The organism is Pseudomonas sp. JR33AA, assembly GCF_021378985.1.
GTDB classification, from domain to species: domain Bacteria; phylum Pseudomonadota; class Gammaproteobacteria; order Pseudomonadales; family Pseudomonadaceae; genus Aquipseudomonas; species Aquipseudomonas alloputida.
The window spans coordinates 56,774-169,635 of the sequence record NZ_JAJSAW010000007.1 but is presented as its reverse complement, the minus strand read 5'-3'; the positions used below and the strand labels follow the sequence as shown (position 1 = coordinate 169,635).

The 112,862-nt window shown below is 62.5% G+C and carries 104 protein-coding genes and 1 pseudogene (2 of these 105 running past the window's edge); 62 read left to right on the top strand and 43 right to left on the bottom strand.

Annotated elements, in window-relative coordinates; all coding sequences use genetic code 11:
- Positions 1-778: the 5' portion of a LysR family transcriptional regulator gene (locus LVS58_RS13880; RefSeq protein WP_233691573.1), read on the bottom strand. It extends 134 nt beyond the left edge of the window; 778 of the gene's 912 nt are visible here — the first part of the coding sequence; its start codon is at positions 776-778; the stop codon falls past the left edge of the window.
- A gap of 130 nt (positions 779-908) precedes the next feature.
- Here LVS58_RS13880 and LVS58_RS13875 point away from each other — a divergent pair, with 130 nt between their 5' ends.
- From LVS58_RS13875 to LVS58_RS13860, 4 genes are read left to right on the top strand one after another with little or no spacing between them, the layout of a single operon-like run.
- Complete coding sequence (locus LVS58_RS13875) at positions 909-2,195, top strand: MFS transporter (RefSeq protein ID WP_233691572.1); 1,287 nt, start codon at positions 909-911, stop codon at positions 2,193-2,195.
- A 9-nt stretch (positions 2,196-2,204) separates the two neighbouring features.
- The gene (locus tag LVS58_RS13870; RefSeq protein ID WP_233691571.1) at positions 2,205-2,981 is read left to right on the top strand and encodes a 5-oxoprolinase subunit PxpA; all 777 of its coding nucleotides are present in this window, start codon (positions 2,205-2,207) and stop codon (positions 2,979-2,981) included.
- On the top strand, positions 2,981-3,667 hold the full coding sequence (gene pxpB, locus LVS58_RS13865) for a 5-oxoprolinase subunit PxpB (protein ID WP_233691570.1): 687 nt from the start codon (positions 2,981-2,983) through the stop codon (positions 3,665-3,667). Before LVS58_RS13870 ends, pxpB begins: the two co-directional genes overlap by 1 nt.
- Positions 3,664-4,581, top strand: a complete 918-nt coding sequence (locus LVS58_RS13860; protein WP_233691569.1) for a biotin-dependent carboxyltransferase family protein — start codon at positions 3,664-3,666, stop codon at positions 4,579-4,581. The genes pxpB and LVS58_RS13860 overlap by 4 nt, the downstream gene beginning before the upstream one ends.
- 66 nt (positions 4,582-4,647) lie before the next feature.
- On the opposite strand, the gene LVS58_RS13855 is transcribed toward LVS58_RS13860, so the two are convergent.
- The 3 genes from LVS58_RS13855 to LVS58_RS13845 form a co-directional block, all read right to left on the bottom strand.
- Positions 4,648-5,826: a vWA domain-containing protein gene (locus LVS58_RS13855; RefSeq protein ID WP_233691568.1), complete on the bottom strand. Its 1,179-nt coding sequence runs from the start codon at positions 5,824-5,826 to the stop codon at positions 4,648-4,650.
- 13 nt (positions 5,827-5,839) lie between these two features.
- Entirely contained in the window at positions 5,840-6,685 is an 846-nt protein-coding gene (locus LVS58_RS13850; RefSeq protein ID WP_013973748.1) for an AAA family ATPase, read from the bottom strand.
- A 199-nt stretch (positions 6,686-6,884) separates the two neighbouring features.
- The gene (locus tag LVS58_RS13845; protein WP_233691567.1) at positions 6,885-7,958 is read right to left on the bottom strand and encodes a DUF748 domain-containing protein; all 1,074 of its coding nucleotides are present in this window, start codon (positions 7,956-7,958) and stop codon (positions 6,885-6,887) included.
- Between the two features lie 132 nt (positions 7,959-8,090).
- On the opposite strand from LVS58_RS13845, the gene cysK reads away from it, so the two are divergent.
- The 4 genes from cysK (at position 8,091) to LVS58_RS13825 (ending at position 11,489) form a co-directional block, all read left to right on the top strand.
- Positions 8,091-9,065: a cysteine synthase A gene (gene cysK, locus LVS58_RS13840; RefSeq protein ID WP_233691566.1), complete on the top strand. Its 975-nt coding sequence runs from the start codon at positions 8,091-8,093 to the stop codon at positions 9,063-9,065.
- A 172-nt stretch (positions 9,066-9,237) separates the two neighbouring features.
- The gene (locus tag LVS58_RS13835; protein ID WP_003254653.1) at positions 9,238-10,173 is read left to right on the top strand and encodes an aspartyl/asparaginyl beta-hydroxylase domain-containing protein; all 936 of its coding nucleotides are present in this window, start codon (positions 9,238-9,240) and stop codon (positions 10,171-10,173) included.
- Positions 10,174-10,329: 156 nt separating this feature from the next.
- On the top strand, positions 10,330-10,491 hold the full coding sequence (locus LVS58_RS13830) for a hypothetical protein (protein ID WP_233691565.1): 162 nt from the start codon (positions 10,330-10,332) through the stop codon (positions 10,489-10,491).
- A gap of 116 nt (positions 10,492-10,607) precedes the next feature.
- A complete protein-coding gene (locus LVS58_RS13825; protein WP_233691564.1) occupies positions 10,608-11,489 on the top strand; it encodes a DMT family transporter in 882 nt (293 codons plus the stop codon).
- Positions 11,490-11,492: 3 nt separating this feature from the next.
- Here the strand turns inward: LVS58_RS13825 and LVS58_RS13820 are convergent, their stop codons facing one another.
- Together LVS58_RS13820 and LVS58_RS13815 are read right to left on the bottom strand one after the other, a co-directional pair.
- Positions 11,493-11,951, bottom strand: coding sequence for a DUF4265 domain-containing protein (locus tag LVS58_RS13820; protein ID WP_004576044.1), 459 nt, complete (start codon positions 11,949-11,951; stop codon positions 11,493-11,495).
- Between the two features lie 13 nt (positions 11,952-11,964).
- The gene (locus LVS58_RS13815; RefSeq protein ID WP_233691563.1) at positions 11,965-12,840 is read right to left on the bottom strand and encodes a DMT family transporter; all 876 of its coding nucleotides are present in this window, start codon (positions 12,838-12,840) and stop codon (positions 11,965-11,967) included.
- 207 nt (positions 12,841-13,047) lie between these two features.
- Between LVS58_RS13815 and aceK the strand changes: the two genes are divergently transcribed.
- On the top strand, positions 13,048-14,763 hold the full coding sequence (gene aceK, locus LVS58_RS13810; RefSeq protein ID WP_003254647.1) for a bifunctional isocitrate dehydrogenase kinase/phosphatase: 1,716 nt from the start codon (positions 13,048-13,050) through the stop codon (positions 14,761-14,763).
- Between the two features lie 19 nt (positions 14,764-14,782).
- Here the strand turns inward: aceK and LVS58_RS13805 are convergent, their stop codons facing one another.
- Complete coding sequence (locus tag LVS58_RS13805) at positions 14,783-15,643, bottom strand: DUF6279 family lipoprotein (RefSeq protein ID WP_233691562.1); 861 nt, start codon at positions 15,641-15,643, stop codon at positions 14,783-14,785.
- Between the two features lie 130 nt (positions 15,644-15,773).
- Here LVS58_RS13805 and LVS58_RS13800 point away from each other — a divergent pair, with 130 nt between their 5' ends.
- Positions 15,774-16,610 carry a CvfB family protein gene (locus tag LVS58_RS13800; protein ID WP_010955234.1) on the top strand — a complete coding sequence of 279 codons (837 nt, stop codon included), beginning with the start codon at positions 15,774-15,776 and terminating at the stop codon, positions 16,608-16,610.
- A 5-nt stretch (positions 16,611-16,615) separates the two neighbouring features.
- Here LVS58_RS13800 and LVS58_RS13795 read toward each other — a convergent pair whose 3' ends face one another.
- Entirely contained in the window at positions 16,616-16,996 is a 381-nt protein-coding gene (locus LVS58_RS13795; RefSeq protein ID WP_233691561.1) for a hypothetical protein, read from the bottom strand.
- A 235-nt stretch (positions 16,997-17,231) separates the two neighbouring features.
- Between LVS58_RS13795 and LVS58_RS13790 the strand changes: the two genes are divergently transcribed.
- From LVS58_RS13790 to def, 3 genes are all read left to right on the top strand, one after another.
- A complete protein-coding gene (locus LVS58_RS13790; RefSeq protein WP_233691560.1) occupies positions 17,232-17,411 on the top strand; it encodes a CsbD family protein in 180 nt (59 codons plus the stop codon).
- A 193-nt stretch (positions 17,412-17,604) separates the two neighbouring features.
- A complete protein-coding gene (locus tag LVS58_RS13785; RefSeq protein WP_233691559.1) occupies positions 17,605-18,561 on the top strand; it encodes a YihY/virulence factor BrkB family protein in 957 nt (318 codons plus the stop codon).
- Positions 18,561-19,097: a peptide deformylase gene (gene def / locus LVS58_RS13780; RefSeq protein ID WP_233691558.1), complete on the top strand. Its 537-nt coding sequence runs from the start codon at positions 18,561-18,563 to the stop codon at positions 19,095-19,097. The genes LVS58_RS13785 and def overlap by 1 nt, the downstream gene beginning before the upstream one ends.
- On the opposite strand, the gene LVS58_RS13775 is transcribed toward def, so the two are convergent.
- Positions 19,052-19,456, bottom strand: a complete 405-nt coding sequence (locus LVS58_RS13775; protein WP_267954463.1) for a GNAT family N-acetyltransferase — start codon at positions 19,454-19,456, stop codon at positions 19,052-19,054. The two genes, def and LVS58_RS13775, sit on opposite strands and share 46 nt — an antisense overlap.
- Positions 19,457-19,774: 318 nt before the next feature.
- On the opposite strand from LVS58_RS13775, the gene LVS58_RS13770 reads away from it, so the two are divergent.
- From LVS58_RS13770 to LVS58_RS13750, 5 genes are all read left to right on the top strand, one after another.
- Positions 19,775-20,032: a DUF2790 domain-containing protein gene (locus tag LVS58_RS13770; protein ID WP_003254632.1), complete on the top strand. Its 258-nt coding sequence runs from the start codon at positions 19,775-19,777 to the stop codon at positions 20,030-20,032.
- A gap of 190 nt (positions 20,033-20,222) precedes the next feature.
- Entirely contained in the window at positions 20,223-20,648 is a 426-nt protein-coding gene (locus LVS58_RS13765) for a YybH family protein (RefSeq protein ID WP_233691557.1), read from the top strand.
- Between the two features lie 44 nt (positions 20,649-20,692).
- Entirely contained in the window at positions 20,693-21,037 is a 345-nt protein-coding gene (locus tag LVS58_RS13760) for a YciI family protein (RefSeq protein ID WP_233691556.1), read from the top strand.
- A gap of 21 nt (positions 21,038-21,058) precedes the next feature.
- Positions 21,059-21,544, top strand: coding sequence for an SRPBCC family protein (locus LVS58_RS13755; RefSeq protein WP_233691555.1), 486 nt, complete (start codon positions 21,059-21,061; stop codon positions 21,542-21,544).
- Positions 21,544-22,782: an RNA polymerase sigma factor gene (locus LVS58_RS13750; RefSeq protein WP_233691554.1), complete on the top strand. Its 1,239-nt coding sequence runs from the start codon at positions 21,544-21,546 to the stop codon at positions 22,780-22,782. Before LVS58_RS13755 ends, LVS58_RS13750 begins: the two co-directional genes overlap by 1 nt.
- A gap of 119 nt (positions 22,783-22,901) precedes the next feature.
- Here the strand turns inward: LVS58_RS13750 and LVS58_RS13745 are convergent, their stop codons facing one another.
- Positions 22,902-23,372: a MaoC family dehydratase gene (locus LVS58_RS13745; protein ID WP_003254624.1), complete on the bottom strand. Its 471-nt coding sequence runs from the start codon at positions 23,370-23,372 to the stop codon at positions 22,902-22,904.
- 34 nt (positions 23,373-23,406) lie between these two features.
- Positions 23,407-24,351: an alpha/beta hydrolase gene (locus LVS58_RS13740; protein ID WP_233691553.1), complete on the bottom strand. Its 945-nt coding sequence runs from the start codon at positions 24,349-24,351 to the stop codon at positions 23,407-23,409.
- Positions 24,352-24,569: 218 nt separating this feature from the next.
- Here LVS58_RS13740 and fadD2 point away from each other — a divergent pair, with 218 nt between their 5' ends.
- Together fadD2 and fadD1 are read left to right on the top strand one after the other, a co-directional pair.
- A complete protein-coding gene (gene fadD2, locus LVS58_RS13735; protein ID WP_233691552.1) occupies positions 24,570-26,258 on the top strand; it encodes a long-chain-fatty-acid--CoA ligase FadD2 in 1,689 nt (562 codons plus the stop codon).
- Between the two features lie 325 nt (positions 26,259-26,583).
- Positions 26,584-28,281 (top strand): long-chain-fatty-acid--CoA ligase FadD1, encoded by a 1,698-nt coding sequence (gene fadD1, locus LVS58_RS13730; protein ID WP_003254620.1) that lies wholly within the window; start codon positions 26,584-26,586, stop codon positions 28,279-28,281.
- 224 nt (positions 28,282-28,505) lie between these two features.
- Here the strand turns inward: fadD1 and LVS58_RS13725 are convergent, their stop codons facing one another.
- The gene (locus tag LVS58_RS13725) at positions 28,506-29,813 is read right to left on the bottom strand and encodes an NAD(P)/FAD-dependent oxidoreductase (RefSeq protein ID WP_233691551.1); all 1,308 of its coding nucleotides are present in this window, start codon (positions 29,811-29,813) and stop codon (positions 28,506-28,508) included.
- A gap of 24 nt (positions 29,814-29,837) precedes the next feature.
- Entirely contained in the window at positions 29,838-31,202 is a 1,365-nt protein-coding gene (locus LVS58_RS13720; RefSeq protein ID WP_233691667.1) for a glutamine synthetase family protein, read from the bottom strand.
- 447 nt (positions 31,203-31,649) lie between these two features.
- Between LVS58_RS13720 and hrpA the strand changes: the two genes are divergently transcribed.
- Together hrpA and LVS58_RS13710 are read left to right on the top strand one after the other, a co-directional pair.
- Complete coding sequence (gene hrpA, locus LVS58_RS13715; RefSeq protein ID WP_233691550.1) at positions 31,650-35,555, top strand: ATP-dependent RNA helicase HrpA; 3,906 nt, start codon at positions 31,650-31,652, stop codon at positions 35,553-35,555.
- 174 nt (positions 35,556-35,729) lie between these two features.
- On the top strand, positions 35,730-36,851 hold the full coding sequence (locus LVS58_RS13710; protein WP_233691549.1) for a beta-ketoacyl-ACP synthase III: 1,122 nt from the start codon (positions 35,730-35,732) through the stop codon (positions 36,849-36,851).
- A gap of 248 nt (positions 36,852-37,099) precedes the next feature.
- On the opposite strand, the gene LVS58_RS13705 is transcribed toward LVS58_RS13710, so the two are convergent.
- Entirely contained in the window at positions 37,100-38,344 is a 1,245-nt protein-coding gene (locus LVS58_RS13705) for a putative porin (protein WP_233691548.1), read from the bottom strand.
- A gap of 262 nt (positions 38,345-38,606) precedes the next feature.
- Between LVS58_RS13705 and LVS58_RS13700 the strand changes: the two genes are divergently transcribed.
- A complete protein-coding gene (locus LVS58_RS13700) occupies positions 38,607-39,734 on the top strand; it encodes a GNAT family N-acetyltransferase (RefSeq protein WP_233691547.1) in 1,128 nt (375 codons plus the stop codon).
- A 105-nt stretch (positions 39,735-39,839) separates the two neighbouring features.
- Here the strand turns inward: LVS58_RS13700 and LVS58_RS13695 are convergent, their stop codons facing one another.
- The 4 genes from LVS58_RS13695 to LVS58_RS13680 all read right to left on the bottom strand — a co-directional run bounded on the left by LVS58_RS13695 (position 39,840) and on the right by LVS58_RS13680 (position 44,034).
- Positions 39,840-41,672, bottom strand: coding sequence for an ABC transporter ATP-binding protein (locus LVS58_RS13695; protein WP_233691546.1), 1,833 nt, complete (start codon positions 41,670-41,672; stop codon positions 39,840-39,842).
- A gap of 61 nt (positions 41,673-41,733) precedes the next feature.
- The gene (locus LVS58_RS13690; RefSeq protein WP_233691545.1) at positions 41,734-42,291 is read right to left on the bottom strand and encodes a peptidylprolyl isomerase; all 558 of its coding nucleotides are present in this window, start codon (positions 42,289-42,291) and stop codon (positions 41,734-41,736) included.
- Complete coding sequence (locus LVS58_RS13685; protein ID WP_233691544.1) at positions 42,285-43,097, bottom strand: alpha/beta fold hydrolase; 813 nt, start codon at positions 43,095-43,097, stop codon at positions 42,285-42,287. Before LVS58_RS13685 ends, LVS58_RS13690 begins: the two co-directional genes overlap by 7 nt.
- Positions 43,098-43,110: 13 nt before the next feature.
- Positions 43,111-44,034 carry a LysR family transcriptional regulator gene (locus LVS58_RS13680; protein WP_003254610.1) on the bottom strand — a complete coding sequence of 308 codons (924 nt, stop codon included), beginning with the start codon at positions 44,032-44,034 and terminating at the stop codon, positions 43,111-43,113.
- 48 nt (positions 44,035-44,082) lie between these two features.
- Here LVS58_RS13680 and LVS58_RS13675 point away from each other — a divergent pair, with 48 nt between their 5' ends.
- The 3 genes from LVS58_RS13675 (at position 44,083) to LVS58_RS13665 (ending at position 46,233) form a co-directional block, all read left to right on the top strand.
- Positions 44,083-44,397, top strand: a complete 315-nt coding sequence (locus tag LVS58_RS13675) for a 3-phosphoglycerate kinase (RefSeq protein WP_233691543.1) — start codon at positions 44,083-44,085, stop codon at positions 44,395-44,397.
- A 109-nt stretch (positions 44,398-44,506) separates the two neighbouring features.
- Complete coding sequence (locus tag LVS58_RS13670; RefSeq protein WP_233691542.1) at positions 44,507-45,106, top strand: FMN-dependent NADH-azoreductase; 600 nt, start codon at positions 44,507-44,509, stop codon at positions 45,104-45,106.
- A 251-nt stretch (positions 45,107-45,357) separates the two neighbouring features.
- Positions 45,358-46,233 carry a carboxylate/amino acid/amine transporter gene (locus LVS58_RS13665; protein ID WP_233691541.1) on the top strand — a complete coding sequence of 292 codons (876 nt, stop codon included), beginning with the start codon at positions 45,358-45,360 and terminating at the stop codon, positions 46,231-46,233.
- A gap of 42 nt (positions 46,234-46,275) precedes the next feature.
- Here the strand turns inward: LVS58_RS13665 and LVS58_RS13660 are convergent, their stop codons facing one another.
- Positions 46,276-47,577 (bottom strand): mechanosensitive ion channel family protein, encoded by a 1,302-nt coding sequence (locus LVS58_RS13660; RefSeq protein ID WP_233691540.1) that lies wholly within the window; start codon positions 47,575-47,577, stop codon positions 46,276-46,278.
- 103 nt (positions 47,578-47,680) lie between these two features.
- On the opposite strand from LVS58_RS13660, the gene LVS58_RS13655 reads away from it, so the two are divergent.
- Positions 47,681-49,042, top strand: a complete 1,362-nt coding sequence (locus LVS58_RS13655; protein WP_233691539.1) for a DEAD/DEAH box helicase — start codon at positions 47,681-47,683, stop codon at positions 49,040-49,042.
- A 63-nt stretch (positions 49,043-49,105) separates the two neighbouring features.
- Here the strand turns inward: LVS58_RS13655 and LVS58_RS13650 are convergent, their stop codons facing one another.
- The gene (locus LVS58_RS13650) at positions 49,106-49,378 is read right to left on the bottom strand and encodes a hypothetical protein (RefSeq protein WP_233691666.1); all 273 of its coding nucleotides are present in this window, start codon (positions 49,376-49,378) and stop codon (positions 49,106-49,108) included.
- 215 nt (positions 49,379-49,593) lie between these two features.
- On the opposite strand from LVS58_RS13650, the gene LVS58_RS13645 reads away from it, so the two are divergent.
- The 4 genes from LVS58_RS13645 to LVS58_RS13630 all read left to right on the top strand — a co-directional run bounded on the left by LVS58_RS13645 (position 49,594) and on the right by LVS58_RS13630 (position 51,608).
- Positions 49,594-49,872, top strand: a complete 279-nt coding sequence (locus LVS58_RS13645; RefSeq protein WP_233691538.1) for a BrnT family toxin — start codon at positions 49,594-49,596, stop codon at positions 49,870-49,872.
- Positions 49,850-50,104 (top strand): BrnA antitoxin family protein, encoded by a 255-nt coding sequence (locus LVS58_RS13640; RefSeq protein WP_233691537.1) that lies wholly within the window; start codon positions 49,850-49,852, stop codon positions 50,102-50,104. The genes LVS58_RS13645 and LVS58_RS13640 overlap by 23 nt, the downstream gene beginning before the upstream one ends.
- 76 nt (positions 50,105-50,180) lie before the next feature.
- On the top strand, positions 50,181-50,576 hold the full coding sequence (locus tag LVS58_RS13635; protein WP_003254595.1) for a hypothetical protein: 396 nt from the start codon (positions 50,181-50,183) through the stop codon (positions 50,574-50,576).
- Between the two features lie 105 nt (positions 50,577-50,681).
- Positions 50,682-51,608, top strand: a complete 927-nt coding sequence (locus LVS58_RS13630; protein WP_076402677.1) for a DMT family transporter — start codon at positions 50,682-50,684, stop codon at positions 51,606-51,608.
- 47 nt (positions 51,609-51,655) lie between these two features.
- Here LVS58_RS13630 and LVS58_RS13625 read toward each other — a convergent pair whose 3' ends face one another.
- Entirely contained in the window at positions 51,656-52,828 is a 1,173-nt protein-coding gene (locus tag LVS58_RS13625) for an MFS transporter (RefSeq protein ID WP_233691536.1), read from the bottom strand.
- Positions 52,829-52,934: 106 nt separating this feature from the next.
- Between LVS58_RS13625 and ptrR the strand changes: the two genes are divergently transcribed.
- Entirely contained in the window at positions 52,935-53,828 is an 894-nt protein-coding gene (gene ptrR, locus LVS58_RS13620; RefSeq protein WP_233691535.1) for a putrescine utilization regulator PtrR, read from the top strand.
- A gap of 124 nt (positions 53,829-53,952) precedes the next feature.
- Positions 53,953-54,081 carry a PA1414 family protein gene (locus LVS58_RS25070; RefSeq protein WP_009683677.1) on the top strand — a complete coding sequence of 43 codons (129 nt, stop codon included), beginning with the start codon at positions 53,953-53,955 and terminating at the stop codon, positions 54,079-54,081.
- 127 nt (positions 54,082-54,208) lie between these two features.
- Here LVS58_RS25070 and LVS58_RS13615 read toward each other — a convergent pair whose 3' ends face one another.
- Positions 54,209-55,588, bottom strand: a complete 1,380-nt coding sequence (locus LVS58_RS13615) for a sodium:solute symporter (RefSeq protein WP_233691534.1) — start codon at positions 55,586-55,588, stop codon at positions 54,209-54,211.
- Positions 55,589-55,720: 132 nt separating this feature from the next.
- The gene (gene speB, locus LVS58_RS13610) at positions 55,721-56,671 is read right to left on the bottom strand and encodes an agmatinase (RefSeq protein ID WP_233691533.1); all 951 of its coding nucleotides are present in this window, start codon (positions 56,669-56,671) and stop codon (positions 55,721-55,723) included.
- Between the two features lie 223 nt (positions 56,672-56,894).
- Here speB and LVS58_RS13605 point away from each other — a divergent pair, with 223 nt between their 5' ends.
- The 4 genes and pseudogenes from LVS58_RS13605 (at position 56,895) to LVS58_RS13595 (ending at position 60,156) form a co-directional block, all read left to right on the top strand.
- Positions 56,895-57,788, top strand: coding sequence for a LysR family transcriptional regulator (locus LVS58_RS13605; protein WP_012273604.1), 894 nt, complete (start codon positions 56,895-56,897; stop codon positions 57,786-57,788).
- Positions 57,789-57,887: 99 nt separating this feature from the next.
- Positions 57,888-58,235 (top strand): annotated as a pseudogene (locus LVS58_RS25295) (PAS domain-containing protein); the annotation flags it as partial.
- A gap of 228 nt (positions 58,236-58,463) precedes the next feature.
- Entirely contained in the window at positions 58,464-59,492 is a 1,029-nt protein-coding gene (locus LVS58_RS13600) for a methyl-accepting chemotaxis protein (protein WP_442796462.1), read from the top strand.
- A gap of 64 nt (positions 59,493-59,556) precedes the next feature.
- Entirely contained in the window at positions 59,557-60,156 is a 600-nt protein-coding gene (locus LVS58_RS13595; protein WP_233691531.1) for a tRNA-uridine aminocarboxypropyltransferase, read from the top strand.
- A gap of 62 nt (positions 60,157-60,218) precedes the next feature.
- Here the strand turns inward: LVS58_RS13595 and LVS58_RS13590 are convergent, their stop codons facing one another.
- The 3 genes from LVS58_RS13590 to LVS58_RS13580 all read right to left on the bottom strand — a co-directional run bounded on the left by LVS58_RS13590 (position 60,219) and on the right by LVS58_RS13580 (position 62,849).
- Positions 60,219-61,577: a TolC family outer membrane protein gene (locus tag LVS58_RS13590; protein ID WP_233691530.1), complete on the bottom strand. Its 1,359-nt coding sequence runs from the start codon at positions 61,575-61,577 to the stop codon at positions 60,219-60,221.
- Positions 61,578-61,888: 311 nt separating this feature from the next.
- Positions 61,889-62,254, bottom strand: coding sequence for a YbaN family protein (locus LVS58_RS13585; protein ID WP_233691529.1), 366 nt, complete (start codon positions 62,252-62,254; stop codon positions 61,889-61,891).
- Positions 62,255-62,261: 7 nt separating this feature from the next.
- Entirely contained in the window at positions 62,262-62,849 is a 588-nt protein-coding gene (locus LVS58_RS13580; protein WP_010955200.1) for a YecA/YgfB family protein, read from the bottom strand.
- A 243-nt stretch (positions 62,850-63,092) separates the two neighbouring features.
- On the opposite strand from LVS58_RS13580, the gene recQ reads away from it, so the two are divergent.
- The gene (gene recQ, locus LVS58_RS13575; RefSeq protein ID WP_233691528.1) at positions 63,093-65,240 is read left to right on the top strand and encodes a DNA helicase RecQ; all 2,148 of its coding nucleotides are present in this window, start codon (positions 63,093-63,095) and stop codon (positions 65,238-65,240) included.
- A gap of 150 nt (positions 65,241-65,390) precedes the next feature.
- Positions 65,391-65,828 (top strand): MarR family transcriptional regulator, encoded by a 438-nt coding sequence (locus LVS58_RS13570; protein WP_010955198.1) that lies wholly within the window; start codon positions 65,391-65,393, stop codon positions 65,826-65,828.
- Between the two features lie 32 nt (positions 65,829-65,860).
- Here LVS58_RS13570 and LVS58_RS13565 read toward each other — a convergent pair whose 3' ends face one another.
- Entirely contained in the window at positions 65,861-68,047 is a 2,187-nt protein-coding gene (locus LVS58_RS13565) for a patatin-like phospholipase family protein (RefSeq protein ID WP_233691527.1), read from the bottom strand.
- Positions 68,048-68,114: 67 nt separating this feature from the next.
- Here LVS58_RS13565 and LVS58_RS13560 point away from each other — a divergent pair, with 67 nt between their 5' ends.
- Positions 68,115-68,396 carry a SelT/SelW/SelH family protein gene (locus LVS58_RS13560; RefSeq protein ID WP_003254571.1) on the top strand — a complete coding sequence of 94 codons (282 nt, stop codon included), beginning with the start codon at positions 68,115-68,117 and terminating at the stop codon, positions 68,394-68,396.
- Here the strand turns inward: LVS58_RS13560 and LVS58_RS13555 are convergent, their stop codons facing one another.
- Both LVS58_RS13555 and LVS58_RS13550 read right to left on the bottom strand, forming a co-directional pair.
- On the bottom strand, positions 68,397-69,287 hold the full coding sequence (locus LVS58_RS13555; protein ID WP_233691526.1) for a DMT family transporter: 891 nt from the start codon (positions 69,285-69,287) through the stop codon (positions 68,397-68,399).
- Positions 69,288-69,507: 220 nt separating this feature from the next.
- A complete protein-coding gene (locus LVS58_RS13550; RefSeq protein ID WP_233691525.1) occupies positions 69,508-70,275 on the bottom strand; it encodes a helix-turn-helix transcriptional regulator in 768 nt (255 codons plus the stop codon).
- A gap of 128 nt (positions 70,276-70,403) precedes the next feature.
- Here LVS58_RS13550 and LVS58_RS13545 point away from each other — a divergent pair, with 128 nt between their 5' ends.
- The gene (locus tag LVS58_RS13545; protein WP_233691524.1) at positions 70,404-71,186 is read left to right on the top strand and encodes a UDP-2,3-diacylglucosamine diphosphatase; all 783 of its coding nucleotides are present in this window, start codon (positions 70,404-70,406) and stop codon (positions 71,184-71,186) included.
- A gap of 39 nt (positions 71,187-71,225) precedes the next feature.
- Here the strand turns inward: LVS58_RS13545 and LVS58_RS13540 are convergent, their stop codons facing one another.
- A complete protein-coding gene (locus tag LVS58_RS13540; RefSeq protein WP_014590083.1) occupies positions 71,226-71,537 on the bottom strand; it encodes a DUF962 domain-containing protein in 312 nt (103 codons plus the stop codon).
- A 153-nt stretch (positions 71,538-71,690) separates the two neighbouring features.
- Between LVS58_RS13540 and LVS58_RS13535 the strand changes: the two genes are divergently transcribed.
- On the top strand, positions 71,691-72,752 hold the full coding sequence (locus tag LVS58_RS13535) for an AraC family transcriptional regulator (protein ID WP_104961021.1): 1,062 nt from the start codon (positions 71,691-71,693) through the stop codon (positions 72,750-72,752).
- On the opposite strand, the gene LVS58_RS13530 is transcribed toward LVS58_RS13535, so the two are convergent.
- A complete protein-coding gene (locus LVS58_RS13530) occupies positions 72,709-74,163 on the bottom strand; it encodes a TrkH family potassium uptake protein (protein WP_233691523.1) in 1,455 nt (484 codons plus the stop codon). The two genes, LVS58_RS13535 and LVS58_RS13530, sit on opposite strands and share 44 nt — an antisense overlap.
- Before the next feature lie 102 nt (positions 74,164-74,265).
- Here LVS58_RS13530 and LVS58_RS13525 point away from each other — a divergent pair, with 102 nt between their 5' ends.
- Positions 74,266-74,823 carry an NAD(P)H nitroreductase gene (locus LVS58_RS13525; protein ID WP_233691522.1) on the top strand — a complete coding sequence of 186 codons (558 nt, stop codon included), beginning with the start codon at positions 74,266-74,268 and terminating at the stop codon, positions 74,821-74,823.
- A 130-nt stretch (positions 74,824-74,953) separates the two neighbouring features.
- Here the strand turns inward: LVS58_RS13525 and LVS58_RS13520 are convergent, their stop codons facing one another.
- The 5 genes from LVS58_RS13520 to LVS58_RS13500 form a co-directional block, all read right to left on the bottom strand.
- Positions 74,954-76,294, bottom strand: coding sequence for a sensor histidine kinase (locus LVS58_RS13520; protein WP_233691521.1), 1,341 nt, complete (start codon positions 76,292-76,294; stop codon positions 74,954-74,956).
- A gap of 58 nt (positions 76,295-76,352) precedes the next feature.
- Positions 76,353-76,769, bottom strand: a complete 417-nt coding sequence (locus LVS58_RS13515; RefSeq protein WP_233691520.1) for a Spy/CpxP family protein refolding chaperone — start codon at positions 76,767-76,769, stop codon at positions 76,353-76,355.
- Between the two features lie 160 nt (positions 76,770-76,929).
- Positions 76,930-77,607, bottom strand: coding sequence for a response regulator transcription factor (locus LVS58_RS13510; RefSeq protein WP_233691519.1), 678 nt, complete (start codon positions 77,605-77,607; stop codon positions 76,930-76,932).
- Positions 77,608-77,891: 284 nt separating this feature from the next.
- Positions 77,892-78,191: a YciI family protein gene (locus tag LVS58_RS13505; protein ID WP_015271283.1), complete on the bottom strand. Its 300-nt coding sequence runs from the start codon at positions 78,189-78,191 to the stop codon at positions 77,892-77,894.
- Position 78,192: 1 nt separating this feature from the next.
- Entirely contained in the window at positions 78,193-78,786 is a 594-nt protein-coding gene (locus LVS58_RS13500) for a septation protein A (RefSeq protein ID WP_233691518.1), read from the bottom strand.
- Positions 78,787-78,853: 67 nt separating this feature from the next.
- Here LVS58_RS13500 and LVS58_RS13495 point away from each other — a divergent pair, with 67 nt between their 5' ends.
- The 6 genes from LVS58_RS13495 (at position 78,854) to LVS58_RS13470 (ending at position 85,281) form a co-directional block, all read left to right on the top strand.
- Entirely contained in the window at positions 78,854-79,714 is an 861-nt protein-coding gene (locus LVS58_RS13495) for a PHP domain-containing protein (protein ID WP_233691517.1), read from the top strand.
- Between the two features lie 13 nt (positions 79,715-79,727).
- Complete coding sequence (locus LVS58_RS13490; RefSeq protein WP_233691516.1) at positions 79,728-80,357, top strand: L-threonylcarbamoyladenylate synthase; 630 nt, start codon at positions 79,728-79,730, stop codon at positions 80,355-80,357.
- Positions 80,358-80,482: 125 nt separating this feature from the next.
- Positions 80,483-81,208 (top strand): segregation and condensation protein A, encoded by a 726-nt coding sequence (locus tag LVS58_RS13485; protein ID WP_233691665.1) that lies wholly within the window; start codon positions 80,483-80,485, stop codon positions 81,206-81,208.
- The gene (scpB, locus tag LVS58_RS13480) at positions 81,195-81,965 is read left to right on the top strand and encodes an SMC-Scp complex subunit ScpB (RefSeq protein ID WP_233691515.1); all 771 of its coding nucleotides are present in this window, start codon (positions 81,195-81,197) and stop codon (positions 81,963-81,965) included. Before LVS58_RS13485 ends, scpB begins: the two co-directional genes overlap by 14 nt.
- A gap of 188 nt (positions 81,966-82,153) precedes the next feature.
- On the top strand, positions 82,154-83,221 hold the full coding sequence (gene rluB, locus LVS58_RS13475; protein WP_233691514.1) for a 23S rRNA pseudouridine(2605) synthase RluB: 1,068 nt from the start codon (positions 82,154-82,156) through the stop codon (positions 83,219-83,221).
- A 641-nt stretch (positions 83,222-83,862) separates the two neighbouring features.
- Positions 83,863-85,281, top strand: a complete 1,419-nt coding sequence (locus LVS58_RS13470) for an amino acid permease (protein WP_233691513.1) — start codon at positions 83,863-83,865, stop codon at positions 85,279-85,281.
- A 278-nt stretch (positions 85,282-85,559) separates the two neighbouring features.
- Here the strand turns inward: LVS58_RS13470 and LVS58_RS13465 are convergent, their stop codons facing one another.
- Positions 85,560-86,444, bottom strand: a complete 885-nt coding sequence (locus LVS58_RS13465) for a LysR substrate-binding domain-containing protein (protein ID WP_233691512.1) — start codon at positions 86,442-86,444, stop codon at positions 85,560-85,562.
- Positions 86,445-86,596: 152 nt separating this feature from the next.
- Between LVS58_RS13465 and ydiJ the strand changes: the two genes are divergently transcribed.
- Positions 86,597-89,617, top strand: coding sequence for a D-2-hydroxyglutarate dehydrogenase YdiJ (ydiJ, locus tag LVS58_RS13460; protein WP_233691511.1), 3,021 nt, complete (start codon positions 86,597-86,599; stop codon positions 89,615-89,617).
- Between the two features lie 63 nt (positions 89,618-89,680).
- On the opposite strand, the gene LVS58_RS13455 is transcribed toward ydiJ, so the two are convergent.
- The 5 genes from LVS58_RS13455 to phhA all read right to left on the bottom strand — a co-directional run bounded on the left by LVS58_RS13455 (position 89,681) and on the right by phhA (position 96,803).
- Positions 89,681-90,865, bottom strand: coding sequence for an MFS transporter (locus tag LVS58_RS13455; protein ID WP_233691510.1), 1,185 nt, complete (start codon positions 90,863-90,865; stop codon positions 89,681-89,683).
- Between the two features lie 78 nt (positions 90,866-90,943).
- Entirely contained in the window at positions 90,944-95,143 is a 4,200-nt protein-coding gene (locus tag LVS58_RS13450; RefSeq protein WP_233691509.1) for a deaminase domain-containing protein, read from the bottom strand.
- A 157-nt stretch (positions 95,144-95,300) separates the two neighbouring features.
- Positions 95,301-95,429: a hypothetical protein gene (locus LVS58_RS25065; protein ID WP_267954456.1), complete on the bottom strand. Its 129-nt coding sequence runs from the start codon at positions 95,427-95,429 to the stop codon at positions 95,301-95,303.
- 189 nt (positions 95,430-95,618) lie between these two features.
- Entirely contained in the window at positions 95,619-95,975 is a 357-nt protein-coding gene (locus LVS58_RS13445) for a 4a-hydroxytetrahydrobiopterin dehydratase (protein WP_003254532.1), read from the bottom strand.
- Between the two features lie 39 nt (positions 95,976-96,014).
- On the bottom strand, positions 96,015-96,803 hold the full coding sequence (phhA, locus tag LVS58_RS13440; RefSeq protein ID WP_233691508.1) for a phenylalanine 4-monooxygenase: 789 nt from the start codon (positions 96,801-96,803) through the stop codon (positions 96,015-96,017).
- 257 nt (positions 96,804-97,060) lie between these two features.
- Here phhA and LVS58_RS13435 point away from each other — a divergent pair, with 257 nt between their 5' ends.
- Positions 97,061-98,620 (top strand): sigma-54-dependent transcriptional regulator, encoded by a 1,560-nt coding sequence (locus LVS58_RS13435; protein WP_233691507.1) that lies wholly within the window; start codon positions 97,061-97,063, stop codon positions 98,618-98,620.
- Between the two features lie 132 nt (positions 98,621-98,752).
- Here LVS58_RS13435 and LVS58_RS13430 read toward each other — a convergent pair whose 3' ends face one another.
- Entirely contained in the window at positions 98,753-99,007 is a 255-nt protein-coding gene (locus LVS58_RS13430; RefSeq protein WP_014590098.1) for a DUF2790 domain-containing protein, read from the bottom strand.
- Positions 99,008-99,406: 399 nt separating this feature from the next.
- On the opposite strand from LVS58_RS13430, the gene acs reads away from it, so the two are divergent.
- The 11 genes from acs to astB form a co-directional block, all read left to right on the top strand.
- Complete coding sequence (acs, locus tag LVS58_RS13425) at positions 99,407-101,368, top strand: acetate--CoA ligase (RefSeq protein WP_233691506.1); 1,962 nt, start codon at positions 99,407-99,409, stop codon at positions 101,366-101,368.
- A gap of 530 nt (positions 101,369-101,898) precedes the next feature.
- Positions 101,899-102,684, top strand: a complete 786-nt coding sequence (locus tag LVS58_RS13420) for an ABC transporter substrate-binding protein (protein WP_233691505.1) — start codon at positions 101,899-101,901, stop codon at positions 102,682-102,684.
- 88 nt (positions 102,685-102,772) lie between these two features.
- On the top strand, positions 102,773-103,462 hold the full coding sequence (locus LVS58_RS13415) for an ABC transporter permease (RefSeq protein ID WP_233691504.1): 690 nt from the start codon (positions 102,773-102,775) through the stop codon (positions 103,460-103,462).
- Positions 103,459-104,157, top strand: a complete 699-nt coding sequence (locus LVS58_RS13410) for an ABC transporter permease (RefSeq protein WP_233691503.1) — start codon at positions 103,459-103,461, stop codon at positions 104,155-104,157. Before LVS58_RS13415 ends, LVS58_RS13410 begins: the two co-directional genes overlap by 4 nt.
- A gap of 22 nt (positions 104,158-104,179) precedes the next feature.
- Entirely contained in the window at positions 104,180-104,944 is a 765-nt protein-coding gene (locus tag LVS58_RS13405; protein ID WP_233691502.1) for an ABC transporter ATP-binding protein, read from the top strand.
- 98 nt (positions 104,945-105,042) lie between these two features.
- The gene (gene argR / locus LVS58_RS13400; RefSeq protein WP_233691501.1) at positions 105,043-106,023 is read left to right on the top strand and encodes a transcriptional regulator ArgR; all 981 of its coding nucleotides are present in this window, start codon (positions 105,043-105,045) and stop codon (positions 106,021-106,023) included.
- A 540-nt stretch (positions 106,024-106,563) separates the two neighbouring features.
- The gene (locus LVS58_RS13395) at positions 106,564-107,784 is read left to right on the top strand and encodes an aspartate aminotransferase family protein (RefSeq protein WP_233691500.1); all 1,221 of its coding nucleotides are present in this window, start codon (positions 106,564-106,566) and stop codon (positions 107,782-107,784) included.
- Between the two features lie 141 nt (positions 107,785-107,925).
- Complete coding sequence (gene aruF / locus LVS58_RS13390) at positions 107,926-108,945, top strand: arginine/ornithine succinyltransferase subunit alpha (RefSeq protein ID WP_233691499.1); 1,020 nt, start codon at positions 107,926-107,928, stop codon at positions 108,943-108,945.
- A 78-nt stretch (positions 108,946-109,023) separates the two neighbouring features.
- A complete protein-coding gene (astA, locus tag LVS58_RS13385) occupies positions 109,024-110,052 on the top strand; it encodes an arginine N-succinyltransferase (protein WP_233691498.1) in 1,029 nt (342 codons plus the stop codon).
- Positions 110,053-111,516 carry a succinylglutamate-semialdehyde dehydrogenase gene (gene astD / locus LVS58_RS13380; RefSeq protein ID WP_233691497.1) on the top strand — a complete coding sequence of 488 codons (1,464 nt, stop codon included), beginning with the start codon at positions 110,053-110,055 and terminating at the stop codon, positions 111,514-111,516.
- Positions 111,517-111,539: 23 nt separating this feature from the next.
- A protein-coding gene (astB, locus tag LVS58_RS13375) for an N-succinylarginine dihydrolase (protein WP_233691496.1) crosses the window boundary here: on the top strand, positions 111,540-112,862 show its 5' portion. It continues 27 nt past the right edge of the window; only the first 1,323 of its 1,350 coding nucleotides appear in the window; the start codon lies at positions 111,540-111,542; its stop codon lies beyond the right edge, outside the window.

Sequence of the window (112,862 nt, the reverse complement as noted above, 5' to 3'; positions counted from 1 at the left end):
GCTGCAACCCTTCCAGCAGCACCAGCTCGCCCCGGCCCAACTCGGCGTCCACCAGCGCCGGCGGTAGCGCGCCAATGCCAAAGCCGTCGCGCAGTAGCCGGGTAATCGCCGCCACCGAGTTCACGCAATTCAATCGCGGCGCCTCTGCCCCCGCAGCCTGCAGCAAGCTCAGCACCTCCTGGTGCGGCCGTGAATTCTTCGAGAAGGTGATAATGCGCTCGCGCCCAAGTTCGGCCAGCGACGCATAGTCCCGGTGCTGGTGGGCGCCTGCGGCCACCACCCAGCCCATTGGGTAGCGCGCCAGGTCGAGGCTGCGGATCGATTGCTCGCGCAGCAAGTCGGTCTGCACTATCACGTCAAGAAAGCCCTTCTGCAGCTGCTCGCGCAAGTTCAGCGCGGTGTCGGCCACCAGTTCGATTTCCACCTGCGGGTAGCGCTCGGTCAGCTCCGCCACCAGCGCGCTCATCCAGGTGTGGATCACAGTGTCCATTACCCCGATGCGAATGCGCCCGACCTTGGCCCGGTCGCTGTCCAGCGACTGCTTCATGGCCTTGGCGGTTTCCAGCATGCGTTCGGCGTATTCCAGCACCTTGCCGCCCTCGGGGGTCAGGCTGACCCCGCGAGAGTCGCGCAGCAGCAGCTTCACGCCCAGGTCAGCCTCCAGTGCGGCAATACGGCTGGACACCGAAGCCTGGGTGGTGAACAGCTTTTCTGCCGTCAGGCGGAAGCTCTTGAGCCGGGCGACCCAGACGAAGGTTTCGAGGAAGCGAAGGTTCATGATCAGTTTTTCTTGTTCCAGACCGGCGGTTTTTTTCGTTGGACGCAGGCGAGGCGGCCTCTGAACAATGGCGCCCAGGCCGCGACGCTTCATGTCGCCCATAAAACAATACCAACAAGCCGAGGCATCCATGAACCCCACCGGCGTGCAACAGCAGGTCAGTTCCCTTCGTTCGTCCGGGCCTTTCGCCTGGTACCGCGACATCGACAAACAGCAACGACGTACCTTCTGGAGCTGCAAGATTGGCTATGGCCTGGACGGCATGGACACACAGATGCTCAGTTTCGTCATTCCTACGCTGATCATGCTGTGGGGTATCACCACCACCGAAGCCGGGTTGATCCATACCAGCACGCTGATCGCCTCGGCTGTCGGAGGCTGGTTGGCCGGTATCCTCTCCGACCGCATCGGCCGGGTGCGTACCCTGCAACTGACGGTGTTGTGGTTCGCCTTCTTCACCTTTCTGTGCGGCTTCGCTCAGAACTACGAGCAACTGTTGATTGCCCGAACCCTGATGGGCTTTGGCTTCGGTGGCGAGTGGACCGCCGGCGCGGTGTTGATCGGCGAGGTGATCCGTGCCCAGGACCGCGGCAAGGCGGTGGGCATGGTGCAGTCCGGTTGGGCAATTGGCTGGGGCCTTACGGCCATCCTCTATGCGCTACTGTTCTCTTGGCTGCCGGCAGAGCAGGCCTGGCGCGCGTTGTTCCTGCTGGGGCTGGTGCCGGCACTCTTCGTCATCTTCGTTCGCCGCCTGGTCAAGGACCCTGAGGTATATCGCAAGGCCAAGGCGGTGGAAAACGCCGAGACACCTTCGCGCTTCTACGAAATCTTCGCGCCGGGCATGCTCTGGACCACCGTGCGGGCATCCCTGCTGACCACCGGCGCGCTCGGCGGTTACTACGCCATCACCTCGTGGCTGCCAACCTTCCTGAAGAACGAACGCGGCCTGAGTGTGCTGGGCACGGGTGGTTATCTGGCCATGGTGATCGTCGGCTCGTACGTGGGCTATGTGGTCAGTGCTTATCTGTCCGACCTGCTGGGGCGCAAGAAGAACTTCATCCTGTTCGCCGTGGGCTCTTTCGTCATTGTGCTGTTGTACACGCAGATGTCGGTCAGCGATGGCGTGATGCTGTGGCTGGGCCTCCCGCTGGGCTTTTTCGCCTCGGGTATCTTCAGCGGCATGGGGGCGTTTCTGACCGAACTGTTCCCCACGCGCATTCGGGGCTCGGGGCAGGGCTTCTGTTACAACATTGGCAAGGTCATTGCCGCGCTGTTCCCGTTAATGATCGGCATGCTCGGCCAGAACGTTCCGTTGGGCCTGGGTATCGGCGTATTTTCGGCTGTGTCCTACGGCATTGTGATCGTGGCGGCCTTGAGCTTGCCGGAAACCCGCGGCAAACAGCTGCAAGCGCGGTAAGGTAGGCATATGCACAACAACAACGGAGGCCGCGTGGTGGAACGCCTGCTACTCAATTGCGACATGGGCGAGAGTTTCGGCAGCTGGCGCATGGGCCTGGACGCCGAGGTCATGCCTTACATCGATTGCGCCAACATCGCCTGCGGCTACCATGCCGGCGACCCCGGTATCATGCGTCGCACGGTGACGTTGGCGTTGGAGCACGGGGTGACAATCGGCGCTCATCCGGCCTACCCGGACCTGGTCGGCTTTGGCCGCCGTTCCATGGCCTGCAGCCCGGAAGAAATCCGTGACCTGCTGCATTACCAGATCGGTGCGCTGGAGGGCATCTGCAAAGTGCTGGGTGGTCGTGTGGCCTATGTGAAGCCCCATGGCGCACTGTACAACGACATGATGGCCGACCCGCTCAAGCTGCGTACCGTACTGGAGGCCGTAGCGGCCTATGACGGCAACCTGCCGTTGATGCTGATGGCCACCGCCGACAACCGTGCCGCCCAGGCACTGGGCGATGAAATCGGCGTGCCGCTGTGGTTCGAGGCGTTCGCAGACCGCGCATACACCGCCAGCGGCCATCTGCGGTCGCGGCGCCTGCCGGGCGCGGTGCATCACGACCCGGCACGGGTGGTGGAGCAGGCGGTGCGTCTGGCCCGAGGCGAAACGCTGTTGGCTGACGATGGCAGTGCCTTGCAGCTTGCCGCTCGCACCCTCTGCGTGCATGGCGACAACGACAGTTCGGTGGCGGCGGTGCGGCAGATCCGCCAGGCCCTCGATGGGCTGGAGGCGTGATGAAGCCGCGAATCGAAGTGGTCGCCATCGACAGCCTGATGGTCCGCCTGTTCGACCGTATCGATGAGGCCAACATGCCATGGATGCTTGCCGCCAGTCGGTGCTTGAGCGCGGCGTTCGGTGAGCATTTGCTGGACCTGGTGCCGTCCTATACCACGCTGATGGTGCAGTCTGCCCTGCCGCCAGGGGAGGCCAGGGCGCGAATCGCTCAGGCGCTGGACGGCTTGCAGCCTGACACAGGCAGTGGCGGCCGCCGCCACGAGATCCCGGTGTGGTACGACGCCAGTGTCGGCCCCGAGCTGCCTGTGCTGGCGGCCCGCAGCGGCTTGAGTGAAACTGAGATTGTGCGCTTGCACGGCGAACGTGATTACCCGGTGTTTGCCCTGGGCTTCGCACCCGGTTTCGGCTTCATGGGCCTGGTCGACGAGCGCTTGGCCAGCCCTCGTCTGAGTACCCCGCGCAAGCGCGTGGCGGCGGGCAGCGTGGGTATTGCCGAACGCCAGACGGCGGCCTACCCGGCAGTATCGCCGGGTGGCTGGAACCTGATCGGGCGCACCCCAGTGCGCTTGTTCGACCGTGAGCGTGAGGGTTACAGCCTCTTGCAACCCGGTGACCGGGTGCGCTTCGTGCCGGTTTCGCGCAGCGAATTCCTGGCCATGGGTGGTGATGTGGAGGCGCAGGGATGAAGCAGTTGATGATCGAGGCCAGTACGCCGTTGTGCCAGTTACAGGATGCCGGGCGTTTTGGCGTGCGCCACCTTGGCGTGACCCAGGGCGGGGCGCTGGATTGGGTGGCGATGCACTGGGCCAACTGGCTGCTGGGCAACCCGTTGGGGGCGCCGGTGGTCGAGGTGGCACTGGGTGGTTTTTGCGTGGTGGCCGAACAGGATTGCGTGCTGGCCCTGGCCGGTGCCGACCTGGATGCGTGTGTCGATGATCAGCCCCTGGCGCCTTGGCGCAGCTTTGTCCTGGCCAAGGGGCAGCGCTTGACCCTGAAGCAGCCCAAAGTGGGTGTGCGGGCGTATCTGGCGGCACCGGGTGGGTTCCTGGGCGAGGAGGTGCTGGGCAGTTGTGCCACCGTGGTACGTGAAGCACTGGGTGGCATCGACGGCCAGGGTGCTGCGCTGGCTAAACACCAGGCATTGGCTTTTACCGGTAGCAATTCCCCCCTGCGCGAAGTGCCGCAAGCGTTGCGCCCGCAGTTTGCAGAAAGGCCGCTGCTCGACCTGGTGATGGGCGCGCAGATCGGCGACTTCAGCGGTACCAGCCTGTTCGAAGCATTCAACCGGGGGTGGACACTGGATAGCCGGGCTGACCGCATGGGCATCCGGTTGTTGGGCCCGCAGCTGGTGTACCAAGGGGCGCCGATGATCTCCGAAGGGATTCCGCTGGGGGCGGTACAGGTGCCGCCGGACGGGCAGCCGATCGTGCTGCTCAATGACCGGCAGACCATTGGTGGGTACCCGAGGCTGGGCGCGCTGACGCCGCTGGCGCTGGCGCAACTGGCGCAGTGCATGCCGGGGGCGGTGGTGCGGTTCAGGGCGGTGGTGCAGGATGAGGCCTGGCGCCAGCAGCAGGATTACCTGAACCGCTGGCGGTAGACCGGGCGGCCTCTTCGCGGGTGAACCCGCTCCTACACACGTGCTGTGCATGCCTTGGCGGCAATGTTACTTGGACAGGTAGCGCATCCCGTCCTCCAACCCTTGCAGGGTCAGCGGATACATCTTGTCCTCGATCAGGTCGCGCACCAGATGGGTCGACGCGGTGTAGTCCCAGGCCTGCTTGGGGTACGGGTTGATCCAGATGATCTTCTTGAATTTTTCCATGAAGCGCTGGATCCACACATACCCGGCCTCTTCGTTCCAGTGCTCCACGCTGCCACCCGGCTGTGTGATCTCGTAGGGCGCCATGGCCGCGTCACCGACGAACACCACCTTGTAGTCATCGCCATACTTGTGCAGCAGGTCGAAGGTGGAAAAACGCTCGGACGTGCGGCGCAGGTTGTTCTTCCACACCGACTCATAAACGCAATTGTGGAAGTAGTAATACTCCAGGTGCTTGAACTCGGTCTTGCAGGCCGAGAACAGCTCTTCGCAGACTTTGACGTGGGCATCCATCGAACCGCCAATGTCGAAGAGCAACAGCAGCTTCACGGTGTTGCGCCGTTCGGGGCGCATCTGGATGTTCAGCAACCCGGCATCACGCGCGGTATGGTCGATGGTGCCGTCGATGTCCAGCTCTTCGGCGGCGCCTTCGCGGGCGAACTTGCGCAGCCGGCGCAGGGCCAGCTTGATGTTGCGGGTGCCCAGCTCGACCTGGTCGTCGAGGTTCTTGTACTCGCGTTGGTCCCAGACTTTTACCGCCTTGCCCTGACGCTTGCCGGCGTCACCAACGCGGATGCCCTCGGGGTTGAAACCACCCGAGCCGAACGGGCTGGTGCCGCCGGTACCAATCCACTTGTTGCCGCCAGCGTGGCGTTCCTTTTGCTCTTCGAGGCGCTGCTTGAATGCCTCGATAAGCTTGTCCAGGCCGCCCAGCGACTGGATCTGTGCGCGTTCTTCATCGCTCAGCGAGCGCTCGAACTCCTTGCGCAGCCAGTCTTCGGGGATCAGCGCCTCGATGTGCCGGTCGAGGTTTTCCAGGCCCTTGAAGTAGGCTGCGAAGGCTCGGTCGAACTTGTCGAAGTGGCGCTCGTCCTTTACCAGAATGGCGCGGGCGAGGTAGTAGAACGCGTCCATGTCGGCGAACACCACGTGCTTTTGCAAGGCCTGGTGCAGGTCGAGCAGTTCACGCACCGAAACCGGCACCTTGGCCGCACGCATCTCATTGAACAGATTGAGCAGCATGGCCCTGCTCCTGTCAGCGGTTGCCGCGCCGGCTCATGAAGGCCAGGCGCTCGAGCAGTTGTACATCCTGCTCGTTTTTTACCAGCGCACCGGCCAGCGGCGGGATGGCCTTGGTCGGGTCGCGTTCGCGCAGCACCGCTTCACCGATGTTGTCGGCCATCAGCAGCTTGAGCCAGTCGACCAGCTCGGAGGTGGACGGCTTTTTCTTCAGCCCCGGCACCTTGCGCACGTCGAAGAACACATCCAGCGCCTCGCTGACCAGCGACTGGCTGATGTTCGGGTAGTGCACATCGACGATCTGCTGCAGGGTAGTGCGGTCGGGGAAGGCGATGTAGTGGAAGAAGCAGCGGCGCAGGAAGGCGTCCGGCAGCTCTTTTTCGTTGTTCGAGGTAATGATGATGATCGGACGCTGCCTGGCCTTGATGGTTTCGTCGATTTCGTAGACGTAGAACTCCATCTTGTCGAGCTCTTGCAGCAGGTCGTTGGGGAACTCGATATCGGCCTTGTCGATTTCGTCGATCAGCAGAATGACCCGCTCTTCGGCCTCGAAGGCCTCCCACAGCTTGCCCTTTTTCAGGTAGTTGCGCACATCGTGCACCTTGTCCACTCCCAGCTGCGAATCGCGCAGGCGGCTGACCGCGTCATACTCGTACAGCCCCTGGTGGGCCTTGGTGGTGGACTTGATGTGCCAGGTGATCAGGCGCGCACCGAACGAGGCCGCCAACTGCTCGGCGAGCATGGTCTTGCCGGTGCCCGGTTCGCCCTTGACCAACAGCGGGCGTTCGAGGGTAATGGCCGCGTTTACCGCCAGTTTCAGGTCGTCTGTGGCGACGTAGTCGCGGGTGCCTTCGAACTTCATGGGGGTTGTCCTCTATTCAGGGCTTGGCGGGCCTCTTCGCGGGTAAACCCGCTCCTACGGGGTTGCAGGAGCGGGTTTACCCGCGAAGAGGCCCGAACAGGCAGCACATAATCTTGATTTGTTTCCGACTATAACGCGGGGCCAGGCGGCTGCAAACGCAGACCGGGTATTCAGTCCCTGAATGCCCCGTCACGCTGTCTCAGTCAGACTTCGGCGCTGGTTGCTCATAGCGCGCATTGAATGCCTGGACAAACCCGTTGCGCAGGATCTGCAAGAACGCCTCGAAGGCGCTGACATCCTGTTTGCGCACACTGCCGCTGAGTTCCACCCGGGTCGCGAACTGGTTTTTCGGCTGGTTCTTCAGCACCGTCTCGGTCGCACCCACCAAGGCCTCCCACACCGAGCGGAAGAAGCCCTTGTCCTTCTCCTCGACATCCTGCTGCCAGTCGAACACATCGACATCGCGCAGCAGCGGCTTTATATAGCCGCTCAGCCGGCCGTTTTCTGCCTGGGCTTCGATGACCACGTCACCGTGCCCGGCATTGAAGTCGAATTTGCCGTAAGCGCTGGCAAAGTCATTCAGTTTGCGCAGCTCGATGCCGGTGGCGCGAAGCCTGAATTCGAAGTCGTCGAAATCGCTGAACGGGTCGAAGGTGGCACGGCTTTCAATCTTTGCATCTCCCGCTATGAGCGCCGTACCTTCGAAACTTGCATCGCGACGGCCTTTCTGGTCGCGCACGTTGGTCAGGTTGCGGATGCTGGCGTTCAACCGGGTGGCCTTGAGGTCGACCGGTGGCTTGGAGTTGAAGTTGCGGAACGTCAGCACGCCATTGTCGATACGCACTTCGTTGAGGGTGATGGGCAGCAGTTTTTCCAGCTGCTGGCGCCAGTCAGTCCCTTGGCCGGTCTGCGATGCCTGTTTGCTACCACCGTCGACAAAGTTCAGCTCGGGGCGCACGAAGGTCACCTCCGCCACCACGGCCTTGTCGTACCACAACGAATGCCAGCTCACCGACAGGTCGATCAGGGGGGCGTCGAGAAACGGTACGGGCACCTTGCCGGTGGTCTTGACGATTTTCAGCCCATTTATCTGATAGGCACCGCGCCACCAGGCCAGGTCCACATCGGCTACCTGGCCGCGGTAGTCACCCATGTCGGCCAGCTTGTCGTTGAGGTAGTCGCGCACCAGATAGGGCAGGGCCAGGTGCAGCGCCACCAGCAGCATGATCAGGCTGGCCAGGCCGACCAGCGGCCAGCGATAGCGTGCTTTCATGAGGCTGTCTCCAAGGCGGGATGTGCGGTTGACCGCAACGTGCCGGGCTGAGTTCGAACAGGCTTTACGGGCCACCGCCGCAGGCTTACCCTTGAGGCATTTCCCTGCTTTTTCATGCCAAGGACCCCTGCCATGAGCCGTATCTTTGCAGACAACGCCCACTCCATCGGTAACACGCCGCTGGTGCAGATCAACCGCATTGCCCCGCGCGGCGTTACCATCCTGGCCAAGATCGAAGGGCGCAACCCCGGGTACTCGGTCAAATGCCGCATTGGCGCGAACATGGTCTGGGACGCCGAGAGCAGCGGCAAGCTCAAACCGGGCATGACCATCGTCGAGCCCACCTCGGGCAACACCGGTATCGGCCTGGCCTTCGTCGCCGCCGCCCGCGGCTACAAGCTGATGCTGACCATGCCCGCCTCGATGAGCCTGGAGCGCCGCAAGGTGCTGAAGGCACTGGGCGCCGAGCTGGTATTGACCGATCCGGCCAAGGGCATGAAGGGCGCGATCGAGAAGGCCAACGAAATCGTCGCCTCCGACCCGCAGCAGTACTTCCTGCCGGGCCAGTTCGAAAACCCGGCCAACCCGGCCATTCACGAGAAAACCACCGGCCCAGAGATCTGGAACGACACGGACGGCGCCATCGACGTGCTGGTGGCGGGCGTGGGCACTGGCGGCACCATCACCGGCGTGTCGCGTTACATCAAGCATACCCAGGGCAAGGCCATCCTGTCGGTGGCAGTGGAGCCTGTGGCATCGCCACTGATCAGCCAGACCCTGGCCGGCGAGGAACTCAAGCCCAGCCCGCACAAAATCCAGGGCATCGGCGCCGGCTTCGTGCCGAAAAACCTCGACCTGTCGATCATCGACCAAGTGGTGACGGTGACCGATGACGAGTCCAAGGCCATGGCGATTCGCCTGATGCAGGAAGAGGGCATCCTTTGTGGTATTTCCTGCGGTGCGGCAATGGCGGCAGCGGTGCGCCTGGCCGAAAAACCGGAAATGCAGGGTAAGACCATCGTCGTAATCCTGCCCGATTCTGGCGAGCGCTATTTGTCGAGCATGCTGTTCAGCGACATGTTCAGCGAGCAGGAAACCCAGCAGTAATCGGCCTTGCCGCTGATCCGGCGCAACGATCGGCGGCCTGGTTTATTGCAAAATCTTCATGAATGCGATCCCGCCCGGGTTGTTTTTACCGCGGCGGGATCGGTTTATGATGGCAGGATGATTTCCGAAGAGCAGGCAGCGTAGTGCTGGCTCTTCCTCAAGGAGTGAACGCATGACCTTTTCCTTTGCAGCCAAGGCGGGTGTCTTGCTGGTGTTTTTCGGCAGCGTGCTGTTCGTGCACCTGCGTGGCAAGGCCCGGCTGCCGGTGTTGCGCCAGTTCGTCAACCATTCGGCGCTGTTTGCCCCCTATAACGCCTTGATGTACCTGTTTTCCGGCGTGCCGTCCAAGCCCTACCTGGATCGCCAGCGCTTCCCGGAGCTGGACGTGTTGAAGGACAACTGGCAGGAAATTCGCGAAGAGGCCATGCGCCTGTTCGACGAAGGCTATATCCGTGCCGCCGAGAAAGATAACGACGCCGGCTTCGGTTCGTTCTTCAAGAAGGGCTGGAAGCGCTTTTACCTGAAGTGGTACGACAAACCGCTGCCTTCGGCGCAAACCCTGTGCCCGCGCACTGTCGAGCTGGTCAGCAGCATCCCCAATGTCAAGGGCGCAATGTTTGCCCTGCTGCCCGGCGGCAGCCACCTGAACCCGCACCGCGACCCGTTCGCAGGTTCGCTGCGTTATCACCTGGGGCTGTCCACGCCGAACTCCGATGCATGCCGCATCTACGTGGACGGTGAGCAGTACGCCTGGCGTGATGGTGAAGACGTGATGTTCGACGAAACCTACGTGCACTGGGTCAAGAACGAAACCGATGTCACCCGCGTGATCCTGTTCTGTGACATCGAGCGCCCGCTGAGTAGCCCGCTGATGACGCGCATCAATCGTAAGGTCAGTGCCTTCCTCGGCCGCGCTACCGCGCCGCAGAACACCGACGACGAGCGCGTCGGCGGGATCAACCAGGCGTACGCCTGGAGCAAGCGCTTCAGCAACAGGATCAGCAGCCATGTGAAGCAGTTCAAGCGCGCCAACCCCAAGGCTTACCGCGTGCTCCGGCCGGTACTGGCGGTGGTGGTGGCGTATCTGTTGTATCGCTGGTTGTTCTGATTTTTTCTGGCCTGACCGGCCGTTTTGCGGGGCACGCCCGCTGCCACAGGTGCGCCTCATCCTTCAGGGACGAGGGGGCGCTTGTGACCGCGGGGTTGTGCCGCGACGCATCACTCGCTATATTCCAGAACATTCACTTCCTCAAAGACCAAGTTCATGCCAGCCATCCCTTTCACCACACGCTTTGCCATCGCGCCAGTCGCGGGCATGGTCGTGCGTGGTAGCCAGCAGCCGGTCATGATCTGTCACTCCCCACCACCTGTCAGTGGCGTCGTAGGCGGCGTAGCTCCGCCTCATTGCGTGGTCGTGCTGGGCTGATCGGCTTCGTGCCGTACCCCTTCACACGCGCAACCTACTGAACTCGTTCGGCCACTGCTCACGTCGAAGCGCACGCCGACCGTTTGGCTTATCTGCCTACTATCAGGTGGCAATTCATGTCTGTCTTTACCAAAGCGTCTGTGGCCTCTGCGGCCACTACCTGCCTGTTCGTCCTGCTGTGGAGCAGCGGGGCGATCGTCTCCAAGCTCGGCCTGGCGCATGCCAGCCCGTTCGCCTTTCTGCTGTTGCGCTCGGCGCTGGCCCTGGCCGGGCTGTTGCTGATCGGGCCGTTGCTAGGGCTGCGCTGGCCGCGCACTCGCAGGAGCATTCTGCGCGCCCTGGGTACCGGGTGCGTGCTGCTCGGTGCCTATCAGATCTTCTATCTGCTGGCGCTTGATACCCATGTCACCCCTGGCGTGATGGCCACGGTGATGGGGGTACAACCGATCCTCACCGTGGTGCTGATGGAACGCCAGCGTTCCTGGAGCCGTTTGTTCGGCCTGGGTTTGGGGTTGGGCGGCTTGATCATGGTGGTCTACCAGGGCATCAACCTGGGCGGGGTATCGCTGGCGGGCATGCTGTTCGCCCTGCTGGCGCTGGTCAGCATGACCTTTGGCTCGATCCTGCAGAAACGCATTACCGACAACCCCATGGGCACACTGCCGCTGCAGTACCTGGCCGGCTTTGCCATGTGCGCGCTGTTTGCACCTTTGCAACCGCTTCATGTCGAGTGGACCGGCAGTTTCGTCGGTGCGTTGCTGTGGATGGGCCTGGTGGTTTCGCTGCTGGCAACCTTGCTGTTGTACCGGCTGATTGCCAAGGGCAACCTGGTCAATGTCACCAGCCTGTTCTACCTGGTGCCGGCAGTGACTGCGGTGATGGACTTGCTGATTTTCGGTAACCGCCTGGCGCCGCTTAGCCTGTTGGGCATGGGGCTGATCGTGGTAGGGCTGCTGTTCGTGTTTCGCAAGCCTGCCGCGCGGCTGGCCGAGGCGTAGGCCCTAGCGGAATTCTTCGGGGATGGCGTGGCGCAACACGCCTTCCTCGAAGTCCAGCAGGCCGGCTTCGCGCTGGGTGAGCAGGTAGTAGAGCAGGGTGTCGAGTGAGCGTTGTGGCGGGACCTCGACCGCCAACATCTTCACTGCTTGCTCGGTTTCACAGGCGCAGCCGAAATCCAGCAAGGCTGCGCGCACCTGGTCGAGGGTTTCCGGTGGTTTGACGACTACCCGGAACACCGAGCTGCCGCTGCTGTGGCGCAGTGCGGCGAACCAGGTTTCGCCAGCTTCCTCGCGGGTGTCGATCACGTCGCCCGGGGCGATGCCATAGACATGGAAGGGGATGTTGTCGATGGCATAGCCGCCTTCCACGGCCTTGGCCCACAGGCCCTCGACCGAGGCTGGTGGGTAGCCGTTCTCGTCCTGTTCCAGGCGGAACAGGACCTTTTTGTACGCGCTGTTCATGCAGTACTCCGCTTCAGCCGCGCGCCGGGCGCAGCACCAGCCACAACGCCAGGCCAATCAGCAGGCCGCCGTATAGATGGGCCATCGACAACGGCTCGTTCAGCAGCCATGCCCCCCACAATACGCCGAATACCGGGATCAGGAACGTGACGGTGCTGGCTTTTACCGGACCGATTTCTTCGAGCAGGCGGAAGTACAGGATGTAGGCAAAGGCGGTGCACAGCAAACCCAGCCCCAGCAACGACAACCACACCTCCCAGCCCCCCCAGCTGGCTGGCGGTTGGGTGAGTGCGCTCCAGCCAAACAGCGGGCTCAGCATCAGCGTGGCGCCGAGCATGCTGCCCAGTGCGGAAAGACGGCTGTCCAGGCCGCTGATCCAGCGGCGGGCGAGGAACCCGGCAAAGCCGTAGCAGGTGGTGGCCGCCAGGCAGGCGAGGGCGCCTTGCAGCAGGGCCATGTCCAGTGCCACCGGGCCGGCGCCGCTGAGGATGCCGACGCCGAACAGGCCAAGGAAGATGCCGCAGAGTTTGGCCAGGGTCATTGGCTCGCGGAAGAACAGTACGCCGACCAGCACGCCCATCAGCGGGGTGGTGGCGTTGAAGATCGCCGAATAGCCGGCCGGCAGCACTTGGGCCGCCACCGAGTAGAAGGTGGCGGGGATGCCGGAGTTGATCATGCCCAGCACCAGGCACGCGCCGAGCTTGCCCTGGAAGTCCCAGCGCACGCGGGCGGCGGCCAGTAGCACGATCAGGCCCAGGCAGGCGATGGACACCCGGAAGAACGCGGTCGGCACCGTGCCCAGTTCGGGGGCGATGATGCGCATGAACAGGAAACTCGCTCCCCAGACGGCGGCAAGGGTTAGCAGGCGGGCTAGGGCGATGGGGCTCACAACGGTCTCCGAGGGCAAGGCAGGGGCGCGAGTGTACGCCAGGGGGCGGGGGGATTCTTGTGCTTTCTTGCTGTGTAATTTCTCTCGGGCTGCAGGGCTGTGGACAAGGCTTCTCCAACTACGCCAGCTCGGGCCTTCAATGGCCGTAACCCATCAACCCAAGGGCGGCTAAGCTCTGTACTCAATTCCTGCTCCGAGGCCCCACGCATGTCCCAGCCCTGGCCCGCTGTCGAAATCGCCCGGATGATCCTCGCCGGCTTCGACGACTACCGCGATCATTTCCAGCGCATCACCCTTGGTGCTCGCCAGCGCTTCGAGCAGGCGCGCTGGCAGGATATCCAGCAGGCCGCCGCCGCCCGCATCAATCTTTACGAAGAGAAAGTCGCTGAAGTCAACGGTTGGCTGCGCCAGGCCTTTGCCGCCGAGGTGCTGCTGGACGTGGAACAGTGGCCGCTGGTGAAAAACGCCTATATCCACCTGATCGACCCGCGGCTGGACGACGAGCTGGCAGAGACCTGGTACAACTCGCTGTTTTGCAGCCTGTTCAGCCATGACCTGATCAGCGACGGCTGCATGTTCATCCACACCACCCGGCCTTCCATGCGCGGCCGCGAGCGCGCCGCGCAAACCCGTACCTATCGGCTGGACGGCAGTCTCAGGAACCTGCTGCGCGCGGTGTTCGCCGATTACCCGTTCGACATGCCCTATGGCGACCTGGAAGGCGACCTGGCGCGGCTGGAAGAACAACTGCGCGAATGCCTGCCCGACTGGGTGTGCAAGGACCCGGCGCTGGCCGTGGAGCTGTTTGTACCCGTGCTGTACCGCAACAAGGGGGCCTACCTGGTCGGCCGCCTGTACAACAGCGATGAGCAGTGGCCGTTGGTGATTCCCTTGTTGCACCGCGAGGGCCACGGTATCGAGGCCGATGCACTGATTACCGACGAGGCCGAGGTGTCGATCATCTTTTCGTTCACCCGCTCTTACTTCATGGCCGATGTACCGGTGCCAGCCGAGTTCGTCAATTTCCTCAAGCGCATTCTTCCGGGCAAGCACATTGCCGAGCTATACACCTCGATCGGGTTCTACAAGCAGGGCAAGTCGGAGTTCTACCGCGCGCTGATCAACCATCTGGCCAGCAGTGATGACCGTTTTGTCATGGCGCCAGGGGTACGGGGCATGGTCATGAGCGTATTCACCTTGCCCGGCTTCAATACGGTGTTCAAGATCATCAAGGACCGCTTTTCGCCATCGAAAACCGTGGACCGCGCCACGGTGATCGACAAGTACCGGCTGGTGAAGAGCGTCGACCGGGTGGGACGTATGGCTGACACCCAGGAGTTTGCCGATTTTCGCTTTCCCCGCAGCAAATTCGAGCCGGATTGCCTGGCCGAGTTGCTGGAGGTGGCACCGTCGACGGTGGCGCTGGAGGGCGACACGGTGCTGATCCGCCATTGTTGGACCGAGCGGCGCATGACGCCGTTGAACCTGTACCTGGAGCATGCCACCGAGGGCCAGGTGCTGGAGGCACTGGAAGACTACGGCCTGGCCATCAAGCAGTTGGCGGCGGCGAACATCTTCCCCGGCGACATGTTGCTGAAGAACTTTGGTGTGACCCGCCATGGCCGGGTAGTGTTCTATGACTATGACGAGATCAGCTTCCTGACCGAGGTGAATTTCCGCCACATTCCGCCACCGCGTTACCCGGAGGACGAAATGTCGGGCGAGCCGTGGTACTCGATCGGGCCGCATGATGTGTTCCCCGAAGAGTTTCCGCCGTTTCTGTTTGCCGATATGGGCCAGCGGCGGTTGTTCAGCCGCTTGCATGGGGAACTGTATGACGCGGATTACTGGAAGGGGCTGCAGGCGGCGATACGTGAGGGGAAAGTGATCGATGTGTTTCCGTATCGGCGCAAGGCCCGATGAATCAGGTCGAACAGGCCTGTCACGCCTTCAAACACGTCATCTCACTCAAATGGGTACGCACCTTGCTCAGCCGTTCCTGCAGGAACCGCCGCTGTTGCGGGGTGCTTTGCCGCACCAGGTCCACCAGCAAACTGCGCGCCTGCTGCTCGGTATTCTGATACGCCGCCCGGTACTCGGGTGTCCACAAGCTCTCCTTGCGCTGTAACAAGGTCGCCAGGCGTGGCTCGAAGCTGGAGTCGTTGCGGTGGTTCATCGCCAACAGCAATTGCTGCTGCCAGTGGGCACGGTTGGCGATCCATGCACGGTTCTGGTCACCCAGCGCTTGAGACCAGGCCTGGATGCGTTGCTTCTGTACCGTAGTCAACTCGCCAAACCATGGCGTCAGGCGTTTTTCCATGCGTTCGCTACGGCGGGCAATCTGCTTGGGCAATGGCGTATCCACATACTGCTTCTGCCGTTCACTGATGTCATCGCGGAAGGCTTCACGCATTTGCGCTACCTGGTTGTCGCTCATGCCGCGCAGCAGTTCTGTGGCCGAAGGGGTGATTGCCTCGGCCACCCGACCAATTGCCTCACGGACCTCGTGGGTGCTTTGCTGCAGGGCCTGGTCGGTGACCCGGTCGTCGGCGACCATGTCACGTAGCCGGTCGAGCCAGTCGAGGTAGCCGGGCAGTTGAGTCTTGCAGTGCCAGGCCAGGTGCTCGCGCAACCGGTCGTCCAGCAGCGCACGCTGCTCGCGGTTCATGTCCAGGTAGTCGCTCAGCGACCACGGTACCAGGCGGTCGAGGTTGCGATAGGCCAGATCGATGCGGCTGCAGGCGGCCAAGGCCAGGGCGAAGCCGATGGCGATAAGCAGAGCTTTGGGCAGGCGTAGCGGCATGTGCTGTTCCTTCCTCAGGCTGGCAAGAAGGTAGATGCAAGTGCGGGCTGGCGGTTCCACTGCATGAGTGGTCGGGCCATATCGTGGCTTCAGGTGTAGAATAGCCGCCTTGTCTTGAGGATCATCGGAAATGGCTCTGCTTGGGCGCTACAACAGTTTGCAAATCGTGAAACACGTGGACTTCGGTCTGTACCTGGACGGCGGCGCCGATGGCGAAATCCTGCTGCCCGGGCGCTACATCCCGAAAAACGCCGAGACCGAGGTCGATGACTGGTTGAACGTGTTCATCTACCTGGACAGCGAAGACCAGCTGATCGCCACCACCGAGAAGCCCAAGGTGCAGGTTGGCGAGTTCGCCAGCCTGAAGGTCAAGGACATCAACGGTGCCGGTATCTTCCTGGACTGGGGCCTGTCCAAGGACTTGCTGATGCCGTACTCGGAAGAGGCACGGCCGCTGAAGATCGGCGATTACTGCGTGGTGCACGTGTACCTCGACAAGCGCACCCGCCGAATCACTGCCACATCGCGCCTGGACCGCTACCTCGATGTCACCCCGGCCGACTACAAGGTTGGCCAGCCGGTCGAGCTGCTGGTGGCCGGCGAGACGCCGATGGGCTTCAAGGCCATCATCAACAACCGCCACTGGGGCCTGATCCACAAGAACGAGGTGTTCAAGTTCCTGCGCTCGGGCATGCACGAGAAGGGCTTCATCAAGGAAGTGCGCCAGGACGGCAAGATTTCACTGAGCCTGCAGCCGGTAGGCGCCGCCCTGGCGGACACCCTTCAAGAGCAGATCATGGCGCGCCTGGAAGCCGAAGGCGGGGTGTTGGGGGTGTGCGACAAGAGTGACCCTGCGTTGATCAGCAAGCTGTTCAACGTCAGCAAGGGCAACTTCAAGAAGGCCATTGGCGGGTTGTTCAAGCAGGGCCTGATCGTCATCCATGACGATCGCATCGAGAAAGCCTGACGGCCTTACACCTGGACGAAGTTGCGGAAGTCCAGCTGCTCGCCACCCGGACGGGTGTCGCGCAGCAGCGAGTCACGGTCGGCACTGAGGGCCAGGCTGATGGTGGAGCGGCGCTTGCCAGGCTTGCGCACTTCCATTTGCTCCAGGTGAGCCTTGAGGAAGTTGGTGGGCACCTTCAGGTGCTGCAGTTCATCGGTTTCTGGCGTGTGCAGCAGCAGGTTGACCCAGTCGGCCTGGCCCTTGCCCAGCAGTGCCACTGGCACTTCGAACCACCACAGGTTGCGTTTGTTGTCCAGGATGGCGAACAGGGTATTGCTGCTGGTCAGCACCGGCCGGGCCAGTGCTTCGTTGCGCCGGGCGATGGCGGCGGGTTTGTCGAGTTTCATGCAGGTTCCTGCGAGTTGACGCTATGAAGGCCTGCATTGTGAGGGGTGGCACGGGGCGGGGCAAGGTTTGTCATTTGCGGAGCCTGCGCGGGCCTCTTTGCGGGCTTGAGCGGCAGTCGGCTGCAGTTTTACCGTTCGGCTTCTGGCCGGAAAATCCGTTGAAACTCCTGGTCAAGGCAGTGGGTCCACCTACTGTCGACACGGTTCACGTGTCTCCATTTGCAGGAGTTTTGCCATGAGTGGTACCAAAGACAAAGCCAAAGGCGTGGCCAACGAAGCGATCGGCAACGTAAAGCAGGGTGTTGGCAAGGTGACCGACAACGACAAGCTGCGGGCTGAAGGCAAGGCGCAGGAGCTCAAAGGCGAGGCGCAACAGGTCAAGGGCGATGTGAAGGATGCGGTGAAGAAGCCTTGACTTGAGCCAAACTGTGCCGAGCCCTTCGCGGGTAAACCCGCGCCTACAGAGCATTGGGTAAAAGCGGGTTTACCGGCGATTCAGGGCGGCACTGTCGTAAGCAAATTCTTCAATCGCGGCCGGGAGCAGCACAGCTCGGGCACGGTCTATTAGACTTGCCTGTTGTAACGATCAAGCGGCGAAAGGAGACGCTATGATTTTCCCCGACCTGCGCGGCTTGCCCCTGCACCGCGTGCTGGTTCGCACCGTCAAGGAATTCCTCGACGACGAGATGTCCACCTATGCCTCAGCGCTGGCCTACCAGGCGCTGTTCTCGCTGTTTCCCTTCCTGCTGTTCCTGATTGCCCTGATCGGTTTCCTGCATTTGCCGGACTTTTTTTCCTGGCTGCGTCTGCAATCGGAACTGGTGTTGCCACCTCAGGCGCTGGAGCAGGTGAACCCGGTGATCGACCAGTTGCAACAGTCCAAGGGTGGGCTGCTGTCGGTGGGTATCGTGATCGCCCTGTGGACCGCCTCTGCCGGCGTGCGCCTGATGATGAGCGCCATGAACGCCGCTTACGATGTGCCCGAAGGGCGCCCGGTGTGGAAGCGTATCCCGCTTTCCATTTTCTACACCGTTGGCCTGGCGGGCATGTTGCTGGCGGCCGCAGCGCTGATGGTGCTGGGCCCGCAGGTGATGGAGTGGATAGCCGCCCAGATCGGCATGCAGGAGTTCATCGTCACACTGTGGACCATCCTGCGCTGGCCGGTGATCATCATTCTGTTGATGGTGGCAGTGGCCCTGATCTATTACGTGATGCCTGATGTGAAACAGCAGTTTCGCTTCATCACCCCGGGTTCGGTGCTGGCGGTTGTGGTGTGGATCCTGGCCTCACTGGGCTTTGCCTACTACGTGAAGACCTTTGCCGACTACAACGCCATGTACGGCAGCATTGGTGCAATCATCGTGCTGTTGCTGTATTTCTATATTTCGGCTGCCGTGCTGCTGCTCGGCGCCGAAATGAATGCAGTGATCGAGCACATGTCAGCCGAAGGCAAGAACCCGGGCGAGAAAGACTTCGACGGGGAAAAGCCCAAGGAAACCTTGACTGTACTGGGTCACGAGCACCCGAACCCGAGCAAGCCTCATAGCGTCGAGCCGAACCCCTGATGATCCGTGACATTCTCAAGATGGGCGACGAACGCCTGCTGCGCATCGCTGCGCCAGTGCCCGAGAATATGCTTGGCAGTGCCGAACTGCAGCAACTGATCGACGACATGTTCGAAACCATGCGTCACGTAGGCGGTGTAGGCCTGGCCGCCCCGCAGATCGGCATCGACCTGCAGTTGGTGATCTTCGGTTTCGAACGCAGCGAGCGATACCCCAATGCCGAGGCGGTGCCGCAGACCATTCTGCTGAACCCGGTCATCACCCCAACCTCGAGCGAGGTCGAGGACGGCTGGGAAGGTTGTCTGTCGGTGCCTGGCCTGCGCGGCGTGGTGCCGCGTTTCAAGCATATCGGCTACCAGGGCATCGACCCCCAGGGCAACCCGATCAACCGCTTTGCCGATGGCTTCCATGCGCGGGTGGTGCAGCATGAGTGCGACCACCTGATCGGCCGGCTATACCCCTCGCGCATTCAGGACTTTGCCAGGTTCGGCTACACCGAGGTGCTGTTCCCTGGGCTTGAGGTCAGCGACGACTGACCTCGTTGCAGGGCAACCAGGCGTTTGTTGCGCTGATAGCGAAGCAGGCGGCTGGCCAGGGCTTCTGGCAGCGGTTGGGCCAGGTCGAAGCCCAGGCGCTGGTAGAAGGGCGTCAGGTCGGGATGACAGAACAGCCAGACGGGCCCCTCAACCTGCGCCAGCGCGGCCTCGACCAAGCGCGCAGCCACCCCTTGGTTGCGCCGCTGCGGGGCGACGAACAGGCCCGTCAGCCAGAATCCCTCACCCACCGCACTCAGGCTTAGCCCGGCGATGATGCCAGGGGCCCGTGCTACCCACAGTTGGGCGTCGCTTGCTGCGCGCATGCGTGAGCTGTGCTGGCGGTAGAAGTGGTCCAGCAAACGGCGTTCTGTGTCCGAAAGCGTCGAACAGGACAATTGTTCAGAAATGGTGAGTCCTACCCTGAAACGTGGCCAGAGGCTCTGGCCTGATGATTTGCGGCCACTTTGTCGCAGATTGTTGCAAAACCGGCAAGGGTGAATATCCGAGTTCGGGGTTCAACTATTGCTGGCCGGGAGTAGAATTTTGTTCATCCCCCCTGGCAGTACGAAGCGGGATCGGTACTTCGTGCCATCTACACCCTAGATGACAACTTCTCCGCGCCGGATACGGCAATAGAAGTCAATCGATCAGCTTGAACGCTCAAAAGGCAAAACCACATGAAACCATTACTGATTCTTGCATTGGTCGGTATGTCCTCGTTCGCCCTCGCCGATGAGGCCAAACCCGTCTCCAGCGAGCCTGTGGCTCAGCAGTACGACTACTCGATGAACCTGGACATCAAGCGGGTGATCAACCTGTCGACCATCCCCAATGTCTGCGAAGTGGTACCTGCGACCATGACCTATGAAGACCACCAGGGCCAGGTGCACACCATCCAGTACCGGGCCATGGGTGAAGGTTGCCAGCAGGGTTGACTGGCTGTGCCCGCTACAGGCGCTGAAAGCGCTGTGGCGGGCACTTGCCTGCCTTGATGCGATCTACCAGGTGCACCGCCAATACAGAATAATTTCTCCGCCTGTCGAATCCTCCGCTTCCCGTTCGACCATAGCTGAAGGCACGCGTCACACCGTGCCCCACCCCTATGATCTGTCGGAGGAACCCCCGATGAGCACCGCCGCCGAATCCGAAATCCGCCAATTGATCGAGCGCTGGATGCAAGCCGTGCGCGATCGCGACATCCCCAACATCATCGCCCCCTATGCCGACGATATCGTCGCCTTCGATGCCATCCAGGCCCTGCAATTCAAAGGCAAGTCCGCCTACACGGCGCACTGGGAAATGTGCATGGGCATGTGCACCGGCCCCATGGTCTTCGAACTTGCCCAGCTCACCGTGCACGCCGCTGGCGATCTGGCCCTGGCCCATTGGCTGAACCGCTGCGGCCCGGGCGACGACGAAAGCCAGTGCGGCTTCATGCGCGCCACGGTGGGCTATCGTCGTCAAGGCGGCCAGTGGCAGGTAATCCACGAACACTGGTCGGCGCCTTTCGACATGGAAACGCAAAAAGCCCTGTTCGATCTCAAGCCCTGAGTCGTTATCGCCAAACGCACTTTGCCAATACCCTGGAGGCGAGCATGAAATACCTGTGCCTGGTCTATTGTGACGAGGGGCTGTTGCACAGCCTGCCCGACAGCCCGGCAGACGCTGAATGCATGGCCTACGCCGAAGCCATTCACGGTTCCGGGCGAATGCTGGCGGCCGAGGCGCTGAAGTCGGTGCAGACGGCCACCACGGTGCGCATGCGTAACGGGCACATGAGCCTGACCGACGGCCCGTTCGCCGAAACCAAGGAGCAGCTGGCCGGTTTTTACCTGGTGGAGGCCCGCGACCTCAACGAAGCGCTGAATATCGCCAAGGGCATCCCTGCCGCGCGGGTCGGCAGTGTCGAGGTGCGACCGGTGCGCGAGCTGCAACCCTGACAGCCAAGGAGAACAATCAGCATGAGCCTTGCCCCCATTGCCCAAGCGCAACACGAGTTGGCCATCAGCCGCCTGATCGACGCACCACCGGCCAAGGTGTTTCGCGCCTGGACCGAACCCCAGTGGCTGATGCAGTGGTGGGGCCCGCACGGCATGACCACCCCGGAGTGTGAGATGCAGTTGTGGGCCGGTGGCCTGTTTCGCACATTGATGCGGGCGCCGGATGGCAGCGAGTACCCCAACCAGGGCGTGTTTCTGGAAATTGCCGCGCCACGCCGGCTGGTGTTCACCGATGCCTTCGGCCCCGGTTGGGTGCCGTCGGACAAGGCCTTCATGACCGCCGTGATCAGCTTTGACGAGGAGCAGGGCAAAACCCGCTACACCGCCCGTGCCTGGCACTGGAATGCCGCCGACTGCCGGGCTCATGAAGAAATGGGCTTCCACCAAGGCTGGGGAGAAAGCCTGGACCGCCTGGTGGAGGTGGTGACCCAGCGGATGCCTGACTGATGACAGCACGGGCACAGGTGCGCGCCGAAGTCGAGGCCGTGTACCGGCGGGAATCGCGGCGCATCCTGGCCACACTGATCCGTTTGCTGGGTGATTTCGACCTAGCCGAGGAGGCCATGCATGACGCCTTTTTCATTGCTGTCGAACGCTGGCAACGCGACGGTATCCCCGCCAACCCGCGAGCGTGGCTGGTCTCTGTGGGGCGCTTCAAGGGCATCGACGCGCTGCGCCGGCGCGTCCGCGTCGACCGCTCCCAGGCTGACTTGAGCATGCTGCTGGATGACCAGGCACAGGACCCCAGTGAAGAAGCGTTGCTGGCGGATGACCGCCTGCGACTGATCTTCACGTGTTGCCACCCGGCACTGTCGTCTGACGCTCAAGTGCCATTGACGCTTCGCGAAGTCTGTGACCTGACCACCGAGCAGATCGCTCGCGCCTTTCTGCAAAGCCCCGCAACCATCGCCCAGCGGATCGTACGTGCCAAGGCCAAGATCCGTGACGCGGGCATACCGTACCAGGTACCAGAGCTCAATGAGCTGCCCGAGCGTCTGGAAAGCGTGTTGCGGGTGATCTACCTGGTGTTCAACGAGGGCTATTCGGCGTCATCGGGCGAGACACTGCTGCAGCAGGCACTGAGCGATGAAGCCATTCGTCTGGCGCGGTTGCTGGTGCAGTTGCTGCCTGACCCGGAGGCGGTTGGCCTGCTGGCGTTGATGTTGCTGCAGGCGTCCCGGCAACGCGCGCGCATCGATGGCCAGGGCGAGTTGGTGGTTCTGGAGCAGCAGGACCGTAGCCTGTGGGACCGGCCGTTCATTGCCGAAGGCTGTGCTCTGGTGCGCCAGGCCCTGCAAAGCCGTGCGTTTGGTGCCTATACCGTCCAGGCGGCGATTGCTGCCGTGCATGCCGAAGCGGCGACGGCTGAAGAGACGGACTGGGGAGAGATCGTCGGGCTGTATGACGTGTTGCAGCGGTATTGGCCATCAGCGGTGGTAGAGCTGAACCGGGCGGTGGCGCTGGCGAAGCGTGATGGGCCGGAGGTTGGCTTGCGGCAAGTCGAAGGGATTCTTGCGCGGGGGGAATTGCTGGACTATCACCTGGCACACGCGGCGCGCGCCGAGTTGCATTGCCAGCTGGGGCAGGTGGAAGCGGCGCGTGCGGCCTGGCAGAAGGCGTTGGCCCTGACCCAGCAGGCGCCTGAGCGGCGGCATATCGAGCGGCGTTTGCAGGCTATGGAATGATATGGGTGGTGCCGGGCTCTTCGCGGGCAAGCCCGCTCCTACAGGATGCCCGCTAAATCAACGAGTTAGCGGGTTGTACGGGAGAGCAGCCTTGAAGAAGGTGCTGGCTGCATCCCCCTTCAGCTGGCCACAAAATTCGGCGGCGACACCAGCTCGACGGTCTGCTGCTTGCGCGGCGCCAGGATCTCGGCTTCACCCGCGACCACCAGTTCGTCGTTCTGGTTGTACACATTGGTAGCAATGCGCACCTTGAACTTGGGCAGCTTCTCAAGGATTTCCAGGCGCACGGTCAGGGTGTCGCCAATTTTCACCGGCTTCTGGAAGCTCATCTGCTGGCCCAGGTAGATGGTGCCAGGGCCAGGCAGGGTGCAGGCCACTGCAGCACTGATCAGCGCGCCGCTGAACATGCCATGGGCAATCCGTTCGCGGAACATGCTCTTGGCGGCGAACTCGGCATCCAGGTGAACCGGGTTGTGGTCACCGGACATCGCAGCGAACAGCTGGATGTCGCGTTCTTCAACGGACTTCTTGTACTCGGCCTTCTGGCCGACTTCGAGGGCTTCGTAAGGCGTGTTGGTGACCTGGGACATCGATGCTTCCTTAAGCGTTGGGCGAGGGCGGCTATCATTCACTGCGCGCAGGGCGGCCAAGGGCCAGCGCTTGTTCCAGCCAGCAGAGAATATCGGCGATGACCTCGCCACGGTTGATTTCGTTGAGTACTTCATGCCGCGCCTCCGGATAGACGCGCAGCTGTACATGTCGGTTGCCGGTCGCGCGCAGGGCGTCGGCCAGATGGGTGAGACGCTTGCCGGCACTGACCGGATCACATTCACCGCCGATCACCAGCAACGGCAGGTTGGGATCGATTTGCGCGAGGTTACCCCGCTGACTGATCTGCGCCAAGCCTTGCAGCAGGTCGAGCCACAATTGGTTGGTGCAGCGAAAGCCGCACAACGGGTCGTTCACGTACTGGTCGACCTCGCCCGGGTCGCGGCTGAGCCAGTCGAAAGCGGTGCGGTTGGGCTTGAAGGCGCTGTTGAACGAACCGAAGGACAACCATTCGATCAGTGCACTCTTGCCCAGTGGCCCCTGGCGCCAGGACTCCAGCCGGGCAATCAGCCGTGCACAGCGGTACAGCAGGGCCGGTTGGTAGTTGGAGCCGCTGAGGATAGCCCCGTGCAGGCTGCCACTGTGATGCAGCAGGTAGGCCTGGGCAATGTAGCTGCCCATGCTGTGGCCAAACAGGAACAGCGGTGTGCACGGGTACTGCTGGCCGATATGCTGGGCCACACATCCCAGGTCGTTGACCACGGCATTCCAGCCATGATGGCGGGCGAAAAGGCCGAGGCTGCCCAGTTCGGCAGTGCGCCCGTGGCCACGCTGATCGGCAGCGAACAGCGCAAAGCCGGCCTCGCTCAGGGCCTGGCCCAGGCGCTGATAGCGCCCGGCATGTTCGGCCATGCCATGGGCCAGCAGCACCACGGCCTTCACCGGTGTGGCCGGCAGCCATTGGTGTACGTACAGGCTGCAGTGCTCACTGGCGGGCAGCCAGAAGGCGTCGTGGGGCATGGCGGGTCCTTGTGCGCGCGGCTACCCGAACAGTGTATGCACAACCGGCCGGATTGCAGGAGGGGCACAAATAAGATTCACAATGTTAATGGCGGCACTTGGCGTATATGCCACCTTGGGTTTACCTGCTAACGTCGAATCAACGCCTTTTCGCCGACAGGCGGTCAGGTAAAGGACTAAAGGACGCAGTGCAGGTCCAGGCAGAGGAACAATAATAAATGCAAGCCGACTTCTGGAATGACAAGCGCCCGGCAGGCGTGCCTTCCACCATCGACATCAATGCCTACGCCTCGGTCGTCGAGGTGTTCGAGCGCTCCTGCAAGCGCTTTGCCGACCGCCCGGCGTTCAGCAACCTGGGCGTGACCCTCAGCTACGCGGAACTGGAGCGCCATTCGGCAGCCTTCGCTGCCTGGCTGCAGCAGCACACCGACCTCAAACCGGGTGACCGCATCGCCGTGCAGATGCCCAATGTGCTGCAGTACCCCATCGCCGTATTCGGTGCCATGCGCGCCGGGCTGATCGTGGTCAATACCAACCCGCTGTACACCGAGCGCGAGATGCGCCACCAGTTCAAGGACAGTGGCGCGCGTGCGCTGGTGTACCTGAACATGTTCGGCAAGCGCGTGCAGGAGGTGCTGCCCGATACCGGTATCGAGTACCTGATCGAGGCAAAGATGGGCGACCTGCTGCCGGCCGCCAAGGGCTGGCTGATCAACACCGTGGTCGACAAGTTGAAGAAGATGGTGCCGGCCTACCGGTTGCCCCAGGCGGTGCCGTTCAAGCAGGTGCTGCGCGAGGGCCGCGGGCTGTCGCCCAAGCCGGTGTCGCTGAACCTCGATGACATCGCCGTACTGCAGTACACCGGCGGCACCACGGGCCTGGCCAAGGGCGCCATGCTCACCCATGGCAACCTGGTGGCCAACATGCTGCAGGTGCTGGCCTGCTTCTCGCAGCACGGCCCCGATGGGCAGAAGCTGATAAAGGACGGCCAGGAGGTGATGATTGCGCCGCTGCCGCTGTACCACATCTATGCCTTTACCGCGAATTGCATGTGCATGATGGTCACCGGCAACCATAACGTGCTGATTACCAACCCGCGGGATATTCCCGGCTTCATCAAGGAGCTGGGCAAGTGGCGTTTCTCTGCCTTGCTGGGCCTCAATACCCTGTTTGTCGCACTGATGGACCACCCGGGCTTCCGTCAACTGGACTTCTCGGCGCTGAAGGTCACCAACTCTGGTGGCACAGCGCTGGTCAAGGCCACCGCCGAGCGCTGGGAAGACCTTACCGGGTGCCGCATCGTTGAAGGCTATGGCCTGACAGAAACCTCGCCGGTGGCCAGCACCAACCCCTACGGTGAGCTGGCGCGTCTGGGGACGGTGGGCATCCCCGTGGCGGGTACTGCGTTCAAGGTCATCGATGATGATGGCAACGAACTGCCGCTGGGTGAGCGGGGCGAGCTTTGTATCAAAGGCCCGCAGGTCATGAAGGGTTATTGGCAGCAGCCCGAGGCAACGGCCCAGGCCCTGGATGCAGAAGGCTGGTTCAAGACCGGTGATATCGCGGTGATCGACCCGGACGGCTTCACCCGCATCGTCGACCGCAAGAAGGACATGATCATCGTCTCGGGCTTCAACGTGTACCCCAACGAAATCGAGGATGTTGTGATGGGGCACCCCAAGGTCGCCAACTGTGCGGCTATCGGCGTGCCGGACGAGCGTTCCGGCGAGGCGGTCAAGCTGTTCGTGGTGCCGCGTGAAGGGGGGCTGAGCGTTGAGGAGCTGAAGGCCTACTGCAAGGCGAACTTCACCGGCTACAAAGTACCCAAGCACATCGTGCTGCGCGAATCGTTGCCGATGACGCCGGTGGGCAAGATATTGCGGCGGGAGTTGCGCGATATAGCGTGATACCGGGATGGCGTCTTCGCGGGCAAACCCGCTCCACAATGTAGGGAGCGGGTTTACCCGCGAATGCCTTTAAACCGCTCTAAAAGGCTGTATACAGCCTTATCTGCGACATTTTGGATAATTACTCTAAAAATGACCTGTATTGTTCATTGAGTCATTTTTGTGACCGTAAGGCCTGTTTTGGCCTCTAGGCGACCCCAGGCAAAGCTGTTACTCTCGGCCCGCTTCCAGGTGATCCGGTTTGCAACGAACCGTCATCTCATATCAATAATAAGCGCATCGACGCGTGAATCGAACTTCGCTGTTGCTGAAGGAGTGGGCTTCCATGATCGAAAATTTTTGGAAGGATAAGTACCCAGCCGGGATTACGGCGGAAATCAATCCTGACGAATTCCCCAATATCCAGGCGGTACTCAAGCAATCCTGCCAACGCTTTGCCGACAAACCGGCCTTTAGCAACCTGGGCAAGACTATCACTTATGGCGAGTTGTATGCGTTGTCGGGGGCGTTTGCCGCCTGGCTGCAACAGCATACCGACCTCAAGCCGGGTGATCGCATTGCCGTGCAACTGCCCAATGTCCTGCAATACCCGGTCGCGGTCTTCGGTGCCATGCGCGCCGGGCTGATCGTGGTCAACACCAACCCGCTGTACACCGCGCGGGAGATGGAACACCAGTTCAACGACTCCGGTGCAAAGGCCCTGGTGTGCCTGGCCAACATGGCCCACCTGGCCGAAAAAGTGGTGCCCAAAACCCAGGTCAGGCACGTCATCGTCACTGAAGTGGCCGACCTGCTGCCGCCACTCAAGCGCCTGCTGATCAACAGCGTGATCAAGTACGTGAAGAAGATGGTGCCGGCCTACAACCTGCCGCAGGCGGTGCGTTTCAATGACGCCCTGGCGCTGGGCAAGGGCCAGCCAGTGACCGAGGCCAACCCGCAGGCCAATGACGTGGCGGTGCTGCAATACACCGGCGGTACTACCGGCGTGGCCAAAGGCGCCATGCTGACCCACCGCAACCTGGTGGCCAACATGCTGCAGTGCCGGGCGCTGATGGGCGCCAACCTGCACGAAGGCTGCGAAATCCTAATCACCCCGCTGCCGCTTTACCACATCTATGCGTTTACCTTCCATTGCATGGCGATGATGCTGATCGGCAACCACAACGTGCTGATCAGCAACCCGCGAGACCTACCGGCAATGGTCAAGGAACTGGGCAAGTGGAAGTTCAGCGGCTTTGTGGGCCTCAACACCCTGTTCGTCGCCCTGTGCAATAACGAGGCGTTCCGAGCCCTGGATTTCTCGGCGCTGAAAATCACCCTGTCGGGCGGCATGGCCTTGCAGCTAAGCGTGGCCGAGCGCTGGAAGGCCGTTACCGGTTGCGCTATCTGCGAAGGCTACGGCATGACCGAAACCAGCCCAGTGGCGGCGGTGAACCCGTCGGAAGCGAACCAGGTGGGCACCATCGGTATTCCGGTGCCGTCGACCCTGTGCAAGGTCATCGACGACGCCGGCAATGAGTTGCCGCTTGGCGAAGTGGGCGAGCTGTGTGTCAAGGGGCCGCAGGTGATGAAGGGCTACTGGCAGCGTGAAGACGCCACGGCCGAAATTCTCGACAGCGAAGGCTGGCTGAAGACCGGCGACATCGCCGTGATCCAGGCGGACGGCTACATGCGCATCGTCGACCGCAAGAAGGACATGATCCTGGTCTCGGGCTTCAACGTGTACCCCAACGAGCTGGAAGACGTGTTGGCGGCCTTGCCGGGCGTGCTGCAGTGCGCAGCCATTGGTGTGCCGGACGAGAAGTCGGGTGAAGTGATCAAGGTATTTATCGTGGTCAAGCCGGGCATGACCGTGACCAAGGAGCAGGTGATGGAGCACATGCGCGCCAACGTTACCGGTTACAAGGTACCGCGCCACATCGAGTTCCGCGATTCGTTGCCTACCACCAACGTGGGCAAGATCCTGCGTCGCGAATTGCGTGATGAAGAGCTCAAGAAGCAAGGCTTGAAGAAGATCGCCTGACCGTAAGCCTCCACGCCCTGTGTGGGAGCGGCCTTGTGTCGCGAAAGGGCCGCGACGCGGCCCTGGGATTTCGGAGGCGATGCCACAATGGCTGGGGGCGCTATTGTAGGAGCGGGTTTACCCGCGAATACGGTAGTGGCGACGACGGTGAACGGCGGGTGAAGATTGGCCAGCAGGGCCGGCCCTTTCGCGGGTAAACCCGCTCCTACAGGAGGCGGGTGGGCTCAGCGCAGCTTCTCGAGCATCTGGTAATACCACATCCCCGCCGCCAGCAGCGGGTTCCCCAGCAAGTCCCCCATCGGCACCCGCACATGCTTGCACTGGGCAAAGGTGTCGAATTTCTCCAGCGTGCCGGTCAACGCTTCGGCCATGATCTCGCCCATGATGTGGCTGGTGGCAATGCCGTGCCCCGAGTAACCCTGGCAGTACCACACGTTGTCCGACAGCTTGCCCAGCTGCGGGATGCGGTTGACCACGATGCCCATGGCGCAGCTCCACTGGAACTCGATCGGCACCCCCTTCAATGCCGGGAAGGTGCGTTCGATGCAGGGGCGCAATTCGCCTTCGATGTCGCGTGAATCCTTGCCTGAGTAGTTGGCGCCACCGCCGAACAGCAGGCGCTTGTCGGCCGTCAGGCGGTAGTAGTCGAGGACGAAGCGGCAGTCGTACACCGCCAGGTCCTGCGGGTTGATCTGCTCGGCCAGCTCACCCAGCGGCGCGGTGGTGACGATACCGCCCATGGCCGGGAAGATCTTGCCCTTGAGCTGGCGCTTCTCGAGCTTGTGATACACATCACCGGCCAACATCACCTGGCGTGCTTCCACCCGGCCGTGGGCGGTAACCACCGCCGGACGCGTGCCATGGACGATGTCCAGCACCTCGGAATTTTCGAATATCAGTGCCCCCAGGCCATGTGCGGCACGGGCTTCGCCCAGGCACAGGTTCAGTGGGTGCAGGTGCAGGTTTCGCAGGTTCTTCAACGCACCCAGATAAAGCGGGCTTTGCAGGTGCTCGGCCACTGCAGCGCGATCGAGCAGGTGCACCTGCTCGCCCATGCCGCGGCGCTGTGCCTCGGCCTCGAACGCACGCAGTTCGTTCATGTGCGAAGGCTTCATGGCTGCATGCAGGTGGCCACGCTTGAGGTCGCAATCGATGCCATAGCGCGCCACGCGCTGCTCGATTACCTGGTGCCCGCGCCAGCGCAGGTGCCAGATGAAATCGTCGACTTCGGCGCCCAGGTGGTTGCGCATCTGCGAGCGCATGGCCTCGTCGCCCGACAGGCTGCCGGTGACCTGGCCGCCGTTGCGCCCGCTGGCGCCCCAGCCGATACGGTTGGTTTCGACGATGGCGACCTTCAGGCCGCGCTCGGCCAGTTCAACCGCCGTGGCCACGCCCGTAAAGCCACCGCCGATGATTGCCACATCCACCTGCACCGTGCCCTTGAGTTGTGGGTACTCGCTGTGGTCGTTGAGCGTGGCGCTGTAATAGGACGGCGCGCGCTGCGCCGGGCCGTTGTTCAATACTGCGTTCATGGGTGTTCCTTGTTTTATAGGGGCTCAGGCCTGGTGCAGGTACCAGCGCCAGTCCTGTTCGCTGACTTCAGCCATGAACTGGCGGTACTCGGCGCGCTTGACCTTCAGGTACACGCCAAGGAAGTCTTCGCCCAATGCTTCACGGGCCCATTCGGAATGTTGCAGGGCATCGAGGGTGGTCAGCCAGTCAGTGGGCAGGTGCTCGGTGGCCTGGGCGTAACCGTTGCCTTCAACGGGGGCACCTGGGTCAAGCTGTTCGCGGATGCCCCGGTGGCTGGCAGCGAGGATCGCCGCTGCAGCCAGGTAAGGGTTGGCATCCGCGCCACAGATGCGGTGCTCCACATGCCGGCTGTTGGCAGGGCCGCCTGGCACACGCAGGCTCACGGTGCGGTTGTCCACGCCCCAGGTTGGCGCCAGGGGCGCATAGCTGTTGGCCTGGAAACGGCGGTACGAGTTGGCGTTGGGGCAGAACAGCAGCAGCGAGTCGCGCAGGTGCCGCAGCATGCCGGCCACGGCCTGGCGCAGCAGCGGGGTACCGGCCTTGTCTTCGCTGGCGAACAGGTTGTTGCCGGCGCTGTCGGCCAGGCTCAGGTGCATGTGCATGCCGGTGCCGGCCAGTTGGGCAAATGGCTTGGCCATGAAGCAGGCTTGCATGCCGTGGGCATGGGCCACACCTTTAACCAAGCGCTTGTAGCGCACCGCCTGGTCCATCGCCTGCAGCGCATCGCCATGCTCCAGGGTGATCTCCACCTGGCCGGGGGCGTACTCGGAAATGGCCGTGCGCGCCGGGATGCCTTGGGCCTTGCAGGCAGCGTACAGGTCAGCGAGAAACGGTTCGATCTGCTCCAGTTCGCGCAGGCCATAGACCTGGGTGCTGCGTGGGCGACCGCCATCGTTGTCCAGTGCCGGTTGTGGGCGGCCCTGGGCATCACGCTGCTGGTCAAGCAGGTAGAACTCCAGCTCGCAGGCCATCACCGGGTGATAACCATCGGCCTTCAACGCATCGATGGTGCGCAGCAGCACATGGCGTGGGTCAGCGATGCTGGCCGGCAGCCCCTCGCTGGGGTGCATGCTCACCTGCACTGCAGCGGTTGGCACCCGGCGCCAGGGCAGCCGCACCAGGCTGCCCTCAAGCGGGTAGGCACGGCAGTCGATATCGCCTACGTCCCACACCAGCCCGGAGTTTTCCACGTCGTCGCCATTGAGGGTCAGGCCAAGGATGGTGCTGGGCAGTGGCCTGCCTGTCTGGTACACGGCCAGCAGTTCCTCGCGGTGCAACAGCTTGCCGCGTGGCACACCGTTGGCGTCGAGGATGAACAGTTCGAACAGCTCGATATCGGGGTTGTCGGCCAGAAAACGGGTAGCCTGCTCTACAGGGGCAAAGTGCATGATCAATTCGCTCATAGGCGCGCAGGGCCACCGCGCAAGCAGGCGGCCCAGTTGAGTCAAACGGCCAGACGGTGGCCGGGTTTGGTCACAATTGCGTGAGCGAGGTGTCCGGTGGGCGCGCGTGACGGCAGTGCCACAAGGCCCAGAAGGCGAGGATGATGTGGACCAGCGGATTTTCCCCGGCACGGCTCCGGGCCTTCGGTAACGAAGGGCGGGACGACGGTGGGGCGATGGGCTGGGCGGGAGTCATGCCTTTGATACTCACATGCGGCGTAAGGTTGATTAAAGCAGTGAATGGCAACCTTTACATCGCACATGGCTAAACATTCGTTCTGAAAGCAACACGGTCAATCTGGGAGCAGAGAGCTGGCAAATCTGCGACAATCGCCCGACTTTCCGAATGCCGATCATGAAAAAGCAGGCTCACCTGCATCACTAAAAAGCCCCATGACTGACCACGCCATCGACAAACTGCTGCAAAACCTCGACCACGCCATGATTGCCGACCGCCATCGCCTGCGCCGGCAACTGCACGAACTGCGCAAGCGCCCCGACGAGGCGAAGCTGGCGCAGTGGGTGGAGAAGGTCCAGGCCTCCTGCGCTCAGGTCACTGCGCGTCAGCAGAGCGTGCCGACCGTACGCTACGACGACAACCTGCCCATCGCCGCCAAGCGTGACGAAATCAAGAAGGCCTTGGCCGAAAACCAGGTGTTGGTGATCGCCGGCGAAACCGGCTCGGGCAAGACGACCCAGCTGCCGAAGATCTGCCTGGAGCTTGGCCGTGGCAGCCACGGGTTGATCGCCCACACCCAGCCACGCCGGATCGCAGCGCGTAGCGTGGCGGCGAGGGTCGCCGAAGAGCTGGGCACGCCCCTGGGCGGGTTGGTCGGCTACCAGGTGCGTTTCGAAGACCAGAGCGATTCCAACACCTTGGTCAAGCTGATGACCGACGGCATCCTGCTGGCCGAAACCCAGCACGACCGCTTCCTTGAACGCTACGACACGATCATCGTCGACGAAGCACACGAACGCAGCCTGAACATCGACTTCCTGCTCGGCTACCTGAAAACGCTGCTGCATCGCCGACCGGACCTGAAACTGATCATCACCTCGGCCACCATCGACCTGGAGCGCTTCTCCAAACACTTTGACGGCGCGCCGATCATCGAAGTGTCCGGGCGCACCTTCCCGGTGGACACCTGGTACCGCCCGCTGACCAGCGAGCAGGACGAAGAGGGCAACCAGATCGAGGACGACCTCACCGTCGATCAGGCCATCCTTGCCACCCTCGACGAGCTGGCGCAGCACGAGCGTAGCGAGGGCAAGGGGCCGGGCGATGTGCTGATCTTCCTGCCGGGCGAGCGGGAAATCCGTGATGCCGCCGAGATCCTGCGCAAGGCGCAACTGCGCCATACCGAGATTTTGCCGCTGTACGCGCGCCTGTCGCCGGCCGAGCAGCAGCGTATCTTCCAACCGCACACCGGGCGCCGCGTGGTGCTGGCCACCAACGTCGCCGAAACCTCGCTGACCGTGCCTGGCATCCGTTATGTGATCGATACCGGTACTGCGCGCATCAGCCGATACAGCTACCGCGCCAAGGTCCAGCGCCTGCCGATCGAGGCAGTGTCACAGGCCAGTGCCAACCAGCGTAAAGGCCGTTGCGGCCGGGTCGAGCCGGGCATTTGCGTGCGTCTCTACAGCGAAGAGGATTTCAACAGCCGGCCAGCGTTTACCGACCCGGAAATTCTGCGCACCAACCTGGCGGCAGTGATCCTGCAGATGTTGCACCTGCGCCTGGGCGCAATCGATGCTTTCCCGTTCATTGAGCCGCCGGATGGCAAAGCCATCAGCGACGGCTTCAACCTGTTGCAGGAGCTGTCGGCGGTCAACCGCGAGAACCAGCTGACGCCAATTGGCCGCCAGCTGGCGCGCTTGCCGATCGACCCGCGGCTGGGCCGCATGCTGCTTGAAGGCGCGCGCCTGGGCAGCCTGCAGGAAGTGCTGATCGTCACCAGCGCGCTGTCGGTGCAGGACCCGCGTGAACGCCCGCCAGAACGCCAGCAGGCCGCCGATCAGGCGCACGCACAGTGGAAGGACGTGGACTCGGACTTCGCTGCGCTGGTCAACCTGTGGCGTGGCTTCGAGGAACAACGCCAGGCGCTGACCGCCAACCCGCTGCGCAACTGGTGCCGCAAGCAGTTCCTGAACTACTTGCGACTGCGCGAGTGGCGCGATGCTCATCGTCAGTTGGCGCTGATTTGCCGCGACTTGCAGCTGACGGTGAACAAGGAACCGACCGATTACCAGAAGCTGCACAAGGCAATCCTCAGCGGGCTGCTCAGCCAGATTGGCCAGAAGACCGAAGAGGGCGACTACCAGGGCGCCCGCCAGCGGCGCTTCTGGGTGCATCCGTCGTCGGGCCTGGGGCGCAAGCGCCCGCAGTGGGTCATGGCGGCCGAACTGGTCGAAACCACCAAGCTGTATGCGCGCATGGTGGCCAAGATCGAGCCGGACTGGATCGAGCCGCTGGCCGGCCACCTGATCAAGAAAAACCATTTCGAGCCGCACTGGGAGAAGAAGCGCGGACAGGTGGTGGCCTATGAGCAGATCACGCTCTACGGGCTGATCCTGGTCGGCCGTCGGCCCGTGCACTACGGCCCGATCGACCCGGCGACCTCGCGCGAGCTGTTTATCCGCGAAGGCCTGGTGGGGGGCGAAATTCAGTCGCGGGCCAAGTGCCTGGCGGCCAACAAGCGCCTGCTTGAAGAGCTCGACGAGCTGGAAGCCAAGGCTCGCCGGCGTGACATCCTGGCTGATGAAGAAACGCTGTACGCTTTCTACGAAGCGCGCCTGCCGGCGGAAATCCACCAGACGGCGACCTTCGACAGTTGGTACCGCATGGGCAGCCAGAAGGACGCCAACCTGCTGATCATGCGCGAGGAGGACGTGCTGGCCCGCGAGGCCAGCGAAGTGACCGCCGCCCAGTACCCCGACAGTATGCAGGTAGGCGATTTGCGCCTGCCGCTGAGCTACCACTTCGAGCCCGGTCACCCCCGCGATGGTGTGACGGTGCGGGTGCCGGCGCCGCTGTTGCCGAGCCTGCCGGGCGAGCGCCTGGAGTGGCTGGTGCCCGGCCTGCTGGAGGCCAAGTGCGTGGCGCTGGTGCGCAACCTGCCCAAGGCCCTGCGCAAGAACTTTGTCCCGGTGCCGGACTTCGTCAAGGCTTCGCTGGCGCGTATGACCTTCGGCCAAGGGGCGCTGCCGCAGGCCCTGGGCCAGGAGCTGCTGCGCATGACGGGTGCGCGTGTATCGGACGAGGCCTGGGACGAGTCGGTCAATCAGGTCGAAGGCCATCTGCGCATGAACATCGAAGTGGTCGATGGCCAGGGCAAGTTCCTTGGCGAAGGCCGCGACCTGGCGGAACTGACTGCGCGCTTTGCTGCCGCCAGCCAGGCTGCCCTGGCCGTGCCGCGTGACGCCAAAAGTGAGCAGCCGGTGCAGGCCAAGGCCTTCAGCGAAGTGAAGCAGACCGCCCAGCAGAAGATCGCCGGCCTGTCGATGACCGTGTACCCGGCACTGGTGGAAGACAACGGCACCGTGCGTGAAGGGCGCTTCTCGACCCAGGCCGAGGCCGAGTTTCAGCATCGCCGCGCCTTGCAACGGCTGTTGCTGCAGCAGTTGGCCGAGCCGGCCAAGTTCCTGCGCGGCAAGTTGCCGGGGCTGACCGAGCTGGGCCTGCTGTACCGTGAAATGGGGCGGGTCGAGGCGCTGGTCGAAGACATTCTGCTGGCCAGCCTGGACAGCTGCATCCTTGAAGGCGAACAACCGTTGCCGCGTGACGGCGCGGCCTTGGCCGGGCTGGCTGAACGCAAGCGCGGCAGCTGGGCTGAGCATGCCGAGCGCCTGGCAAGGCAGACCCTGGAAGTGCTGAAGCTGTGGCATGGGCTGCAGAAGCGCTTCAAGGGCAAGATCGACCTGAGCCAAGCAGTGGCACTGAACGACATCAAACAGCAGCTGGGCAACCTGGTGTACCCAGGTTTCGTGCGCGAAACGCCTGGGGTGTGGTTCAAGGAGTTGCCGCGTTACCTCAAGGCGGTTGAATTGCGCCTTGAGAAACTCGGCTCGCAAGTCCAGAAGGATCGGGTGTGGAGCGGCGAGCTGGCCAATTTGTGGGCGCAGTACAAGGCCCGTGCCGACAAGCATGCCCAGGAAGGCAAGCGCGATGATCAACTGACCTTGTACCGCTGGTGGCTGGAGGAATATCGAGTGTCGCTGTTTGCCCAGCAGTTGGGGACCAAGGTGCCGATTTCTGACAAGCGATTGAGCAAACAATGGAGTCAGGTGGAAGGCTAACCTCCATTATTTGTGGCAAACTTTGGAGCGTTTGGGACCGCTTTGCGGCCCTTGGCGGGTGAGCCCGCCTGGCGGGGGTAAACGTACGCCCCTGAATTGGTACTAAAGTGCCATTAACCTGTCATATTCCCAGCCAGCGCCCTGTGGCGATGGCCTTTGACCAGAGGAACGACCGTGCATAACGTCGTGATCAGCGGCACCGGCCTGTACACCCCGGCCCAGAGCATTTCCAACGAAGAGCTGGTGGTTTCCTTCAATGCCTGGTCGCAACAGTTCAACCAGGACAACGCTGCCGCCATCGAGCGTGGTGAAGTCGAAGCGGCGCCGCTTTCCGATGCGGCGTTTATCGAAAAGGCCTCGGGCATCAAGAGCCGCTTTGTCATGGACAAGGCCGGTATTCTCGACCCGCAACGCATGAAACCGCGACTGCCCGAGCGCAGCAACGATGAACCGTCGGTGCTGTGTGAAATGGCCGTGGCCGCTGCCCGCCAGGCCCTCGAGCGTGCTGGCCGAACGGCGGCCGATGTCGACGGGGTGATCGTCGCCTGTTCCAACTTGCAGCGCCCGTACCCGGCCATTGCCATCGAAGTGCAACAGGCACTGGGTATCCAGGGCTTTGCCTTCGACATGAACGTGGCCTGCTCGTCGGCCACCTTCGGCATCCAGACCGCCGCCAACAGCGTAGCGCTCGGCCAGGCGAGGGCGGTGCTGATGGTCAACCCCGAAGTGTGCACCGGCCACCTCAACTTCCGTGACCGCGACAGCCATTTCATTTTCGGCGATGCCGCCACCGCAGTGTTGCTGGAGCGTGCCGACAAGGCCACTTCAGCGCACCAGTTCGACATCGTCAGCAGCAAGCTTTGGACGGAGTTCTCCAACAACATCCGCAACAACTTCGGCTTCCTCAACCGTGCGGCGGAAGAGGGAGAAGGCGCTGCGGACAAGCTGTTCATCCAGGAAGGCCGCAAGGTGTTCCGCGAGGTGTGCCCGAAGGTGGCCGAGCTGATCGCTGAGCACCTGCAGGAGAACGGGCTGCAACCAGGCGACGTGAAGCGCTTCTGGCTGCACCAGGCCAACCTCAGCATGAACCACCTGATCGTCAAGAAGCTGTTGGGGCGTGAAGTGGCCGAGGAAGAGGCACCGGTGATTCTGGACCGGTACGCCAATACCAGCTCGGCGGGGTCGGTGATTGCCTTCCACTTGTACCAGGATGATTTGGCCAAGGGTTCGCTGGGCGTGTTGAGCTCGTTTGGTGCGGGGTATTCGATTGGTAGCGTGATTTTGCGCAAGCGCTGATTGAGCAGCAGACGCCTGTTTCGGCCCCCTTCGCGGGTAAACCCGCTCCTACGACGGGCTGTGCCGGACCGCCCATGCGTGCACACCACCGACCGTTGTAGGAGCGGGTTCACCCGCGAATACGATAGCGCCGGCACCGGTGAACGCCCGGTAGAAGTGGCCGATGCATTTCTGGCAGGCAAAAAAAGCGGGAAACGCCGGATGGGGTCGGCATTTCCCGCTTCAGGTGAAGCAGAGCAGGGTGTCGCTTAGAACTTGGCTTCCAGATCCACCTGCAGGGTGTCGACGTCAGCATCGCTGTTCGGCAACTGCGACAGGTCGGTCTTGGCCATCAGGTAGGCAGCACCCAGGGAGAAGTTCTTGTCGATTTCGTAACCGACCTTGAACTTGTGACCGCGCGAACCGGTGAAGCCGTTGCCGAAGTCCGAGTCGGTGAACAGGCTGACCACCGCGTTACGCTGCACATCGCGGTAGTTGTAGTCCAGGCTCCAGGCACCCATTTTGGTTTTCAGGCCAGCCAGCCAGGCCTGATCTTCGCCGTCGGTGCTGTCGGTGTTCTTTACGTACTGGCCATAGGCCGACAACGGAATGGCCAAGCCCGTGAAGTCGATCTGGCCAAAGCCTTCCACCAGATTGAACTCGTTGGTGGTGTTGCCGAACGACTGCAGGATAGCGGCTTCCTTGTCGTTGTCGTAACCATAGATGCTGGCACCCACGGTGAGCTTGAGCACGTCGGCCGGCGCGAACTTGGCGCCCAACTGGCCGTGGTAGACCTGCGCATCGTGCTTGTACTGGACGCCGTCACCGTCGACGTTGTCCTTCAGGGTGTACTGACCGGCGCTGGCAAAGACTTCGGCCCCGCCCAGGTCAGCCTTGTAAGTGGCCGCCACACCTTCCGGATTGATGTCGCTATCCCAGATGATGTCGCCCATGCTCACCCAGGGCTGTGGCATCTTGCCGCCAATCAGGTGCAGGTTAGGCACTGCAGTCGGGTGCCAGTCGAGGTAGGCCAGGTCGACCCACAGCGACTTCTTGTCGAAGTAGTTGTCGAAGCTCTGGTTGGTCGAACGGCGGTCAGCGCTGCTGCCAGTGGCGATACGGACCCCGGCGTCGACCTGCGGGTTGATCTCGCTGTAGAAGCCGACACGGGCACGTACTCGCTGGCGGTCCTGGTTGCCGCTGCTGCTGTTCGGGTCGTCGACGTTGACGTCTTCGTAACGCAGGCGCACGTCACCCTTGATCTGGGTCTTGGCGGCCCATGCCACTTTTTGTTCAAAGGAGCTCATACGTTCGGACTGAGCTTTCTGGTCGGCCTTTTCCTTGGTTTCTTTTGCCAGGTCGCCCTGCAGTTCGTTGTACTGCGCCTGGTTGATCGAGCCATTGGCGCGGAGCATTTCGAGCAGCTTGGCGTCGACGGCAGCACTGGCCGGGGCACTCAGGGCCAGCATCATGCCGGTGAGGCTTACTCCGGTAAGTGTGGAAACAAGACGCATAAGGTTCTCCCTACTGAAAAAAATGGGGGAGGCTCAAGCGCCTGCCCCTGCGTTGGCATGTCTTCGGAAAGGGCCTGAATAGACAGGTTCTAGGGTTCCGGAAAACAGGCGCAAGTATTGCGGGGGCCAATGACAGATTAATGTCTGATTAGTGGCACTGTTGTTAAGTAAGCGAGCATTAAAGGGCCCACCCGGCGTTCGTCATTTGAGCGACGGGCCTTCCTTGGGGATACTGACGGTCTTCAGAGAGCGAGCCGAAAACGTGACCAGCCTGTACAGCCTTGCCCACCTGCGTGATCTCCCGACGGCCACCTGGGATGCCCTTGTGCCAGCCGGCCAACCCTTCCTGCGCCATGCTTTTCTCAGTGCAATGGAGGACAGCGGCAGCGTGGCGCGCAACACTGGCTGGGCCGCCGAGCACCTGGTGCTGGAGCGAGGCGGGCAGGTGCGGGCGCTGTTGCCCGCGTACCGCAAGTGGCACTCGTTTGGCGAGTATGTGTTCGATCATGGTTGGGCCGATGCTTGTGAGCGGGCCGGCATCGCCTACTACCCAAAACTGCTTGGCGCTGTACCGTTCAGTCCGGTCAGCGGCCCACGGCTGCTGGCGGCCGATCCGGCTGACGGTTTGTTGATGCTGCAGGCCCTGCCGGAGTATCTGGGCAAGGGTGGGCTTTCCGGAGCGCACATCAACTTCACCGACCCGGCGCTGGACGCGCAGTTGGCCGGCCTGCCGGGGTGGATGGAACGCCTGGGTTGCCAGTTTCACTGGCAAAACCGGGGGTATCGCGACTTCCAGGACTTTCTCGACAGCCTCAGCTCGCGCAAGCGCAAGCAGATGCGCAAGGAGCGCGAGCAGGTGGCGGGGCAGGGTATTGACTTCCGCTGGTACCGCGGCGATGAACTGGACGAGGCACAGTGGGATTTCGTCTTTCTGTGCTACGCCAACACCTATGCCGTGCGCCGCCGTGCCCCCTACCTGACGCGCGAATTTTTCAGCCTGCTGGCCGAGCGCATGCCCGAGGCGGTGCGCGTGGTGATGGCCCGCCAGGGTGGGCGAGATGTGGCCATGGCCTTGAGCCTGGTGGGGGGCGACAGCCTGTTTGGTCGCTACTGGGGCTGCCTGGATGAGTTCGACCGGCTGCATTTCGAGACCTGTTTCTACCAGGGCATGGACTTTGCCATTGCCGAGGGTTACCAGCGTTTCGATGCCGGGGCGCAGGGCGAGCACAAGTTGATACGCGGGTTCGAGCCGGTGTTGACGCGGTCGTGGCATTACCTGCTGCACCCGGGGTTGCGGCGGGCGGTGGAGGATTTTCTGCGGCAGGAACGGGAAGGGGTCAAGGGGTATGCCGAGGAGGCGCGGGGGATGTTGCCCTATCGCCGGGATTGAGAGATCTGTGTTGCCTGTGCCGGCCTTTTCGCGGGTAAACCCGCTCCAACAACGATAGCGAACCTGTGTAGGAGCGGGTTTACCCGCGAAAAGGCCGTGCAGGTGTCAATCGACCCCGACAAAGCCTCCGGTCTGGTGGTGCCACAACCGGGCATACAGCCCTTGCTGCTCCAGCAACTCACTGTGGCTGCCACTCTCGACAATTCGCCCCTTGTCCAGCACCACCAGCCGGTCCATACGGGCAATGGTGGAAAGCCGGTGGGCAATGGCGATGACCGTCTTGCCCTGCATCAGCGTCTCCAGGCTTTCCTGGATCGCCGCTTCCACTTCCGAATCCAGCGCCGAGGTGGCTTCGTCCATGATCAGGATCGGCGCGTTCTTCAGCAGCACCCGTGCAATAGCGATACGCTGGCGCTGGCCACCGGACAGCTTGACCCCGCGCTCGCCCACATGGGCATCGAAACCGGTGCGGCCCTGGGCATCCGAAAGCTGTGGGATGAACTCGTCAGCCCGCGCGCGGCGTACAGCTTCCTGCAGTTCTGCATCGCTGGCACCGGGGCGGCCGTACAGCAGGTTTTCGCGAATTGAACGGTGCAGCAGCGAGGTATCCTGGGTGATCATGCCGATCTGTGCACGCAGGCTGGCCTGGCTCACCTTGGCAATGTCCTGGCCGTCGATGAGGATGCGCCCACCCTGCACGTCGTACAGGCGCAACAGCAGGTTGACCAGTGTCGACTTGCCGGCCCCGGACGGGCCGATCAAGCCGATTTTCTCGCCCGGGCGGATATCCAGGTTGAGCCCTTCTATGACATTGGTGGCCTTGCCGTAATGGAAGTCGACCTCATCGAAACGCACCGCGCCGCGGCTGACCTTCAGCGCCGGCGCATTGGGCAGGTCGGTGACGGTGACCGGCTGGGCGATGGTCTGCAGGCCGTCCTGCACCATGCCGATGTTCTCGAAGATGCCGTTGACCACCCACATGATCCAGCCCGACATGTTGACGATGCGGATCACCAGGCCAGTGGCCAGGGCGATGGCACCCACGGTGATCAGCGATTGGCTCCACAGCCACAGGGCAAGGCCGGTGGTGGCGACTACCAGCAGGCCATTGAGGGTGGTGATGACCACGTCCATGCTGGTGATCACCCGGGAGGCCAGCTGGGTTTTCTCGGTCTGCTCGCGGATTGCCTCGCGCGCGTACTGCTGTTCGTAGTCGGTATGGGCGAACAGTTTCAGCGTTGCGATGTTGGTGTAGCCGTCGACGATACGCCCCATCAGCTTGGAACGTGCGTCCGAAGACACCACCGAGCGCTCCTTGACCCGTGGCACGAAGTAGAACAGCGCGGCAATGTAGCTGACGATCCACGCCAGCAGCGGCAGCATCAGGCGCCAGTCGGCCTCGGCGAACAGCACCAGCGAGGTGATGGCGTAGATCAGCACGTGCCATAGCGCGTCCACCGCCTGCACGGCGGAATCGCGCAGCGAGTTGCCGGTCTGCATGATGCGCTGGGCAATACGCCCGGCGAAGTCGCTCTGAAAGAAGTTCAGGCTCTGCTTGAGCACATAGGTATGGTTTTGCCAGCGAATCAGGCTGGTCATGCCGGGGTTGATGGTCTGGTGTACCAGCAGGTCGTGCAGGCCGAAGAACAACGGCCGCAGCAGCAGAATCACAACCAGCATCCAGATCAGCTCGCCGCTGTGCTCGCTGAAGAAGTTGGCATTGGGCGTACCCTGGGCCAGGTCGATGATGCGGCTGAGGTAGCTGAACATCGCCACCTCGATCAGCGAGGCGACCAGGCCGACCACCAGCAGGGCCACGAAGCTGGGCCACACCTGGCGCAGGTAGTACAGGTAGAACGGCCACACCGTGCTTGGGGGTGCTTCGCTCGGTGCCTCGCGGAAAATATCGATCAGTCTTTCGAAACGGCGGTACAGCATGGGCGACAACACTCCTGTTCGTCCGACCCTCAGGCGGTTTCACATCCCTGTGAGCCTGCGGTCAGTCGATACGTTTGGCAGACTTGATATAGACCGGATCGGCCGGTACGTCGCGCATGCCTTTTTTGATGGTGGTGGGCGAGTTGACGATCTGATCGACCACTTCCATGCCTTTGGTTACCTTGCCGAACACGGCGTAACCGGCATCGCGGCCTGGGTTGAGGAAGTCGTTGTCGGCGACGTTGATGAAGAACTGGCTGGTGGCCGAGTTCGGGTTGGACGTGCGTGCCATCGACAGGGTGCCGCGGGTATTCTGCAGGCCGTTGCTGGCCTCGTTCTTGATCGGCGCCTGGGTATCTTTTTGCACCATCTGGTCAGTGAACCCACCGCCCTGGACCATGAAGCCCGGGATCACGCGGTGGAAGATGGTGTTGTTGTAGAAGCCGCTGTCGACGTACGCCAGGAAGTTCTTGGTACTGAGCGGTGCCTTCTCGGCGTTCAGCTCGATTTCGACCTGGCCGAAGCTGGTGTCCAGCATGACGTGCGGGGTCTTGTCGGAAGCCATGACACTGGTGGCGAAGGCGACCGAACAGGCGGTGAGCAGGAGTTTTTTCAGCATGGGCTCAAAGATCCTTGAGAGGTGGAAGCGGCTGCGAGGAACTGCAGCAGGGTCTGGTTGAAGACCTCGGGTTGATCGAGGGGTGTAGCGTGCCGGGAATCGTCGACGACGACCAGCCTGGTGTTGGGTATGAGGGCGACATAGCGCTGTTTCAGTTGTATCGGCGTGTAATCGTGGTCGGCGGCGATCACCAGGGTAGGACAGTGAATCTGCCCGATGCGTTCCTGCACGCCCCAATCGACGATGGCGTCGAAGCTTTTCAGGTAGGCGCGCTTGTCGTTGCGCGCCCAGCGCTGAGCCATCTTCTGGCGCAGGTCTGCCTGTTGTGGTTTGGGGAACAGCCGCTCGGCCAGCCCCTTGCCGACGGTTTCGACACTGAGTACGCGCGCCAGGCTCCAACGCTTGAACCACCATAGCCAGTCACTGCGGGTGCGACGCTTGACCTCCGGGGCGCTGTTGACGATGCACAGGCTGCGCAACCATTGAGGGTGGTCGACCGCAAACTGGAAGCCGACCATGCCGCCCATGGACAGGCCGACGAAGTGCACCGGGCCTGTGTGCAAGTGTTCGAGCAGGGCCAACAGGTCGGCACTGAAGGTGGCGATCTGGTAACCGTCACCGGGTTTGTCGGAGCGACCGTGGCCGCGGATGTCCATGAGTATCACCCGGTAGTGGCCGCTGAGCACCGGCACCTGCAACTCCCAATCCTGGCTGCTGGAGCCCAGGCCGTGCAGCAACACCACGGGTTCGCCCTGGCCATATTCCTCGTAATGCAGTGTGCATCCTTCGTGTTCGAAATAGGCCATGGGCGCGGTCCTCTCAGGCTTGTGGGGGGGCTGCGAAGGGCACGTCCAGTGGCGCGGTGTCGAAATTGCGCAGCAGGTCGATGAGAATCTGCGTGGCCGGGCCCAAGGTCTTCTCTTTGCTCGAGTAAAGGTAGAACAGTGGGTGGCGGCTGCCACCCTGATCCAGCGGCAATGGCTTGAGCACGCCTTCGCGCAGCTCACGTTCGATCATGTGACGGGGCAGCCAGGCAAAGCCCAGGCCGCTGCTGACGAAGGTGGCGGCAGTGCCCAGGCTGCCGACGGTCCAGCGCTGCTCGGCGCCCAGCCAGCCGACGTCGCGCGGTTGGGCGCGGCCGGAGTCGCGGATCACCACCTGCAGCTGGCTTTCCAGGTCCTGGAAGGTCAGTTCGCGCCCCAGGCGGTGCAGGCTGTGTTCGGGGTGGGCGACGGCGATGAACTCCACTGCGCTCAATTCTGCGCCCAGGTAGCCGCCGATGCTGTAGCTGCTGATTGCCAGGTCGGCGATGCCTTCGTGCATCACTTCTTCCACACCAGACAGCACTTCTTCACGCAGGCGCACCCGGCAGCCTCGGCTTTGTGGCATGAACGCGGCCAGCGCGCGGACCAGACGGGCGCTGGGGTAGGCGGCATCGACCACCAGGCGCACCTCGGCTTCCCAGCCCTGTTCCATGTGGTGGGCCAGGTCTTCGAGCTGGCTGGCCTGCTTGACCAGGTGGCGCGAGCGGCGCAGCAGCACATTGCCGGCCTCGGTCAGCACCGCCTTGCGGCCATCGATGCGCAACAGCGGCACGCCCAGTTGCTCCTGCATGCGGGCCACGGTGTAGCTGACCGATGACTGCGAGCGGTGCAAGGCCTCGGCGGCCTGGGCAAACCCGCCGTGATCGACCACTGCCTGCAGGGTTCGCCACTGGTCAAGGGTTACGCGCGGCGCTTTCATCTTTCGCTCCTGTTGTCCTAAGCTGCGCCCTTTCAAGGAGAGCGGCCCATGAAGAAATGTTGTGCAGCAATGTTGATGTGCCTGCCCCTCGGGGCCATGGCTTATCCCATCGATGTGGAGAAGGAGCTGACCGGGGTCAAGCTCGACTACACCGCCTATGACACGGCCTATGACATTGGCGCCATCACCCTCAACAACTATGGGCAGGTCCCGGCGGCATGCAAGGTGACCTTCCGCAATGGCCCGGAGGCACCGCGGGTGCGCCGTGTGAACGTCCCGGCAGGTAAAAGCGTCGATGTCACCGCCAAATTCAATCGGCAAATCATCAAACTGCGGATCGCCTTGAACTGCAGTGCGGAATAAACTGATTAATCGATAGATTGGACCCACTTTTTACGCTTTTTTATCGATAGGTCAAGCCTTAATCTCACCTCCATCGAATCGCACCCTTTTTTGCCGATGGAGGCACCCCATGTCCCGTGTACTGATCATCGAAAGCAGCGCCCGCCAGCAGGATTCCGTTTCCCGTCAACTGACCAAGGACTTCATCCAGCAATGGCAGGCCGCACACCCGGCCGATCAGATCACTGTGCGCGACCTGGCAGTAAACCCGGTACCCCACCTGGACGCAAACCTGCTGGGTGGCTGGATGAAGCCGGAGGAACAGCGCAGCGCCGCCGAACTGGAGGCCCTGGCCCGTTCCAACGAACTGACGGATGAATTGTTGGCTGCCGACGTACTGGTGATGGCTGCGCCCATGTACAACTTCACCATCCCCAGCACTCTGAAGGCCTGGCTGGACCATGTGCTGCGTGCCGGCATCACCTTCAAATACACCCCGACCGGCCCGCAAGGCCTGCTGACCGGCAAGCGCGCCATCGTCCTGACTGCCCGCGGCGGCATCCATGCGGGTGCCAGCAGTGACCACCAGGAACCGTACCTGCGCCAGGTCATGGCTTTCATCGGCATTCACGATGTCGACTTCATCCATGCCGAAGGCCTGAACATGAGCGGCGAGTTCCACGAGAAGGGCGTAAACCAGGCCAAGGCCAAGCTGGCGGCGGTGGCCTGAGGCTTCACGAATTCCCAACCCTGACACCTGCTTTTGCTCCTTTGGGTGTACCTGCCCGGCTTGTAATGGCCGGGCTTTTTTATGCCTGGGGTTTTAGGTTGCCAGTGCCGGCCTATTCGCGGGTGAACCCGCTCCTACACAGGCCATTGCGCGTGCGCGCGAAGAGGCCGGTGCAGCCCCTACATTCCTCATGGTTGAACTGATTCGCCGCAACCCGCTAAGGTCGCCGCCTTGATTCATGAGAGGCAACCATGGGCTACCTGATAATCGTCGCGCTGATCCAGGCGTTTTCCTTCAGCCTGATCGGCGAGTACCTGGCCGGGCATGTCGACAGCTACTTCGCGGTGCTTGCGCGGGTACTGCTGGCCGGCCTGGTGTTTCTGCCGTTGACTCGCTGGCGCCACGTCGAACCGCGCTTCATGCGCTGGATGCTGCTGATCGGCGCGTTGCAGTACGGCATCACCTACGTCTGCCTGTACCTGAGTTTCCGCGTGCTCACGGTGCCAGAGGTGCTGCTGTTCACCATCCTGACGCCGTTGCACGTGACGCTGATCGAAGACGCCATGAACCGGCGCTTCAACCCGTGGGCGCTGCTGGCCGCGCTGGTTGCGGTAGCCGGCGCTGCGGTGATCCGTTTCGACAGCATCAGCGGTGAGTTCTTCATCGGTTTCCTGCTGCTGCAACTGGCCAACTTCACCTACGCTGCCGGCCAGGTGCTTTACCGTCACCTGGTCGCTCGCCACCCCAGCGACCTGCCACACTACGCGCGCTTTGGGTACTTTTACCTCGGCGCGTTGCTGGTGGTGCTGCCGGCCTTCCTGCTGTTCGGCAATACCCAGCACTTGCCGAGCAGTGATGTGCAATGGCTGGTGCTGTTGTTCCTGGGCCTGTGCCCGACGGCGCTGGGGCTGTACTGGTGGAACAAAGGTGCATGCCTGGTTTCTGGCGGGACGCTGGCGGTCATGAACAACCTGCATGTGCCGGTAGGGCTGCTGCTGAACCTGTTGATCTGGAACCAGCACGAGCCGCTGGGGCGGCTTTTGATCGGCGGCGGGATCATCCTGGCGTCGGTGTGGCTGAGCCGCCTGGGTGGCCGCGCACAGGCACCGCTGGCCGGCAAGGCCTGACTCGCCCTTTGATCGGGGGGCTGCTAGGCAGCCCCGGCACTTTCAAGCTTCGCTCATCTCTTCCATGCGATGCGGCATTGGCTCTGCCGCCGTACGCCCAGCCAACCCCACCCGCATGTCATTGCCACTCGGTTGCTGATACAGGCTCAAGCCAAACTCCGGCAACACCGCCAGCAGGTAGTCGAAGATATCCCCCTGGATCCGCTCATAGTCGGCCCACACGGTGGTGGTGGTGAAGCAGTAGATCTCCAGCGGCACGCCTTCGGCGGTGGTCTGCATCTGCCGCACCATGCAGGTCATGTTCGGGTGAATATTGGGGTGGTTCTTCAGATAGGCCAGGGCAAACGCGCGGAAGGTGCCGATGTTGGTCAGCTTGCGGCGGTTGGCCGACAGGTCCGCCACCGGCCCCAGCGCCTCGTTCCAGCTTTGCAGTTCCTGGCGCTTGCCCGCCAGGTAGTCACTCAGCAGCTGCACCTGGCTCAGACGCTGTTCTTCTTCGCGGGTAAGGAAGCGCACGCCGACGGCGTCGATGAACAGGCTGCGCTTGATGCGCCGGCCACCGGACTGCTGCATGCCGCGGTAGTTGCGGAATGACTCGCTCATCAGGCGCCAGGTGGGGATGGAAACGAGGGTCTTGTCGAAGTTCTGCACTTTCACCGTGTGCAGGGTGATGTCCACCACGTCGCCATCGGCGCCCACCTGCGGCATTTCGATCCAGTCACCCACATGCAGCATGTCGTTGCTGGTCAGTTGCACGCTGGCGACGAACGACAGCAGGGTGTCCTTGTACACCAACAGCAGCACCGCCGACATCGCGCCCAGGCCGGACAGCAGCAACAGCGGGGAGCGGTCGATCAGGGTGGCGACGATGATGATCGAGGCGAAGATCCACAACATCATCTTGGCCAGTTGCACATAGCCCTTGATCGAGCGGGTGCGGGCGTGTTCGGTACGGGCATAGATGTCGAGCAAGGCATCCAGCAGGCACGACAGCGCCATCGTCATGAACAGCAGGGTAAAGGCCAGGGCGACATTGCCGAAGAAGTGCTGGGCGGTGTCGGACAGCTCCGGCACCAGTTTCAGGCCAAACTGCAGCACCAGTGAGGGTGTGGTTTGCGCCAGACGGTGGAACACTTTGTTGTGGCGCAGGTCGTCCAGCCACTTCAGCGCTGTCTGGCGGGCCAACAGGCGCGCGCCGTGCAGTATCAGGAAGCGCGACAGGCGGCCGACTGCCAGAGAGATGAGCAGCAGTACTGCCAGACCAATGGCAGCGTGCAGCATGGGATGTTGGTCGAGGGTGCCCCACAGGTCGAGGGAGTCGCGCCAGATTCGTTGGATTTCCATGGGCTTGCGTACAGTCTTGTTGCGAAACGAAGCTGTATTAGAGCGCGGATAGCGACAAACTTGCCAAAAGAAATTCGGCTAAGGCGGCAGAAAACGTTACCCTATGCAACTGAATTTCCCGCACTTGTCTGAGGTTACCTCCGTGTTCTCCCAATTCGCCCTGCATGAACGCCTGCTTAAAGCCGTGGCCGAGCTTAAATTTGTCGAGCCAACCCCGGTGCAGGCCGCGGCCATCCCCTTGGCCCTGCAAGGGCGTGATCTGCGTGTGACCGCGCAGACCGGCAGCGGCAAGACCGCGGCGTTCGTCCTGCCGCTGCTCAACCGTCTGGTCGACCTGAAAGGCGGGCGCGTCGAGATCCGCTCGCTGATCCTGCTGCCGACCCGCGAGCTGGCCCAGCAGACCCTCAAGCAAGTGCAGCTGTTCTCGCAGTTCACCTACGTCAAGGCGGGCCTGGTCACCGGCGGTGAAGACTTCAAGGAACAGGCCGCCATGCTGCGCAAGGTGCCGGACGTGCTGATCGGCACCCCGGGCCGCCTGCTCGAGCAGCTCAATGCCGGCAACCTCGACCTGTCCCACGTGCAGGTCCTGATCCTGGACGAAGCCGACCGCATGCTCGACATGGGCTTTGCCGAAGACATGGAGCGCCTGTGCAAGGAGTGCGAAAACCGTGAGCAGACCCTGCTGTTCTCTGCCACCACCGGTGGCGCGGCCCTGCGCGACATCATCGGCAAGGTACTGAAAGACCCTGAACACCTGATGCTCAACAGTGTCTCGCAACTGGCTGAAGGCACCCGCCAGCAGATCATCACCGCCGACCACGACCAGCATAAAGAGCAGATCGCGCAGTGGTTGCTGGCCAACGAAACCTTCGACAAGGCGATCATCTTCACCAACACCCGCGCCATGGCCGACCGCATCTACGGTCACCTGGTGGCCAAGGACGTGAAAGCCTTCGTACTGCACGGCGAGAAGGATCAGAAAGACCGCAAGCTGGCCATCGAGCGCTTCAAGCAGGGCAGCTCCAAAGTGCTGGTGGCGACCGACGTGGCAGCCCGTGGTCTGGATATCGACGGCCTGGACCTGGTAATCAACTTCGACATGCCACGCAGCGGCGACGAGTACGTGCACCGTGTGGGCCGCACCGGCCGTGCCGGCGGCGAAGGCCTGGCGATCTCGCTGATCACCCACAACGACTGGAACCTGATGTCCAGCATCGAGCGCTACCTCAAGCAGCAGTTCGAGCGCCGGGTAATCAAGGAAGTGAAGGGGACCTACAACGGGCCGAAGAAGGTTAAGGCCTCGGGCAAGGCGGTCGGCAGCAAGAAGAAAAAGGTCGAGAAGAAGACGGGCGACAAGAAAGCTGCCGCCAAGCGCAAGCCTACTGCCAAGCCGAAGGCCAACGCGCCTTTGGCCAGTGCTGACGGCCTGGCGCCGCTGAAGAAGCGCAAGCCGGCTGCTGAATAAAACTCACGCCGGCCCTTTGCAGAAGCGATACACGCTCGCTTCTGCAAAGGGCGTGCGCAGGCGTCACTCCGCCTTTTTCTCTGCCTGTTTCAACTCCTGGATCCGCTTGTCGATCAGCTGACACTTGTCGGGCAAGTCCTTGCTCGCCGTACCCAGGTCCATCCCCTGAAGCTCATCATTGATCTCCTTGGCCTTTTGCGGGTTCTGCTCGGTCAACTGAGTAACCAGCCCGGCCAGCTCTTCACGTTTTTGCGTTGCTTCTTCAGGTGTGCAGGCCCAAGCGGGCAGGGCGCAGAGCAGGGCAGTGGCACAGGCTATGGGCAGTAGTGGATTCATCCTTTCAGCCTCCGGCGGTGGTGATGCCCGGTGGAGGGCTGTGGGGGCAGGGAAGTTCAGGACTTGCGACCGATGGAAGATTTCTTTGATGGTCGTAGCCCATTTCTGAAACGCAGCCATATCCCTCCAGAGCCGTTGAGCAGCGCGTTACATCGCTCTAGTCTCGAAGGAAAAGAGGGAGTATTGTATGTACAGCTGTAAATACAGATCGTCCCATGTTCTTTGAATGGGACGAAGGGAAGAACCAGAGCAATATCCGCAAGCACGGCATCGACTTTGCCGACGTTCCTGACATGTTCAACCATCCCATGCTGATCCGGCGTGATGAGGGTGTGGAGTGTGCTGAAGAGCGTTGGGTCAGCCTTGGATGGCTAAAGGGGCTGATAGGTGTCGTCGTGTACACGGAGAGGCGGGGTGAGGTGATACGCATCATTTCTGCAAGAAAAGCCACCAAACGGGAGGCCAGGTACTATGACCAAATCATCGAGAACTGACTGGGGCCGCCTGGCCCGACAGGACGACAAGGATATCGACACATCCGATATCCCTGAACTGGACCAGAACTTTTTCCGCCAGGCCGAGCTGCGCGTTCCCGCCAAGCAGACGGTGACCATTCGACTGGACTCAGATGTCCTCGCCTGGTTCAAGGAGCAGGGCAGCGGCTACCAGACCCGAATCAATCAGTTGCTGCGCCAGTACATGCAAGCGCAACAACGCCAGCGCTAAGCGCTTCGGAACGCTTGGCAACCCTGGCAGGTCCCAACCTGTGTACCCCTTTCGTCCACAGCAGGAGCCCGTAGCCATGAGCATCGCCTACGACTGGGACCTGATCGAACGCTTGCTGCACGAAGTGCAGAACGGCGCCGGTCACAGCTTCACGCCACGCCCCTATGCCGAGCAGCATGCTGCTGCACTGGCCGCCAAGGGGGAGCCGGTGGGTGACGTGGATCACCTGAAAACCCGCGCATGCGAGTATGAAAAGCTGCTGTTCGAGCGCGGATTCATTGAATGCCGGCCTGAAGAGGACGGCGGCAATGGCGAAAACTTCGTCCTGACCGAACGCGGTTCGCGCTTGATGAGCCTGATCGACAGCAGCATTCCCGGCTTCGAGCACCCGCGCCAGGTGCTGGATGAGCAGGAGGATGCGCTGGACGAAACGACGTTCGAACAGGTATCTGCGAAGGCACAGATTGCTTGAGGTCGTTTTAAGGCTGGCAAGTGCAGCGTTCAAAACCCGATAATCGGTAGCCTCTGAACGCTGCCGAGCCTTGCCCATGCCTACGATCACCCCAGAGGCCCGCTTATGAGCGCGGTCCGCAAGAACCCTGACGCCTTCGCCTTCCAGGTAATGCTGGGGCTTTGCCTGATCTGGGGCTGCCAGCAGGTACTGATCAAGACTGCCGCCGTCGACATCGCTCCAGTGATGCAGGCAGCACTGCGCAATGGCATTGCCGCTGTGCTGGTGGGCCTGATGCTGTGCTGGCGGGGTGGCTGGGAGCAGGTCGGCAGCACCTGGCGCGCCGGGTTGGTGGCGGGCGGATTGTTCGGGGTGGAGTTTCTGTTCATTGCCGAAGGGCTGAAACTGACGTCTGCGGCGCATATGTCGGTGTTCCTCTATACCGCGCCGGTATTTACTGCCTTGGGCCTGCATTTTCGTCTACCCAGTGAACGCTTGCGGCTGCTGCAATGGCTGGGCATTCTGCTGGCCTTCGGCGGCATTGCCATGGCCTTTGCCGGTGGCACTTCGTTCGAACACATGGACGGCCGCACCTTGCTGGGTGATGCTTTTGGCGTGATCGCCGGGCTGGCCTGGGGCGCTACCACGGTGGTGGTGCGTTGTTCACGGCTATCGGAGGCGCCGGCGACCTTGACCCTGTTCTATCAGCTGGCGGTCGGTTTTGCCGGTCTTTTGCTGATCGCCCTGCTCAGCGGGCAGATCGGCGCGGTGTCGCTGACGCCGCTGGCAATGGGCAGTGTGTTGTTCCAGGGGATTGTGGTGTCGTTCATCAGCTACCTCACCTGGTTCTGGCTGCTGCGCAAGTACCTGGCGTCGAACCTCGCGGTGTTTTCCTTCATTACCCCGTTGTTCGGGGTGACCTTTGGCGTTTTGCTGCTGGATGAGCCGCTCAGTGCGAATTTCGTGGTGGGGGCATTGATGGTGTTGCTGGGTGTGATCCTGGTAAGTGCCGAGCCTTGGGTGAAACAGCAATTGCGGCGGTTGGTAGGGTGAAGTGTTGCCTGAACCGGCCCCGCGAGGCCGGTTCAGGCAACATCGACTCAGGATGCAGCCTTCGCCTGACAGGCGCTTCCCTGCTGTGCATCACCGGGCAACTGGACCAGCACCCCGGCCACCACCAACCCGCCCGCCGCCAGCATCAATGCGGGTTGCAGCCCGCCACTGTAATGGCTGCTGAGCGCCGCCAGCAGCGGCCCACTCAACTGCCCCAAGGCAAAGCATGCGGTCAGCAGCCCGGCATTGCGCTGTGTGGCATGGGGCGCCAACTCGCGCGAGCGCTGCATGACCAGTTGCATGCAGGCCAGGAACGGCCCGCCACACAGCGCGACACCCAGCACCAGCCCGATACCCCCACCCATCAGGCAGGCCAGCACACCCAGCCCTTGCAACCACAGGGTGGCTGTCAGCCAGGTCGAAATGCGGCCACCACGGCGCACGCTCACCAGCAACACACCCAGCGCCGCCGCCAGGCCAAACGCCGGCCAGAACAGGTCAGCCAGCCACTGCCCGCGAAACTGCTGATTGGCCATCTGTGACAGAAAGGTGGCTGGCAGGATGTAGCCCATGCCATACAGGCCATACACCAACCCCAGGCGGCCAGTGCCGACACTGCGCGTCGGGCCGTGGCTTACCGGCGACTGAGCTGGTGCCGCTTGCAATGCCCGTGGCAACCACGGCCGCACGGCCAGCAGCATTACCAGGGCGGCCACGGCATAGATCAGCCACAGCGCTGCCGAGCCCAACCCCTGCACATGCGCGGCCAGTGCCAGTAGCCCGGTCACGGCAATACCCAGGCCGGGCCCTGTGAATACCAGCGCTCCCAGGCGCTGGCGGTTGTGGGCATTGGCTACTTGCTGGCTGAGGCTGGTGATCATCACCAGCACCCAGGCGCTGGCTACGCCTGTGCCAAAGCGCAGCAGCAGGTGGCCCCAGAAGCCGTCGGCAGCCCATGAGGCTAGGGTCAGCAGCACACACAGCCACAGCCCCCCATGCAGGCGCAGCCGTACCTGGCCGGGCGAGCGGGCGAACATGGCGTCCACTGCGCCCATGAAATAGCCCAGGTAATTGGCCGCTGCGACCAGCCCGGCGACTGTCATGTCGAGCTGGCCTTCGGCAATCAGTTGTGGCAGTTGCGGGGTGAGGGCGAAACGGCCGATGCCCATGGCCATCATCAGCGCCACGGCGCTGGCGAGCAGTTGAATGAGTGGCGACATGGCGGGTCTCCTGCACGGATGTAAGCGATGGATGGCAGGTTAGGGCGGTTTCTTTTTCAAAAAAATTGAATAATGATGATCAAGTTGTTCTGTTTTGGAGAATGCTGTGGAGTTCAGCCAGCTGCGTATCTTCCAGGCCGTGGCCGAGGAAGGCTCGGTTACCCGCGCCGCAGAGCGCCTGCACCGGGTGCCATCCAACCTTTCCACGCGCCTGCGCCAGCTCGAGGAGCAGCTGGGCGTCGAACTGTTCCTGCGTGAACGCCAGCGCCTGCAACTGTCGCCAGCAGGCAAGGTGCTGCTGGACTATGCCAACCGTCTGTCCGCCTTGCGCGACGAGGCGCTGGGTGCCGTGCGTGGCGGTCAGCCGGCTGGGGACTTCGTGCTGGGCACCATGTACAGCACGGCGGCGACCCACCTGCCGGCGTTGCTGGCGCGCTATCACCAGGCTTACCCGCAGGTGAACCTGCAAGTGCGTGCAGCACCCAGCGGCGAGTTGCTTGAAGGGCTGCTGAACCACACCCTGGATGCTGCGCTTGTGGACGGGCCACCGAGCCTTGCCGGGCTGGATGGCGTGCCGCTGTGCGATGAGCAACTGGTACTGATCACCAGCCCCGAGCACCCGGCGGTACATACAGCCAAGGACGTGGCGGGCAAGGCGGTGTTCACCTTCCGCCAGGGCTGCTCGTACCGCATGCGCCTGGAGGCCTGGTATGCCCATGCCCATACGCCGATGGGGCGGGTGATGGAGATCGAGTCGTACCAGAGCATGCTGGCCTGTGTGATCGCCGGTGCGGGTGTGGCGATGATGGCCCAGTCGATGCTCGACAGCCTGCCTGGACGTGATCGGGTGAGGGTGCACCCAATGCGGGCACCTTTCGACCAGGCGGTCACCTGGCTGATGTGGCGCCAGGGTATGCGCGGGGCTAATCTGCAGGCGTGGATCGACCTGCAACAAAGCGAAACGATTAACCAGTCGTCGGAATGCGCCGCCACGGCTTGATCCGCGTCAAAATCGCCCTTATGTGTAGGAACAGAGGCATGCGTAATACAGGACATCGGGCTATGATCTGTATGAACCATCGCAGGATTGATTTGCCGTGAGGCTGACCCGTCAAGGGGGCATTATGAATAAACCACTGTCAAACTGGCTCCATGACCTGGCCGTCGCCTTGGGGCTCATTCCACCACCCTTGCAGCCGGTGCCGATCCCGACTGATGAAGAGCAGCGCAAACGTCAACCGCGTCGGCGCTGATTAACGACAAAGGCCGCTTCACCCGGTTGGGTGCAGCGGCCTTTTTGTGTCTGCTGATTATCTATTGCCTGTGCTGGCCCTTTCGTGGGCAAGCCCGCGCCTGCAAGCGAAAGGGCCGGTACAACCGTCAGGCCAGCTTCACCGCCGCCACCGACTTGCGTGACGCCAGGCTCACCCCGACAAAGCTCACCAGCCCAACTGCCAGGCTGTAGTAGATCGGCGTATTGGCCTCCAGCCCGTCCAGGAACATGAACAGCAGGGCGGTGGCAAAGCCCAGCGACATGCTGGCAATCGCGCCTGCGGTGGTCGCACGCTTCCAGAAGATCGCCCCGATCAGCGGGATCAGCATGCCGCCGACCAGCAGGTTGTAAGCCAGGGTCAGGGCATTGATCACATCATTCACCACCAACGCGATGCCCAGCACCACCAGGCCGGTGAGCAGGGTGAACAGGCGGCTGGTACCCAGGCTCGACTGCTTGCCGCCACGCAGCTTGGGCAGCAGGTCTTCGGTCACGGTGGTCGAGGCAGCCAGCAGGCCGGCGCTGGCGGTGGACATCATGGCCGCCAGGGCCGCGGCCATCAGCAGGCCACGGATGCCATCGGGCAGGGTGGTCTTGATCATCTCGGCAAAGGCGTTGTTCGGGTTGGCCAGGTCGGGCATCAGCACATGCGCAGCCATGCCGATCACCGCACAGGCCAGGCCATACAGCACGCAGTACACACCCGCGGTGGTGCCGGCACGCTGACAGACCTTTTCGTCACGGGCGGTGAACACCCGCTGCCAGATGTCCTGGCCGATGAGGATGCCGAAGAAATAGATCAGGAAGTAAGTGATGATGGTGTCCCAGCCAATGGTGGTGAGCTGGAAGCTGGCCGCTGGCAGTTTGGCCACCAGGGTGTCCCAGCCACCGGCCTTGTAAAGGCACACTGGCAGCAGGATGAACATCAGGCCAACGGTCTTGATCACAAACTGGACGATATCGGTCAGGGTCAGCGACCACATGCCGCCGATGGTCGAGTACAGCACTACCACGCCGCCGCCAAGCATCAGCGAAGCCCAGAACGGCAGGTCCAGCAGCACCTGCAGGACGGTGGCCATGGCCAGGGTCGAGGTAACCCCGATCATCAGCGCGTAAGCCAGCATGATGACGGCGCTGGCCTGGCGTGCGGTCGGGTTGTAGCGCTGTTCCAGTACCTGGGTCACGGTGAAGATGCGCAGGCGCAGCAGCGGTTTGGCGAGGAACAGGTTGATGGCGATGATGCCCAGGCCCAGGGCTGCGCACAGCCAGAAGCCGGAAATGCCGTGGACGTAGCCCAGGCGCACGGTGCCGACGGTGGAAGCACCACCGAGGACAGTAGTGGCCATGGTACCCATGTACAGCACCGGGCCAAGGTTGCGCCCGGCTACCAGGTAGTCTTCATGGGTTTTCGCGCGCCGCATGCCATACCAGCCAAGCCCTAGCATGCCAGCGGTGTAGATCATTACAACAATGATGTCCAAGGCCATTGGGGGTCTCCCGATTATCTTTATTATGGCGAGATCGACCGCGCGGGCGTTTGCACGGCGCCCGGCGGTCTTTTCTTGTATTGGCGGGCCTCAGTGGCCCTCCCTCATGGCTCCTGCCGGGGTAGAGCGGTATTAGCGACGCACCACGCCAGGTAGCACGCAGAGCATTTCGAACAGCAGGTTGGCACCGAGCAGCGAGGTGTTGCCGGTGGTGTCGTAAGGCGGGGAGACTTCGACAAGGTCACAGCCGATCAGGTCCAGGCCGTGGCAGCCGCGAATGATCTCCATCGCCTGGATGGTGGTCAAGCCGCCGATTTCCGGGGTTCCGGTACCGGGCGCCCAGGCCGGGTCGATGCCATCGATGTCGAACGACAGGTAAACCGGGCCGCCGCCGACTTTTTCCCGCACTTCGGCCATCAGTGGCTCCAGCGACTTGTGCCAGCACTCTTCGGCCTGGACCACGCGGAAGCCCTGGCGACGGCTCCAGTTGAAGTCATCGGCGGTGTAGCCCTGGGCGCGCAGGCCGATCTGCACCACACGGTCACAGTCGAGCAGGCCTTCTTCCACGGCGCGGCGGAAGGTGGTGCCGTGGGCGATCTTCTCGCCGAACATGTGGTCGTTGACGTCGGCGTGGGCATCAATGTGCACCAGGCCGATCTTGCCGTGCTTTTTGTGCAGCGCACGCAGGATCGGCAGGGTGATGGTGTGATCGCCCCCCAGGGTCATGGGGATGACGTTGTGCTCGACGATCTCGTCATACGCTTGTTCGATGATGCGTACGGCGTCCAGCAGGTTGAAGGTGTTGATTGCCACATCGCCGATATCGGCGACCGACAGCGAGTCGAACGGAGCGGCACCGGTGGCCATGTTGTACGGGCGGATCATCACCGATTCTGCACGGATCTGCCGCGGGCCGAAGCGGGTGCCGGAGCGTAGCGAGGTACCGATATCCAGCGGTACGCCGATGAAGGCAGCATCCAGGCCTTCGGCACTTTGCAGGTGGGGGAGGCGGAGCATGGTGGCGATGCCGCCGAAACGCGGCATTTCGTTGCCGCCCAGTGGTTGGTGGAGAGTCTTGTCCACGGTGGGCCTCATCAGTCGGTCGATTGTTGTGTTTGTTCGAACCTGTGCCGCCGCGCGCCATTCACGTATGGTTTGCCGGCGGGCAGGGACATTTCGGCCAAGTCTGCTCAAGGGAGTACCGGGGAAGAATCGCTACCGACAAATACTTAGTTCAGGATTTTCTGAACTAAAGGCGGGGAGTGCGGTTAGACTGCGCGCACATACCTTGTGGAACCGTTGCACCATGGCCTCGACCTTGCCCGACCTGAAACTGCTGCGCATCTTCATCAGCGTGGTGCGCCACCAGGGCTTTGCCAACGCCCAGCGCGAGCTGAACCTGTCGACCTCGGCCATCAGTACCTACATGAGCCAGCTGGAGGGCGCGTTGGGTATCGTGCTGTGCCACCGTGGTCGGGGCGGCTTCAGCCTGACCAGCAAAGGCGAGCTGTTCCATCAGGAAACCCTGCGCCTGCTGGCCGAGCTGGACGGTTTCGAGCAGTATGCCGCCGCCCTAAAGGGAGAGTTGCGTGGCACCCTCAACCTTGGGGTGATCGACTCCACCGTCGGTGACCGCGCCTTGCCGTTGGCCGAAGCCATCGGTGCCTACAGCCAGGAGCACCCGGCGGTACACCTGCACCTGTCAGTGTCCAGCCCCTACGAGCTGCAACTGGGTGTGCAGGACAACCGCCTGGACCTGGCCATCGGCGCGTTTTCCTCGCGCATGAGCGGCCTGCTGTACCAGCCGTTGTACCGCGAACAGCACTGGCTGTACTGCAGCAGCCGCCATCCGCTGTATACCGAACGGCGCATTCCCGAGCAGGTGGTGACCCAGCAGCGCATGGTCGGGCGTGGTTACTGGAGCCAGGCCGAACTGGCCCGGCATGGCTTCAAGCACAGCGCGGCGACGGTTGAAAGCATGGAGGCGCAGCTGATCCTGATCCTTTCCGGGGCCTATATCGGCTACTTGCCCGAACACTACGCCCAGGCCTGGGTCGACAAAGGTGACTTGCGCGTACTGTCGCCGTCGACCTTTGGTTACCAGGCCCCGTTCTCGCTGATCATTCGCCGCGGGCGCAGCCGCGAACCGCTGATCCAGACCTTCCGTGACCTGCTGAAAAGCCAGCTCAACGTGGGCTGAGATGCGACGCATTCATGCATTCCGTCGGGAGGGGTGCTAAATTTCGGTAAACGCTGGCCGCTAACCTGATAGCGCTCTGCTACATATCAACTTGCGCTGATGATTTCCCCTTATTTCATCCTGCAAGGATCGCCCAAGATGCGCATGAATTTGCCCGTCACTGAGCACGAAAGAACCTTCCCCGGCGATCAACGCCTGATTTCCACGACTGACCTCGACAGCCGTATCACCTACTGCAACGACGCGTTTGTGGCAATCAGCGGCTTTACCTACGACGAGCTGGTCGGTCAACCGCACAACCTGGTGCGCCACCCGGACATGCCGCCGGCGGTGTTTGGCCACATGTGGGAAACCATCAAGCAGGGCAAACCCTGGATGGGCATCGTCAAGAACCGGGCGAAGAACGGCGATTACTACTGGGTCAGCGCCTACGTCACGGCGATCTACGAACAGGGCCGGATCAGTGGCTACGAGTCGGTGCGCTCGGTGCCCACGCGCGAGCAGATCCGCCGTGCCGAGGTACTGTATGCGCGTTTGCGTGATGGCCGCGGCCCGGTGCCGTGGGCGGCTAGCCTGGGGCACGGCCTGGGCCATGGCTGGCCACTGATCGGTGCTGGCCTGCTGTCGGCGGCGGGTTACCTTTGGCTGCCCCCCTATGCGGCGCTCGGGGTGCTGATGACAAGCCTGCTGCTGGCCTGGTACTGGGTCGAGCACCGGCAGAACCAGGCCATTCGCCGCACGTTGGCGGAGCATCCCAAGGCCTTTACCAGTCCGTTGGTGGCGCTTACCTACAGCGACAACCCAGGCCTGCAGGGCCAGCTCGACCTGGCCATCATCAGCGAAGAAGCCCGCCTGCAAACGGCCCTGACCCGGCTGGTGGATGCTGGTGTCGGGGTCAAGTCGCGGGCCGCGCAATCTTCCGACCTGTCCGATGCCCAGGCACAGATGCTCGACCGGCAGCGCAGCGAGACCGACCAGTCCGCCACGGCGATCGCGCAGATGGCGGCAACCATCCAGCAGGTCACCCACAACGTACAAAGCACGGCACACGCGGCAGGTGATGCCGATCAGCTGGCGCAGCAGGGCAGCGAGCTGGCCCTGAAGAGCCTGCAAGCCATGGGCAGCATGAGTGATGCGGTCAATGACATTGGCCAGGCAGTCAATGCCTTGGCCGAGCAGACCCAGTCGATTGGTAGTGTGGTCGACGTGATCACCTCGATTGCCGAGCAGACCAACCTGCTGGCGCTTAACGCCGCCATCGAGGCGGCGCGCGCCGGTGAGCAGGGGCGCGGGTTCGCCGTAGTGGCTGATGAGGTGCGGTCGTTGGCGCAGCGCACCCGCGCTTCGACCGAAGAGATCCACCATATCATCGCCTCGTTGAGAGCCGGGGCGCAGCGAGCGGTAAGCACTGCCAGCCGGGGCGAGCAGATTTCCCGCGACAGCGTGCACAGTGTCGAGGCAGTGCAGGCGGCCTTGAGCGGAATTGCCCAGGCGGTCAGCCGCATCACCGGCATGAGCCAGCAGATGGCCACGGCATCGGAGCAACAGAGCCATGTGGCTGAAGACATCAACCAGCAGATTGTGAGGATTGCCCAGTTGTGCGACCAGAGCGCCGGGCAAGCCAGGCAAGGCGCGCAAATCAGCCAGGACCTCGAGCGCATGGCGGAGTACCTGCATAGCCTCGCGGAAAGGTTCAACCGTTGAAATTGCCGGGCCCGCAAAGCGGGCCCCGGTTATGTGGCAAACTGTCTCCGCCAAGGAGACCGCTATGCCCAGACCCCGCTGCGAGCGCTGCCAGCGCCCGCTCGACCATTGCCTATGCCCACTGATCCCTGCGCTCCACAGCCGCACCCGTGTGATCCTGCTGCAGCACCCCAGTGAAACTGCCCATGCCCTGAACACGGCGCGCCTGGCTGCCCTTGGCCTGAACAATGCCGAGCTGCGCATTGGAGAGGTGTTCGATGACCTGCCTGACCTGCTCGCCACCCCCGGCTACCACCCGGTGCTGCTGTTCCCGGGTGATGACGCCCAGGTGCTGACAGCCTATGGCGAGGCGGTCGACAAACCTTTGCTGCTGATCGTACCGGACGGCACCTGGCGCAAGGCGCGCAAGCTGCTGTACCTGAACCCGTTGCTGGGTGGGCTGGGGCGGGTGACGCTGGGGCAGGTGGCCGCTTCACGCTATCGGTTGCGCAAAGCGCCAGAGCCGGGTGCATTGTCGACGATCGAGGCGGTGGTCGGGGCATTGAATACGCTGGAGCAACCGGCCTGCTTCGATGCACTGCTGGCGCCGTTCGAGGCGTTGATCGAGGGGCAGATCAGGGCCATGGGCGTCGCGACTTTTCAGCGTAATCACGGCCGCGAATGAGGGTTGGGGGCTGCTTTGCAGCCCGTTCGCAGCACAAAGCGGCCCCGCTATGCAAAACCCGCTCAACGCATCTCGGGCAGACGCGCCTCGGTGCGGACTTCGGTGGTCGCCAGCGCCTCTGGCGGCAGCGAAATACGCTGTTTGCTCAGCAACTCACCCATGGTCGCCAATACACGGTAGCGCGAGAATTCTTCGGTATAACGCACCTCGGTGTAGCGGCGGTCTGCGTTGTACAGCTCGTTCTCACTGTCCAGTACGTCCAGCAGGGTGCGCTGGCCCAGGCCGAACTGGTCCTGGTAGGCCGCGCGTACACGTTTGGTGGTCTCGGCGTATTCACGCGCGGTTGGCAGCTGCTTGCTGGCGTTGTTCATGGCGTTCCACGCCAGGCTCAGGTTCTCGGTCAACTCACGCAGGGCGTTGTTGCGAATGTCCAGTGCCTGGTTGATCTTGTGTGCGTCGGACTGCAGGCGAGCCTTGTCGCTGCCACCGCGGAACAGGTTGTAGTTCATCTCCACGCCAGCTTGCCAGTCGTTGTTGTTGTGACCTTTCTCCCCGCCGGTGTTGTTGTTGGCACCGGTCGCCAGAATGGCGTCGAAGCGCGGGTAGAAGGTCGACTTGCCCACTTCGTACTGCTGCTCGGCGGCATTGACGTCAGCCTGGGCAGACTTGATGTACGGGTTGTTCTGGCGCATGCCGTCGCGGGCTTCTTCGAGGGTGCCTGGCACCTCGCCCTTGATGCTCAGCGGGCTTTCCAGCTCGTCCGGGGCGCGACCGATCACGCTGAAGAAGTTGGCCTCGGCATCGGCCAGGTCGACTTCGGCGGTGTCCAGGTTGTTTTCCGCCAGGGCGCGACGTGCGCGGGACTGGTCAAGGTCGGCGGTGCTGCCGACGCCGCGCTCGTTGCGCAGGCCAATCTGGTCGTTGACCCGCAGGTGAGCTTGCAGGTTGTTCTTGGCCAGCGTCACCAGTTCACGGCGTTTGAGCACTTCCAGGTAGACCTCGACTGCACGCAGGGCGACATCCTGGGCAACGGCCTGGGTGTAATAGGCGCGGGAGGTAGAGACCGCCTCGGTGCGGCCTACTTCATTCGAGGTGTTGAAGCCGTCGAAGATCATCTGCCGCAGGCGCAGTTCGGACTGGGTGTAGTTGAGGGTTTCCTTGTTGTGGTTACCCTGGGCGCGGGTAGTGGCGTTGTCCGAGCGCTGGCGGCCGTAACCGGCCACCAGGTCCACGGAAGGGTAGTAGCCACCACGCGCGAACTTCACGTCTTCATCGGCCGACAGCTTGCTGTTACGGTTGGAGCTCACTTGTGGGTGGTAGTCCACGGCGCTTTGGACAGCCTCGGTAATCGACATCGCCTGTACGTTGGCACTCGCCAGGGCCAACAGTAAAGCACTGGTGATGGGGTTCAAAACGCGCATGGTACATCTCCCTGATCCTGGAATTGATCCTGCTGTTCGCCAAAAAAATGACGATAAACGTATCGCGTATAGTGTTGCAGGTTTTTAACAACACAGCTAAGTACATTCAACGCGATAGATAAGAAGATTTATTCATATCAAATTGCCATATAAGATCGTTGTTGTCTAACCATTGTGCATGCGAGGGCGCGGAATGAAGCCGAGAAACGCCTTGAAATCCAGTGGATACACGGACTCTGCGCAGTTCCAGAACTAATTCGGATAAAGAGGGTGCTGTTTAGGCGAAAGCGATATTTGGCGACAAAATATTGTCACTTTTGCTTGTGCAGGGTTTTCAGCCTGAGAATGTACAGAGAGACCAGTACGGCACTGGTCAGCATGAACGTACGCGCCCAGAACAGCGGGACCAGGTAGCACGATAGGCCAATGCTGGCCCACATCAGGCCGATGGCGTAGACCTTGCCCTTGAGGGGGATGCCTTCACCACTGAGGTAGTCACGGATCCATGGCCCCAGCTTGGGATGATGGACCAGCCAGTGATGGAAGCGCGGCGAGCTGCGGGCAAAGCAGGCCGCCGCCAAAAGCAGGAATGGGGTGGTGGGCAATACCGGCAGGAATATCCCCAGCACCCCCAGCGCGACGCTGAGCCAGCCAGTGGCCAGCAGCAGGTAGCGCACAGGTTGCTCAGTGGTGGCGTGGCTTGAGCAGCGCCGGTTTTTCGTCAGGGGCGTGCAGCAGCAGGAACAGTGCGCTCAGCGCCTCAGGGATCTGCACGATCATGTCATCCTGCAGGTTGGCGTTGCTGGCGATATCGGCGAACTCTGGCTGTTCGTCAAACAAACCCGAACCCACCATGATCGGCAGCAGCATCTCGCTGACTTCTTCCTCGGCGTTTTCGAACCACGCCTCTTCCCGCAGGAACACGCCTTCCATGAAGCCGATGCACCAGCCGCGCAAATCGGAATCGTCCGGCTCATCGGTCAGGTCGAGGTCGCAGGGCAGGTCGAATTCTTCGTCGCTGGCCAGCTGGCGGGCAATGTGCGCCTTGAGCGCCACCAGGGTGGCCTCGATCTCGGTGCGCTGGGCTTCGCTGGCGTAGTGCGGCTCCTCGGCGAACAGGGCGTCGATCCATTCGCGCTCGGGCACGTCCTCGGCATTGATCGAAAGAGCGGTGAGGTAGCCGTGTGCGGCGACATAGTCCAGCGCTTCTTCGTGCAGCTCGTCGGCGTCGAGGAAGGCTTGCAGGCGGGTCAGTTGCTCGGCGAAGGACATTACAGGGCTACCTTGGGGAATAAACGATAACGAATTCTAGCACCTTGCAGCGGCAGCGGGGCAAAGGGAACGTCTATCGCCGCGGTGCATGTGCAGCGCGGTGCTGCGGTATACTCCGCGATTTTTCATCCAGGGGCAGGTTTTAACGGCTGCCTGGCAAAAACCGCTTACGCATTTGGCGTGTGCGGGGCAGGTTTTTCGTCCAGCCTTTATCCAGGATGGTACGGCGATTTGGAGTTGCACATGCTCGAACAGGCTCAGCGCGTTCTCAAGGACATCTTCGGCTACGACAGTTTCCGTGGGCGCCAGGCAGCGATCATCGAATGCGTGGCCAATGGCGGCGATGCCTTGGTGCTGATGCCCACTGGCGGCGGCAAGTCGCTGTGTTTCCAGGTGCCGGGGCTGCTGCGCCCGGGCCTGACGGTGGTGGTATCGCCACTGATCGCGCTGATGGACGACCAGGTCGCCACCCTTGACGAGCTGGGGGTGTCGGCGGCCGCCCTGAACTCTACCCTGACGGCGGAGCAGCAGCGTGAGCTGGCCGGGCGCCTGCGCCGTGGTGAGGTCAAGATGCTGTACCTGGCGCCTGAACGCCTGGTGCAGCCGCGCATGCTCGACTTCCTGCGCGATCTGGACATCTCGCTGTTCGCCATTGACGAAGCCCACTGCGTATCGCAATGGGGGCACGATTTCCGCCCGGAGTACCTGCAGCTGGGCCAACTGGCCGAACTGTTTCCGCATGTGCCGCGCATTGCACTTACCGCTACGGCCGACATGCGAACCCGCGAGGAGATCGTTCAGCGCCTGCACCTGCAGGGCGCTGAGCGCTTCCTGTCGAGTTTCGACCGGCCCAACATCTTCTATCGCATCGTGCCCAAGGAGGCACCGCGCAAGCAGTTGATGGCCTTTCTCGGCGAGCGTCGTGGCAACGCTGGCATCGTCTACTGCCTGTCGCGCAAGAAGGTCGACGAAACCGCCGCCTTCCTCTGCAGTCAGGGTTTCCCTGCGCTGCCGTATCACGCCGGCCTGGCCGCCGAGACGCGTGCGGCCAACCAGCACCGCTTTCTCAACGAGGAAGGGCTGATCATGGTCGCTACCATTGCTTTCGGCATGGGTATCGACAAGCCCAACGTGCGCTTCGTCGCTCACCTCGACCTGCCCAAATCGCTTGAAGCCTACTACCAGGAAACCGGCCGGGCCGGCCGTGACGGCCTGCCCTCCGATGCCTGGATGGCCTACGGGCTGCAGGACATGGTAATGCTCAAGCAGATGTTGCAGAACTCCGAAGGCGACGAGCGCCACAAGCGCATCGAGCAGCACAAGCTGGACGCCATGCTGGCGCTGTGCGAAGAAACGCGCTGCCGCCGCCAGTCGCTGCTGGCCTACTTCGACGAGACCCTTGAGCAACCGTGCGGGCACTGCGACAACTGTGTCGACAACGTCCAGACCTGGGACGCCACCGAGCCGGCCCGCCAGGCGCTGTCGGCGGTGTTCCGCACCGGCCAGCGCTATGGTGTTGGCCACCTGGTCGATGTGCTGCTGGGCAAGGACACCGAGAAGGTGCGCAATTTCGGCCACGAAAAGCTGTCGGTATTCGGCGTTGGCAAAGGCTTGGCCGAGGTTGAGTGGCGTTCACTGTTCCGTCAGTTGGTGGCGCGTGGCCTGGTCGATATCGACCTGGAAGGCTACGGCGGCCTGCGCCTGTCCGACAGCTGCCGGCCGTTGCTGCGCGGCGAGGTGACCTTGCAACTGCGCCGTGATCTCAAACCTCAGACCACGGCCAAATCCTCGTCGTCCAGCGGCGGCAGCCCGGCCAGCCAGCTGGTGCGTGCCGAAGAGCGCGACCTGTGGGAAGCGCTGCGTACCCTGCGCCGCAAGCTGGCCGAAGAACACAGTGTGCCACCCTACGTCATCTTCCCCGACTCGACACTGCTGGAGATGCTGCGCAGCCAGCCGGTCAGCCTCAGTGACATGGCCCAGGTCAGCGGTGTGGGGGCGCGCAAGCTGGAGCGCTACGGCCAGGCGTTCCTCGAAGTGCTGAACAGCAGCGGTGGCACCGACGAGGCACCGAAAGTGGTGCTCGACCTGCGCCACGAACTGGTCAGCCTGGCCCGTGCGGGCATGACCCCGGCGCAGATCGCCGGGCAGCTCAACTGCAGCGAGAAGAACGTGTATAGCCTGCTGGCCGAGGCGCTGGGCCGCCAGGAGCTGAGTCTGGACCAGGCCATCGACCTGCCGGAAGACCTGATGATGGAGGTGCAGGACGCGTTTCTGGATGGCGAGGGGGAGCTGCCACCGGTGTCGGCCATTGCCCCGCAGTTCGGGGCGCGGGTGCCGGAGGGGGTGCTCTACTGCGTACGCGCCGCACTGGCGGCGGAATTCGAATTGTAAACGCATGCAGGATCGAAGACAGAAGCGCCATCTGCTGACCTTTGTCATGCTTTTTGACGATTTTCAAACGCGTAAGCCAGGCCGAGCCTTGCCTCATGGGGCAGGGCATGGTTAGCTGCCTAATAATTAGATCTACTCAATGAGTTTCTTATGCCCCTGAACGACAACCAACACCGCTTCGGCATGCAACTGGCCCAGATGTCCCGAGGTTGGCGTGCCGAGCTGGACCGCCGCCTGGCCGGGCTCAACCTGTCCCAGGCGCGCTGGCTGGTGTTGCTGCACCTGGCGCGCTTCGAAGAGGCCCCGACCCAGCGTGAGCTGGCCCAGAGCGTAGGTGTCGAGGGCCCGACCCTGGCGCGCCTGCTCGACAGCCTGGAAGCGCAAGGGCTGGTGCGCCGGCAGGCGGTGCTGGAGGATCGGCGGGCGAAGAAGATTGTGCTGTGCCCGCCGGCCAAGCCGTTGATCGATCAGATCGAGACCATCGCCAATCAGCTGCGTGTAGAGCTGTTTACCGGCGTGGACGAGGCGGACTTGCAGGTCTGTATGCGCGTGCATGCCAAGATCCTGGCCAACCTCGAAAAGTCCTGAGGCCCCCCATCGATGCAGGTGCAGTGCAAGCCTCAGAAGGTGTGCCCAAGGTTCAGGTACACCGCTTGCTCATGCGCACTGTTGGCGCCGTAGCTGAAGTTCAGCGGCCCTAGAGGCGTATCCAGCCCCAGGAAGATGCTCGCCGCATTGATGTACCCACTGTCGAATTCGTTGTCGTTGTTCCACGCCCGCCCACGCTCCAGCGAGCCGCCGATGTACAGCGGGAAGTCCAGCGGCACATAGGCCCTTGGCGTCAGCCGGCGGTAATACACCATGCGCAGCAGGCTCACGTTCTGCCCCGAGACCGAGTCCTGGCGGAAGCCTGACAGCTCTCGCGCCCCGCCCATCACAAAGCTCGACGTCACCACTTCGGTATCGTCCAGCGTGCGCCCGTAGCGCCCACCCAGCACGAACGTATTCGGCCCGCTGCTGATGGCCTTGTCCAGGCTGAACAGCCACTGCCGGTAATCCTGGTCGGAGTCCAGCGACTTGTCGTATTTGCGCAGGGTCAGGCCGATGTCCTCGCCATGGTGCGGAAAGTACACGTTATCGAGGGTGTCGAACGAGTACTTCAGCTCGTAGAAACCTTCGTTGAAACTGACCTTGGGCAGGTCCTGGTCGCCGATGCGCACGTCGGCCTCGCCCCAGGCCTTGCCCACGCCCAGGCGCACTTCACCGCTGTTGCCGATCTGCCGGCCTACGTTCAGGCCGAAGCCGTAGCGCTCCAGGCGATACTCGGCGACGGGGTCGTTGTCCAGGGTGGCTTCGATGTTCTGCGAGCCCAAGTCCAGGTACGGCGCGATGAAGTAGCGTGAGCCCACATCCAGGGGTTGGTAGAACTCGCTGTACAGCGCTTGCTGGTCACCGATCTGGCCGCGGGTGAGCCATTCGGCGCCAAGGCTGTTGATGCCGTTGACCCGGTAGCTGGCGCCCAGGTTGAAAGCGCTGTCGCCGCGCAGGTCATCGGACAGGTTCAGGCCAAGGCGCAGGTAGTCAGTGCCGCCGCGTCGGCCCCGGGCGTTGATCACCAGGGTGTTGTCGTTGCCCTTGTGCACCACGCGGTACTGCACCCTGTCGAAATAGTCCAGGCCATACAGCGTCCCCATGTCGGTTTGCAGGCGGTCCAGTTCCAGCGGTGCGTCGATCGGCTGGCGGATGTACGAGCGGATGACATCATCGCTGACCTTGGAGTCGTTTTCGATCCGGATGGCGGTGATTACCGGCGTGCGCTGGCGCGGTGAGCGGGCCACGGCCAGGCTGGCGTCGCCTTCGAGCTGGCGCAGGGCGGCCAGGCGCGGGTCAAGCAGGCGAGTGGCGCGGTAACCGGCGTCGATCATGTCGCGGGCACGGCCGAAGTCTGTCACGCCGAAGGCGGTCAGCGATGGCTGGATGAGGATGTCGTCGCGGTGCAGGCTGGCCAGTTGCTCTTCGGAGTTGCGCCGGGTCATCAAAGTGATCGACTGATTGAGCACGTCGACCACCGTCAGTAGTTGCTTGCGATCGCGCAGCGGGGTGCCGATGTCGACCACGATGGCCAGGTCCACGCCCATTTCGCGGGCTACATCCACCGGAATGTTGTCGACCATGCCGCCATCCACCAGCAGGCGGCCGTCCAGTTCGACCGGGGCGAACACGGCGGGGATCGACATGCTGGCGCGGATTACCTGGGGCAGGTGACCACGGCGAAATACCACTTTTTCGCCACTGGCGATGTCGGTGGCCACGGCGCGGAAGGGGATGGGCAGCTTGTCGAAGTCGCGGGTGTCGGCGGTATGCGCCAGTTTGCTTTCCAGCAGCAGCGACAGGTTCTGGCCCTGAATCACACCCAGCGGCAGGCCCAGGCTGCCGTCGTCGCGAAAGCTGAGCTTCTGCTTGACCAGGAAGTCACGGTCATCCTGCTTGCGCCGGAACGGCACATCCTTGCGCGGCGGGGCATCGGAGAGCGCCTGTTGCCAGTCAAGGGTGGTCGCGAGTTTTTCCAGTTCTTCGACACTGTAGCCCGAGGCGTACAGGCCGCCGACCACCGCGCCCATGCTGGTGCCGGCGATGGCGTCGATGCGCACACCCTGTTCCTCCAGTGCTTTGAGTACGCCGATGTGGGCCAGGCCACGGGCGGCACCGCCAGACAACACCAGGCCGACCTTGGGCCTGTCGGGTTGCGCAGCGATTGCCGTAAGCGAGGTGAGGGCGAGCAGAAAACAGAACAGCAGACGGCGCATCGTGACTCTCAAACCGTGGGCGAAAGACCGCTAGTATAAGCGGCCCCTCACCTGGAGATGTTTCACCATGGCGGACAACAAGCCGGAAATTGTCATCACCTATTGCACCCAGTGCCAGTGGTTGCTGCGGGCAGCCTGGCTGGCTCAGGAACTGCTCAGCACCTTCGCCGACGACCTTGGCCGGGTGGCGCTGGAGCCGGGCACCGGGGGTGTCTTCCGCATCACCTGCAATGGCGTGCAGATCTGGGAGCGTAAGGCCGACGGTGGTTTCCCCGAAGCGAAGGCGCTCAAGCAGCGGGTGCGCGACCTGGTCGACCCGCAGCGTGACCTGGGTCACAACGACCGCTGATCAGGCGCCCTCGGTCAGTGGCCGCTGCCTGGGCGGCTGCTCGGCAGCCAGACGGCTGGACAGCACAATGGCGAAGATGATCAGCGCGCCGCCCAGCAGCATGCGCACGGTAGGGGTTTCGGCGAACACTGCCCAGGCCACGGCAATGCCGTAGACCGGCTCCATGCCGAACACGACCGCGGCGGTGCGCGCCTTGATCACTGCCAGGCTGGCGACGAACAGGCTATGCGCCACACCCGTGCAGAAGATGCCGAGCAGGGCGATCCACAGCCAGTCCAGGGGCGCAACGTCGGCCAGGCCGGGTGCCGCGAACGGTAGCAGGCACAGGCCCACCACCAGGTTTTGCCACAGTGCGGCCTGCACGGCAGGCAAACGTCCGGAGCCGGCCCGGTTGGTCAGTGACAGCAGCGAGAACAGCAGCCCCGAGAGCAGTGCCCAGAGCAGGCCGCCGGTGGCTTCGCTGGCCAGGTCGAATGCCGGTGTGACCAATATCAGGCCAATGCTGACCAGCACGACCAATACGGCTTCGTTACGCTGGATACGCTCGCGGAACAGCAGGCTTTCGAGGATCACCGTAAAGGCCGGGAAGCTGGCGAACCCGAGGGTGGCGATGGCTACGCCGCCCACTTTGACGGCAATGAAGAAGCTGACCCAGTGGCCAGCCAGCAGCACACCGCCGAGCAGCAGGCGGCGCGTATCCTGGCTGCTCAGGCGTTGCCAGCCCGGGCCGGCCAGGCTGACGAACACGGCCAGGGCGAGTACGGCGAAAGCGGCGCGACCGAAGACGATGATCGCCGGGCTGGCGCTGGCGGCCAGTTTGCCGAAGACACCGGTAAGGCCGAAGAACAGCGCGCCAATGTGCAGTGCGCCCAATGCAGTGCGGTGGTTCATGGTGGGTCCTTGATAAAGATCTCTACAGGCAGTGCCGGCCCTTTCGCGGGTAAACCCGCTCCTACGGGTTTTGCACAACCTTCAGGGGGTAAACCCGCCCCTACGGGTTTGCACAACCTTCAGGGCGGGTGAAATCCTGTAGGAGCGGGTTTACCCGCGAAAGGGCCGGTAAAGGCAAGTGTAAAGCCTCAGGCAAACACGTTCTGTCGCAAGACTGCTGTCAGTTGTCGCCAGGCTCTCGCCGCAAAGCCAATGGCGTACACCCGAACGCCCGCAATATCGCCGCCGAAAACGCACTTTGCGAGCTGTATCCCACCTGCGCCGCTATCTCGCCCATCGGCAACCGGGTTTGCGCTATCAGCTGCCGCGCCTTGAGCAGGCGCCGCTGGCGAATATAGTCCATGGGCGTCATCCCGCACTCCGCCATAAAACGTGCATGCAATCGGGCGCTGGACAGCCCGGCGATGCGCGCCAGGTCGGCGACCTGCAGCGGGTAGGCAGCATGCTGTTCGATATGCGCATCGAAGGCCGCGTAGGGCAGGCGCTGGCTGGCGTGCACGCTGGCTGCCGTCGTGGCGTTGAGGCTGGCCAGCAGCAGCGCCGCGCCTTGACGGGCAATCAGCGGGTCGTGCATGGGGCTGGTCGCCAGCCAGTCCACCAGTTGCTGCTGGCGCGTATCCAGGCCCAGGGCGGCGGGGCGGTCGAGCAGCCGGCAGCTGGCATCGGCATGTTCGCCCAGGTGCTCGCGCAGCCAAGGCTCGCCGGGCACATCAAGCACCAGGCAATCACTGCCGGCATCGCTGGCGCACGTGTGATGAGCACCCGCCGGGACCACGACCAGCCCTTGGCGATCGATCCCGGCGCCATGCCCCTGAACCTCGAACTCCAGGCGGCCGCGCAGGCCGAACACCAGTTGCGGGTGTTCGTGGCTGTGGGCGATCAGGCTGTCGCGGTAATGGCGCAGCGAGAGGATCGGGCCGGCGGTCATTGGGGGCTTCCTCGCAGGGCAGGCGCCCATTGTGCCTCAATCCCTGCACGCCATCACTCGTCACTGTTTTGCCATGGCGCTGTCATGTGCGCCTGCCAGTCTCCAGCAAACTGCGCCGGAGCCTGCCCATGAGCCATGCCGAACTGTCCCGCCCTTCGCGCAAGCAACGCGTGCGTACCCTGTGGATCTCCGACGTGCACCTGGGGACCCGCGACTGCCAGGCCGAACACCTGTCGCAATTCCTCAAGGGCTACCAGGCTGACCGCATCTACCTGGTGGGCGATATCATCGATGGCTGGAAACTGCGCAGCGGGATCTACTGGCCACAAGCTCACACCAACGTGATCCGCCGGCTGCTGACCATGAGCAAGCGCGGTACCGAGGTGATCTATGTCACCGGCAACCACGACGAATTCCTACGCCGCTACTCAACGTTGATTCTGGGCAACATTCAGCTGGTAGACGAGGCCGAGCACCTGACAGCCGATGGCCGCCGCCTGCTGGTGGTCCATGGCGACCAGTTCGACGTGATTACCCGTTATCACCGCTGGCTGGCGTTTCTGGGCGACCGCGCCTATGAATTCACCTTGGTGCTCAACCGCTGGCTCAACCACTGGCGTGCGCGGTATGGCTATGGTTACTGGTCGCTGTCGGCGTACCTCAAGCACAAGGTCAAAGGCGCGGTGAACTTTATCAGCGACTTCGAGAATGCCATTGCCTATGAGTGCACCCGTCGTGGTTTTCATGGGGTAGTGTGCGGGCATATCCATCATGCCGAGATCCGCAAGGTGGGTGAGGTGGACTACCTCAATTGCGGGGACTGGGTGGAATCGTGCACGGCGTTGATCGAGCACTGGGATGGCAGTGTCGAACTGTATCGGCTGGCAGAAGCGCAGGCAGTGGCGGCTTAGGGCTCGAGGGGCAGGGTGCCGCCAAGCGGCCTCAGATGCTTACAGCCTGAGCTTGCCCAGCAGGATATCCCGGAACATCACGAAATCCCCGGCCAGGCTGTACAGCGGATAGGTAAAGGTCGCTGGCCGATTCTTCTCGAAAAAGAAATGCCCGACCCAGGCAAAGCCATAGCCGAAAACCGGCACGGCCAGCAGCAGCAACCATTTACCACTGCCAATGGTGTAGGCCAGCAGTGCTATTACCAGGCTGGTGCCGACGAAGTGCAGGCGGCGGCAGGTGGGGTTGCTGTGCTCCCCCAGATAGTACGGATAGAACTCCGCAAAACTGCGAAACTGCGCTTTGCTGTTCATGGCAGTGCTCCGGGATTAATACTTTTGGTCAAGATACACGGCGTGGAGCCTGAATCGAGTCTAGAGTGACTGGCGGGGCCTACCAGTGACAATAGGCGCCAAATGAATATCCTTGGGGTTCACCGCAGGAGCGGTTGGTAAAAGAAGCCTGTCATGAGCGAAAGAACAACGTCAGCCAGTTGGGCATCAGGGATCGTGAAGGCACTTGAACTGGAAGGGCTGGACTGCAGAGCCATGTTCAAGCAATTGGGGTTGGACTTTGCCGCCCTCGACGATCCCGACGCACGTTTTCCGCAAGACTCCATGACCCGCCTATGGCAACTGGCGGTGGAGCTGTCAGGCAATGAGGCCATCGGCCTGAACATGGCACGGGTGGTCCGCCCGGCGTCGTTCCATGTGGTGGGCTATGCGTTGATGTCCAGCCGCACCTTGGCCGAGGGTTTCGAGCGCCTGGTACGCTACCAGCGCATCATCGCCGAAAGCTCCGACCTCAGTTTCGTCCTCGGCCCCGAGGGTTATTCGCTGATTCTGACCGTGCACGGCGACCACCTGCCGCCAACCCGGCACAGCGCCGAAGCGTCGCTGGCCTGTGCGCTGGCGTTGTGCAAATGGCTCAGTGGCCGGCCGGTCCAGCCGCGGCGTGTACTGGTGCAGGGGCCGCAGCCGAAGAATGTCGAGCCTTACAAGGTGGCGTTCCATTCGCCGCTGGTGTTCGGCGCCCCACATGATGCGCTGGTGTTCGAGCGGGCCGACATGGAGGCGCCGCTGCCGACCGCCAATGAGGCCATGGCGGTGCTGCACGACCGGTTTGCCGGCGAGTACCTGGCGCGCTTCTCCGAAAGCCGGGTCAGCCACCGCGTGCGCCAGGTATTGTGCCGCATCCTGCCGCAGGGTGAGCCCAAGCGCGAAACCCTGGCCCAGGCCCTGCACCTGTCGCAGCGCACCTTGCAACGGCGGCTGCAGGAAGAAGGCACCAGCTTCCAGACCTTGCTTGACGACACCCGCCGCGAACTGGCCGAACAATACCTGGCCCAGCCGGGCATGACCCTGCTGGAAACCGCCTACCTGCTGGGCTTTGCCGACCCCAGCAACTTCTATCGGGCATTCCGTCGCTGGTTCGATGCCACGCCCAGCGAGTACCGCGCCCGCTTGGGCGCGGAAGGCGAAGTGCTCAGTGACGCCAGAACGCCGGCATGCACAACACCAGCACCGTGATGATTTCCAGGCGACCCAGCAGCATGCCGGCCGCCAGAATCCATTTGGCCCCGTCAGGCAGCGTGGCGTAGTTGCCCGACGGGCCGATCACTTCACCCAGGCCTGGGCCTACACCCGAAACCGTGCCGGCGGCACCGGTCAGCGCAGTCATCCAGTCCACGCCCAGCAGCGACAGCAGCAGCGCCAAGACACAAATGGTGATGGCGAAGAAGAACGAGAACGTCAGGATCGAGCGCACGATGTCTTCATCGAGGCGATGACCGTTGTATTTTTGCTTGATCACCGCGCGCGGGTGGATCAGTTGGTTGAGGCTGGCCTTCAGCAGGATGTAGGCCACCTGGAAGCGGAAAATCTTGATACCGCCGGCGGTCGAGCCAGAGCAGCCGCCAACGAAGCCCAGGTAGAAGAACAGCATCAGCGAGAAGTTGCCCCACAGGCTGTAGTCCCCCAGGGCGAAACCGGTGGTGGTGACCACTGAGGTCACATTCAGCGCCACATGGCGCAGGGCGTCGAGCCAGTGCAGGTTGGTGCTGTACCAGTACCAGGTGCCCAATACCAGCCAGGTGACCACCAGCATGCCCAGCAAGCCTTGTACCTGCTGGTCACGAATCAGCGCCTTGCGGTTGCCGCGCAGGGTCGCTACGTAAAGGGTGAATGGCAGGCTGCCCATGATCATCACCACCACCGCCACCCAGTGCACGGCCGGGATATCCCATTTCGCCAATGACTGGTCGGAAGTGGAGAAACCGCCGGTAGAGATTGCCGACATGGCGTGGTTGATCGCATCGAACGGGCTCATGCCCGCCCACCAGAATGCCAGCGCGCCAAGTATGGAGAAACCGACGTAAACGCCCACGATGGACTTGGCGACCATGTGCGAGCGCGGCATGACCTTTTCCGAGCGGTCGGACGATTCGGTCTGGAACAGGCGCATGCCACCGATGCGCAGCAGCGGAAGGATCGCCACCGCCATGGCGATGAAGCCGATACCGCCGAGCCAGTGCAGCATCGAGCGCCACATGAGGATACCCGGCGACATGTTATCGAGCCCGCTGAGCACGGTGGCGCCGGTGGCGGTGATGCCCGACATGCTTTCGAAGAAGGCGTCGGTGTAGCTGATGTGCTGGGTCAGCAGGAACGGTAGCGCGGCGAACACGCACACCACCAGCCAACTGCTGACGGTCAGCAGGTACATGTCGCGCGGGCGCAGGTGTACATGCTCCGGGCGCCCCTGCACCACCAGGGCCAGGCCGGCGATGAAGGTGATCAGGCTCGACCAGAGGAACGACGGCATGTCGCTGGTGCGCTCGAAGATCACCAGGGTCGCCATGGGCACGGCCATGCTCACGGCCAGGGTAATCAGGAAGATGCCGATGATGAAACCAATGATCCTTAAGGTCGGCAACGCCATGTGATCTGCTCAGACTCGAAACGGAAGGGCGCCATTCTACCTATGGGTCTGGTGATGTAAACGCTAGAATGGCCGCACATTCATCTGCCAGGAGGGTAGCCGATGGAGGCTCTCGACGCATTGCTCAACCGTGTTTCCGTGCCACGCCTGACCGAACCGGCGCCCAATGCCGCCCAGCGCGAGGCGCTGTTCCAGGCTGCCCTGCGCGCCCCGGACCACGGCCAGCTGCGGCCGTGGCGTTTTCTTACCATCGAAGGCCAGGGCCGCGAGAAGCTGGGGGAGCTGTTCGCCGAAGCCATGCAGCACAAGGGCGAGGCCAGCCAGGCTGCACTGGACAAGGCTCGTGCGATGCCGCTGCGGGCGCCGTTGCTGATCGTGGTGGTAGCCAGGTTGCAGGACCACTTCAAGGTGCCCAAGTCCGAGCAGCGCCTGGCTGCGGGCTGTGCGGCGCACGCTATTCTGATTGCCGCGCACGCGCAGGGGATCGGCGCGGTATGGCGTACCGGTGACATGGCCTTCGACGCCCATGTGCACAAGGGATTGGGGTTGGCCGAGAACGAGGAACTGATCGGCTACCTGTACGTCGGCACGCCGCTGACCGAGCCGCGGACGGCTCCGGTGCTGCAAACGGCCGAATTTGTCAGTGGCTGGGGTGGGTAACCTGGCCTTGGGCTGATTTATGGATCAAGGCACCTGGCCTATTCGCGGGTAAACCCGCTCCTACAGCGGCATTTACATCCCCTGTAGGAGTGGGTCTACCCGCGAAAAGGCCAGGCGCTTTTACAGCACATCAACTGCCTGCCGCTCCAGCAAGGGGCAACTCCAGCCTGGCCACAAACCCACCGTGTGGATGATTCTCCAGCACCAGGCTACCGCCATGGCGCTCCGCTGCCTTGCGCGCAATCGCCAGCCCCAGGCCATGCCCCGGTGCTTCCTGTCCCGGCGCGCGGAAGAACGGCTCACCCAGTTGCGCCACGTGCTCCGCTGCCGCCCCCGGCCCATGGTCACGCACGCTGATCACGATGCGGTCCTGCTCGCGTGCGGCGCTGACCTCGACCGCCTGGCCCACCGGGTTGAAGCGCAGGGCATTGCGCAGCAGGTTGTCCACGGCACGCTCTATCAGCGTTGGCCAGCCCTGCAAGCTCAATCCCGGCTGCGCCTCCAGGCGCACGTCCTGCTCCGGCGCACTTAGCAGGGCGTCCTTGCATACGCTGCCGAGCAAGGCATTGATGTCGACGGGTTCGGCATGAGCCTGTTCGGCATCCACTCGGGCCAGGGCGAGGATCTCGCTGATCAGGTCTTCCAGGCGGTCACACTCGCGGGTCAGGCGTGGCCACAGCGCTTGCCGCTGCTCAGGCTCGGCGCGTTCGGCCAGGGCCAGGGCGATACGCAGCCTGGCCAGCGGCGAGCGCAGTTCGTGGGACACATCGCGTAGCAGCTGGCGCTGGCTGCCAATGGTGCTTTGCAGGCGTGCGCCCATCTTGTTGAAGTCCTTGGCCAGCACACCAAACTCGTCGCGCCTCGCTGCCAACCGTGCCAGGCTGTTCTGCTGATAGGTGGTCTGGCCCAGGTCGTGTACGGCGCTGCGCAGGCGGCTTAACGGGCGGGTGATGGACAGTGTCACCAGCAGGCTGAACAGGGTCAGCACGACCAAGGCAATGCCCAGGGCGCTGAGTGGCCACAGCAGGCTTTCACGGTGCCAGGCATCCAGCGCCGGGTGGGGGATGCGGTAGATCAGCAAGTAGGTTTCGCCGGTGTCGGGGCTGGTGTATTCCTCGGTCAGCCGGCGCCATGGCAAGCGCCGCTGGTCATTGTGCTGGCGCGCTTCGAAGGCTGCCGCACGGCGTGGGAAGGTACCGGGCACCACGGCCTCGCCGCTATCGTCGAGCACCTGCACGTCGATCTTGTAGCGGTCCTTGCGTCGTTCCAGAAAGTGCTGGGCCGCCTCCAGGCCTTCCTGCTCATAGTGCTTGGCCCACTTGCTGGCCAGGGTATTCAGGCCCGGGTGGCGGCTGAGGATCCAGGCGTCCTGGTTGAGCATGTGCCCCAGCAGGATCGACAGGCCTGCGACCAGGGTGATGGCCAGCCAGAAACTGGCCAGGATGCGCCAGAACAGTGAACGCAAGTGCACCTCCTAAACGAGAAAAGCCCGGCCCGCAGTGATGCGGGCCGGGCACGGGGCGGACAGCTTACTGGGCCTTGGCGCCTTTTTCAGCTTTCCAGGCCTGGAACTCCTGCCACTCGGCTTTCTTGGCAGCGCGTTCTTTTTGCAGTTCATCGAACTTCTTCTGCTGGTCAGGCGTGAGCAACTTGCGCACTGCGCTGTCGGTCTTGTCGCGGTTGGCTTGCAGTTCATCCTTCATGGCTTTCTGGTCGGCGGCTGGCAGCTTGGACAGGTAGCGCTCGGTAATGTCGCGGCGCTGCTGCATTTGCTCGCCCATCAGCTTGCCGATCTGTTGGCGCTGATCGCGGCTCAGGTCCAGTTGGTGGAAAGGCGCATCACCGCGGTGATGCGGGCCGTCGTGGCGCGGGCCGCCGTCGGGCATGGCCATGGCGACGGTCGGCAGAGCGGCAGCGAACATCAGGGCGATAAGGGTCTTGCGCATGGTGTCTCTCCTTTCATAGGCCGGTGATTACCGGATGAGCACAGTCTAGGGAGATCACCGTCAAGCGCAGTCAGGGGAGGGTAAAGGCAACGTAAAGATGATGGGGCCGGGCAGGCACGGCCCTGTGCTGCCAATGGAGCGTGCAGCGGCCCCGGTATTTTTACAGGCAGTAGTAATAGCCACGGCTACGCAACGCCACAATGCGTGGCCGGCCATCGGCGTGTGGGCCAATCTTCTTGCGCAGATTGCTGACATGCATGTCCAGACTGCGGTCGTACAGGGTCAGCTTGCGACCCAAGGCGATCTGCGCCAGTTCCTGTTTGTCCAGCGGCTCGCCGGGCTGGCGCAGCAGCGCTTCAAGGATACGGCTTTCGGACAGGGTCAGGGTCATTTCGCGGCCATCGATGCTTGCCACACCCCGCGCAGGGCTGTAGACCAGGTCACCCAGCTCCATCTGGCTGGTCGTGGCGGTGGGGTGGCTGCGGCGCAGTACCGCGCGCAGGCGGGCAGTGAGCTCACGCGGGTCGCAGGGTTTGGCCAGGTAGTCGTCGGCGCCCAGCTCCAGGCCCAGAATGCGGTCCAGTGGCTCGCCGCGGGCTGACAGCATCAGCACCGGTAGCTCGGCATGCTCGCTGCGCAGCTGCTTGAGAAGCTCCAGGCCACTGCCGTCGGGCAACATTACATCCAGCACCACGGCAGCAGGGGCATGCTCGGCCAGGGCCAGGCGTGCGCTCTGCCCATCGTGGCAAGCACGCACGGAAAACCCTTCCTGGGTCAGCCAGCTGCCGAGCAGCTCGCACAGTTCCTGGTCATCATCAATCAGTAACAGCTCGCTCATGACTCACTCAATTCAACCATTGGCGGCGGTTATTCGGCCCGCCAGTGGCAAAGATACCGCAGACGGATGGCCCGAGTATAACTGGTACCGCGTGGGCCCCTTCGCGGGTAAACCCGCCCCTACAGCAGGCAGTGTTCAGCCCCCGACGTGTAGGAGCGGGTTTACCCACGAATACGGTGGTGGCGGCAACGGTGAACGGCGGGTGGAGATTGGCCAGCAGGCCCGGCCTCTTCGCGGGTGAACCCGCTCCTACGGGCGATCGCACAAGGCCGTGCCGTCTCGGGTCAAGGCAGTACTTGCTTGAACGGCTTGACCACCACCTTGTCGTACACACCCGCGGCAATGTAAGGGTCGGCGTCGGCCCAGGCCTGCGCTGCCGCCAGGGAATCGAATTCGGCAACGATCAGGCTACCGCTGAAACCCGCTTCGCCCGGGTCGTTGCTGTCGATGGCCGGGTGCGGGCCGGCCAACACCACGCGGCCTTCGGCCTTGAGCTGCTGCAGGCGTTCGATGTGCGCCGGGCGGGCAGCCAGGCGCTTTTCCAGGGAGTTTGCGACGTCGCTGGCGATAATGGCGTAGAGCATGTCAATCCTTGGGTTTGGAGGTAGAAGGGTCATCGTGCAGGTGGCGCGACAGGTACACGCCTTGCGCCACCAGGAAGATCACGGTCATGCCCAGGCTGCCGAACACCTTGAAGTCCACCCAGAAGTCCTGGAAGGTGAAGGCGACGAACAGGTTGGCCGCGCCGCAGAACAGGAAGAACGCGATCCAGGCCAGGTTCAGGCGCCCCCAGATGGCATCGGGCAGGGTCAGGGCGTGGCCCATGATGCGCTTGATCAGTACCCGATCACCGATGAAGTGGCTGCCGGCAAAACCCAAAGCGAACAGCCAGTTCACGACGGGAGCTTTCCACTTGAGAAAGGTTTCGCTGTGAAAGGTCAGGGTCAGGCCACCGAATACCAGGCAGGCGATCAGCGTCAGCCACTGGCCCTTTTCCAGCTTGCGCTGGCGCAGGAAAAGAGCGCCATACACGACCAGCGAGCTGATGATCAGCGTGGCTGTGGCGCTGTAGATGCCGCCAAGTTCGAAGTGATGACCGGCGACTTCCATGGGGCGCGGGTCGAGCTTGTAGACGATGAAGAACAGTAGCAGCGGGATGAAATCGATGAATTGTTTCACAATGGCAGCCAGAATCGGGATGTGACGGCATAATAACAAACATCGATTCCAGCGAAAGCGCTCCTCTATGAATGTTGATCTGCACTGTCACAGCACGGCCTCCGACGGCGCCCTGTCGCCTTCGGTACTGGTTGCCCGGGCTCATGAGCACGGGGTGCAAGCGCTGGCACTGACCGACCATGACACCCTCGAAGGCCTGCCCGAGGCGCGCCAGGCCTGCGCTGACCTGGGAATGCGCTGGGTCAGCGGTGTGGAGCTGTCCTGCACGTGGGGCGGCGCGACCATCCATGTGCTGGGCTATGACTTCCCGCTCGACGCTCCGCCCTTGCTGGCGGCGATTCAAGCATTGCACCGCGGCCGCTGGCTGCGCGCCGAAGAAATCGACAAACGGCTGGCGGGCAAGGGCATGCCCGGCACGCTTGAGGGCGCGCGCGCCGTGCAGCAAGAGCTGGGTGATAGCGGAAATGCCCCGGCGCGCCCGCATTTTGCCGAATACCTGGTGCGTGCCGGGCACGTCAAGGACCGTGGTGAAGCGTTTCGCAAGTGGCTGGGCGCCGGCAAGCTGGGCGACGTCAAGCAGCACTGGCCGACGCTCGACGAAACCGTTGCCACGCTGAGGCAGTCCAACGCTTGGGTGAGCCTGGCGCATCCCATGCACTACGACCTGACCCGCAGCAAGCGCAGGCGGCTGATTGCCGACTATATTCAGGCAGGAGGGCAGGCGCTTGAAGTGGTCAACGGGATGATGCCTGCCGAGCAAGTGGGCACCATGTCCATTCTTGCCCGTGAGTTCGGCCTGCTGGCAAGCGCTGGCAGTGATTTCCACGGCCCCGGCACCTGGGGCGAGATCGGTGCCTATCGGCTTTTGCCCGAGGATCTGCCACCTTTGTGGCGTCGATTCAGCCATGCACAGCCTTTGGCGCTATGAACAGGACGATTACGTGAGCCAATTTTTCCAGATTCATCCGGAGAACCCACAGGCGCGCCTGATAAAACAGGCCGTCGAGATCATCCGCAAGGGTGGCGTTGTGGTGTACCCGACCGACTCGGCCTATGCGCTGGGTTGCCAGATCGGCGACAAGGGCGCGATCGAGCGTGTGCGGACCTTGCGCAAGTTGGACAAGCAACACAATTTCACCCTGTTGTGCTGCGATCTGTCGCAGATGGGGCTGTTTGCCAAGATCGGCACCTCGACCTTCCGCCTGCTGAAGGCGCATGTTCCCGGGCCCTACACCTTCATCCTCAACGCCACGCGTGAAGTGCCGCGGCTGCTGATGCACGAGAAGCGCCGCACCATCGGCCTGCGCGTGCCGTCCAACCCGATTGTGCTGGCGCTGCTTGCAGAGCTGGGCGAGCCATTGATGAGCGTCAGCCTGATCCTGCCGCCCGAAGAAGAGCCGATGACCGATCCTTATGAGATTCGTCAGCGCCTCGAGCATCACGTCGACCTGATCATCGACGGTGGCTACGGCGATCTCAAGGCGTCTACCATCATTGACCTGACGGGCGACGAGCCTGCGCTGATCCGCGATGGCTGCGGCGACCCCACGCCGTTCCTGGTCGACGCGTGAGCCAGCTGGAAACACCCGAAGCGTCCGCCGAGCAGGTCGAGGCGCCGCAGCAATTGCAGTTGGCCCTGGTCTATGGCGAAGCCCTGACCGAACTGCCGCTGGACCTGTACATCCCGCCGGATGCGCTGGAAGTCATCCTCGAAGCCTTCGAAGGGCCGCTGGACCTGTTGCTGTACCTGATCCGCAAACAGAACATCGACATTCTCGACATCCCTGTGGCCGAGATCACCCGGCAGTACATGGGCTATGTGGAGCTGATGAAAAGCGTGCGCCTTGAGCTGGCCGCCGAATACCTGGTGATGGCTGCCATGCTTGCCGAGATCAAGTCACGCATGTTGCTGCCGCGTTCTGCCGAGGTCGAGGAGGAGGAGGGTGACCCACGCGCCGAGCTGATCCGCCGCCTGCAGGAGTACGAGCGCTTCAAGGCCGCCGCCGAGGGCATCGACGAATTGCCACGGGTCGGACGCGAGGTGGTGGTGCCGCGCCTTGAGGCGCCGCAGGCCAAGGTACGCAAGCTGTTGCCCCAGGTCAGCCTGGAAGAGCTGTTGATGTCCATGGCCGAGGTGATGCGCCGTAACGACCTGTTCGAAAGCCATCAGATCACCCGTGAGACCTTGTCCACCCGCGAGCGCATGAGCCAGGTCCTGGAGCGTCTGAAGGGCGGTGCCTTTGTGCCGTTCATCGCGCTGTTTGCTGCCGAGGAGGGCAAGCTCGGTGTGGTGGTGACCTTCATGGCCATTCTCGAACTGGTGAAGGAATCGCTGATCGAACTTGTGCAGAATGAACCTTTCGCCGCCATTCATGTGCGGCTTCGCCCGGCGCCAGTTGAAGAACCCGATGAACCTGAATGAACCCCGCGACCTGGCGTCGCTGATCGAAGCCTTCTTGCTCGCTTCGGGCAAGCCGCAATCCCTTGAGCGCCTGTACGAGCTGTTCGAGGAAGCCGAGCGCCCCGAGCCCAAGGTGTTCAGGCAGGCGCTGGAGGTGCTGGGCAAGTCGTGCAGTGGGCGTGCCTTCGAGCTCAAGGAGGTGGCCAGCGGCTATCGCCTGCAGATTCGCGAGGATTATGCCCCTTGGGTCGGGCGCCTGTGGGAAGAGCGCCCGCAGCGCTATTCGCGAGCGCTGCTTGAGACACTGGCCCTGATTGCCTACCGCCAGCCGATCACCCGTGGCGAAATCGAGGACGTGCGGGGCGTTGCGGTGAACAGCAATATCATCAAGACCATGATGGAGCGCGATTGGATTCGCGTGGTCGGCTACCGCGAAGTGCCCGGGCGGCCGGCGATGTTCGCCACCACCAAGGCGTTTCTCGACCATTTCAACCTCAAGAGTCTCGAGGACCTGCCGGCCTTGGTCGAGCTGCGCGAAATGGAACCGCAGCCGCTGCTAGACCCGGATGATGCGCCGGTGCCTGCGCACTTGCAGGCGTTGGCAGATGCCAGCCTTGGCGAAGAGGAAGAGCTTGCCGAGCCGAAGGAGGAGACCAGCTTCCGTAGCCTGCTGGTGGAGCTGGATGCCATGGAAGAAGGTTTGAAAACCGATTTTGATGATCTGCGGGGAGCAGAGCCTGAGCCTTCGGTGGAGGAAGAGAACAAGGCACAACCCTGATTGATCTGCTGCCTGTGCTGGCCTCTTCGCGGGCCAGCACAAAGCCCACTGGGCAGAAAATCATACCCAGCCCCACAAAACCCTCTACCCTCCAGTGCGTTCCACTGATGAACCGCGTATGATGCGCGGCCTTTTGGCGCGTTCGTCGCCAGAAACCTGTTTTCATTCCTACACCGGGAGGTGCCCAGATGAGTGAGCAAGACCTGAAAGAAACCGAAATCACCCCGCCGTCCGGCGAAAAGCTGCAGAAAGTGCTGGCGCGCATTGGCGTGGGCTCGCGGCGTGATGTCGAGGCCTGGATCAGCCAGGGGCGCATCAAGGTCAACGGCGTCGAGGCCACCCTTGGCCAGCGCGTAGACTTGCACGACGCCATTACCGTGGACGGCAAGCTGATCAAGCGCGAGGAGGCCGCCGAGGCCACCCGCCGAGTGATCATGTACAACAAGCCCGACGGCGAAATCTGCACCCGTGACGACCCGGAAGGGCGTCCGACCGTGTTCGACCGTTTGCCACGGCCAAAAGAAGGCCGCTGGATCAACATCGGCCGCCTCGACATCAACACCACGGGCTTGCTGCTGTTCACCACCGACGGTGAGCTGGCCAACCGCCTGATGCACCCGTCCTACGAGATGGACCGTGAGTACGCGGTACGTGTGCGTGGTGAAGTCGACGACGAGATGATCGAGCGCCTGAAAGCCGGTGTAATGCTGGAAGACGGCCCGGCCAAGTTCACCGATATCCAGAAGGCACCGGGAGGCGAAGGCTTCAACCACTGGTACCACTGCGTGGTGATGGAAGGTCGTAACCGTGAGGTGCGTCGCCTGTGGGAATCCCAGGGCATGGTGGTCAGCCGCCTGAAGCGTGTGCGTTTCGGCCCGGTGTTCCTCAATTCCGACCTGCCGATGGGCCGCTGGCGCGAAATGACCCAGGGCGAAATCGACATCCTCGCCGCCGAAGTGGGCCTGCAGCCGGTAGCGCTGCCCGCCATGAAGCTCAAGGCCAAGGACAAGATGGAGCGCCTGCAGCGCAAGTCGAGCCGCCCGCTGGGCCGTGGCGAGCGTGTGCGCAACCTGCGCCCTGCCCAGGAAGGTGCCGCTACTGGCGAACGCCCGGCGCGTCAGCCGCGTGAAGAAGCCCCGCGTAAACCCAACCGTGGCAGCACGGTGGCTGAGCGCCCGAGCGAGATGCGCAAGCGTCCAGGCAAGCCTGATGGTGACAAGCCGGCAGGCCGTGGTCGCGGCAAGCCGCGTGGCTGATAAGCCAGTGTGGTCATAAGGAACCAGCCTTCGGGCTGGTTTTTTTATGCCTGCGGGAAATGTGGGCCAAGCGGCCCAAGATACTGAACAAAAAGAATTTTTCGGACGACTGGCAAGTTCTTGAACCGCTCTGTAAAGAAAGTTATACGAATGTGGCCCTTTTCAGTCCGCATTTCAGATCAAGCCCCATCGTGTAAACAAACCTTGCCGGCGCCCCTGTGCCAAAGTCGCCGCCATGGCGCCACCCACCCTTGCCCAAACCCCCGTCCCCACGGTGTTATAGCCGCCATTGCCGTGTGCAGGAGCCCGTCCACAGAGCCGGGCTGACAAAACAACAAATGGAGGCGCCATGTACGCCGATCACTCCGCCTTTCAAGGCCTACACCACAGGAACGCTGCGTTTTTTCCCGGGGAAACAATGCAACGCGTTGACGCCTGCGCGTTTGCAGGGGTATACAGTGCGCCGCGTTTTACCTGTGACCCTCTTGCGTACCGCGCACTCTTGATCACGCCTGGTTGACCCGCTCCGGCGGCACCTGAGGTCAAGAAACCCAAGGTAACCACCTTGCCCATTCCGCTGCGCCACGAGCGCGGTGGGTCCGATTCCGTCACAGATAAAAACAATGCAGGTGACTTCGTTCATGAGTGGACAAAACATGCATTCAGGCGAGCTAAAGCGGGGCCTGAAGAACCGCCATATCCAGTTGATCGCCCTCGGCGGCGCGATTGGTACCGGCCTGTTCCTCGGCTCGGCAGGCGTGATGAAATCCGCCGGCCCGTCGATGATCCTTGGCTACGCCATCTGCGGCTTCATCGCCTTCATGATCATGCGCCAGCTGGGTGAAATGATCGTCGAAGAGCCGGTGGCCGGCTCGTTCAGCCATTTCGCCCACACCTACTGGGGTGGTTTCGCCGGCTTCCTGTCGGGCTGGAACTGCTGGGTGTTGTATATCCTGGTGGGTATGTCGGAGCTTTCGGCGGTCGGCAAGTACGTCCACTACTGGTGGCCGGAGATCCCCACCTGGGTCACGGCGGCAGCATTCTTCGTGCTGATCAACGCCATCAACCTGATGAACGTGAAGCTCTTCGGTGAAGCCGAATTCTGGTTCGCCATCATCAAGGTGGTCGCCATCGTCAGCATGATCGGCCTGGGTGCCTACCTGCTGACCAGCGGCAGCGGCGGCCCTGAAGCCACCGTAGCCAACCTGTGGTCACACGGCGGTTTCTTCCCCAACGGCGTCAGCGGGCTGGTAATGGCCTTGGCGTTCATCATGTTTTCCTTTGGTGGCCTGGAAATGCTCGGTTTCACCGCTGCCGAGGCCGACAAGCCAAAGACCGTGATCCCCAAAGCGATCAACCAGGTCATCTACCGCATCCTGATCTTCTATGTCGGTGCCCTGGTGGTGCTGCTGTCGCTGACCCCGTGGGACAACCTGGTCGCCAGCATCGACGCCTCGGGTGGCAGCTACGGCAGCAGCCCGTTCGTGCAAGTGTTCTCGCTGCTGGGCAGTGACGTGGCTGCCAACCTGCTGAACTTCGTGGTGCTGACTGCGGCGCTGTCGGTGTACAACAGCGGCACCTACTGCAACGCCCGCATGCTGCTGGGTATGGCCGAGCAGGGGGATGCCCCGGCGTCGCTGGCCAAGGTCGACAAGCGCGGCGTGCCAGTGCGTTCGATCCTGGTGTCGGCTGCCGTGACCTTGGTCGCCGTGCTGCTGAACTACCTGATGCCACAAAACGCGCTGGAGTTGCTGATGTCGCTGGTCGTGGCCACCCTGGTGATCAACTGGGCGATGATCAGCTACTCGCACCTGAAGTTCCGTCAGCACCTCGACCGTACCGGCCAGAAGCCACTGTTCAAGGCTCTGTGGTACCCCTACGGCAACTATGTGGTGCTGGCTTTCGTGGTGCTGATCCTGGGCATCATGCTGATGATCCCGGGCATCCAGGTGTCGGTGTATGCGATCCCGGTGTGGCTGCTTGCAATGTTCGTGGTGTACGTGGTCAAGTCGCGGCGCCAGGTGAATGCGAGTGGTGCTGTTGAGACTCTGGCCAAGTAAGGCGCCATAAGCGGTATGCGGAAGCCCGGAGTCAGGTGACTGGCTTCGGGTTTTTTGTTGTCTGTGCGGTCCTGTTCGCGGGTGAACCCGCTCCTACAACGACCTGGTATGCCTGAGGCTTGCGTAACCCTTGTAGGAGCGGGTTTACCCGCGAATACGGTTGCGGCGGCTACGGTGAAAGGATGGTGGAGATTGGCCAGCAGGCCCGGCCTTTTCGCGGGTAAATCCGCTCCTACAGGTACGGCGTTGCCCTCAGGTCAGGTGATCCCGCCAAAAAATCAGATCTGCTCCAGCAACCAGCCTCTGAATGCCCGCAACGAGGGCAGCGCCTCATTCCTCGGCGGATAGATCAAGTAATAACTGCGCTGGCTGGCAAACGCCACGCCCGGGCTGTACAGCTCGCCCTTGGCCAGTTCCTCCTCCACCAATATGCGCGGCACCAGCCCGATCCCGATTCCGGCACGTACCGCCTGGATCAGGTGCGAAGTCAGCTCGAAGCTCGGCCCCAGCCGCATCGCCCGATGCGGCTGGCCATGATGGGAAAACCACTCACCCCAGGCATGCGGGTTGTTGGCCACGTTCAGCAGCACCTCTTCGCTGATCCTGGCCGGGCTCCAGTCTTGGCTACCCACACCGGCCTCCGGCGGCAAGATCACCACCAGCTCCTCGGCATGCAGGCGATGGCAGACAAGCCCCGGCAAGTCGTGGCTGGCCACGCCGATGGCGGCATCGATTTCGCTGGTGTCGAAGTTGATAGCTTCAATGCGCGAATGAATGTGTACCAGCATCCCTGGGTGAGCGCTGTAGAACGCATGCAGCCTCGGCAGCAGCCATTTCGAGCCGAAGGTGGGCAGGGTGGCCAGGCGCAAGGTGCCCACCCCCGACTGGTAGGCCAGTGCCTGCAATGTGGCGCTACGGATGCGCCCCAGTGCCTCGCTGAGCTCGCGCTGGTACAGGCGGCCGACATCGGTCAGCTGCACCTGGCGCCCCTCGCGGCGGAACAGGGTCAGGCCCAACTGCTGCTCCAAGGCTTGCACCTGGCGGCTGACCGCGCTCTGGGTCAGCGACAGCTCGGCGGCGGCGCGGGTGTAGCTTTCATGCCGGGCGGCGGCTTCGAACGCCAGCAGCAGTGACATGGATGGGGTCAGATGGCGGTAATTCATTCATAAAAGTCATTGATAGCGGCAGGATTATCCGTTTGCCCCTGACGCGAAACTACAGGAACATTGGCCTATACGTCATCCCTGCATGCCTGAACACATGCTGGGGCGACAGGTATCCCGTGATTTAGCCCATATCAAGAGGCCATCCTTCGATGATCGCCCAGCTGTCCACCGTTGCACCGAGCGCCAATTACCCCGAATTCCTCGAAGCCCTGCGCAGCAGCGGCTTCCGCGGCCAGATCAGTGCCGACTACGCCACCCGCACGGTACTGGCCACCGACAACTCGATCTACCAGCGCTTGCCGCAGGCGGCGGTGTTTCCGCTGGATGCCGACGATGTGACGCGGGTCGCCACGCTGATGGGCGAGCCGCGCTTCCAGCAGGTCAAGCTGACCCCCCGCGGGGGTGGCACCGGCACCAACGGCCAGTCGCTGACTGACGGTATCGTCGTCGACCTGTCGCGGCACATGAACCAGATTCTCGAAATCAACGTGCAAGAGCGGTGGGTGCGGGTACAGGCCGGTACGGTCAAGGACCAGCTCAATGCTGCGCTCAAGCCGCACGGGCTGTTCTTCGCCCCTGAGCTGTCCACCTCCAACCGCGCCACGGTCGGTGGCATGATCAACACGGATGCCAGTGGCCAGGGCAGTTGCACCTACGGCAAAACCCGCGACCACGTGCTGGAGCTGCACAGCGTGCTGCTCGGTGGCGAACGCCTGCACAGCCTGCCCATCGACGATGCTGCGCTGGAGCAGGCCTGCGCCGCGCCGGGCCGGGTCGGCGAGGTGTACCGCATGGCCCGGGAAATTCAGGAAACCCAGGCCGAACTGATTGAAACCACCTTCCCCAAGCTCAACCGTTGCCTGACCGGCTACGACCTGGCGCACCTGCGCGACGAGCAGGGCCGCTTCAACCTCAACAGCGTGTTGTGCGGCGCCGAGGGCTCGCTGGGCTACGTGGTCGAAGCCAAGCTCAACGTGCTGCCGATTCCCAAGTATGCGGTGCTGGTCAATGTACGCTACACCAGCTTCATGGATGCGCTGCGGGATGCCAATGCGCTGATGGCGCACAAGCCGCTGTCGATCGAGACGGTCGACTCCAAGGTGCTGATGCTGGCGATGAAAGACATCGTCTGGCACAGCGTTGCCGAGTACTTCCCGGCGGACCCCGAGCGCCCGACGCTGGGCATCAACCTGGTGGAGTTCTGCGGCGACGAGCCGGCCGAGGTCAACGCCAAGGTGCAGGCGTTCATCCAGCACCTGCAAAGCGACACCAGCGTGGAGCGCCTGGGCCACACCTTGGCCGAAGGCGCTGAGGCAGTCACCCGCGTCTATACCATGCGCAAGCGTTCGGTGGGCCTGCTGGGCAACGTCGAGGGCGAAGTGCGCCCGCAGCCGTTCGTGGAAGACACCGCGGTACCGCCAGAGCAGTTGGCCGACTACATCGCCGACTTCCGCGCACTGCTCGATGGCTACGGCCTGGCCTACGGCATGTTTGGCCACGTCGATGCCGGCGTGCTGCACGTGCGCCCGGCACTGGACATGAAGGACCCGGCGCAGGCCGCGCTGGTCAAGCCGATTTCCGACGCTGTTGCCGCGCTGACCAAGCGTTATGGCGGCCTGCTGTGGGGTGAGCACGGCAAGGGCCTGCGCTCGGAATATGTGCCCGAGTACTTCGGCGAGCTGTACCCGGCATTGCAGCGTCTGAAGGGCGCCTTTGACCCGCACAACCAGCTCAACCCGGGCAAGATCTGCACACCGCTGGGCAGCGCCGAGGGCCTTACCCCGGTCGATGGCGTGACCCTGCGCGGCGACCTTGACCGTACCATTGACGAGCGCGTATGGCAGGACTTCCCCAGCGCCGTGCACTGCAACGGCAATGGCGCCTGTTACAACTATGACCCCAACGATGCCATGTGCCCGTCGTGGAAGGCTACCCGCGAACGCCAGCATTCGCCCAAGGGTCGTGCCTCGCTGATGCGCGAGTGGCTGCGCCTGCAGGGCGAGGCGAACATCGATGTGCTGGCTGCGGCGCGCAACAAGGTGTCGTGGCTCAAGGGCCTGCCGACGCGTCTACGCAACAACCGCGCGCGCAACCAGGGCCAGGAAGACTTCTCCCATGAAGTGTACGACGCCATGGCCGGCTGCCTGGCGTGCAAGTCGTGCGCCGGGCAGTGCCCGATCAAGGTCAATGTGCCGGACTTCCGCTCGCGCTTCCTTGAGCTGTACCACGGTCGCTACCAGCGCCCGCTGCGTGACTACCTGATCGGCTCGCTCGAGTTCACCATCCCCTACCTGGCGCACGCACCGGGGCTGTACAACGCGGTGATGGGCTCGAAGTGGGTGAGCCAACTGCTGGCCGACAAGGTGGGCATGGTCGACAGCCCGCTGATCAGCCGCTTCAACTTCCAGGCTACGCTGTCTCGTTGCCGCGTTGGCATGGCCACGGTGCCGGCCTTGCGCGAACTGACCCCGGCCCAGCGCGAGCGCAGTATCGTGCTGGTGCAGGACGCCTTCACCCGCTACTTTGAAACACCGCTGCTGTCTGCCTTCATTGACCTTGCCCACCGCCTGGGGCACCGGGTATTCCTGGCGCCGTACAGCGCCAACGGCAAGCCGTTGCATGTACAGGGCTTCCTTGGCGCGTTTGCCAAGGCGGCGATCCGCAATGCCACACAGCTCAAGGCCCTGGCCGACTGCGGTGTGCCGCTGGTGGGGCTGGACCCGGCGATGACGCTGGTGTACCGCCAGGAGTATCAGAAAGTGCCAGGCCTGGAGGGTTGCCCGAAGGTGCTGCTGCCGCAGGAATGGCTGATGGATGTGCTGCCCGAGCAGGCGCCTACCGCGCCGGGCAGCTTCCGCCTGATGGCGCACTGCACCGAGAAGACCAACGTGCCGGCCAGCACCCGGCAGTGGGAGCAGGTGTTCGCCCGTCTGGGGCTGAAGCTGGTGACCGAGGCCACGGGTTGCTGCGGTATGTCCGGTACCTATGGGCATGAGGCGCGCAACCAGGAAACCTCGCGGGCCATATTCGAGCAGAGCTGGGCGACCAAGCTGGACAAGGAAGGGGAGCCGCTGGCGACTGGCTACTCGTGCCGTAGCCAGGTTAAACGCATGACCGAGCGCAAGATGCGTCACCCGCTTGAGGTGGTGTTGCAGTACGCTCAGCGTTGAGGTTCAGGGCCTTTGGGGGGCTGCTTTGCAGCCCTTCGCGGGTAAACCCGCTCCTACGGGGGGCTAGCCAGGCTGGCGCGCCTGGCGATACAAGTAGAGGCTCAGCCCCAGCCCGCACGCTGCCGCAGCCGCCGCGAACAGAAATATCGAAGTAAAGCCGAACCCCGCCGCCACTGCACCGACCAATGGCCCGGTCACCCCCAGTGACAAGTCGATGAACAGCGAATACGCCCCCACCGCCGCCCCGCGGTTGGCCGCTGACACTTGGTTCACCGCCTCCACGCCTAATGCCGGAAACACCAGCGAGAAACCAAACCCGCTCAATGCTGCACCCGCCAAGGCCAGTTCGGCGTTGGGGGCCAGCCACAGCATCAACAACCCGAGCGTTTCCACCGACAGGCAGGCGATCGCCACCCTGAAGCCACCGATGCGATTGATCAGGTTGCCAAAGAGCAGCCGTGCGCTGATGAAACTGGCGCCGAAAAGGCTCAAGGTCAGCGCCGCATTGGCCCAGCCACGGCTTGCGTAGTAAAGGGTGATGAAGGTGGCGATGGTGCCAAAGCCGATCGAACCCAACGCCAGCCCCGAGCCATGCGGAAGTACCTTGCCCAGCACCCGCAGGAACGGTAAGCGTACACCGCTGACGATGGGGGTGGCTTGCTTGGGCCAGGCCAGTAGCAAACCGAGTACGCACAGCAGGATGATGCTCACACCCATGCTCCACAACCCGAGGCCTTTGACCATCAGCACCCCCAGTGGGGCGCCGATGGCCAGCGCACCGTAGCTGGCGATGCCGTTCCAGGAGATGACCATGGCCGTGTTTGCGGCGCCCACCCGGCCAATGCCCCAGCCGATCGCACCAGAGCCTACCAGGCTTTCGGCGCTGCCCAGCACCAGGCGGCCGACCAGCAGGCAAGCCAGGCTCAGCCAGGGCAGGTGGGTTAGGAAGGCGCAGGCCAGCATGAACACCCCGCTGAGCCCGCAACCGGCCAGGCCGTACATGACCGCCTTCTTGCTGCCGTGGTTGTCGATGATGCGGCTGGCGCCAGGGCGGCTGAGCAGCGTCGCGAGGTACTGCACGCTGATCACCAGGCCGGCGACCACGGCACTGAAACCCAGGTCGTTGTGCACATAGCCGGGCAACACGGCCAAGGGGATGCCGATGTTCAGGTAACCGATGAAGGTGAACAGGACGATGGAGACGACTTGCCCAGTGACGGCAAGGGATGTGGGACTGCGTGCTGGCATTGGCGATCCGTTGCTGCGGTAAGGATGGCAGTGTTGCTGCCATCTTAACCACAGCAAGGGTGTTTGCGGGCGATGTAGTCAGTTGGTGTAGTCGAGCATCCAGGTCACACTGAACTCGGCTTTCGGGTAATCCAGCCGCAAGCGCGGCAGGACGAAGCCGCCACAGGAGCGACAGGAGTCGAGCAGTGTGAAGACATCGATACGCTCGACCTCGGTGTGGCGGTGAAGCAGTCTGCGGTTCAGCGCGCTGGCGATGTGTCGTTCGGCATCGAGATGTCGCTTATGGACGCGCGTCCACAGGAAATCTGCGCGCCGCAGGATTGGCAGCTCGGTAAACCGCGGGTCTGGTGGGAGAAACTGGTTAACCTGGCGTGCATCGACGTAGTCCACTGCCGGTGTGAGGCGGGGCGTCGGGATGATATGCAATGCGCGCCGGCCAGGGCTGCCTGACAGGGCGAAGAACACCACGCGGCTATGGTCCCTTAGCGTGACACTGGCAAAGGCCAGGTTGACTGGATACAGGTGCTGACGCAAGGCGGCGATCGCGTTGTCGTCCAGCGACTGTGCACCTGCTGCCGGTGTGTAAGGGTGAGTGGCGCCACGCGCGGGTAGCAGATCGTCCAGTATGCCTAGCATGTGTTGGCGGTCTGCGGCGCTGGTGCCGTGGAATTGCCTCCAGATCGGGATTATCTCCCGGTTCAAAGCTGCGATGCCGCGACTGGCGGGGCCCGCCAAAGCGTCCTGGGCCGCGCTCTGCGTGAGGATGTTGCGCGCGTATTCCGGGAGCAGGCGCGACTCCCTGGCTTCGATGAACTGCAGGAATCGCGAGGGGTGGCGCAGTTGCCATGTTCGCCCTTGTTCTATCCAGTCGCGCAGCAATCTGACCACGTTATCGACATCGCGCTGCAGGTTGGGGCGTTCGGCGACGATGCGATAGGTTTCGCTGACTTCCAGGTACCGCTCGATGGCCTCGTGGTCGGTGATTCTCTCGAGCTTGCGACGCAGCCCTCTGGGCGGATGTGGCAGCGAAGCTGACAGTGCCGGGGCATCCAGCAGCCTTGTCTGCCACGCCCAGGGCTGATGGGGGGCGCCATAAAAAACTCCCAGATCGGCCTCGACGATCAACCACTGTTCACCGCGCCAGTCGATCAATGCACCGCGCAGGGTGCGGCGGTCGGGGATGGTTCGCGCCAGCCCGCCCAGGCGCACGGGGGGGCAGTAGTTGGTGATCTGCCTGACTTGCTCGATCGGCATGTCCGCAGGCAAGCCAAAGCGTAGTTCAGGCGATGGGTCGACCACGATGCGTCTGTGGTACACGGGAGGCGAGATGACGCCCAGGCGTAACTGGGTTTCTTCGACGGGCAGGGGCTTCAATCGCCTGGGGTGATTAGGGGCGTGCACGACCACCTTGCCCTCGCGCACCATGACCTGCGCCCAGATGTCGAAGCGCGTGTGCTGGGGGCGGTAACGAATCGGTACCGGCTCGATTCGCACGGTTTGGAAGGCGTGACTGACGTGTTGTCCGAATACGGGTGTGCCGGCGTCATTGGGCAAGGGCGAGAAGCTCAGGGCCATTCGCGCTTCGCCGCCTGGGTAAGGCGGCGGCACCTCGGTGGGTGGCTGGCCGAGCAGCGGCTCATGGGCAACCCGACGTACCAGTCCCGAGGTGTTCGGTGTTTGAAGGCGATAGGCGGCGCCATGAATGACTGCATCGACCGTGGCATTGTCGCGGGGGATCAGTGTGGCTGTCTCGGGCAGCTCGCGTGGCACAGGACCGGGGCTGCCGGGTATCTGGTCAAGTAGCACGGCATCGGGCGTCTGGCCCGGCAGTACCCTTCGCTGTGTCATGAGTTCCCGGGATTCGGGGGCGACCGTCGTCAGTTCGGGCGCACTGCGCCAGCGCTTGGGCGGGGTAATGCGCTCGCTGAAGTTGGGCGTGACGGGGATGCTGCTCCAGCGTCGGGCGGCACGCGCGGCGTTCAGGCGTGCGGTATTGGCGCTTTGGCCCAGCACGCCGGGAAGCTTGGCCAATGGTTTGAAGGCCCGTCCACCGAGCGAGACTGCCGCGCCTTTCAGCGCGGCGATGTCCAGGACGCAAGCCAGGGCATCGCTGCCATCCTCCGGATTCAGGCAACTCAAGCCCGGTATCAGGTTGGAAAACAACCGTTGCAAGTAGCGCCCAGTGCTCACGGACTGACGCTTGGCCAGAAATTGTTCATGCGGGGTAGCGCCTTTGCCAAGTGCATGCAAAGCATCCCGATTGCCCAGGGCGATATCGCTGGCGTAATGCCTGGCCAGTGAGCCGAGGCGATCTTGCGTGGGGGCGATGAGCACTTGTCGCAAGGCGGGGAAGTCGGCAGCGATCCACGGCAGTTGTGATTGGTTGTATTCGCTGTAGAGCAGCGTCAGTTGCTCGTCCAGGCGCGTCGGCGCTGTGCGGGCAATGAAGTGCGCTTGCCAGCGCAGCCGTTCGGGGAACAGCTCGTAAAGCCAATCGCCCTCTGTGCCGGGGGCATGTACGACGAAACCCTGGGTGGCCGTCTGCAGGTGCCAGTCCGCTCTGGGGCTGGAGCCGTACTCAGGTCGGTTAACGGGACCCACGTAGATCGGCCAGGTCACGGCATAGGCGGTCCAGGGGCCATCGCGCAGGCGGTCCTTGATATCTTCCGGCAGGTGGCTCAAGCAGCGGTGCAGGATAGCTTGATAGACGTTGATGGCACGCTGCTCCCAAACGCCGAAGGCCACTTCATACCAGGCGGTCACGTCCGGTAAGCGGGAGTTGCCTCGGTAGCCTGCGCCATGGTCAAGGTACATCAGCAGGTGCACTTGGCCATCAGCATTACGCGACTCTGGCGCTATCCGGCTCTGGAGCAACTGACGACGCGCCTCCTCGAAGCGGTCCGGGAGATCGTTGAGGCTTTCAACGTCCCTGACCGCCAGGTAGCGATGCAACGCCAGTTGCCATTGCTGGTGCGACCAGGGCGGGGGGAGTTCGAATGATCCGCGCAAGGGGGCCCACACCGCCAGCGTCTGGCGCAGTGCTTCTTCGGGAACAGGGTCATCCTCGTGCAGGGCCTGGCGCATGACCTGTTCTGCGTTGTCGAAGGTCATCGGTTGCTTGCGGGCGCTGAGTATCAGGGCTCCCTGGCGGATGCTGGCCCAGTGCAGGTCGGGCTCGAAGCTGAAATCGGCCGGGTAGCCACTGAGCAGTAGTTCGGGCGCGAAGCGGCGCATCAGCAGTTCACCGGCCAGTTGCGCAATCGCCGGGGTGCAGGCGAGACGGATTTGCACACTGTTGATCAGGTCAAGGCGGATTTCCTCGACGGGGAGCGTGGCATTGTCCGGGCTGAACAGCTCGAAAGCCATGATCAGCCCCGGCTGGCGGTCATCGGGTGGGTACAACACGTCGATCAAGGTTTGTTCGGCCAAGGCCAAGTGATCGGAGCTGGCATCCCATTCTGCCGAGGCGGCCAGTTCGCCGGCCCATCGGGTGAACATGGACGAATGCAGCAGGGCGTCGAGCGCTTGAGCTGCTGGGGCATTCAATGCGGGGCCTGGGAGAAACGCCTTTCCATTTTGATCAGGGGTTATGCCTGCCTCCCGTTCGCGGGCAGTGGGCGGGCGGTAACGCCTGCCTTGTGCATAGACTGTCGCACCGAAGGCGTTGAACAGGTGGACGGCAAGGTGAACACCGGCTGGAGGCTTCAGCAGGTGTCTGGCCAGTGTGGGGAGATCCAGGTAGTTGTCCAGTACCAGTGGACGGGAGGTCGATCGTGGGGGCTGGGGGGTAGTTGGCAAACTGGGGTACAGCAGCAAGGCGGCCGCTACGAAGCAGTCACGCTGGGTCAGACACACCCGGCGAGCCCAGAGTGCCTGGGCAAGGCTGCAACTGGCATAGGGCCATGGATTAGGCAGGCCTTCGTTCAACCCGTCGATCAGTGAGGCATCGGTTGCCGTGATCACGATATGGGCCAGTTTTGCCTGCAAGGTCGCCACCAGGTTCGCCTCTACTTGGCTGCCGGCGGGGCGTCGCAGGGTGCGGTTGAAGTGCTCACGCGCCGGTTCACGGACGAACGCTTCGGTCAGCTGCTGGTGCAGGTCATGATCGCTCAGGTCGACGGGGAACAGGTCTGTGAAGCCCAGTGCCTGGTTGAAATGTTCGCGCAGCGACGTGGCCAGATCCATTGGACCGGACAGGTCGCTGTGCAGGCGCACGCTTTCGGCGTCCAGGGCGTTTATCCGGGCGAGTAGGTCGGCGGCGTCAGTGATGGATGACATGGCTCTGCCTCTTTGCGGTTGGAGGCACGAGTCTGTGTAGGGTAGGGGCGGGGCAGGTGGTAGTGGGTTGTTACAACGTTGATTTTAGACGGTGTGAAAACGTGATGACGGGGGTAGCCCGCAGGTCAGCCGTTTTCACACAGTCGGGGATGCGCAGTTATTCCTGGTCAGCGCTGGATTGATCGTCACCATCCTGCTCGGCGGCAGTTGCCGGTTCGGCGTGAACGGTCACGGATGGCTCTTCTGGGTTCAGGCTTGGGAAGGGAAGATTCGGGATTTCATGCATCTCGTCGTTCCTCGCAAGTGTGAGTGAAAAGTCTGCGCCAGGCGCGTTTGGAGCTTCAAAAAGCTGAGGCAGGATACACAAGTCTGGATGACAGTTTGGTTTTTTTCCCGGTCGTTTGTCGGTTTCGCGGGCGAACAGCGCACATATGCCCCATGAAAAAAGGGGCCTCTGGCCCCTTCTTTCTGGTGTTTACTTCCGGCCTTCCGCCGTTTCCGCCACCTTGTCAGTGCGTGCACACATGATGAAGTCGTTGCGGTGCAGGCCTTTGATCGAGTGGCTCCACCAGGTCACGGTGACCTTGCCCCATTCAGTCAGCAGCCCTGGGTGATGGCCTTCGGCCTCGGCGATTTCGCCCACGGCATTGGTGAACGCCAGGGCGTGCTTGAAGTTCTTGAACAGGAACACGCGCTCCAGCTCCATGTGGCCGTCACGTACTTCGATGTTCCAGTCCGGGATTTCGCGGATCAGCTCGGCCAGCTCTTCGTCGGTGACTTTCGGTGCGTCGGCGCGGCAGGCTTCGCAATGGGCTTGGTTCAAGGCATTCATGAGGTGTTTTCCGGTTCGAGTTGTTATCGGCAAGGTCGCTCAGGCAGCGACCTTGGGTGGAAACTTCGGTGCGTGCAGACCCAGCTGCATGGCTTTTTGGACCATGCCCATGATGTCCTCGTGGGCCAGGTCGAACAGGCGCTTCATGTTCGGCAGCACGAAATACACGGGTTGCAGAATGTCGATACGGTAGGGCGTACGCATGGCCTCGATCGGGTCGAAGGCCTGGTGCTCAGGCTCGTCAGACAGACTGTAGACGGTCTCTTTCGGCGACGAGAGGATGCCGCCACCATAGATTTTGCGGCCTTGTGCGGTTTCCATCAGGCCAAACTCGATGGTCATCCAGTACAAACGCGCCAGGTACACACGTTGTTCCTTGGTCGCGGCCAGGCCGAGCTTGCCGTAGGTGTGGGTGAACTCGGCAAACCAGGGATTGGTCAGCAGCGGGCAGTGGCCGAAGATCTCGTGGAAAATATCCGGCTCTTGCAGGTAGTCCAGCTCTTCGGGGGTACGGATGAAGGTGGCAACCGGAAAGCGCTTGCTGGCCAGCAATTCGAAGAAGGTCTGGAAGGGGATCAGCGCCGGCACCCGGGCAACCTGCCAGCCGGTGGTGGCACCCAGCACCTTGTTGATCTCGCCCAGTTGCGGAATGCGGTCATGGGGCAATTTCAGCTGGTCGATGCCGTCCAGGTATTCCTGGCACGCTCGGCCTTCGATCACGTTCCGCTGGCGGGTGATCAGGGTGTTCCACACCGCATGCTCTTGCTGCGGGTAATCGATAAAACCATGCGCATCGGGCTCGCGTGCCACGTATTGCGTCTGTTTCATGAGGCTCTCCTGGTGAGGGCTTTTCTTGTTATGTACAGGACATGCCTAAAGGAATATCCCTTCGCCAGCGGTTTTGCACGGGGGCGGGCCTCGGCCGCTAAGGGTGCCAACCTGGGTTTTCGTAACGATAATTTTACAAAACTCAGCAAGTGTCGGAAAATTCGAGGCGTCTGGTTGATAGAGACGCGTTTTTTGTCAGCTTATCTTTACAACTTTTGCGCGCGGTGTTGAAAAACATCAGCGCTACGAGAGCCCTCATGCGTATCAAAGTCCATTGCCAGAACCGCATTGGCATCCTGCGCGACATCCTCAACCTGCTGGTGGAGTACGGCATCAACGTGCTGCGCGGCGAGGTCGGCGGTGACCATGGCAACGCCATCTATCTGCACTGCCCGAACCTGATCAACCTGCAATTTCAGGCCCTGCGGCCGAAGTTCGAAGCGATAGCCGGGGTGTTCGGCGTAAAGCGTGTGGGCCTGATGCCCAGCGAACGGCGGCACATGGAGTTGAATGCGTTGCTGGGGGCGTTGGATTTCCCGGTGTTGTCGATCGACATGGGCGGCAGCATCGTTGCCGCCAACCGTGCAGCTGCGCAGTTGCTTGGCGTGCGGGTTGATGAAGTGCCGGGCATGCCGCTGGCGCGCTATGTAGAGGACTTCGATCTACCGGAGCTGGTGCGGGCCAACAAGTCGCGCATCAACGGCTTGCGCATCAAGGTCAAGGGCGATGTATTCCTGGCCGATATTGCGCCGCTGCAGTCCGAGCACGATGACAGCGAGGCGCTGGCCGGCGCGGTGCTTACCTTGCACCGCGCCGACCGGATCGGCGAGCGTATCTACAATGTGCGCAAGCAAGAGCTGCGTGGCTTCGACAGCATCTTCCAGAGCTCGCGGGTGATGGCTGCCGTGGTGCGTGAAGCGCGGCGCATGGCGCCGCTGGATGCGCCGTTGCTGATCGAGGGCGAAACCGGTACCGGCAAGGAGTTGCTGGCGCGTGCCTGCCACCTGGCCAGCCCGCGTGGACAGTCGCCACTGATGGCGCTCAACTGCGCCGGGTTGCCCGAGTCGATGGCCGAGACCGAGCTGTTCGGTTACGGCCCAGGGGCATTCGAAGGGGCGCGGGCCGAAGGCAAGCTGGGGCTGCTGGAGTTGACTGCAGGCGGCACGCTGTTCCTGGACGGGGTAGGGGAGATGAGCCCGCGCCTGCAGGTAAAGCTGCTGCGCTTTCTGCAGGACGGCTGCTTCCGTCGGGTCGGTAGCGATGAAGAGGTCTACCTGGATGTGCGGGTGATTTGTGCAACCCAGGTGGATTTGTCCGAGTTGTGTGCCCGTGGCGAGTTCCGCCAGGACCTGTATCACCGGCTCAACGTGCTGTCACTGCACATTCCGCCTTTGCGCGAGTGCATGGATGGCCTGGAGGGGTTGGTGCAGCATTTTCTCGATCAGGCCAGTCGGCAGATTGGTTGCGCGCTGCCGCGCCTCGCGCCGGCGGCGATGGACAAACTTGGGCAGTACCACTGGCCAGGTAATGTAAGGCAGTTGGAAAACGTTTTGTTCCAGGCGGTTTCGTTATGTGACGGCGGCGTGGTTAAAAGCGAGCATATCCGCTTGCCGGATTATGGCGTGCGGCAACCGTTGGGCGAGTTTTCGCTGGAAGGGGATCTTTCGCAGATTGTAGGGCGCTTTGAAAAGGCGGTGCTGGAAAGTTTGATGGGTGAGTTTCCCAGTAGTCGGGCCTTGGGGAAAAGACTGGGTGTTTCGCACACGACGATTGCCAACAAGTTAAGGGATTATTCCTTGGGCAAGTCAGCGGATTAGTTGCTGCCAGTTAATAAATTGTGAAGCAGGTGATGGCGGCATCGCGGGTAGGCTCGCGCTCGCAGGCATGGCGCCGATGTAGCAGCGGGTAGACCCGCGAAGGGGCCCGCAGGGCCCCCAATTCACAAGGTATCAGCCGTTAGAGCAGCCGTTCCCCATCACGCGGTATTCGAGAATGTGCGTCTGGCCCTTGGAGTCCTCGTAGGTCATGCGGGCGGGCACGACTTCGCACACATTGGGCACTTCGCTCATGGAAATGACGCGAGCAATGTCCAGGTGCTGCGAGTAACTGTACTGTTCAACCGGAATCTGCTCGGCATCTTTGGCTTCGCCGGCCATCGCCGCGCCGCAAAGACTGCCAAGTACCAATACCAGTAAAGCTTTCATTTTCTATTTACCTGTCTAAGGTCGTGAGGGGGCACGCGGCGCTTATGGCGCCGCGAGTACAGCAAGTTTTAACTATCGGGATTAGAGGGAGATTAACGCTTGCCTTCGTGGGGGCTGTTACCAGTTGTTAATCGCCTTTGCCGTTGCTGGCGAGGTGAATTTTATTGCGGGGGCCAATGCTGAAACAGTGGGTGTTTTGATAAAGTGTTTTGACAGAATCTGTAACAATCCTGTGCCAAATCCCCTCGTTTTTCTGTCAGCAAGGCTGTAAGGCCCGCGCCAGAGCGTTTTGCCGGCACGGGTGTACCAAATTACTACCAACGTCGAATGGCTTTTGCCGCTCTGGTACAGTTACAAACGGTTCCATACAAAAACAACTATTACACCGAGGTAACACAGATGAGTGCGGCTCCACTGTATCCCGTTCGTCCCGAGGTTGCGGCCACTACCCTGACCGACGAGGCCACCTACAAGGCCATGTACCAGCAATCGGTGATCAACCCGGACGGCTTCTGGCGCGAGCAGGCCCAGCGTATCGACTGGATCAAGCCGTTCACCAAGGTCAAGCAGACCTCCTTCGATGACCACCATGTCGATATCAAATGGTTCGCCGACGGCACTCTGAACGTTTCCTCCAACTGCCTGGACCGCCACCTTGAAGCGCGCGGTGACCAGTTGGCCATCATCTGGGAAGGTGACGACCCTTCCGAGCATCGCAACATCACTTACCGCGAGTTGCACGAGCAGGTCTGCAAGTTCGCCAACGCCCTGCGTGGCCAGGATGTGCACCGCGGTGACGTGGTCACCATCTATATGCCGATGATCCCCGAAGCGGTGGTCGCCATGCTGGCCTGTGCACGCATTGGTGCGATTCACTCGGTGGTGTTCGGCGGCTTCTCGCCGGAGGCGCTGGCTGGCCGTATCATCGACTGCAAGTCCAAGGTGGTGATCACTGCCGACGAAGGTGTGCGTGGTGGCCGCCGTACACCGCTCAAGGCCAACGTCGACCTGGCGCTGACCAACCCTGAAACCAGCAGCGTGCAGAAAATCATCGTGTGCAAGCGCACTGGTGGCGACATCGCCTGGCACCAGCACCGCGACATCTGGTACGAAGACCTGATGAAGGTTGCCTCCAGCCACTGCGCACCGAAAGAAATGGGCGCTGAAGAGGCGCTGTTCATCCTTTATACCTCCGGCTCCACCGGCAAGCCGAAGGGCGTGCTGCACACCACAGGCGGTTACCTGGTTTACGCCGCGCTGACCCATGAACGCGTGTTCGACTACCGCCCGGGGGAGGTGTACTGGTGCACCGCCGACGTCGGTTGGGTCACAGGCCACAGCTATATCGTCTACGGCCCGCTGGCCAACGGCGCCACCACCTTGCTGTTCGAGGGCGTGCCGAACTACCCGGACATTACCCGCGTATCGAAGATCGTCGACAAGCACAAGGTCAACATCCTCTACACAGCACCAACTGCCATTCGCGCCATGATGGCGGAAGGGCAGGCAGCTGTTGAGGGTGCCGACGGTTCCAGCCTGCGTCTGCTGGGCTCGGTGGGGGAGCCGATCAATCCTGAGGCCTGGAACTGGTACTACAAGACCGTGGGCAAGGAGCGTTGCCCGATCGTCGACACCTGGTGGCAGACCGAGACCGGCGGCATCCTGATCAGCCCGCTGCCGGGCGCCACTGGCCTCAAGCCGGGTTCGGCTACCCGTCCGTTCTTCGGTGTGGTGCCGGCGCTGGTCGATAACCTGGGCAACCTGATCGACGGTGCGGCCGAAGGCAACCTGGTGATCCTCGATTCCTGGCCGGGCCAGTCGCGTTCGCTGTACGGCGACCACGACCGCTTCGTCGACACCTACTTCAAGACCTTCCGTGGCATGTACTTCACCGGCGACGGTGCGCGCCGTGACGAGGACGGTTACTACTGGATCACCGGCCGTGTGGATGACGTACTCAACGTGTCCGGCCACCGCATGGGTACTGCCGAAATCGAAAGCGCCATGGTCGCGCACTCGAAGGTTGCCGAGGCTGCAGTGGTTGGCGTGCCGCATGACATCAAGGGGCAGGGTATTTATGTGTATGTCACCCTCAATGCCGGCATCGAGGCTAGCGAGCAATTGCGCCTGGAGCTGAAGAACTGGGTACGCAAGGAGATTGGCCCCATTGCTTCGCCGGATGTGATCCAGTGGGCGCCGGGGCTGCCGAAGACCCGCTCGGGCAAGATCATGCGGCGCATCCTGCGCAAGATCGCCACCGGTGAATACGACGCCCTGGGTGATATCTCGACCTTGGCCGACCCGGGTGTGGTGCAGCACCTGATCGATACCCACAAGGCGATGAACCTGGCTTCGGCCTAACCCCTTTCCGGCAATTACCCTGAGCGGGCTTGCCCGCGAATGCGTCAGTTCAGGCTAAGCTGTACCCTGACCTGGCGCCTTCGCGGGCAAGCCCGCTCTTGCATTGTCACCCGACAATCATCGGTAACTGATCTGTCACCGTTCCCGCACACGTTCGGGGCGTCAGGAAACAAATCTGACTCGTTGTGGTGCATCGGAGTCAGCATTTTGTGCGTCAAGGCACGCTGCACTTGCCGTCGCACAAGGCTTTGCCAATAATAGGCCCAGGAATTGCTAGGTCTATAGGTTCTATTTCTTGCGTCATTGCATATTCTGCATTGGCTGTCAACATCGCCCGCAGCGGTTTCAAGCGCTTCTATAAGTAGTTGTCGCTTTGAAGAAATATCGACTACCGGGCTGTCGTTAAAATGCCACTCACTCGCTCGTGGTATGCGGCCTTGGTCGAACCCTGCGCGGCTCGCGTTGTACTCATTCGCATATCGGGCAGCTGTTACCTGCCTTGTATTGCCCCGTACCGATGGAGTTACCTGATGAAAAAGCTCGCACTGCTTGGCGCCCTGGCGCTGTCTGTGTTTTCCCTGGTGTCGCAGGCTGATGAAAAACCGCTGAAAATCGGCATCGAAGCTGCCTACCCGCCCTTCGCCTTCAAGCAACCTGATGGCAGCATCGCCGGCTTTGACTACGATATCGGCAACGCGCTGTGCGAAGAGATGAAAACCAAGTGTACCTGGGTCGAGCAGGAGTTTGACGGCCTGATCCCGGCGCTGAAAGTGCGCAAGATCGACGCCATTCTGTCGTCCATGTCGATCACCGATGACCGCAAGAAGTCGGTCGACTTCACCAAGCGCTACTACCTGACTCCGGCGCGCCTGGTCATGAAGGACGGCACCACCGTCAGCGATAGCCTGGACGAACTCAAAGGCAAGAAGATCGGCGTGCAGCGCGGCTCCATCCACGACCGCTTCGCCAAGGAAGTGCTGGGCGCCAAAGGTGCCACCGTGGTGCCTTACGGCACCCAGAACGAAATCTACCTGGACGTCGCAGCTGGCCGCCTCGACGGCACCGTGGCTGACGCCACCCTGCTGGAAGACGGTTTCCTCAAGACTGACGCCGGCAAGGGCTTCGCGTTCGTAGGCCCGGCCTTTACCGACGCCAAGTACTTCGGTGACGGTATCGGTATTGCCGTGCGCAAGGGTGACAAGGCCAATGTCGACCGCCTCAACGCGGCTATCGACGCCATCCGTGCCAACGGCAAGTACAAAGAAATCGAAAGCAAGTACTTCAATTTCGATATCTACGGTCCAGACTCGAAGTAAGACGTCGGGTTTCACCTGTGCAATGGTGCAAACAGCAGAGGCTCTGAGGTTTGCACCATTTTTCATTCTCTAGGTCGAGGACCTCATCATGTTGAAAGGCTACGGGGCAGTCATCCTCGACGGGGCGTGGCTGACGCTACAGCTCGCCCTGTCGTCGATGGCCCTGGCCATCGTGCTCGGCCTGATCGGTGTGGCGCTGCGTTTGTCGCCAGTGCGCTGGCTGGCCTGGCTGGGCGATCTGTATTCCACGGTGATCCGTGGTATTCCGGACCTGGTCCTGATCCTGCTTATCTTCTACGGCGGGCAAGACATCATCAACCGGGTGGCGCCGCTGCTCGGCTACGAAGACTATATCGATCTGAACCCGCTGATTGCGGGTATCGGTACCCTGGGCTTCATCTTCGGCGCCTACCTCTCGGAAACCTTCCGCGGGGCCTTCCTGGGTATTCCCAAAGGCCAGGCCGAGGCGGGCGTGGCGTATGGCATGAGCCACCGCCAAGTGTTCTTCCGCATCCAGGTGCCGCAAATGATTCGCCTGGCCATTCCGGGCTTCACCAACAACTGGCTGGTGCTGACCAAGGCGACTGCGCTGATTTCGGTCGTCGGCCTGCAGGACATGATGTTCAAGGCCAAGCAGGCGGCTGACGCCACCCGCGAACCCTTCACCTTCTTCCTGGCAGTGGCGGCGCTGTACCTGGTGCTGACCAGTGTCTCGCTGCTGGCCCTGAAGTATCTGGAGCGCCGCTACTCGGTGGGCGTCAAGGTGGCTGAACTATGATCTTCGACTACAACGTCGTCTGGGATGCGCTGCCGATGTATTTCGGCGGCTTGCTGACCACCCTGAAGCTGCTGGCGATTTCGCTTTTCTTCGGCCTGTTGGCAGCCATTCCGCTGGGCCTTATGCGGGTATCCAGGCAGCCGGTGGTCAACCTTGCTGCATGGCTGTACACCTACGTCATCCGTGGCACGCCGATGCTGGTGCAGCTGTTCCTGATCTACTACGGCCTGGCCCAGTTCGAGGCGGTGCGCGAAAGTGTCTTCTGGCCGCTGCTGTCCAGCGCTACCTTCTGCGCCTGCCTGGCGTTCGGCATCAATACCAGTGCCTACACCGCCGAAATCATTGCCGGCAGCCTCAAGGCCACGCCGCATGGCGAGATCGAGGCTGCCAAGGCCATGGGGATGTCGCGCATGAAAATGTACCGCCGCATCCTGCTGCCTTCGGCACTGCGTCGGGCACTGCCGCAGTACAGCAATGAAGTGATCATGATGCTGCAGACCACCAGCCTGGCGTCGATCGTCACCCTGATCGACATCACCGGTGCTGCGCGCACGGTCAATGCCCAGTACTACCTGCCTTTCGAGGCCTATATCACGGCGGGCGTGTTCTACCTGTGCCTGACCTTCATCCTGGTGCGCCTGTTCAAGATGGCCGAACGCCGCTGGCTCGGCTACCTGGCGCCGCGCAAGCACTGACCGCTTTGTGAGAATCGACAGCATGTACAAACTCGAAGTCCAAGACCTGCACAAGCGCTACGGCAGCCACGAAGTGCTCAAGGGCGTGTCGCTGGCGGCCAAGGCCGGCGACGTCATCAGCATCATCGGCTCCAGCGGTTCGGGCAAGTCGACCTTCCTGCGCTGCATCAATCTGCTGGAGCAGCCGCACGCCGGCAAGATCCTGCTCAACAACGAAGAGCTGAAGCTGGTCGCCGGGAAGGATGGTGCGTTGAAGGCCGCCGACCCGCGTCAATTGCAGCGTATGCGCTCACGCCTATCGATGGTGTTCCAGCACTTCAACCTGTGGTCGCACATGACAGCGCTTGAGAACATCATCGAAGCGCCGGTGCACGTGCTGGGAGTGAACCGCAAGGAAGCCCTGGAAAAGGCCGAGCACTACCTGGCCAAAGTCGGCGTTGCCCACCGCAAGGATGCCTTCCCCGGGCATATGTCGGGGGGTGAGCAACAGCGTGTGGCGATTGCCCGGGCGTTGGCCATGGAGCCGGAGGTCATGCTGTTCGACGAGCCGACCTCGGCGCTCGACCCTGAGCTGGTGGGTGATGTGCTGAAGGTGATGCAGGCGCTGGCCCAGGAAGGCCGGACCATGGTGGTGGTGACCCACGAAATGGGCTTTGCCCGCGAGGTGTCCAACCAGCTGGTGTTTCTGCACAAAGGCCTGGTGGAAGAAACCGGCTGCCCGCGTGAAGTGCTGGCCAATCCGCAGTCGGAGCGCCTGCAGCAGTTCCTCTCCGGCAGTCTGAAGTAAAAGCTGCATTTTTGCACCAGAATAGGGCATGCTGCACGGCGAGCGCAGCCTGACCCGGCGCACAGACTCGAACGACCTCAGGTTTCGGACCGTACCCTATGACCACCCAGCGAATCGGTTTTCTCATCTGGCCCAGCACCAGGCCTTTGACCCTGGCGTTGGCCGAGGAAGTGTTGCTGGTGGCGCAGCGGGTGCATCCGGATGTGGTCTACGAGTTGGTCTTCCTGCAGGCTGAGCCTGCGCAGGAAGGCGCCTGGCGGCTGCCGGGCGAGCCGTGGCTCGGCCGCCTGGAGGGGTGCCACAAGCTGTTTCTGCTGGCCGACGAGCCGCCGGCGGCGATGGGGGCCGCCTTTTCAACGGCGCTCAAGCAACTGGCGCGCAGTGGCTGCCTGATCGGTGGCCTGTCGGCCGGGGTCTACCCGCTGGCCATGCTGGGCCTGCTCGATGGTTACCGGGCAGCCGTGCACTGGCGCTGGCAGGATGACTTTGCCGAACGCTTCCCCAAGGTCATCGCCACCAGCCACCTGTTCGACTGGGATCGCGACCGCCTGACCGCCTGCGGCGGTATGGCCGTGACCGACCTGCTGCTGGCGGTGCTGGCGCGCGATCACGGGGCGGAGCTGGCCGGGGCGGTATCGGAAGAGCTGGTGGTAGAGCGCATCCGCGAGGGTGGCGAGCGCCAGCGTATTCCGCTGCAGAACCGCCTGGGCTCGAGTCACCCCAAGCTGACTCAGGCCGTTTTGCTGATGGAAGCCAACATCGAAGAGCCGCTGACCACCGACGAAATCGCCCAGCATGTGTGCGTGTCACGTCGGCAGTTGGAGCGTATCTTCAAGCAGTACCTGAGCCGCGTGCCCAGCCAGTACTACCTGGAGTTGCGGTTGAACAAGGCGCGGCAGATGCTGATGCAGACCAGCAAGTCGATCATTCAGATCGGGCTGTCTTGCGGGTTCTCTTCGGGGCCACATTTTTCCAGTGCCTACCGTAACTTCTTTGGTGCAACGCCGCGGGAAGATCGGAACCAGCGGCGTAGTAGCAGCCCGTTCGAATTGAGCTCGGCGCCGGCTGAAAAGGGCTGACATTTGGGTGGGCTCGGGGTGTATGCCTTGGGGGTGGTGGTGGGGCACAAATCGAGCGCCGCCCGCGCGGCGCATCGCGAGCGAAGCTCGCTCCTACATTTGTTGCAACGTGCCGAGTCTGTTACGCCATGGTTGCCAGCCTTTGTGCATGGCTTGAGCCTTACAAACAAGGCTGACAACCATGGCCTCGCAGGCATGGGCACGTTGCAACAAATGTAGGAGCGAGCTTCGCTCGCGATGCGCCGCGCGGGCGGCGCTCGATCTCACTTCCACTACATCAACATCGCCGTACATCCCGATCAACATCGCCGTACATCCCGCCTCCCACAAACCTGTGTGAACACCCGTTCACCCAGCATCCTCTCTCCCGTACACTGCGCGATTGCGACAGTGTTTGTCGCATTGCCGAAAACCTTGTCAAAACTGGGTTTTGCGCTGTAACAAGTTGTCGCTTGGCCGCAAGGACAGGCGCGGATCAGTCCTTACAATCCCCCCATCGCTCGCCACTTCCAGGCCAGCGTTCCTCTTCAGGAGACTCAGATGTCCGTTGAGCAAGCCCCGGTGCAACGTGCCGATTTCGACCAGGTGATGGTCCCCAACTATTCTCCGGCGGCCTTCATTCCTGTGCGAGGCGAGGGTTCCCGTGTCTGGGACCAGTCGGGTCGCGAGCTGATCGACTTTGCCGGCGGCATCGCAGTCAACGCCCTGGGCCACTGCCACCCGGCACTGGTCAAGGCCCTGACTGAACAGGCCAACACCCTCTGGCACGTATCCAACGTATTCACCAACGAGCCGGCTCTGCGCTTGGCCCACAAGCTGGTGGACGCCACCTTTGCCGACCGCGCGTTTTTCTGCAACTCCGGCGCCGAGGCCAACGAGGCCGCTTTCAAGCTGGCCCGGCGTGTCGCTCATGACCGCTTCGGTCCGCAAAAGCACGAAATCATCGCCACCGTGAACAGCTTCCACGGTCGCACCCTGTTTACCGTCAGCGTGGGTGGCCAGCCGAAGTACTCCGATGGCTTTGGCCCGAAGATCACCGGTATCAGCCATGTGCCGTACAACGACCTGGAAGCGTTGAAGGCACAGATTTCCGACAAGACCTGCGCCGTGGTGATCGAGCCGATCCAGGGCGAGAGCGGCGTTGTGCCGGCCGACAAGGCCTACCTGGAAGGCGCGCGCAAGCTGTGTGACGAGCACAACGCTCTGCTGATTTTCGACGAAGTGCAGACCGGTGTGGGCCGTACCGGCTCGCTGTATGCCTACCAGCACTACGGCGTGACCCCGGACATTCTGACCAGTGCCAAGAGCCTGGGCGGCGGCTTCCCGATTGGCGCCATGCTGACCACCACCGAGTTGGCCAGGCACCTGGCCGTTGGTACCCACGGCACCACCTATGGCGGCAACCCGCTGGGCTGCGCCGTTGCCTGCGCCGTGCTGGATGTGGTCAACACCCCGGCAACCCTGGCCGGTATCAAGGCAAAGCACGAGCGCTTCAAAACCCGCCTGGAGCAGATCGGCCAGAAGTACAACCTGTTCAGCCAGGTGCGTGGGGTTGGCCTGCTGCTGGGCTGCGTCCTGGCCGAGGCCTGGCAAGGCAAGGCCAAGGACGTGCTCAATGCTGCCGAGAAAGAAGGCGTGATGGTGCTGCAGGCCGGCCCGGACGTCGTCCGCTTCGCGCCAAGCCTGGTGGTTGAAGACGCTGACATCGACGAAGGCCTGGACCGCTTCGAACGCGCTGTGGCCACACTGACCAAAGGCTGATCCGCCAGCGGTCCTGTCGCCGGTCCCGGCGCAGCCTGAGGCTGAGCCGGGCCGGCGATACCCGATTCCAGTGCAGGTGCCTGGGTGCCTGCCGTTTTTCCGTGCCGACGTGAACGGCCCGTATTCCAAAGGAGTGACACCATGCTGGTGATGCGCCCCGCGCAAATGGCTGATCTGAACGACGTGCAGCGCATGGCTGCAGACAGCCCCATTGGTGTCACCTCGCTGCCGGACGACACTGCTCGTCTGGGCGACAAGATTGCCGCCTCTGAGACATCCTTCGCCGCCGAAGTCAGCTTCAACGGTGAAGAGAGTTACTTTTTCGTGCTCGAAGACAGTGAAACAGGCAAGTTGGCCGGCTGTTCGGCCATCGTCGCTTCGGCCGGCTACTCCGAGCCGTTCTACAGTTTTCGTAACGAAACATTCGTGCACGCCTCACGCGAGCTGAAGATACACAACAAGATCCATGTGCTGTCGCTGTGTCACGACCTGACCGGCAACAGCCTGCTGACCAGCTTCTATGTGGCGCCGGAGCTGGTGAACAGTGGCTGGGCCGAGCTCAACTCGCGCGGCCGATTGCTGTTCATGGCTGCGCACCCGGAGCGCTTTGCCGATTCGGTGGTCACCGAGATAGTCGGCTTTAGCGACGAGCAGGGTGAATCACCGTTCTGGGATGCCATCGGCCGCAACTTCTTCGACCTCAACTATGCCCACGCCGAGCGCCTGTGCGGCCTGAAGAGCCGTACCTTCCTCGCCGAGCTGATGCCCCATTACCCGATCTACGTGCCGTTGCTGCCTGACCTGGCGCAGGAAGCCATGGGCCAGGTCCACCCGCGGGCGCAGATTACCTTCGACATACTCATGCGCGAAGGCTTCGAGACCGAGCACTACATCGACATCTTCGACGGCGGCCCGACCCTGCATGCGCGCACCTCTGGCATCCGCTCGATCGCCCAGAGCCGGGTGGTACCGGTGAAGATCGAGGAGGCCCCGGCCAAAGGCGGGCGCCCGTACCTGGTGTGCAACGGCCTGTTGCAGGACTACCGCGCGGTGTTGCTGGACCTGGACTGGGTGCCTGGCAAGCCGGTCAGCCTGAGCGTGGCAGCAGCCGACGCGTTAGGTGTGGGCGAGGGCGCCAGCGTGCGCCTGGTCGCGGTTTGAGGTCTGGCAACAGACGTCTCGGGATTGATGCGTTAGCAGAGTTTCGCGCCGGCCGATGCCGCCGCACAAGGAGATAGCATGATCGTTCGTCCTGTACGCAGCAGCGATTTGCCTGCGTTGATCGAATTGGCACGCAGCACCGGCACCACCGGGCTGACCACGCTGCCGGCCAACGAAGAGCGCCTGGGGCATCGCGTTGGTTGGGCGGAAAAAAGCTTTCGTGGCGAAGCTGAGCGTGGCGACACCGATTACCTGTTCGTGCTGGAAAACGACGAAGGTCTGGTGGTGGGTATCAGCGCCATCGCCGGCGCCGTCGGCCTGCGTGAGCCCTGGTACAACTACCGGGTCGGCCTGACTGTCAGCGCCTCGCAGGAGCTGAAGATCTACCGCGAAATCCCGACGCTGTTCCTGGCCAACGACCTGACCGGCAACTCCGAGCTGTGCTCGCTGTTCCTGCGCAGCGACCATCGCTCCGGCCTCAATGGCCGCCTGCTGTCGCGGGCGCGCATGCTGTTCATTGCCGAGTTCCCGGAGCTGTTCGGCAAGAAGATCATTGCCGAAATGCGCGGCATGTCTGACGAGCAGGGTCGTTCGCCGTTCTGGGAGAGCCTGGGCCGGCATTTCTTCAAGATGGAGTTCAGCCAGGCCGACTACCTCACCGGCGTGGGCAACAAGTCGTTCATCGCCGAGCTGATGCCCAAGTTCCCGCTGTACACCTGCTTCCTGTCCGAAGCGGCGCGCAACGTGATCGGCCGTGTGCACAAAGACACCGAGCCGGCGCTGGCCATGCTCAAGCAGGAGGGCTTCAACTACCAGGGCTACGTCGACATCTTCGACGCCGGCCCGGCCATCGAATGCGACACCAACAAGATTCGCGCGGTGCGCGAGAGCCAGACCCTGGTGCTGGCGGTAGGTACGCCAGGCGATGACGCGACCCCTTTCATCATCCACAACCGCAAGCGCGACGACTGCCGCATCACTGCTGCACCTGCACGGTTGGCCGCCGGCACCCTGGTGGTCGACCCGTTGACCGCCAAGCGCCTGCGCATGGGCGCCGGCGACAATGTGCGCGCGGTGCCGCTGTCGGCTAGCCGGGAGGCCCAGTAAATGACCACGCATTACATTGCAGGCAGTTGGCAGGCCGGCCAGGGCGAAACCCTGCAGTCGCTCAACCCGGTGACCCAGGCGGTGATCTGGCAAGGGCAGGGCGCTGACGCCAGCCAGGTCGGCGCTGCCGTGCAGGCCGCGCGGCAGGCCTTCCCGGCCTGGGCGCAATTGAGCCTGGAGGCGCGTATCGATGTGCTGGAGAAGTTTGCAGCACAGCTGAAAGTGCATGCCGAAGCCATGGCCCAGTGCATTGGCGAGGAGACCGGGAAGCCGCTGTGGGAATCTGCGACTGAAGTCACCAGCATGATCAACAAGGTGGCGATTTCAGTGCAGAGTTACCGCGAGCGTACCGGCGAAAAGAGTGGCCCGCTGGCCGATGCCACGGCTGTTCTGCGGCACAAGCCTCACGGCGTCGTGGCGGTGTTCGGCCCCTACAACTTCCCCGGGCACCTGCCCAATGGGCATATTGTGCCGGCGCTGCTGGCAGGCAATTGCGTGGTGTTCAAGCCCAGCGAGCTGACCCCCAAGGTCGCTGAGCTTACCGTCAACTGCTGGATTGCTGCCGGCCTGCCGGCGGGGGTGCTGAACCTGGTGCAGGGCGCACGTGAAACCGGTGTGGCGCTGGCCGCCCACCCAGGTATCGATGGCCTGTTCTTCACCGGCTCCAGCCGCACCGGCAACCTGCTGCATCAACAGTTCGCAGGGCGCCCAGACAAGATCCTGGCCCTGGAAATGGGCGGTAACAACCCGCTCGTGGTGGACGAGGTCAAGGACCTCGATGCGGCGGTGTATACCATTATCCAGTCGGCGTTTATTTCCGCCGGCCAGCGCTGCACCTGCGCGCGGCGCCTGCTGGTACCGCAAGGCGCCTGGGGCGATGCGCTGATCGCGCGCCTGGTCGAGGTGTGCAAAACCATTACGGTAGGGGCGTTCGATGAACAGCCGGCGCCTTTCATGGGGGCGGTGATTTCGCTGCAGGCGGCGCGGGCGCTGCTTGCCGCCCAGGTTGAACTGGCCGCCAAAGGTGGCGTGAAACTGCTGGAAATGACTCAGCCGCAGGCCGATGCTGCACTGCTGACCCCGGGCATTGTCGATGTCACCGCCGTGGTTGACCGCCCGGACGAAGAGTTTTTCGGCCCGCTGTTGCAGGTAATCCGCTACGCCGACTTCGATGCTGCCATCGATGAAGCCAACAACACCCAGTATGGCCTGGCCGCCGGTTTATTGTCTGATTCGCGAGCCCGCTACCAGTACTTCTGGCTGCGCAGTCGCGCTGGCATCGTCAACTGGAACAAACAGCTGACGGGGGCTGCCAGCAGCGCGCCGTTCGGTGGTGTGGGTGCCAGTGGCAACCATCGCGCCAGTGCCTATTACGCAGCCGACTACTGCGCCTACCCCGTGGCTTCGCTGGAGACCGCCAGCCTTGCCTTGCCGGCGACCCTGACGCCGGGCGTCACCCTATAACAACAGGTCACGGAGCCTAGCCGATGAAATCCTATGAAGTGAATTTTGATGGCCTGGTGGGGCCTACCCACAACTATGGCGGCCTGTCTTACGGTAACGTGGCTTCGCAGAGCAACAGCCAGCAGGCGTCCAACCCGCGTGAGGCGGCGCGCCAGGGCTTGGCGAAGATGAAAGCGCTGGCCGACATGGGCTTCAAGCAGGGTGTGTTGGCGCCACAAGAGCGCCCGGACGTGGCAGCACTGCGCCGCCTGGGTTTCAGTGGAAGTGATGCCGAAGTTATCCAGCGCGCCGCCCGCGATGCCATGCCGTTGCTGGTGGCCAGTTGCTCGGCCTCGAGCATGTGGGTGGCCAACGCCGCAACAGTCAGCCCCAGTGCCGACACGGCTGACGGTCGCGTGCACTTCACCGCCGCCAACCTCAACTGCAAATACCACCGCAGCATCGAGCACCCGACCACCAGCCGCGTGCTGGGCGCCATGTTCAACAACGAGAAACACTTTGCCCACCACGCCGCGCTGCCTGCCGTGGCCCAGTTCGGTGACGAGGGGGCGGCCAACCACACGCGCTTCTGCCGCGCCTATGGCGAGGCTGGCGTGGAGTTCTTTGTCTACGGCCGCAGTGCCTTCGACAGCCGCTACCCCGCACCACAGAAATACCCGGCCCGACAAACCCTGGAGGCCTCGCAGGCTGTGGCCCGGCTGCACGGCCTGAGCGATGACGGTGTGGTCTACGCTCAACAGAACCCGGCGGTGATCGACCAGGGGGTGTTCCACAATGATGTGATTTCGGTAGGTAACGGCGAGGTGCTGTTCTACCACGAGGACGCGTTTCTCGAGACCGACGCGGTACTTGGGCAACTGCGAGCTAAACTGGCCAGCAAGGGTGGCAACTTCCAGGCCATCTGTGTGCCCAGGGCAGCGGTGGCGGTGGAGGACGCGGTGCGTTCCTACCTGTTCAACAGCCAGCTGCTCAGCCGCGACGATGGTTCCATGCTGTTGGTCGTGCCGGAAGAGTGCCGCAACAACGAGCGGGTCTGGGCCTATCTGGGCGAACTGACCCGCCAGGGAGGCCCGGTGAAGGAGGTCAAGGTATTCGACCTCAAGCAAAGCATGCAAAACGGCGGCGGCCCGGCCTGCCTGCGTTTGCGCGTGGCTTTGAAGGAAGCGGAACTGGCAGCCGTCAACCAAGGCGTTATCATGACGCCCTCGCTGTATGACACGCTGCTGCAGTGGGTCGACAGGCACTACCGCGATCGCCTTGGCGAAGCAGACCTGGCTGACCCGCAACTGCTGGTGGAATGCCGTACGGCACTGGACGAATTGACCCAGATCCTGAAGTTGGGCTCG

Coding starts and splice junctions, on each gene's coding strand:
- LVS58_RS13875 (WP_233691572.1), top strand. CDS start 909: ATGAACCCCACCGGCGTGCAACAGCAGGTCAGTTCCCTTCGTTCGTCC.
- LVS58_RS13870 (WP_233691571.1), top strand. CDS start 2,205: ATGCACAACAACAACGGAGGCCGCGTGGTGGAACGCCTGCTACTCAAT.
- pxpB (WP_233691570.1), top strand. CDS start 2,981: ATGAAGCCGCGAATCGAAGTGGTCGCCATCGACAGCCTGATGGTCCGC.
- LVS58_RS13860 (WP_233691569.1), top strand. CDS start 3,664: ATGAAGCAGTTGATGATCGAGGCCAGTACGCCGTTGTGCCAGTTACAG.
- LVS58_RS13855 (WP_233691568.1), bottom strand. CDS start 5,826: ATGCTGCTCAATCTGTTCAATGAGATGCGTGCGGCCAAGGTGCCGGTT.
- LVS58_RS13850 (WP_013973748.1), bottom strand. CDS start 6,685: ATGAAGTTCGAAGGCACCCGCGACTACGTCGCCACAGACGACCTGAAA.
- LVS58_RS13845 (WP_233691567.1), bottom strand. CDS start 7,958: ATGAAAGCACGCTATCGCTGGCCGCTGGTCGGCCTGGCCAGCCTGATC.
- cysK (WP_233691566.1), top strand. CDS start 8,091: ATGAGCCGTATCTTTGCAGACAACGCCCACTCCATCGGTAACACGCCG.
- LVS58_RS13835 (WP_003254653.1), top strand. CDS start 9,238: ATGACCTTTTCCTTTGCAGCCAAGGCGGGTGTCTTGCTGGTGTTTTTC.
- LVS58_RS13830 (WP_233691565.1), top strand. CDS start 10,330: ATGCCAGCCATCCCTTTCACCACACGCTTTGCCATCGCGCCAGTCGCG.
- LVS58_RS13825 (WP_233691564.1), top strand. CDS start 10,608: ATGTCTGTCTTTACCAAAGCGTCTGTGGCCTCTGCGGCCACTACCTGC.
- LVS58_RS13820 (WP_004576044.1), bottom strand. CDS start 11,951: ATGAACAGCGCGTACAAAAAGGTCCTGTTCCGCCTGGAACAGGACGAG.
- aceK (WP_003254647.1), top strand. CDS start 13,048: ATGTCCCAGCCCTGGCCCGCTGTCGAAATCGCCCGGATGATCCTCGCC.
- LVS58_RS13805 (WP_233691562.1), bottom strand. CDS start 15,643: ATGCCGCTACGCCTGCCCAAAGCTCTGCTTATCGCCATCGGCTTCGCC.
- LVS58_RS13800 (WP_010955234.1), top strand. CDS start 15,774: ATGGCTCTGCTTGGGCGCTACAACAGTTTGCAAATCGTGAAACACGTG.
- LVS58_RS13795 (WP_233691561.1), bottom strand. CDS start 16,996: ATGAAACTCGACAAACCCGCCGCCATCGCCCGGCGCAACGAAGCACTG.
- LVS58_RS13790 (WP_233691560.1), top strand. CDS start 17,232: ATGAGTGGTACCAAAGACAAAGCCAAAGGCGTGGCCAACGAAGCGATC.
- LVS58_RS13785 (WP_233691559.1), top strand. CDS start 17,605: ATGATTTTCCCCGACCTGCGCGGCTTGCCCCTGCACCGCGTGCTGGTT.
- def (WP_233691558.1), top strand. CDS start 18,561: ATGATCCGTGACATTCTCAAGATGGGCGACGAACGCCTGCTGCGCATC.
- LVS58_RS13770 (WP_003254632.1), top strand. CDS start 19,775: ATGAAACCATTACTGATTCTTGCATTGGTCGGTATGTCCTCGTTCGCC.
- LVS58_RS13765 (WP_233691557.1), top strand. CDS start 20,223: ATGAGCACCGCCGCCGAATCCGAAATCCGCCAATTGATCGAGCGCTGG.
- LVS58_RS13760 (WP_233691556.1), top strand. CDS start 20,693: ATGAAATACCTGTGCCTGGTCTATTGTGACGAGGGGCTGTTGCACAGC.
- LVS58_RS13755 (WP_233691555.1), top strand. CDS start 21,059: ATGAGCCTTGCCCCCATTGCCCAAGCGCAACACGAGTTGGCCATCAGC.
- LVS58_RS13750 (WP_233691554.1), top strand. CDS start 21,544: ATGACAGCACGGGCACAGGTGCGCGCCGAAGTCGAGGCCGTGTACCGG.
- LVS58_RS13745 (WP_003254624.1), bottom strand. CDS start 23,372: ATGTCCCAGGTCACCAACACGCCTTACGAAGCCCTCGAAGTCGGCCAG.
- LVS58_RS13740 (WP_233691553.1), bottom strand. CDS start 24,351: ATGCCCCACGACGCCTTCTGGCTGCCCGCCAGTGAGCACTGCAGCCTG.
- fadD2 (WP_233691552.1), top strand. CDS start 24,570: ATGCAAGCCGACTTCTGGAATGACAAGCGCCCGGCAGGCGTGCCTTCC.
- fadD1 (WP_003254620.1), top strand. CDS start 26,584: ATGATCGAAAATTTTTGGAAGGATAAGTACCCAGCCGGGATTACGGCG.
- LVS58_RS13725 (WP_233691551.1), bottom strand. CDS start 29,813: ATGAACGCAGTATTGAACAACGGCCCGGCGCAGCGCGCGCCGTCCTAT.
- LVS58_RS13720 (WP_233691667.1), bottom strand. CDS start 31,202: ATGCACTTTGCCCCTGTAGAGCAGGCTACCCGTTTTCTGGCCGACAAC.
- hrpA (WP_233691550.1), top strand. CDS start 31,650: ATGACTGACCACGCCATCGACAAACTGCTGCAAAACCTCGACCACGCC.
- LVS58_RS13705 (WP_233691548.1), bottom strand. CDS start 38,344: ATGCGTCTTGTTTCCACACTTACCGGAGTAAGCCTCACCGGCATGATG.
- LVS58_RS13695 (WP_233691546.1), bottom strand. CDS start 41,672: ATGCTGTACCGCCGTTTCGAAAGACTGATCGATATTTTCCGCGAGGCA.
- LVS58_RS13690 (WP_233691545.1), bottom strand. CDS start 42,291: ATGCTGAAAAAACTCCTGCTCACCGCCTGTTCGGTCGCCTTCGCCACC.
- LVS58_RS13685 (WP_233691544.1), bottom strand. CDS start 43,097: ATGGCCTATTTCGAACACGAAGGATGCACACTGCATTACGAGGAATAT.
- LVS58_RS13680 (WP_003254610.1), bottom strand. CDS start 44,034: ATGAAAGCGCCGCGCGTAACCCTTGACCAGTGGCGAACCCTGCAGGCA.
- LVS58_RS13675 (WP_233691543.1), top strand. CDS start 44,083: ATGAAGAAATGTTGTGCAGCAATGTTGATGTGCCTGCCCCTCGGGGCC.
- LVS58_RS13670 (WP_233691542.1), top strand. CDS start 44,507: ATGTCCCGTGTACTGATCATCGAAAGCAGCGCCCGCCAGCAGGATTCC.
- LVS58_RS13665 (WP_233691541.1), top strand. CDS start 45,358: ATGGGCTACCTGATAATCGTCGCGCTGATCCAGGCGTTTTCCTTCAGC.
- LVS58_RS13660 (WP_233691540.1), bottom strand. CDS start 47,577: ATGGAAATCCAACGAATCTGGCGCGACTCCCTCGACCTGTGGGGCACC.
- LVS58_RS13655 (WP_233691539.1), top strand. CDS start 47,681: ATGCAACTGAATTTCCCGCACTTGTCTGAGGTTACCTCCGTGTTCTCC.
- LVS58_RS13650 (WP_233691666.1), bottom strand. CDS start 49,378: ATGAATCCACTACTGCCCATAGCCTGTGCCACTGCCCTGCTCTGCGCC.
- LVS58_RS13645 (WP_233691538.1), top strand. CDS start 49,594: ATGTTCTTTGAATGGGACGAAGGGAAGAACCAGAGCAATATCCGCAAG.
- LVS58_RS13640 (WP_233691537.1), top strand. CDS start 49,850: ATGACCAAATCATCGAGAACTGACTGGGGCCGCCTGGCCCGACAGGAC.
- LVS58_RS13635 (WP_003254595.1), top strand. CDS start 50,181: ATGAGCATCGCCTACGACTGGGACCTGATCGAACGCTTGCTGCACGAA.
- LVS58_RS13630 (WP_076402677.1), top strand. CDS start 50,682: ATGAGCGCGGTCCGCAAGAACCCTGACGCCTTCGCCTTCCAGGTAATG.
- LVS58_RS13625 (WP_233691536.1), bottom strand. CDS start 52,828: ATGTCGCCACTCATTCAACTGCTCGCCAGCGCCGTGGCGCTGATGATG.
- LVS58_RS25070 (WP_009683677.1), top strand. CDS start 53,953: ATGAATAAACCACTGTCAAACTGGCTCCATGACCTGGCCGTCGCCTTG.
- LVS58_RS13615 (WP_233691534.1), bottom strand. CDS start 55,588: ATGGCCTTGGACATCATTGTTGTAATGATCTACACCGCTGGCATGCTA.
- LVS58_RS13605 (WP_012273604.1), top strand. CDS start 56,895: ATGGCCTCGACCTTGCCCGACCTGAAACTGCTGCGCATCTTCATCAGC.
- LVS58_RS13600 (WP_442796462.1), top strand. CDS start 58,464: ATGACAAGCCTGCTGCTGGCCTGGTACTGGGTCGAGCACCGGCAGAAC.
- LVS58_RS13595 (WP_233691531.1), top strand. CDS start 59,557: ATGCCCAGACCCCGCTGCGAGCGCTGCCAGCGCCCGCTCGACCATTGC.
- LVS58_RS13590 (WP_233691530.1), bottom strand. CDS start 61,577: ATGCGCGTTTTGAACCCCATCACCAGTGCTTTACTGTTGGCCCTGGCG.
- LVS58_RS13580 (WP_010955200.1), bottom strand. CDS start 62,849: ATGTCCTTCGCCGAGCAACTGACCCGCCTGCAAGCCTTCCTCGACGCC.
- recQ (WP_233691528.1), top strand. CDS start 63,093: ATGCTCGAACAGGCTCAGCGCGTTCTCAAGGACATCTTCGGCTACGAC.
- LVS58_RS13570 (WP_010955198.1), top strand. CDS start 65,391: ATGCCCCTGAACGACAACCAACACCGCTTCGGCATGCAACTGGCCCAG.
- LVS58_RS13565 (WP_233691527.1), bottom strand. CDS start 68,047: ATGCGCCGTCTGCTGTTCTGTTTTCTGCTCGCCCTCACCTCGCTTACG.
- LVS58_RS13560 (WP_003254571.1), top strand. CDS start 68,115: ATGGCGGACAACAAGCCGGAAATTGTCATCACCTATTGCACCCAGTGC.
- LVS58_RS13555 (WP_233691526.1), bottom strand. CDS start 69,287: ATGAACCACCGCACTGCATTGGGCGCACTGCACATTGGCGCGCTGTTC.
- LVS58_RS13550 (WP_233691525.1), bottom strand. CDS start 70,275: ATGACCGCCGGCCCGATCCTCTCGCTGCGCCATTACCGCGACAGCCTG.
- LVS58_RS13545 (WP_233691524.1), top strand. CDS start 70,404: ATGAGCCATGCCGAACTGTCCCGCCCTTCGCGCAAGCAACGCGTGCGT.
- LVS58_RS13540 (WP_014590083.1), bottom strand. CDS start 71,537: ATGAACAGCAAAGCGCAGTTTCGCAGTTTTGCGGAGTTCTATCCGTAC.
- LVS58_RS13535 (WP_104961021.1), top strand. CDS start 71,691: ATGAGCGAAAGAACAACGTCAGCCAGTTGGGCATCAGGGATCGTGAAG.
- LVS58_RS13530 (WP_233691523.1), bottom strand. CDS start 74,163: ATGGCGTTGCCGACCTTAAGGATCATTGGTTTCATCATCGGCATCTTC.
- LVS58_RS13525 (WP_233691522.1), top strand. CDS start 74,266: ATGGAGGCTCTCGACGCATTGCTCAACCGTGTTTCCGTGCCACGCCTG.
- LVS58_RS13515 (WP_233691520.1), bottom strand. CDS start 76,769: ATGCGCAAGACCCTTATCGCCCTGATGTTCGCTGCCGCTCTGCCGACC.
- LVS58_RS13510 (WP_233691519.1), bottom strand. CDS start 77,607: ATGAGCGAGCTGTTACTGATTGATGATGACCAGGAACTGTGCGAGCTG.
- LVS58_RS13505 (WP_015271283.1), bottom strand. CDS start 78,191: ATGCTCTACGCCATTATCGCCAGCGACGTCGCAAACTCCCTGGAAAAG.
- LVS58_RS13495 (WP_233691517.1), top strand. CDS start 78,854: ATGAATGTTGATCTGCACTGTCACAGCACGGCCTCCGACGGCGCCCTG.
- scpB (WP_233691515.1), top strand. CDS start 81,195: ATGAACCTGAATGAACCCCGCGACCTGGCGTCGCTGATCGAAGCCTTC.
- rluB (WP_233691514.1), top strand. CDS start 82,154: ATGAGTGAGCAAGACCTGAAAGAAACCGAAATCACCCCGCCGTCCGGC.
- LVS58_RS13470 (WP_233691513.1), top strand. CDS start 83,863: ATGAGTGGACAAAACATGCATTCAGGCGAGCTAAAGCGGGGCCTGAAG.
- LVS58_RS13465 (WP_233691512.1), bottom strand. CDS start 86,444: ATGAATTACCGCCATCTGACCCCATCCATGTCACTGCTGCTGGCGTTC.
- ydiJ (WP_233691511.1), top strand. CDS start 86,597: ATGATCGCCCAGCTGTCCACCGTTGCACCGAGCGCCAATTACCCCGAA.
- LVS58_RS13455 (WP_233691510.1), bottom strand. CDS start 90,865: ATGCCAGCACGCAGTCCCACATCCCTTGCCGTCACTGGGCAAGTCGTC.
- LVS58_RS13450 (WP_233691509.1), bottom strand. CDS start 95,143: ATGTCATCCATCACTGACGCCGCCGACCTACTCGCCCGGATAAACGCC.
- LVS58_RS25065 (WP_267954456.1), bottom strand. CDS start 95,429: ATGCATGAAATCCCGAATCTTCCCTTCCCAAGCCTGAACCCAGAAGAG.
- LVS58_RS13445 (WP_003254532.1), bottom strand. CDS start 95,975: ATGAATGCCTTGAACCAAGCCCATTGCGAAGCCTGCCGCGCCGACGCA.
- phhA (WP_233691508.1), bottom strand. CDS start 96,803: ATGAAACAGACGCAATACGTGGCACGCGAGCCCGATGCGCATGGTTTT.
- LVS58_RS13435 (WP_233691507.1), top strand. CDS start 97,061: ATGCGTATCAAAGTCCATTGCCAGAACCGCATTGGCATCCTGCGCGAC.
- LVS58_RS13430 (WP_014590098.1), bottom strand. CDS start 99,007: ATGAAAGCTTTACTGGTATTGGTACTTGGCAGTCTTTGCGGCGCGGCG.
- acs (WP_233691506.1), top strand. CDS start 99,407: ATGAGTGCGGCTCCACTGTATCCCGTTCGTCCCGAGGTTGCGGCCACT.
- LVS58_RS13420 (WP_233691505.1), top strand. CDS start 101,899: ATGAAAAAGCTCGCACTGCTTGGCGCCCTGGCGCTGTCTGTGTTTTCC.
- LVS58_RS13415 (WP_233691504.1), top strand. CDS start 102,773: ATGTTGAAAGGCTACGGGGCAGTCATCCTCGACGGGGCGTGGCTGACG.
- LVS58_RS13410 (WP_233691503.1), top strand. CDS start 103,459: ATGATCTTCGACTACAACGTCGTCTGGGATGCGCTGCCGATGTATTTC.
- LVS58_RS13405 (WP_233691502.1), top strand. CDS start 104,180: ATGTACAAACTCGAAGTCCAAGACCTGCACAAGCGCTACGGCAGCCAC.
- argR (WP_233691501.1), top strand. CDS start 105,043: ATGACCACCCAGCGAATCGGTTTTCTCATCTGGCCCAGCACCAGGCCT.
- LVS58_RS13395 (WP_233691500.1), top strand. CDS start 106,564: ATGTCCGTTGAGCAAGCCCCGGTGCAACGTGCCGATTTCGACCAGGTG.
- aruF (WP_233691499.1), top strand. CDS start 107,926: ATGCTGGTGATGCGCCCCGCGCAAATGGCTGATCTGAACGACGTGCAG.
- astA (WP_233691498.1), top strand. CDS start 109,024: ATGATCGTTCGTCCTGTACGCAGCAGCGATTTGCCTGCGTTGATCGAA.
- astD (WP_233691497.1), top strand. CDS start 110,053: ATGACCACGCATTACATTGCAGGCAGTTGGCAGGCCGGCCAGGGCGAA.